The 115,343-nt window shown below is 55.8% G+C and carries 98 protein-coding genes and 1 riboswitch (2 of these 99 only partly in view); of the genes, 42 read left to right on the plus strand and 56 right to left on the minus strand.

The features are described from left to right. Window positions 1-438 carry the 5' end (the start) of a TROVE domain-containing protein gene (locus tag EU557_RS15335; RefSeq protein WP_135531338.1) on the minus strand. The gene continues 1,131 nt to the left of window position 1, outside the view, so 438 of the gene's 1,569 nt are visible here — the first part of the coding sequence; it begins with the start codon at window positions 436-438; the stop codon falls past the left edge of the window. Between the two features lie 1,141 nt (window positions 439-1,579). On the opposite strand from EU557_RS15335, the gene EU557_RS15340 reads away from it, so the two are divergent. The 3 genes from EU557_RS15340 (at window position 1,580) to EU557_RS15350 (ending at window position 4,059) form a co-directional block, all read left to right on the plus strand. Beyond that, window positions 1,580-2,047 (plus strand): hypothetical protein, encoded by a 468-nt coding sequence (locus EU557_RS15340; RefSeq protein ID WP_135531339.1) that lies wholly within the window; start codon window positions 1,580-1,582, stop codon window positions 2,045-2,047. Window positions 2,048-2,243: 196 nt separating this feature from the next. Beyond that, window positions 2,244-3,347 carry a sensor histidine kinase gene (locus tag EU557_RS15345; protein WP_135531340.1) on the plus strand — a complete coding sequence of 368 codons (1,104 nt, stop codon included), beginning with the start codon at window positions 2,244-2,246 and terminating at the stop codon, window positions 3,345-3,347. Beyond that, on the plus strand, window positions 3,325-4,059 hold the full coding sequence (locus tag EU557_RS15350; protein WP_135531341.1) for a LytR/AlgR family response regulator transcription factor: 735 nt from the start codon (window positions 3,325-3,327) through the stop codon (window positions 4,057-4,059). Before EU557_RS15345 ends, EU557_RS15350 begins: the two co-directional genes overlap by 23 nt. Before the next feature lie 245 nt (window positions 4,060-4,304). Here EU557_RS15350 and EU557_RS15355 read toward each other — a convergent pair whose 3' ends face one another. Together EU557_RS15355 and EU557_RS15360 are read right to left on the minus strand one after the other, a co-directional pair. Further along, window positions 4,305-5,666, minus strand: a complete 1,362-nt coding sequence (locus tag EU557_RS15355) for a DUF4270 family protein (protein ID WP_135531342.1) — start codon at window positions 5,664-5,666, stop codon at window positions 4,305-4,307. Beyond that, the gene (locus EU557_RS15360) at window positions 5,626-6,624 is read right to left on the minus strand and encodes a Kelch repeat-containing protein (RefSeq protein WP_135531343.1); all 999 of its coding nucleotides are present in this window, start codon (window positions 6,622-6,624) and stop codon (window positions 5,626-5,628) included. The genes EU557_RS15355 and EU557_RS15360 overlap by 41 nt, the downstream gene beginning before the upstream one ends. A gap of 389 nt (window positions 6,625-7,013) precedes the next feature. Here EU557_RS15360 and EU557_RS15365 point away from each other — a divergent pair, with 389 nt between their 5' ends. Both EU557_RS15365 and EU557_RS15370 read left to right on the plus strand, forming a co-directional pair. Next, window positions 7,014-7,916, plus strand: coding sequence for a histone deacetylase family protein (locus tag EU557_RS15365; RefSeq protein ID WP_135531344.1), 903 nt, complete (start codon window positions 7,014-7,016; stop codon window positions 7,914-7,916). Window positions 7,917-8,060: 144 nt separating this feature from the next. Beyond that, window positions 8,061-9,083, plus strand: a complete 1,023-nt coding sequence (locus EU557_RS15370; RefSeq protein ID WP_135531345.1) for a hypothetical protein — start codon at window positions 8,061-8,063, stop codon at window positions 9,081-9,083. An 11-nt stretch (window positions 9,084-9,094) separates the two neighbouring features. On the opposite strand, the gene EU557_RS15375 is transcribed toward EU557_RS15370, so the two are convergent. Continuing rightward, entirely contained in the window at window positions 9,095-10,552 is a 1,458-nt protein-coding gene (locus tag EU557_RS15375; RefSeq protein ID WP_135531346.1) for a phytoene desaturase family protein, read from the minus strand. 161 nt (window positions 10,553-10,713) lie between these two features. Then, window positions 10,714-11,595 (minus strand): alpha/beta fold hydrolase, encoded by an 882-nt coding sequence (locus tag EU557_RS15380; protein WP_167855230.1) that lies wholly within the window; start codon window positions 11,593-11,595, stop codon window positions 10,714-10,716. A 300-nt stretch (window positions 11,596-11,895) separates the two neighbouring features. Here EU557_RS15380 and EU557_RS15385 point away from each other — a divergent pair, with 300 nt between their 5' ends. Beyond that, on the plus strand, window positions 11,896-12,366 hold the full coding sequence (locus EU557_RS15385) for a hypothetical protein (RefSeq protein ID WP_135531348.1): 471 nt from the start codon (window positions 11,896-11,898) through the stop codon (window positions 12,364-12,366). A gap of 88 nt (window positions 12,367-12,454) precedes the next feature. Here the strand turns inward: EU557_RS15385 and EU557_RS25730 are convergent, their stop codons facing one another. Both EU557_RS25730 and EU557_RS15395 read right to left on the minus strand, forming a co-directional pair. Further along, window positions 12,455-13,570 (minus strand): hypothetical protein, encoded by a 1,116-nt coding sequence (locus tag EU557_RS25730; RefSeq protein ID WP_210116065.1) that lies wholly within the window; start codon window positions 13,568-13,570, stop codon window positions 12,455-12,457. Between the two features lie 76 nt (window positions 13,571-13,646). Then, on the minus strand, window positions 13,647-14,414 hold the full coding sequence (locus EU557_RS15395) for an XRE family transcriptional regulator (RefSeq protein ID WP_135531349.1): 768 nt from the start codon (window positions 14,412-14,414) through the stop codon (window positions 13,647-13,649). Between the two features lie 197 nt (window positions 14,415-14,611). Between EU557_RS15395 and EU557_RS15400 the strand changes: the two genes are divergently transcribed. The 11 genes from EU557_RS15400 to EU557_RS15450 all read left to right on the plus strand — a co-directional run bounded on the left by EU557_RS15400 (window position 14,612) and on the right by EU557_RS15450 (window position 30,513). Further along, on the plus strand, window positions 14,612-15,010 hold the full coding sequence (locus tag EU557_RS15400) for a type III secretion system chaperone family protein (protein ID WP_135531350.1): 399 nt from the start codon (window positions 14,612-14,614) through the stop codon (window positions 15,008-15,010). Window positions 15,011-15,131: 121 nt separating this feature from the next. Further along, the gene (locus EU557_RS15405) at window positions 15,132-15,836 is read left to right on the plus strand and encodes a PspA/IM30 family protein (protein ID WP_135531351.1); all 705 of its coding nucleotides are present in this window, start codon (window positions 15,132-15,134) and stop codon (window positions 15,834-15,836) included. 49 nt (window positions 15,837-15,885) lie between these two features. Next, window positions 15,886-16,098, plus strand: a complete 213-nt coding sequence (locus EU557_RS15410) for a hypothetical protein (RefSeq protein ID WP_135531352.1) — start codon at window positions 15,886-15,888, stop codon at window positions 16,096-16,098. A gap of 96 nt (window positions 16,099-16,194) precedes the next feature. Beyond that, window positions 16,195-16,848 (plus strand): OB-fold-containig protein, encoded by a 654-nt coding sequence (locus tag EU557_RS15415; RefSeq protein WP_135531353.1) that lies wholly within the window; start codon window positions 16,195-16,197, stop codon window positions 16,846-16,848. Between the two features lie 39 nt (window positions 16,849-16,887). After that, window positions 16,888-17,289: a PH domain-containing protein gene (locus EU557_RS15420; protein ID WP_135531354.1), complete on the plus strand. Its 402-nt coding sequence runs from the start codon at window positions 16,888-16,890 to the stop codon at window positions 17,287-17,289. Window positions 17,290-17,636: 347 nt separating this feature from the next. Continuing rightward, window positions 17,637-19,805 carry a flotillin family protein gene (locus EU557_RS15425; RefSeq protein ID WP_245326289.1) on the plus strand — a complete coding sequence of 723 codons (2,169 nt, stop codon included), beginning with the start codon at window positions 17,637-17,639 and terminating at the stop codon, window positions 19,803-19,805. A gap of 146 nt (window positions 19,806-19,951) precedes the next feature. Next, window positions 19,952-20,332, plus strand: coding sequence for an endonuclease domain-containing protein (locus EU557_RS15430; protein WP_135531355.1), 381 nt, complete (start codon window positions 19,952-19,954; stop codon window positions 20,330-20,332). A 96-nt stretch (window positions 20,333-20,428) separates the two neighbouring features. After that, window positions 20,429-25,327 carry a DNA repair ATPase gene (locus EU557_RS15435; protein ID WP_135531356.1) on the plus strand — a complete coding sequence of 1,633 codons (4,899 nt, stop codon included), beginning with the start codon at window positions 20,429-20,431 and terminating at the stop codon, window positions 25,325-25,327. A gap of 38 nt (window positions 25,328-25,365) precedes the next feature. Next, the gene (locus EU557_RS15440) at window positions 25,366-28,488 is read left to right on the plus strand and encodes an NACHT domain-containing protein (RefSeq protein ID WP_135531357.1); all 3,123 of its coding nucleotides are present in this window, start codon (window positions 25,366-25,368) and stop codon (window positions 28,486-28,488) included. Between the two features lie 461 nt (window positions 28,489-28,949). Then, window positions 28,950-29,486, plus strand: coding sequence for a pyridoxamine 5'-phosphate oxidase family protein (locus EU557_RS15445; protein ID WP_135531358.1), 537 nt, complete (start codon window positions 28,950-28,952; stop codon window positions 29,484-29,486). Between the two features lie 220 nt (window positions 29,487-29,706). Next, window positions 29,707-30,513, plus strand: a complete 807-nt coding sequence (locus tag EU557_RS15450; RefSeq protein WP_135531359.1) for an alpha/beta fold hydrolase — start codon at window positions 29,707-29,709, stop codon at window positions 30,511-30,513. A 90-nt stretch (window positions 30,514-30,603) separates the two neighbouring features. On the opposite strand, the gene EU557_RS15455 is transcribed toward EU557_RS15450, so the two are convergent. The 9 genes from EU557_RS15455 to EU557_RS25540 form a co-directional block, all read right to left on the minus strand. Continuing rightward, the gene (locus EU557_RS15455; RefSeq protein ID WP_135531360.1) at window positions 30,604-30,915 is read right to left on the minus strand and encodes a DUF3817 domain-containing protein; all 312 of its coding nucleotides are present in this window, start codon (window positions 30,913-30,915) and stop codon (window positions 30,604-30,606) included. 125 nt (window positions 30,916-31,040) lie between these two features. Continuing rightward, window positions 31,041-31,496 carry a hypothetical protein gene (locus tag EU557_RS15460; RefSeq protein WP_135531361.1) on the minus strand — a complete coding sequence of 152 codons (456 nt, stop codon included), beginning with the start codon at window positions 31,494-31,496 and terminating at the stop codon, window positions 31,041-31,043. Between the two features lie 181 nt (window positions 31,497-31,677). Further along, entirely contained in the window at window positions 31,678-32,622 is a 945-nt protein-coding gene (locus EU557_RS15465; protein WP_135531362.1) for a helix-turn-helix domain-containing protein, read from the minus strand. Between the two features lie 342 nt (window positions 32,623-32,964). Continuing rightward, a complete protein-coding gene (locus EU557_RS15470; RefSeq protein WP_135531363.1) occupies window positions 32,965-33,390 on the minus strand; it encodes a VOC family protein in 426 nt (141 codons plus the stop codon). 434 nt (window positions 33,391-33,824) lie between these two features. After that, window positions 33,825-34,130 carry an antibiotic biosynthesis monooxygenase gene (locus EU557_RS15475; protein ID WP_135531364.1) on the minus strand — a complete coding sequence of 102 codons (306 nt, stop codon included), beginning with the start codon at window positions 34,128-34,130 and terminating at the stop codon, window positions 33,825-33,827. Window positions 34,131-34,241: 111 nt separating this feature from the next. Further along, a complete protein-coding gene (locus EU557_RS15480; protein ID WP_135531365.1) occupies window positions 34,242-34,688 on the minus strand; it encodes a DUF3060 domain-containing protein in 447 nt (148 codons plus the stop codon). A gap of 282 nt (window positions 34,689-34,970) precedes the next feature. After that, window positions 34,971-35,279 carry a metallophosphoesterase family protein gene (locus tag EU557_RS15485; protein WP_135531366.1) on the minus strand — a complete coding sequence of 103 codons (309 nt, stop codon included), beginning with the start codon at window positions 35,277-35,279 and terminating at the stop codon, window positions 34,971-34,973. 320 nt (window positions 35,280-35,599) lie between these two features. Further along, window positions 35,600-36,751, minus strand: a complete 1,152-nt coding sequence (locus tag EU557_RS15495; RefSeq protein ID WP_135531367.1) for a multinuclear nonheme iron-dependent oxidase — start codon at window positions 36,749-36,751, stop codon at window positions 35,600-35,602. A 9-nt stretch (window positions 36,752-36,760) separates the two neighbouring features. After that, window positions 36,761-36,925: a chryseobasin-related MNIO class RiPP peptide gene (locus EU557_RS25540; RefSeq protein WP_167855232.1), complete on the minus strand. Its 165-nt coding sequence runs from the start codon at window positions 36,923-36,925 to the stop codon at window positions 36,761-36,763. 304 nt (window positions 36,926-37,229) lie between these two features. Between EU557_RS25540 and purU the strand changes: the two genes are divergently transcribed. Together purU and EU557_RS15505 are read left to right on the plus strand one after the other, a co-directional pair. Next, window positions 37,230-38,084: a formyltetrahydrofolate deformylase gene (gene purU, locus EU557_RS15500; protein WP_135531368.1), complete on the plus strand. Its 855-nt coding sequence runs from the start codon at window positions 37,230-37,232 to the stop codon at window positions 38,082-38,084. Window positions 38,085-38,192: 108 nt separating this feature from the next. Beyond that, window positions 38,193-38,675 (plus strand): DinB family protein, encoded by a 483-nt coding sequence (locus EU557_RS15505; protein WP_210116066.1) that lies wholly within the window; start codon window positions 38,193-38,195, stop codon window positions 38,673-38,675. A 140-nt stretch (window positions 38,676-38,815) separates the two neighbouring features. Here EU557_RS15505 and EU557_RS15510 read toward each other — a convergent pair whose 3' ends face one another. Further along, entirely contained in the window at window positions 38,816-40,084 is a 1,269-nt protein-coding gene (locus EU557_RS15510) for an MFS transporter (protein WP_135531370.1), read from the minus strand. A gap of 257 nt (window positions 40,085-40,341) precedes the next feature. Here EU557_RS15510 and EU557_RS15515 point away from each other — a divergent pair, with 257 nt between their 5' ends. The 4 genes from EU557_RS15515 (at window position 40,342) to EU557_RS15530 (ending at window position 46,095) form a co-directional block, all read left to right on the plus strand. Beyond that, window positions 40,342-42,228 (plus strand): serine hydrolase domain-containing protein, encoded by a 1,887-nt coding sequence (locus tag EU557_RS15515; RefSeq protein ID WP_135531371.1) that lies wholly within the window; start codon window positions 40,342-40,344, stop codon window positions 42,226-42,228. A gap of 92 nt (window positions 42,229-42,320) precedes the next feature. After that, window positions 42,321-43,199, plus strand: a complete 879-nt coding sequence (locus EU557_RS15520; RefSeq protein ID WP_135531372.1) for an SDR family oxidoreductase — start codon at window positions 42,321-42,323, stop codon at window positions 43,197-43,199. 106 nt (window positions 43,200-43,305) lie between these two features. Continuing rightward, window positions 43,306-44,295: an SDR family oxidoreductase gene (locus EU557_RS15525; protein ID WP_135531373.1), complete on the plus strand. Its 990-nt coding sequence runs from the start codon at window positions 43,306-43,308 to the stop codon at window positions 44,293-44,295. Window positions 44,296-44,913: 618 nt separating this feature from the next. Beyond that, on the plus strand, window positions 44,914-46,095 hold the full coding sequence (locus tag EU557_RS15530; RefSeq protein ID WP_135531374.1) for a glycosyltransferase: 1,182 nt from the start codon (window positions 44,914-44,916) through the stop codon (window positions 46,093-46,095). Between the two features lie 68 nt (window positions 46,096-46,163). Here the strand turns inward: EU557_RS15530 and EU557_RS15535 are convergent, their stop codons facing one another. Continuing rightward, window positions 46,164-47,111 carry a hypothetical protein gene (locus EU557_RS15535; protein ID WP_135531375.1) on the minus strand — a complete coding sequence of 316 codons (948 nt, stop codon included), beginning with the start codon at window positions 47,109-47,111 and terminating at the stop codon, window positions 46,164-46,166. An 825-nt stretch (window positions 47,112-47,936) separates the two neighbouring features. On the opposite strand from EU557_RS15535, the gene EU557_RS15540 reads away from it, so the two are divergent. Continuing rightward, window positions 47,937-48,842: a glycosyltransferase family 2 protein gene (locus EU557_RS15540; RefSeq protein ID WP_245326290.1), complete on the plus strand. Its 906-nt coding sequence runs from the start codon at window positions 47,937-47,939 to the stop codon at window positions 48,840-48,842. Between the two features lie 135 nt (window positions 48,843-48,977). After that, complete coding sequence (locus EU557_RS15545; protein WP_135531377.1) at window positions 48,978-49,955, plus strand: glycosyltransferase family 2 protein; 978 nt, start codon at window positions 48,978-48,980, stop codon at window positions 49,953-49,955. A gap of 54 nt (window positions 49,956-50,009) precedes the next feature. On the opposite strand, the gene EU557_RS15550 is transcribed toward EU557_RS15545, so the two are convergent. The 5 genes from EU557_RS15550 to EU557_RS15570 form a co-directional block, all read right to left on the minus strand. Then, window positions 50,010-51,605, minus strand: coding sequence for a glycosyltransferase (locus tag EU557_RS15550; RefSeq protein ID WP_135531378.1), 1,596 nt, complete (start codon window positions 51,603-51,605; stop codon window positions 50,010-50,012). 1 nt (window position 51,606) lies between these two features. Continuing rightward, a complete protein-coding gene (locus tag EU557_RS15555) occupies window positions 51,607-52,875 on the minus strand; it encodes a glycosyltransferase family 2 protein (protein WP_135531379.1) in 1,269 nt (422 codons plus the stop codon). 9 nt (window positions 52,876-52,884) lie between these two features. Beyond that, window positions 52,885-54,171 (minus strand): ABC transporter ATP-binding protein, encoded by a 1,287-nt coding sequence (locus EU557_RS15560; RefSeq protein ID WP_135531380.1) that lies wholly within the window; start codon window positions 54,169-54,171, stop codon window positions 52,885-52,887. A gap of 5 nt (window positions 54,172-54,176) precedes the next feature. Beyond that, a complete protein-coding gene (locus tag EU557_RS15565) occupies window positions 54,177-55,034 on the minus strand; it encodes an ABC transporter permease (RefSeq protein WP_135531381.1) in 858 nt (285 codons plus the stop codon). 284 nt (window positions 55,035-55,318) lie between these two features. Further along, window positions 55,319-55,855: a YfiT family bacillithiol transferase gene (locus EU557_RS15570; protein WP_135531382.1), complete on the minus strand. Its 537-nt coding sequence runs from the start codon at window positions 55,853-55,855 to the stop codon at window positions 55,319-55,321. 29 nt (window positions 55,856-55,884) lie between these two features. On the opposite strand from EU557_RS15570, the gene EU557_RS15575 reads away from it, so the two are divergent. Next, window positions 55,885-56,085: a hypothetical protein gene (locus tag EU557_RS15575; RefSeq protein WP_135531383.1), complete on the plus strand. Its 201-nt coding sequence runs from the start codon at window positions 55,885-55,887 to the stop codon at window positions 56,083-56,085. Here EU557_RS15575 and EU557_RS15580 read toward each other — a convergent pair. The 4 genes from EU557_RS15580 to EU557_RS15595 form a co-directional block, all read right to left on the minus strand. Next, on the minus strand, window positions 56,082-56,390 hold the full coding sequence (locus EU557_RS15580; protein ID WP_135531384.1) for a hypothetical protein: 309 nt from the start codon (window positions 56,388-56,390) through the stop codon (window positions 56,082-56,084). The genes EU557_RS15575 and EU557_RS15580 overlap by 4 nt on opposite strands. 152 nt (window positions 56,391-56,542) lie before the next feature. Further along, window positions 56,543-57,736, minus strand: coding sequence for a PAS domain-containing sensor histidine kinase (locus EU557_RS15585; RefSeq protein ID WP_135531385.1), 1,194 nt, complete (start codon window positions 57,734-57,736; stop codon window positions 56,543-56,545). Then, window positions 57,733-58,545, minus strand: coding sequence for an alpha/beta fold hydrolase (locus EU557_RS15590; protein ID WP_135531386.1), 813 nt, complete (start codon window positions 58,543-58,545; stop codon window positions 57,733-57,735). The genes EU557_RS15585 and EU557_RS15590 overlap by 4 nt, the downstream gene beginning before the upstream one ends. A 275-nt stretch (window positions 58,546-58,820) precedes the next feature. Further along, complete coding sequence (locus EU557_RS15595) at window positions 58,821-59,090, minus strand: hypothetical protein (RefSeq protein ID WP_135531387.1); 270 nt, start codon at window positions 59,088-59,090, stop codon at window positions 58,821-58,823. A gap of 555 nt (window positions 59,091-59,645) precedes the next feature. Here EU557_RS15595 and EU557_RS15600 point away from each other — a divergent pair. Together EU557_RS15600 and EU557_RS15605 are read left to right on the plus strand one after the other, a co-directional pair. Continuing rightward, entirely contained in the window at window positions 59,646-59,969 is a 324-nt protein-coding gene (locus EU557_RS15600) for an STAS domain-containing protein (RefSeq protein ID WP_135531388.1), read from the plus strand. Window positions 59,970-60,185: 216 nt separating this feature from the next. Next, on the plus strand, window positions 60,186-60,713 hold the full coding sequence (locus EU557_RS15605; protein ID WP_135531389.1) for a DUF421 domain-containing protein: 528 nt from the start codon (window positions 60,186-60,188) through the stop codon (window positions 60,711-60,713). A 28-nt stretch (window positions 60,714-60,741) separates the two neighbouring features. Here EU557_RS15605 and EU557_RS15610 read toward each other — a convergent pair whose 3' ends face one another. The 4 genes from EU557_RS15610 to EU557_RS15625 all read right to left on the minus strand — a co-directional run bounded on the left by EU557_RS15610 (window position 60,742) and on the right by EU557_RS15625 (window position 64,190). After that, window positions 60,742-61,128, minus strand: coding sequence for a response regulator (locus EU557_RS15610; protein WP_135531390.1), 387 nt, complete (start codon window positions 61,126-61,128; stop codon window positions 60,742-60,744). Between the two features lie 10 nt (window positions 61,129-61,138). Next, on the minus strand, window positions 61,139-62,569 hold the full coding sequence (locus EU557_RS15615) for a PAS domain-containing protein (protein WP_135531391.1): 1,431 nt from the start codon (window positions 62,567-62,569) through the stop codon (window positions 61,139-61,141). Between the two features lie 137 nt (window positions 62,570-62,706). Further along, window positions 62,707-63,687: an ABC transporter ATP-binding protein gene (locus tag EU557_RS15620; protein ID WP_135531392.1), complete on the minus strand. Its 981-nt coding sequence runs from the start codon at window positions 63,685-63,687 to the stop codon at window positions 62,707-62,709. Between the two features lie 80 nt (window positions 63,688-63,767). Then, on the minus strand, window positions 63,768-64,190 hold the full coding sequence (locus EU557_RS15625; RefSeq protein WP_135531393.1) for a nucleoside deaminase: 423 nt from the start codon (window positions 64,188-64,190) through the stop codon (window positions 63,768-63,770). A 405-nt stretch (window positions 64,191-64,595) separates the two neighbouring features. On the opposite strand from EU557_RS15625, the gene EU557_RS15630 reads away from it, so the two are divergent. Beyond that, a complete protein-coding gene (locus EU557_RS15630; protein WP_135531394.1) occupies window positions 64,596-66,140 on the plus strand; it encodes a SulP family inorganic anion transporter in 1,545 nt (514 codons plus the stop codon). Between the two features lie 88 nt (window positions 66,141-66,228). Here EU557_RS15630 and EU557_RS15635 read toward each other — a convergent pair whose 3' ends face one another. Together EU557_RS15635 and EU557_RS15640 are read right to left on the minus strand one after the other, a co-directional pair. Continuing rightward, on the minus strand, window positions 66,229-66,804 hold the full coding sequence (locus EU557_RS15635; RefSeq protein ID WP_135531395.1) for a class I SAM-dependent methyltransferase: 576 nt from the start codon (window positions 66,802-66,804) through the stop codon (window positions 66,229-66,231). Between the two features lie 122 nt (window positions 66,805-66,926). Then, window positions 66,927-67,442, minus strand: a complete 516-nt coding sequence (locus EU557_RS15640) for a CDP-alcohol phosphatidyltransferase family protein (RefSeq protein ID WP_135531396.1) — start codon at window positions 67,440-67,442, stop codon at window positions 66,927-66,929. A gap of 289 nt (window positions 67,443-67,731) precedes the next feature. Here EU557_RS15640 and EU557_RS15645 point away from each other — a divergent pair, with 289 nt between their 5' ends. Beyond that, window positions 67,732-69,087 (plus strand): amidohydrolase family protein, encoded by a 1,356-nt coding sequence (locus EU557_RS15645; protein WP_135531397.1) that lies wholly within the window; start codon window positions 67,732-67,734, stop codon window positions 69,085-69,087. A 120-nt stretch (window positions 69,088-69,207) separates the two neighbouring features. Here the strand turns inward: EU557_RS15645 and uvrA are convergent, their stop codons facing one another. Continuing rightward, window positions 69,208-71,745 (minus strand): excinuclease ABC subunit UvrA, encoded by a 2,538-nt coding sequence (uvrA, locus tag EU557_RS15650; protein ID WP_135531398.1) that lies wholly within the window; start codon window positions 71,743-71,745, stop codon window positions 69,208-69,210. 270 nt (window positions 71,746-72,015) lie between these two features. On the opposite strand from uvrA, the gene EU557_RS15655 reads away from it, so the two are divergent. Continuing rightward, window positions 72,016-73,305 (plus strand): aminotransferase class V-fold PLP-dependent enzyme, encoded by a 1,290-nt coding sequence (locus EU557_RS15655; RefSeq protein ID WP_167855233.1) that lies wholly within the window; start codon window positions 72,016-72,018, stop codon window positions 73,303-73,305. A 45-nt stretch (window positions 73,306-73,350) separates the two neighbouring features. Here EU557_RS15655 and EU557_RS25955 read toward each other — a convergent pair whose 3' ends face one another. Next, on the minus strand, window positions 73,351-73,476 hold the full coding sequence (locus EU557_RS25955; RefSeq protein ID WP_342588253.1) for a peptide-methionine (R)-S-oxide reductase: 126 nt from the start codon (window positions 73,474-73,476) through the stop codon (window positions 73,351-73,353). A 465-nt stretch (window positions 73,477-73,941) separates the two neighbouring features. On the opposite strand from EU557_RS25955, the gene EU557_RS15665 reads away from it, so the two are divergent. Beyond that, the gene (locus EU557_RS15665; RefSeq protein WP_135531400.1) at window positions 73,942-75,249 is read left to right on the plus strand and encodes a hypothetical protein; all 1,308 of its coding nucleotides are present in this window, start codon (window positions 73,942-73,944) and stop codon (window positions 75,247-75,249) included. Between the two features lie 35 nt (window positions 75,250-75,284). Here the strand turns inward: EU557_RS15665 and msrB are convergent, their stop codons facing one another. Further along, entirely contained in the window at window positions 75,285-75,761 is a 477-nt protein-coding gene (msrB, locus tag EU557_RS15670) for a peptide-methionine (R)-S-oxide reductase MsrB (protein ID WP_135531401.1), read from the minus strand. Between the two features lie 68 nt (window positions 75,762-75,829). Here msrB and EU557_RS15675 point away from each other — a divergent pair, with 68 nt between their 5' ends. Continuing rightward, on the plus strand, window positions 75,830-76,222 hold the full coding sequence (locus tag EU557_RS15675) for a SpoIIAA family protein (protein ID WP_135531402.1): 393 nt from the start codon (window positions 75,830-75,832) through the stop codon (window positions 76,220-76,222). Window positions 76,223-76,259: 37 nt separating this feature from the next. On the opposite strand, the gene EU557_RS15680 is transcribed toward EU557_RS15675, so the two are convergent. Continuing rightward, window positions 76,260-77,588 (minus strand): leucine-rich repeat-containing protein kinase family protein, encoded by a 1,329-nt coding sequence (locus tag EU557_RS15680; protein WP_135531403.1) that lies wholly within the window; start codon window positions 77,586-77,588, stop codon window positions 76,260-76,262. 62 nt (window positions 77,589-77,650) lie between these two features. Here EU557_RS15680 and EU557_RS15685 point away from each other — a divergent pair, with 62 nt between their 5' ends. Then, complete coding sequence (locus tag EU557_RS15685) at window positions 77,651-81,043, plus strand: DEAD/DEAH box helicase (protein WP_135531404.1); 3,393 nt, start codon at window positions 77,651-77,653, stop codon at window positions 81,041-81,043. 156 nt (window positions 81,044-81,199) lie between these two features. Here the strand turns inward: EU557_RS15685 and EU557_RS15690 are convergent, their stop codons facing one another. Further along, complete coding sequence (locus EU557_RS15690; protein WP_135531405.1) at window positions 81,200-82,813, minus strand: protein adenylyltransferase SelO; 1,614 nt, start codon at window positions 82,811-82,813, stop codon at window positions 81,200-81,202. Between the two features lie 368 nt (window positions 82,814-83,181). Here EU557_RS15690 and EU557_RS15695 point away from each other — a divergent pair, with 368 nt between their 5' ends. Together EU557_RS15695 and EU557_RS15700 are read left to right on the plus strand one after the other, a co-directional pair. Continuing rightward, a complete protein-coding gene (locus tag EU557_RS15695) occupies window positions 83,182-84,126 on the plus strand; it encodes a helix-turn-helix transcriptional regulator (RefSeq protein WP_135531406.1) in 945 nt (314 codons plus the stop codon). A gap of 94 nt (window positions 84,127-84,220) precedes the next feature. Further along, a complete protein-coding gene (locus tag EU557_RS15700) occupies window positions 84,221-84,973 on the plus strand; it encodes an SDR family NAD(P)-dependent oxidoreductase (protein WP_135531407.1) in 753 nt (250 codons plus the stop codon). 112 nt (window positions 84,974-85,085) lie between these two features. Here the strand turns inward: EU557_RS15700 and EU557_RS15705 are convergent, their stop codons facing one another. Beyond that, window positions 85,086-85,331, minus strand: a complete 246-nt coding sequence (locus tag EU557_RS15705) for a transposase (protein WP_167855234.1) — start codon at window positions 85,329-85,331, stop codon at window positions 85,086-85,088. 69 nt (window positions 85,332-85,400) lie between these two features. Continuing rightward, window positions 85,401-86,210: a ThuA domain-containing protein gene (locus EU557_RS15710; protein WP_245326291.1), complete on the minus strand. Its 810-nt coding sequence runs from the start codon at window positions 86,208-86,210 to the stop codon at window positions 85,401-85,403. 289 nt (window positions 86,211-86,499) lie between these two features. Between EU557_RS15710 and EU557_RS15715 the strand changes: the two genes are divergently transcribed. Together EU557_RS15715 and EU557_RS15720 are read left to right on the plus strand one after the other, a co-directional pair. Then, window positions 86,500-87,930, plus strand: a complete 1,431-nt coding sequence (locus EU557_RS15715; RefSeq protein WP_135531410.1) for an RtcB family protein — start codon at window positions 86,500-86,502, stop codon at window positions 87,928-87,930. 488 nt (window positions 87,931-88,418) lie between these two features. Further along, window positions 88,419-90,428 carry a T9SS type A sorting domain-containing protein gene (locus EU557_RS15720; protein ID WP_135531411.1) on the plus strand — a complete coding sequence of 670 codons (2,010 nt, stop codon included), beginning with the start codon at window positions 88,419-88,421 and terminating at the stop codon, window positions 90,426-90,428. A 116-nt stretch (window positions 90,429-90,544) separates the two neighbouring features. Here EU557_RS15720 and EU557_RS15725 read toward each other — a convergent pair whose 3' ends face one another. Continuing rightward, complete coding sequence (locus tag EU557_RS15725; protein WP_135531412.1) at window positions 90,545-92,347, minus strand: M61 family metallopeptidase; 1,803 nt, start codon at window positions 92,345-92,347, stop codon at window positions 90,545-90,547. 230 nt (window positions 92,348-92,577) lie between these two features. On the opposite strand from EU557_RS15725, the gene EU557_RS15730 reads away from it, so the two are divergent. Further along, window positions 92,578-92,835, plus strand: coding sequence for a hypothetical protein (locus tag EU557_RS15730; protein ID WP_135531413.1), 258 nt, complete (start codon window positions 92,578-92,580; stop codon window positions 92,833-92,835). A 103-nt stretch (window positions 92,836-92,938) separates the two neighbouring features. Here the strand turns inward: EU557_RS15730 and EU557_RS15735 are convergent, their stop codons facing one another. Next, window positions 92,939-93,739 carry an SDR family NAD(P)-dependent oxidoreductase gene (locus EU557_RS15735; protein ID WP_135531414.1) on the minus strand — a complete coding sequence of 267 codons (801 nt, stop codon included), beginning with the start codon at window positions 93,737-93,739 and terminating at the stop codon, window positions 92,939-92,941. A 646-nt stretch (window positions 93,740-94,385) separates the two neighbouring features. Beyond that, a complete protein-coding gene (locus tag EU557_RS15740; protein WP_135531415.1) occupies window positions 94,386-96,596 on the minus strand; it encodes a right-handed parallel beta-helix repeat-containing protein in 2,211 nt (736 codons plus the stop codon). Window positions 96,597-97,808: 1,212 nt separating this feature from the next. Between EU557_RS15740 and EU557_RS15745 the strand changes: the two genes are divergently transcribed. The 3 genes from EU557_RS15745 (at window position 97,809) to EU557_RS15755 (ending at window position 100,311) form a co-directional block, all read left to right on the plus strand. Beyond that, on the plus strand, window positions 97,809-98,126 hold the full coding sequence (locus EU557_RS15745; protein ID WP_135531416.1) for a hypothetical protein: 318 nt from the start codon (window positions 97,809-97,811) through the stop codon (window positions 98,124-98,126). 225 nt (window positions 98,127-98,351) lie between these two features. After that, complete coding sequence (locus EU557_RS15750; protein ID WP_135531417.1) at window positions 98,352-99,656, plus strand: flavin monoamine oxidase family protein; 1,305 nt, start codon at window positions 98,352-98,354, stop codon at window positions 99,654-99,656. 28 nt (window positions 99,657-99,684) lie between these two features. Next, window positions 99,685-100,311: a thiamine phosphate synthase gene (locus tag EU557_RS15755; protein ID WP_135531418.1), complete on the plus strand. Its 627-nt coding sequence runs from the start codon at window positions 99,685-99,687 to the stop codon at window positions 100,309-100,311. On the opposite strand, the gene thiH is transcribed toward EU557_RS15755, so the two are convergent. From thiH to EU557_RS15820, 13 genes are all read right to left on the minus strand, one after another. Further along, window positions 100,308-101,429: a 2-iminoacetate synthase ThiH gene (gene thiH / locus EU557_RS15760; RefSeq protein WP_135531419.1), complete on the minus strand. Its 1,122-nt coding sequence runs from the start codon at window positions 101,427-101,429 to the stop codon at window positions 100,308-100,310. The genes EU557_RS15755 and thiH overlap by 4 nt on opposite strands. 74 nt (window positions 101,430-101,503) lie before the next feature. Further along, the gene (locus tag EU557_RS15765; RefSeq protein ID WP_135531420.1) at window positions 101,504-102,277 is read right to left on the minus strand and encodes a thiazole synthase; all 774 of its coding nucleotides are present in this window, start codon (window positions 102,275-102,277) and stop codon (window positions 101,504-101,506) included. Next, window positions 102,274-102,906, minus strand: a complete 633-nt coding sequence (locus EU557_RS15770; protein ID WP_135531421.1) for a thiamine phosphate synthase — start codon at window positions 102,904-102,906, stop codon at window positions 102,274-102,276. Before EU557_RS15770 ends, EU557_RS15765 begins: the two co-directional genes overlap by 4 nt. A gap of 9 nt (window positions 102,907-102,915) precedes the next feature. Then, on the minus strand, window positions 102,916-103,668 hold the full coding sequence (locus EU557_RS15775; RefSeq protein WP_135531422.1) for a hydroxymethylpyrimidine/phosphomethylpyrimidine kinase: 753 nt from the start codon (window positions 103,666-103,668) through the stop codon (window positions 102,916-102,918). A gap of 137 nt (window positions 103,669-103,805) precedes the next feature. Next, window positions 103,806-105,677: a phosphomethylpyrimidine synthase ThiC gene (thiC, locus tag EU557_RS15780; RefSeq protein WP_135531423.1), complete on the minus strand. Its 1,872-nt coding sequence runs from the start codon at window positions 105,675-105,677 to the stop codon at window positions 103,806-103,808. A gap of 118 nt (window positions 105,678-105,795) precedes the next feature. Then, window positions 105,796-105,999 carry a sulfur carrier protein ThiS gene (thiS, locus tag EU557_RS15785; RefSeq protein WP_135531424.1) on the minus strand — a complete coding sequence of 68 codons (204 nt, stop codon included), beginning with the start codon at window positions 105,997-105,999 and terminating at the stop codon, window positions 105,796-105,798. 77 nt (window positions 106,000-106,076) lie between these two features. Further along, window positions 106,077-106,173: riboswitch (TPP riboswitch) on the minus strand. A 198-nt stretch (window positions 106,174-106,371) separates the two neighbouring features. Then, window positions 106,372-106,749: a hypothetical protein gene (locus EU557_RS15790; protein ID WP_135531425.1), complete on the minus strand. Its 378-nt coding sequence runs from the start codon at window positions 106,747-106,749 to the stop codon at window positions 106,372-106,374. Window positions 106,750-107,054: 305 nt separating this feature from the next. Beyond that, on the minus strand, window positions 107,055-108,062 hold the full coding sequence (asnA, locus tag EU557_RS15795) for an aspartate--ammonia ligase (protein ID WP_135531426.1): 1,008 nt from the start codon (window positions 108,060-108,062) through the stop codon (window positions 107,055-107,057). A gap of 529 nt (window positions 108,063-108,591) precedes the next feature. After that, entirely contained in the window at window positions 108,592-110,346 is a 1,755-nt protein-coding gene (locus EU557_RS15800; RefSeq protein ID WP_135531427.1) for a DUF4974 domain-containing protein, read from the minus strand. Window positions 110,347-110,389: 43 nt separating this feature from the next. Then, the gene (locus tag EU557_RS15805) at window positions 110,390-111,460 is read right to left on the minus strand and encodes a FecR family protein (RefSeq protein ID WP_135531428.1); all 1,071 of its coding nucleotides are present in this window, start codon (window positions 111,458-111,460) and stop codon (window positions 110,390-110,392) included. Window positions 111,461-111,572: 112 nt separating this feature from the next. After that, complete coding sequence (locus EU557_RS15810) at window positions 111,573-112,403, minus strand: DUF4249 domain-containing protein (protein WP_135531429.1); 831 nt, start codon at window positions 112,401-112,403, stop codon at window positions 111,573-111,575. A 14-nt stretch (window positions 112,404-112,417) separates the two neighbouring features. Further along, window positions 112,418-114,823, minus strand: coding sequence for a TonB-dependent receptor (locus EU557_RS15815; RefSeq protein WP_135531430.1), 2,406 nt, complete (start codon window positions 114,821-114,823; stop codon window positions 112,418-112,420). A 72-nt stretch (window positions 114,824-114,895) separates the two neighbouring features. After that, on the minus strand, window positions 114,896-115,343 hold the 3' portion of the coding sequence (locus EU557_RS15820; RefSeq protein WP_135531431.1) for a head GIN domain-containing protein. It continues 278 nt past the right edge of the window; the window shows 448 of its 726 coding nt (coding positions 279-726); its start codon lies off the right edge, out of view; the stop codon is at window positions 114,896-114,898.

Here is a 115,343-nt window from a genome sequence, read left to right on the forward strand (position 1 = left end):
GGCAAGCCCTTTCTGCAGCTGCTTGGAGAGGCGATTAAGGACTTTGGTGCCGCTGCGGCCGTTGGCGTGAGCATAGTAGGCCAGTAGCTCCGTTATTTCATCGGCGCGCTGTACCACGCGGGCCACCAAACGGCTCACCAGGTTGTCGCCGCGGTGCAACCGAGCCAGCTCCACGCACAGCACCAAGGGTACCGAGCGCAAGTGAAGCCGTTCACGGGCATACACGGCCAGGCGAGCCACAAACAGCGCATCATTTTTCGCTACCAGCTCACGCAGGCGCACCAAACGGGTATCGGCCTTTTCATAGCACTGGTCCTGCAAGGCCGCCGTAGCCACGGCGGCGTAAAGCTCTAGGGCGGGCATAAGAGTGTAAGCTGCGGCGCCTTCGTGGTTTATTGTATCAGGTTGAGGAATGCGAGGAGTAGTATTGAAGCGCATAAGATGAGGTATAAAGCGGGTAGGTAAAGCAGAAATAAGCAGCAGGGCGGCTGGTAAAGCCCCACCCTTAGGTGGTTTTGACTTCCTGATTGGCAGCGGGTGTTTGCTCTTCTTCCGTAGGCCAGTCTATTGCCAGTTCGTATTCGGAAAGGCGGAATAAATCGTACATACAAACAATATTTTAACAGTGAGGAAACAATTAATTATTACAGTAAAGGCATAGCAATTCCAGCACGAATAAATGAATAATTTATTCGAATAATAAATATGAAAAAAGCCCAGCTTTTTAGGAAGCCGGGCTTTTTTCAAGGATACATCACAAGGAATTTACCTACGTGAATTGTCCAACAAAAAATCCCGGTCGCACCACATCCCCTCGCGGCTGATGGGCCGTTTATCCTGGGGCTGGCATAAAGCGCAATTCAGAACTGACTGCATGACCGTGGGGATGGTATAGGGTGAAAAACAAGCGACCCGAACCTGTAGGGCTCGGGTCGCGGAAGTGTCAGAGGAGGCCTACTGCTACTTAGCTATACCGAACCGCGCATGAAACCCACGGTTTCATCTCGTCTTGGCTGATGGTAAAGTTTGAGTGGCGTAGCATGGCGTTGTGTTGTTTTGGTGGGACAAATATGAAAGGAGTTTTACTATATACCAAATACCAACAGAAAATATTTTTAAATTATTTTCATCACTAGAGCACAAATCAACTTAGCAGACACATCAAATCTTGCTTTAAATAATTTAAACAGCGTTTACCACATTTATTTAGAATGAAAATAAATGTGGTATTTTCATTTAACTACCCAAAAAGTATCTGTCAGTAATCTGATACTTCTTACAGCTCCAGACGTCTCACTCCCTGCCCTCTCTCCCAAAAAGGCTCGGAGGGATTAGTTGTAGCACCTGAATAGCTAGCATTTATAAAGAGCTCTCCCCTCGTGTTTTCGGGAGAAGCCATCAGAACGAAGCTGTTGATGGCCGCCAACACCGTGTATCTAGGCATACTGGAGGAAACTAGTAGCTCGGTCGATGATTTTGGGGCGTTAGTAGATGATAATTTCGGGCGGTGGTGGCACTTGGTAGGTTTGGGAAGATTTAGCCTGAGAATCGGGCTGCATTCCTTTAATCCCTCTCTTTTATGCGCAAGCTACTTGTCGCTTCCCTCTTCGCTGGTGCCCTGGTAGGGGCTGCCCTTTCGGTACCTGCTCAGGGCCAAACGGTGCCTTCGGCTCAGAAGGTGAAAACCAAGAAAGATAAAACCAAAATCAAGGGCGACGACACCGCTGCTCGACCCGAAGGCCGGGGGCCTGGTGGCCCAGGCGGCCGCGGCAACATGCTGGCCGACATAACCAAGGACCTGAACCTGACAGCCGAGCAGCAAACCCGCGTGCAAGCCATCCAGCAGGAGCAAATGCAACAGATGCAGACCATGCGGGAGCAAGGCTCCGCGGGCAGCGACCGGCAGGCCATGATGACGCAGATGCGCAGCCTCGACGAAAGCACCGACACCAAGCTCAAAGCCGTTCTGACGCCAGAGCAGTTTCAGAAATACCAGGCCAAGAAGCAGGAACGCATGCGCGACCGTCGTTCGCCCCGCGACAACTAAGGGCACTCACCGCTGCTGCTGATCAGGCCGCACTCTAGCCGGCCCCAAGGATCTTATCATGCCTGCACTACTGGCCTAGCCAGGGTTTGTCTGGTCTGATAAGGTCCTTTTTGCGTCGGGCCAAACGGTTATGCGTAAAGCTTCCACCATCATCTCCCTCCACTCAGAGCGTGTATCCCCCTAAATTGAGCCTCGAATGGCAGCTTCTCTTCCAATAGCAAAAACGAAAACCACTTGGCAGCGCGCGTGGACGGTGGTTATCCATGTGGCGTCGTGGGTGGGGGTGGCTACCATTCCGCGGCTGCTTTCCACCAATCCGCCGCCATTCCAGCCAGGGTTTCTCATTCCTCCCCTCCTGCTGGCAGGTTTCTTTTACCTGAACTACCACATCCTGATTCCGCAGCTGTTCGCTAAGCGGCGGTTTCTGGCCTACTTCGGGGTGGTGCTAGTGTTGCTAGGCCTGTTCTATTGGCCCTTCATTTCGCGCGCAGCCGGCATTACCAAACGCCCTTCTCGGCCCCATCGCACCGAAATAGTGGTGGGCCGGCCCGGCGAAACGGGTCAGCTCAGACACTCCCGGCCGCCCCAGGGCATCTGGATGATCGGGATTCTGGTGTGGATTATCAGCAGTGGCCTACGCATCACGAGTGAGTGGTTTGAAACCGAGCGGGCCCGCCGGGAGCTGCAGAACAACCACCTTACGGCGGAACTGGCTTTTCTGAAGTCGCAGGTCAGCCCGCACTTCCTGTTTAACACGCTCAACAACATCTATTCCTTGGCCCAGCTTAAGGCCGATGAAGCACCGGAAGCCATTTTGCAGCTTTCCCAGCTGATGCGGTACATGCTGTATGAGTCGGCGGCGCCGCGGGTGCCGCTAGAGCGGGAGGTGGCCTACGTGCGCACCTATATAGATCTGCAGCGCCTGCGCCTCACCCCTGAGCAGGCCGACATTAGCTTTACGGTGGAAGGCAACCTCAATGGCTGCATGATTGAGCCTATGTTGCTGATTCCGTTCGTGGAAAACGCCTTTAAGCACGGTATTAGCGCCCGGCACCCGTCCAAGATTGCCGTAGAGCTGGCGGTGGTGGGGCAGCAGCTCCAGTTTAACGTAACCAACACCCGGTTTCCGGAGGCCAAAGCCGACCACGACCCCAACTCGGGCATTGGGCTGCCCAACGTGCAGCAGCGCCTAGCCCTGCTCTACCCCGACCGCTACCAACTCCAACTAGATCAAACGCCCACCGAATACTCGGTGGCCTTAACCCTGACGATGGCCTATGCTCCGCTGCCTGTTAGTTGATGATGAACCCCTGGCGCTACGCCTGCTCACGAGCTACGTGGAGCGCGTGCCCTTTCTGGAGCTGGTAGGCACCTGCCGCAGCGCCCTGGAGGCCATGACGGTGCTGCAGCAGGAGAGCGTGGATGTGCTCTTTCTGGACATTCAGATGCCCGACCTGACGGGCGTGGAGTTTGTGCGCACGCTCCGCCCCGAGGCGCTGGTCATCTTCACCACGGCCTATGAGGCCTACGCACTGGAAGGCTTCAACCTCAACGCCGTTGATTACTTAGTGAAGCCGTTTGCCTTCGACCGTTTTGTGCAGGCCGCCCAAAAAGCCCAGGACCGCCTACAGGCACGCCGGCCCACGGACACTGCCGCTCCTACCCCGGCACCGCCCGCGCCAACTCCTACCGATGATTTCATCTTCGTGAAGGCTGATTACCACACTCAGCGCATCAACCTGCGCGATATCCGGTACCTGGAAGGCCTCAAAGACTACATCAAGATTTACACCGGTGGCAAGCCCGTGCTCACGCTCAACTCCCTAAAAGCCTTCGAAGACCGCCTACCCTCCCAGGACTTCGTGCGCGTGCATCGCTCCTATATCGTAGCCCTGAGCTGGATCGATTCCATCCGCAAAAACCGTATCTACCTCGGCGACGCTATCATCCCCATCGGCGACTCCTACGCCGACGCCTTCCACAAGCTCATCGAGGAGCGCAACATGCACTAGCGGTGAGTGAAATAGTGATTGAGTGAAGTGGCCTAGGCCTGTTATTGCGAGGAGACCCGACATTCCACGCAGCAAGCGTCGGCAATCTTTCCTTCACGTTGCCCAAACCACTTATAGCGCTAAAAGCCCTTACCTCCTTAATGGACGTAAGGGCTTTTCTAGTTTCAGCAGACGTATTGCAAGCTTCGCCGTCCTGCTGGTGCTTCGTCCTGCGTCCTCGCAATGACAGTTCTTACTATCCATCCCTACCTCACCCGCGTGAGGTAGAGGCCTAGGCGGATGGGGTTCGTGGTGTGCTTGGTGCCCCCCAGCACTACACGCTCTGGGGTAGCCGCAGAATTGGGGGCGAGTAGAATGCCGGTGTTATCTATTCGCCGGTCGAGCACTGCCTCAATGTAGGGCGTGAGGGCGAGGGTGTAGCTACCCTGCTCCAGGTTGGTTTTGGCAGAAGTGGAGCGGTTGTAGGTTGCCGTTACACTACTGCCGTCGAGGTTAGTGATATATGCACCCGAATGGTTCCCACGGTCGGTGAGCTGGGCAGTGAGGGAGCTGGGCGGCGCCAGATACCGGCTCTCAGTACCGGTTACGGTTTCGAGGGTAAGCTGGGCCGAATTGAGCACCCAGGTACCCGTCAGGTTCTTCAGATCCAGCAGGTACGGAACTTCTACCTTGGTTTGCAGGCCTAGGCCACCCTGAATGTAGGATTCGGCGGCGGTGTGGGCACTAAGCACCGCTTGACGGGTGGCAGTCAGGGAGCTGAGCAGGGTGGCGCGGCGGTCGGCCTGCAGCTGGTAGAAATGGCGTGCACCACTTTCGCCAGTGAAGCCATATAGCAGAGCTTCGCTGGGCGCGCTGGGCAGGTGGTAGTAAAGCCGCAACGCTGTTTCGCTGGAGGCAGCGGTGAAGCGCAGCAGGGCTGCGTTATCAGTTGTTGAAGGCGTAAGGGCCAAGCCCGGCAGCCGTGCTTCCAGCTCCTCATCGGTGCTGAGCTGCCGGTTGATACCAGCCGTTAGCAGCTCCTGGCCCAGCGCCGCATTTAGTTGGATGCGCAATGAGCCAAGCACTGACCTGGCCCGGAAGCTACGCGTGCCTAATGGCGCGGGGGCGTACGTCCGGCTGTTGAGGGCGTAGTAGGTGGTATTGGGCCGGAGCGCCTCACTGAGGCGGTGTACCTCCAGGTGCTGCACCTGGGTGGTGTCGCCGTAGCGGTACGTGTCGGTGGGCAGCACCAGCACCAGGGAGTCGAACTGCGCGGTGGCGGCGGGCGTGAACGTGCTGCCACTCAAGCCCAGTCGCAGGTAGCTGCGGGCGGTGATGGTGCCCAGTCGGTCGTCCTGGTACTGGCCTACCATCAGGTAGCTGCTGGAAGACGTTGGCACCGAATCGACGAGCACCGTGGAAGTGCGCACTGTGAGCGTATCTACGTACACGGTGCCCGTCACTGGATTTACCTCCCGCTCTTCGGTCAAGCTAGTCGTTGTCTCGCAGGCCGTGAGCAGCCCCGGCACCACCAGAACCAACAGGGCTCCGGCGCGCCGGGCCCACTGCCGGCAGGTAGTCAGCAGCTTACTCACTTTCAGCATCGGGAGCGAGTTGCCAGAAATCATCGAGGCGGGTGCTACCCGTGGTGCCCAGGCCTACATAGCCCAAATCGCCGAGCCCGAAGGCAATGGCCTGAGTACGTGCCACACCTGCAAAACTAGTTTTCTGCGTCCAGGTATCTTCAGAGGGATTGTACCCCCAGCAGTCGGAGAGGTTGCCGCTATTGGTTCCCAGGGCCACATAGCCCAGGTTGTTTACCACGAAGCTTACGGCATTGGAGCGAGGCAGAGCGCTGTAGTCATAGTCCTCGTCGGTGTTGTTGGTGAGGCTGCGGCGCTCCGTCCACTGCTCGGTGGCGGGGTTGTAGGCCCACACATCGGTCTGCACAAGGCCATTGTCGGAGCCGGTCAGGATGTAGCCGGTGCCGTCGAGCGTGAAGCCAACGGCGCCCAGGCGCTTATTGCCGCCGAAGCTGGGCTTCTGCGTCCAAGCATCGGTGCTGGGGTCATACTGCCAGAAGTCCTTCTTGAAATTTCCGTCGTAGCCAGTCCCGATATAGCCTTTGCCGTCAATGGACAGGCCTACGGCGGCGTAACGGGCCGAGCCAGTGAAATCCGCTTTTTGGGTCCATTGGTTGGTGGCGGGGTCGTACTGGTAGAAATCTTTGAGGCGGTTTACGCCGTCGTAGCCGGTGCCCACGTAGCCCTTGCCGCCGGCCTCAAACGCCACGGCCTGGTAGCGGGCTACGCCAGGAAAATCGGCAATCTGGCGCCAGGTGTTGGTAGCGGGCGTGTACTCCCAGAAGTCCTGAAACCTGTCGGTGCCATCGGTACCCAGGCCCACGTAGGCCTTGCCATTGATGGTGAAGCTGACGGCCCCGCTGCGGGCCAGTCCTTCAAATTGGGAGCGGCTGGTCCAGTCGCCCAGTATCTCGCTGTCGGGGTCGGTGTCGTCGTTGTTGCAGGCGGTCAGGTTCCAGGTGAGTAGTAGCAGGAGCCACAGCAACAGGCGGGGTCGTTTCATAAAAAAGTAGGTTGGTGTTTGACCGGGAGAGCTCCCAGCTGGCCCGGCAGGTTGCACTGAAAAGTTGCTCCTAGGCCGCTGCAAACCTATTTCAGACCTCACGCCCCTTGAAGTTATCTCTACCAACCCGGCACTTCCCCAGACGACCCGGTCGTTTCTATCGGCAGAACGGCCACGAAAAAAAGTGCGGTTTTACTGAAAAAAGTTTGAGAAAAGAAGGCCTGAGCTCTGGCCCCCTGTTCTGCTGTTGAGGCTTGGTGCCCAGGTTCGGCTAGGCTGCGCGGGTTGGCCGCCTAGCCCACTCCTGCTCACACAAGCCCGCCCTACCCCAGCAGCAGGTTCTGCCGTACGCTACCTTGCCATCGTTTATCTGCGCCTCCCTCACGCCAATGCCTTGCCTCGCCTCTTCGGAACGTTATAGTATCTCCTTGCCCAATGGCCACCGCTTCCCCATCGCTAAGTATGAGCTCATTCGGGAGCAGCTGCTGTGGCAGGGCATTGCGCCGGCCAGCGACATCTACGACCCCGGCCTGGCAGCCGAAGAAGACATTTTGCGGGTGCATTCCCCTAACTACTGGTACCGCGTGCGAGACCTGCAGCTGACGCCCACCGAGGTGCGCCGCCTAGGTCTCCCCCAAAGCCCCGAGCTGGTGCGCCGCTCCCTCAGCAGCGTGGCTGGCACCGTAGAATCATCGCGGCGGGCCCTGCGCGACGGTATTGGCCTGAGCCTCGCGGGTGGCACCCACCACGCATTCCGCGACCGGGGCGAGGGGTTTTGTGTGCTCAATGACATTGCCGTGGCCGCTGCCCGCCTGCTCCACCACGGCGAGGCCCAACAGATTCTGGTGGTAGATCTGGACGTCCACCAGGGCGACGGCACAGCCAGCATCTTCCAGAATGAGCCGCGCGTGTTCACGTTTTCCATGCACGCCGGCGCTAACTACCCACTGCGCAAAGAGCACTCCGACCTTGACATTGCGCTAGACTTGGGCACTGAAGACGATACGTATCTGCAAATTCTGCGCGACACGCTACCCCGGCTGCTAGGCCAGGTACGGCCCGATTTTATCTTCTTCCAGGCTGGGGTTGATGTGCTGGCAACCGACAAGCTCGGCAAGCTTGCCCTTACCCAGGAAGGGTGCCGCCAGCGCGACGAGCTAGTGTTAGGCCTTTGCCACCAGCATCGCCTGCCCGTGGCCGTGAGCATGGGCGGCGGCTACTCCGAGCGCCTATCGGATATCGTAGATGCCCACTGCAACACATTTCGGGTGGCCTACGAGGTGTTTGGATGAGTTGTACGCCACCTATCATTACGCGGTCAGCGAGGAATCTGGAGCAACTAGCAAGGAAATAAGTCAGATGTCTCGCTGCTCTCGCAATGACAAACCAAGCGGCTAGGCCAGTTGCGCCAAGCATGGGCAGCTTACCTTTGTATCATGAATCTGCACAACCCAACCACCGACTTACCTGCCGCTAATTCTTTGCCCATCTCGGCGCCGGCTGAGGCCCCGGGCACGCCAGCGCAGCAGGCGTTTCGGGAGGCGGTAGCGCAAGTGGAAGGGCTGCGGCAGCGCCTGCGGGAGTTGCAGGTGGAGCAGGCCGAAGCCCGGCGCCGCTACTGGCAGCAAGTGGGCCCGGTGGCGGAAGCGGTGGTAAAGGTGCGCCAGCGGCTTTTTGCTCCGTTAGAGGAGGCACTGCTGCTCGGGTTCTTCAGCCGCGCCGAGGAGCAGCAGATTACCGGCGTTATTGTAGGCAATGCCCGTTCCCTGCAAGACCGATTTGGGGAAGATGCTGCCGATATCCTGCGCAAGTACGCTCCCCGCCGCCGCACAGACCTAGATGAGGACGAAACGTCACCGGCCGCCGAAGCCAACACTGCGCCTCCTACCATCGACCCTACCCTCCCTCCGCACGAGCAGGCGGCCCAAGCCGCCCGGGCTCGGCGTAAATCCAAAGCGCAGAAAGCCCAGGACGCGGCGGAGCAAGCCGCCCGCGAGCAGCAGCAAAGCCTCCTCACCAATACCAAAACGCTCTACCGCCAGCTAGCCCGCACCCACCACCCCGACCTAGAGCGCGACCCCGCTGCCCAGCAGCAGAAAACCCTGCTGATGCAGCGCATCACGGAGGCCTACGAGGCCAACGACCTCTACACGCTACTTCAGCTACTCTCCGAGTCGGCGCCCACCGCTGCCACCGATGACACCGTGCTGACCCGTTACACCCAGGCGCTACACCAGCAGCAAACGGAGCTGAAGCAGCAGCTCAACGCCCTCAAATACGGCGACAACGGTTTCTCCGGTAGTACCGGCAAAAAGCGGGAGCAGGAAATCCGCCACCTCAAGCGCCACCTACGCGCGGAAGCCGAGTACCTGGAGCACATCTTCCACCTCATTCAGGAGCCCACTGGCCTACGCGAGGTGCTGAAGGAGCTGGCCGCGGAAGGGCATGAAAGTATCTAGGCCTATCGAATCTACTTTTCTTCCTGATAGAGCGGCGGCACGGGCAGCTTAAATATATCTCGGAGGGCACGGCTGGCGGCGTGGTAGCCGCACATGCCGTGCACGCCCCCACCGGGCGGTGTAGAAGAAGAGCATAGGTACAAACCGGCTGCCGACGTACGGTACGGCGACGCCCGCAGGGCTGGGCGCGTGAACAACTGGCCAATATCTAGCGTGCCGCCGTTGATGTCGCCGCCCACGTAGTTGGGGTTGTGCTCCTGCATCTGCGCCGTATCGAAAGTATGCCGGCCGATGATACGGTCGCGGAAGCCAGGCGCGAAACGCTCCACCTGCCGTTCAATGGCATCGGTCATGTTTACGCGTGAGCCATTGGGTACGTGGCAGTAGGCCCACGCGGTATGCTTGCCGGCGGGGGCGCGGGTGGCGTCGAATAGGCTCTGCTGGGCCAGCAGCACAAACGGCCGCTCTGGGTGCTGCCCTTGTGAAATGGCGTGCTCACTGGCCTGAATTTCCTCCAGCGTATTGCCCAGGTGCACGGTGCCAGCCTGGGTACACTCAGAAGCAGTCCACGGGATGGGGCCATCCAGCGCCCAATCAATTTTATACACGCCCCAACCGTAGCGGTAGCGCCGTAGCTGCCACTGATAGATGGCTGAAAACCGGTGCCCCGCAATCTGCAGCAGCTGAGCCGGCGTCACATCAAACAGTACCGCCTTCGACGAGGGTAGTTGGCTCAGGCTCTTCACGTAGGTATTGGTTTCCACCTTGCCGCCCAGCGCTTTGAAGTGCGCCACCAATGCATCGGCAATAGCTTGAGAACCTCCTTTGGGCAGGGGCCAGCCTTTCCGATGCGCCGCAATCAACAACACCAGGCCTATTGCGGCGGTGGTAGGGTTGGTAAGGGGCTGAATAGAGTGGGCCGCCATTCCAGCGAAAAGCCCACGGGCTTCCTTGGTCTGAAAGCGCCCCGCCAACATAGTAGCCGGCTGCAGCGCCGACAGCCCAAACTGCGCCATGTCTAGCGGGTGGCGCGGGATGCTCAGAGGGGCCAGCACGTCGGGCGCAATACCCGGCCATGCCTGCACTAGTGGCTCCAGCAGCCGCTGATATGCGCGCTCATCCTGGCCTAGGCCCCGGGCTGTTTCCGCTAGGGAGGTAATGACCGCTGCGGCCGTGCCATCATCAAAGGGGTGGGCAGCGGCCACCGGGGGCGTAATGTACTCTAGCCCATATTGGGCCAGCGGCAGCGTTTGAAAATAGGGCGAGGCGGCGGCTAACGGGTGAATTGCCGAACAAATATCATGACGGAAGCCCGGTAGCGTCAGTTCCGCGGTGCGTAGGCCACCACCCAGCGTTTCTTTCCCTTCAAGCAGTAATACGGAAAGGCCCGCTTGCTGCAGCACAATGGCGGCTGCCAGCCCATTGGGCCCGGAGCCTACTACTACCGCATCATATTCTGGCTTCGTCATGCAAGCAGACCTAGTTACACTGGTTGTTCCCACTTGCTGCGTGGGCTGGTAGTAAAGAAGTATCCGTAGGAGAATGTTCAAGCGGGCTGCACTAGGCTTTCTCCATGCGTTTCATCTAGGAGTACCCTTATTAGAACAACCTGCTGACTACATTTTCCTGCTTAGCGCAAGAACTCTACTATCTGCTTGATTACCCCAGCATCGCGCATGACGCCGTTGTGGCCTAGGCCAGTGGTAGGACGAAAATTTAGGCCCGGCCAGTTGGCGGCTATTTCCTCGGCTTCCGCGAAGGGAATACTTTCATCGGCGAAATCGTGAAACAGCATTGCCTGATCTGTGGGTAAGGTGCGGCCCGTCTTAATCAAGCTGAAGCTTTCGGCATCGCGGCCGTGTTGCTCCTGAATGTAGCGCCGCATGCGCTGTACTACGGCTTGGGGCAAGTGCAGCAACTGAGCAAACCGCTGCGCCACCGCGGTAGTACTTCCCGGTGCGGCCAATAGCACCAGCCGGGGCAGCCGCCCCGTTGTAGCGCGGTTAAACTCCACGGGTATGCCGGCGGTAGCGGCAGCCCCCAAAGAGTGCGCTACCACGGCGTACACCTCTCCTACTTCGTCGGCCACGGCTTGCACGGCCCGGGCAAAAGCCGGAAGCGTGGTACGGCTGCCGGCCGACGCGCCGTGCGCTGGGCCATCAAGGGCTACTACCCTAAAGCCGGCGGCTACCAAGCCACGCGCCATCACACCCCAAAAGCTGGCCCGATGCTCCCACCCATGCACGAGCAGCACAGTTCGGCTGCCCTTAGCGTTCCACTCATACACGGCAACGGCTCCCCGGGGCGTGCTCACCCGGAATTGCCGCGCCTCCGCCACGGCAGCAGCCTCCCAGTTTTTCTCGGGCAGCTTTCGTGGGGTGGTAAACAGTCGCCAGGCGGCGCCGAAGGCCAGCTCCGTCGACAGCGCTGACAACAGCCGAAACTTCCACCGCAGCAGCTTAACAGCAGTTGGAACAGAGGGATTGATAGCAGCTACGGAATGTGAACTCATTGTAAAAGCAAAACTACACATAGAAATTCTCCTACGTGCTTTCGCCACCCATAGTCACCCTAGCTAGGATGTAAACTTTCCGCTTTTTAAATGTCTTTATGGTTGAGCTACAATATTTCATTGTAGGCTCTTAAGTTTTCCCTATACTCACACTTTCAAAGTTAACTATTCCCCTTCTTAACAGCCATTTGATGCCTTATTCGCATTTTAAATTGGTTTTTAAAGTGATTCTTCGCTAAATCCATTTATCACCCTTGTTCGTACGTTCCGTCAGTTCCTTTCACACCTTCTCCCGTTTGCATGATTTTAACTCTACCCGCTATTCGGGCTCAATTTCTAGCTAGCCCATCTCTCCTGCGTTTTCAGTGGAACACCACGTATACCAACCTGCAGGGTTTGCGGCAGAGCCTGGATTCTCTGGCCACACTCATTGAGCAGAAAAATATTCGTCAGGCACTGGTTGACATGAACGACCTTCCCAGCCTAGGCCTAGACGACCAGTTTTGGGTTACGACTTCTTGGTTGCCCCGCATTGCGAAGGGTGGCATGCAGCGCGTGGCTCTGGTGCTACCAACGCACAACATGTACAATCAGCTAGTGGTTGAGAGCATGGTGCGCGCTGAGCGTCAGATTATGAAGTACGACATCCAGTTTTTTTCCAGCACTGCCGAAGCCGCCGATTGGCTGGTAGGCGATCAGCCGCCCGTATTAGCAGCTCTGTACTCAGAGTGGCCCTACTCTGGTCACGTCAACACCGCACTAGCAAGCTAAAGCACTCAAACTATAGGCGCTGGCTGGTACCCACTATGGGTAAGCAGCATGGTAAAAAGTGGGGTACCTGGCCAACTAAAGGAGTGGCCTAGAAGGCAACGTGTGCTGTTGACGAGCGAACAGAGGAATGAGTAGTAACTGGGAATTCTGAATATAAAAGCAGCGCTTCGGCCAAAGGACTGACTGGTAAATTCGCGAATCGGACGCCATACCGAAGCTCCGTGGGCGTTTCAATCTCGCGGCGGCCTAGCTGTATGAGGCGCTGTAGCCGACGGGCATTGCGTAGGTCGCCGAGGGCCACGGCATCGGCGAAGGCGAAGGCATTGGCGGGAATACTATAGCCCAACACGAGAGGGCCGCTGTCAAGGTCGCCGTAATTGGTAGTGTGTTGCCCTGCCCGCTCTTGATAGAGGCGCACTAGGCCTAAGTTGGTGCTAAAGTGCTGCTCATAGCGCTTATACTGCTCCTGAGCGAAAGCCAAGTCAAAGCGGGAGATAAACCAGATGCTCCAGCCCACCATAGAGCCACGAGGCTCTTCTTGAGGTTGCCCTTGCGCATCAACCTGAGAAACCAGTACCCCCGTATGCGCGTCTAGATACTGGCGCTTCGCCCTTGTTACCCACTGGTGACTAACGGACGCATACTCGCTACCCGTCAATTGGCTATGCAAAGCCAGTGAGGCCAGGGCAACCGTATTATCCGGCACCCAGCGCAGCCTAGGATACGACTCTAGGCAACCGCTTGCGTCCAGAGTGTAACGCCGATACAGCGCCCCCGACAAGGCATTGTGCAGCTCAGTGCGTGGCGAGGCAGGATCAAGCTCGCGCAGACAACCCAGCATTAGATTCAGGTGCCCCAAATACAGTACTGAGCCAGTAGTGTCGGGGGCCGCACTTGCAGTAGCCCTATACTCAAATGCATCGCGCACGGGCGGCGTTAAGGCCTGCCCAATAGCCAGGTCAATATATCGTGCTGCTTCCGCCCTGAAAGCTGGCTGCTGAGCGGCCAAGTTGGCAAATGCATAGGCAGAGAACGAAAGAGTGAACAATTCCCACTCGGGGTTCTGCTGGCCAATAGCCGCTAGGGCAGTGCCAGGCCCAGTTCCTTCCTGTATCACTCGCTCTAGGTAAGCTACCCGCTTATGCAGTTCTGGCTGCTCAGGTGGCTCATACTGTCGCAAGCTCAGCAGCGTCCATGCTGTCATGAGGAAGAGGACCAGTAGGCCACTCTTTTTCCGCTTAATTAACAAGGCGCGAACCGTCATAGCAGTAGCCGGGAGACTAGGCTAATCGTGCCAGCACCTCTTCCAACTGCCGCTCTAGCTGGCTCACACGCTCTTCCAGCATTGCTGGTGCCCGCAGGTGGGTGCTAAAGCTGCCATGAACTTCCCACACTTCCAGGGCATCGGTCAGTAGTAGATCCTGCACAGGATAATCGGGGTTATCGGCTCGTAGTTTGAGCAATCCACCGGTTTTCTGTTCGCTCAGGCGGCGCACCAACAGACGGCTCTGGGTCACGAAGGCATAAAGACGCCCGACGTGCAGGCGGGGGCTGGCCTTATCAACGTGGCAGCAGAGCACTACGTCTTGGTGGCGCAGAGTAGGCTGCATATCGGCCCCGGCAATTTCAAACGCACGCGTAGTGGGGCCCAGATTGTGCGGAAAAGTGAGCGTTGTGAGCCCATCGATAAACGGCGTAGCGTGGTGTTGCACAATATACTCCAGCATACGCGTGGCCGGCACATACGGCGTCAGGTGCTGCTGCCGGTCGGCTTCGGCTAGCGGCGCGGCGGTTGGCGTTGTTCCTTTCTGCTTGTACAGGTCAAAATTGTAGAGCTCATTTACGGTCAACTCTTTCGTAAGTAGCAAGTCAACCGACAAGCCAAAATGTTGAGCAATCTGAATCAGCGTCTCCATTTTTGGCTCTGAGCGCCCTTCCTCATAGGCTCCTACGCTAGGCCTAGCTAAGCCAAATAATTCGGCAAAAGCCGCCTGACTCAGCTTCTTGACTGTTCTTAGCTTCCTGATGTTCTTCCCAACATTCGACATAGAGCAAAAATATTTATAGCTCAAACTTTGAGCAATCAGCAAACTTTGTTTACAATTGCATCGTAAAGCTAATACATTCCTGCCAAGCCAGCTTACCATGCTTCTATTATTTTGAGCAATGACTCTATAACCGTTACACTGCTCAGCTTACCTCCCTTTAGTACCTTATCAGCCGATAAACTTCTACGCTCTTCTCAATGGCCAACTCTTACTTTACTAAAATCAAGACCTACCTACTAGAGTTAGGTTTTGACATCCAGCACCAAGAAGAAGCCACCAATTTGTTGGTCGTTAGCAAGCCGGAGTTGGGCATTGAGCATCTGGTTATCGGGTGTGGAGAGCCGCTACTGATTATGGAGCAACACCTGCTGGATTTGCCCGGGCCTAGCTGTGAAGTGTACCAGCAGCTCCTCCAGAAAAACCGCGACATAATTCACGGCGCTTTTGTGCTTGACGACTCTGGTCGCAAAGTCATCTTCCGCGACACTCTCCAGTTAGAGCATCTGGACCGGCCCGAGCTGGAAGCAGTATTCAACTCGCTCAGCTTGCTACTCAGCGAGTTCAGCGACGAATTGATTGCCTTCTCAAAAGGCTAACGCCTAGTGCGAAGCTCCAGCTTCGTAGCCCGTTGATCCGGCGCATTTCCCGCTTGCAGCAACGAGGAAAGGTACTATACGCGAAGCTGGAGCTCCGCCCGACCTTCTATCACTTACGCTTATGAATCTCTTCAACCGCATCTTCAAGATTGGCCAGGCCGAAGCCCATTCCGCCGTTAACCAACTTGAAGACCCCATCAAAATGACGGAGCAAGGCCTGCGCGACCTGCGCCAGGACCTTGACAAGAGCTTACAGGGCCTGGCTGAAGTGAAAGCCATGGCCATACGGGCTCGCAATGATGCTACGGCCGCCCGCTCCAAAGCCCTCGACTATGAAAGCAAAGCGGTTCTCCTGCTCCAACGTGCTCATAAAGGCGACTTGGCCCCGGCAGAAGCCGACCGCTTAGCCGGTGAAGCTTTGGTAAAGAAGGCGGAGCATGAAGCCCAAGCTATCCGCTCTACTTCTGAGCAAGAGAAGTTTGAGGGCTCTGCCAACCAGCTAGAGCAGAACGTGCAGCAACTCAAGTCTACTATCAGCCAGTGGGAAAATGAGTTGAAAACGTTGAAGGCTCGCGTAACGGTGAGCACCGCTACCAAAACAATCAACCAACAGTTGGCTCAACTCGATTCATCAGGAACGGTAGCCCTACTAGAGCGCATGAAGGAAAAAGTAGCCGCAGAGGAAGCGCTGGCCGAATCGTACGGGCAGCTGGCGAATCAAAGCAAAACCATCGACCAAGAGATTGACAAAGCCCTAGGCCAGTCGGGGCGCGGTAGAGCTACTGAGGAGCTACAGGCCCTGAAAGCCAAGCTGGGGCTGGAATAGGCCTGCTAGCTTAACTATATACCTTTATATCAATCCACTCCATATCCTGATGAACAAGCAAGAGCACTCCTTGAGAATTCTATCTGTAGTGCTGATAATTGGAGGCGTTGTGCTTCAGATTTTTCATACCACTGCTTATGGCAACGGGTATTTTTACACCCTGTTTGGGTTTATGTTTGGCTTAATTGCTTACATCAATTATTCAGCTAGGCTAAAAGCGGAAAACGCCGCCCTACAGCAACGGTTTGATGCTCGACAGTAGTAATAAAATCACTGCCCCGTTCCCATTGATTTTCCTGTTCTTGCCGGCGCTAAGCAACAGTTGGCGCTGCCCTCCTTCGGTTAGCTCTTTCCGGCCATGACTGAACTTCTACACGCGGCAGTATCGCCCCCCAACCTCGCCCCCACGGCCCTGTTGGTATTCGTTCTGCTGTATTGGCTCACAATTCTGGCAGGAATCCTGGACCTCAAAACGGTAGATCTGAACATCGACCACGACGTAGATCTAGGCCACCATGCCGAGATCCATGCGCCAGAAATAGGCATCGGTTGGTTGAACCATGCTTTGGCTTTCTTGAACCTGGGCCGAATTCCATTGATGATGTTCCTCAGCTTTGTTGCCCTGCCCCTTTGGGTTGGGAGCATCTTGCTGAACTACTACCTCCACAATGAGTCTGGCTTGCTAGGCCTAGTGTTCCTAATTCCCCTGCTAATTGGGAGCCTGCTGCTGGCCAAAGTTCTGACGATGCCTTTGGTGCACCTATATGCAGCCATGGAGAAAAGCCACGACAGCAGCGTCCGCCCGTTGGGTAAGGTATGCACCGTGTTGCTCCCCACTACGGCCTCCCGGCTAGGCCAGGCCAGTGTGCAACCGCTGAACGGCTCGCCCCTGATGCTAAACGTGCTGGCGGCCTCCCCTACTGCCGAGCTGCGCAAAGGCGACACAGCCTTGGTGATTGATTTCGATGAGCAACGGCGTTGTTATCTAATTGAGCCTTACGATATTCCTTAGAGCAAAGCTCCTTACTGAGTCACTAAACGACAGGGTAGTATGAATCAGGTATTTACATCAAAGATCAGCTGGGGAATATTTGCACCACTGTTGAGTGGCCTAGGCTTCTTTTTACTCTTATCTTTCGTGCAGCAACGGTGGGGTGCTAGCCTAGTAGTGTTGGCAATAGCCGCATTTCTAGTGTATCTGTTGGTTCCTACCCGCTACACGCTCACCTCGCAGGAGTTAGTAATTATCTCAGGACCTATTCATAAACGCGTGCCACTCACTAGCATTACCAGTATTAGGCCAACGCGCAACCCTATCAGCTCCCCGGCCCTGTCGCTTGATCGACTGGAAGTTCGCTACGGCAAGTTCGACTTGGTCCTGATTTCCCCGGCCGACAAGGCTGGCTTTCTCGCCGCCCTGCATCAACTTATCCCAGCATTGCGCCATGATTGATCTGCTGCTGAATATAAAGGCCTTCTTGCATTGGCTGGGCCAATTTCTATTCGATGGAGCGCTGTCTGAGTTTTTTGACCGCATCGCCGAGCTGCTCTTTCCCTGAGCCTGTGAGCTAATGCCTTTGCTCAGCACCTGTTGCTAGTGGAGGTCGGCAGAGTGCGGCCTTTTGCAAAACGACTAAGTCATATTCACCTTTATTTAGTACAAATATTAAACTACTCCCCCTTTTACTCTTACGTGTTGCTGTACCACTACTGCACTTACATTCATCCATAGCACTGGCCTAGAGGGCCCAGCCTCACCATTTACCTTCCTGATTGACTTAATCTCTACTCCCTACTTTCATGTTAGAACAACTTTCCCTGGCGGTGATTATCATCGTCGCTGTCCTCGTATTGGGTTTTCTGGCCATTGTGGCCCGCATGTACCAAAAGGCTGTGCAAGGTGAGGCCCTAGTACGCACCGGCATGGGCGACACCAAGGTATCCTTTAGCGGCATCTTCGTGGTGCCTATTCTCCATAAGCTGGAGGTGATGGACATCAAGCTGAAAACCATTGTCATCTCCCGGGCTGGCTCTGAAGGGCTAGTTTGCAAAGACAACCTGCGGGCTGATGTGAAGGTGAACTTCTTCGTGCGGGTAAATAAAACGGAGCAGGATGTCATCAACGTGGCCCAGAGCATTGGTGCCCACCGTGCCTCCGACCCCGCCGCCCTAGAAAGCCTCTTTGACGCTAAATTCTCGGAAGCGCTCAAAACCGTGGGCAAGCACTTCGACTTCATTGAGCTCTACAACTCCCGCGAGCAGTTTAAGCAGCAAATCCTGACCATCATTGGCACCGACCTCAACGGCTACGTGCTCGACGACTGCGCTATTGACTACCTAGAACAAACCCCGCTCACGGCCCTGAACCAAGACAACATCTTGGACGCGGAAGGCATCAAGAAGATTATTGCCCTCACTTCGGAGCAGAAGATTCAGGCCAACTCCATTCAGCGCGAGCAGCAGAAAACTATCAAGAAGCAAGACGTAGAGGCCCAAGAGACCATTCTGCAGCTCGAAAAGCAGCTGATTGAAAACCAGGAAAAGCAGAAGCGCGAAGTAGCCAACATCAAGGCGCGTGAGCTGGCTGAAACCGAAAAAGTATTGCAGGAGGAGCGCCTGAAAGGTGAGAAGGCCCGCATTGCTACTGAAGAGGAAGTACGCATTGCCGAGCAGAATCGCGACCGGCAGGTGCTAGTAGCTGAGCGCAACAAGCAGCGCACCGACGCCGTGGAAACCGAGCGCGTTGCTCAGGCCAAAGCGCTGGAAGCCAACGAGCGGGAGCGAATTGTGGCCCTAGCTCAGATTGAGAAGGAAAAGGCCCTGGAAGAAGAGCGCAAGAACATCCAAACCATTATCCGGGAGCGAATCACGGTAGAGAAGGCCACCGTGCAGGAAGAAGAAAAGATCAAGGACACCCGCGCTCAGGCCCAGGCCGACCGCGAAAAGCTGGTAGCCCTTACCGCCGCCAAGCAGCAAGCCGAAGCCGCTACGGTAGCCCTCGTGGGCAATGCCGATATGGAGAAGCAAGCCGCCGAGTTCCGCGCCAAGCAAGCCCTGATTGACGCCGAAGCCGAAAAAGCTTCCGCCGAGTTCAAGGCTCAGGCTATCCGTACTCTGGCTGAAGCGGAAGCCAGTAAAGCCGCCGCCGTAGGCCTAGCCGAAGCCCAGGTAATGCAGGCTAAAGCCACTGCTCGCCAGAAAGAAGGCGAAACCCAGGCCACCGTGCTCCAGCTCACCGCTGCCGCCGAAGCACAAGCCATCCAAGCCAAAGCTGGCGCTCAGGCAGAAGCCGACGAGAAGCTAGGCCTGGTAGCCGCTAAAGTAAACCGCGAGAAAGGCCTGGCTGACGCCGACATCATCCAGGCCAAAGCTGAAGCCGATCAGAAGAAAGGCCTCGCCGAAGCCGCCGTATCGGAGCAGAAATTCGCGGTTGAAGCCAAGGGCATCGAAGCCAAAGCCGACGCCATGAAGAAGCTCGACGGCGTGGGCAAAGACCACGAGGAGTTCAAGCTGCGCCTCGACAAGGAGAAGTCGGTGGAGCTGGCCCAGATCAGCATCCAGAAGGACATTGCCGCCTCCCAGGCCGATGTTATCGGCGAAGCTCTCAAAGCCGCCAAAATCGACATTGTGGGTGGCGAAACGATGTTCTTCGACCAGATCATCGGCTCCATCACGAAAGGCAAAATGGTTGACCGCGCCGTGCACAACTCCGAAGTGCTGGGCACCGTGAAAGACGCCTTCTTCTCCCTCGACGGGGGTGGCGACTTCAAAACCAACCTCCGACGCTTCGTGGATCAGTTTGGCCTGAGCTCCGAGGACATGAAGAACCTCAGCGTCTCAGCCCTACTGCTGAAGATGATGAACCAAGCCGGCGACGACGCCACCCGTGCCACCATCACCCAGCTAGCCGGCACCGCTACGGCTCTGGGTATTAGTGATAAGCCAGCGAAGATGCTAGAGCTGAGGTAACCCCACCCCCCGGCCCCCTCCCCTCCGGGAGAGGGGGAGCCACGGCGGCATAGATGCATGCTTTATCCTGATTCGAAAGTATAGATCAAATATTTCCGTTGATCGTGGAAACTGATTCTGATGAACACTCACCCTATCCCTTTGGCATGTATACCACTGATGCTAAGCAATGGGCTAAGAGTTCAAAGGAGTATGCTCGGGCTAATCGTAAAGATCCGACTCCAGCTGAAAAGCATTTATGGCAAGAACTGCGCGCTCACAAGTTGGGCGTGCAGTTTCGCCGTCAGCATGCCATCCAGCAGTTTATTGTTGACTTCGTATGCTTGCAGGCTTGGCTGATTATTGAAGTCGATGGCAGCATCCACGATGATGTAAGCCAAGCCGAATATGATGGCGGCCGGACGCATGACTTACAGGAAGCGGGCTTTCTGGTCCTGCGCTTCACGAACGAAGACGTGTTACACAATACGCCGCAGGTTTTGCACACCATCATTGAGCACCTAAAAATGCTCCTCCCAACTTATTAAGAGTAGCTTCCCAGCTTCTCAACACTATAATCCACCCACTTACGTCAGGCTCCCCCTCTCCCGGAGGGGAGGGGGCCGGGGGGTGGGGTCCCACCCATGGAACAACTCGAAACCGGCACCTACGAAATCCTGCGCAACCGCCTGCTCAAAAGCAGCACCGACCTCCGTCAGCGCCTGGATACGCTGAATACGGAGCGCAAGCAGGTATTTGGGGCCGTAGATACGCGCCTGCTGGGCACCGGCCGCATTACTACCGAAAACAACTGCCTGGCCTGGGACATGGTACCGGTGGGCCAGCGGTTTATCTTCGGGTATAACGTGGTGCTGGGGTTGAAGGCGGAGCCGGATTTGGCCGACGTGTTTGGGGTGTACGAGTACGCCGAGCACGACTTCCAGCCGCTGGGGCTGGAGCTGTTGCAGAACCCGCAGTTTCTGGAGGAGTTTCGCAACCTGTACCGCTACTACAAGAACACCCAGTTCGTGAAGTTCGCGGTGATTGGGACGCACCTGTTCATGGTGTTTCGGGTGGGCAAGAGCGCCTCGGATGTGAAGACGTTCAAGTGGCTCATGCAGGGCAACACGCTCACTTACCTCGACAACAGATCCGACCACGAGTACACCTTCCCGCCCCAGCACGAGTTCCAGTGGCAGCGCGCTACCCGCGACATGCAGCGCGGCGGCAAGCACCCCCACATCAGCATCGAGGAAAAGGTGTTCGTGGAGACGATTGGCGGCGACCTGACCATCAAAGTCGAGGACAACACCAGCACCGGGCAGGGTATTTTGAGCGAGCCGGTGGATGATAAGGACCAGACTCTCGACGACTCGGAAATCTACTTTGCGGTGGTGGGCAACCTGATTCTGCTCAAAATCCGACCCTACCAGGAGCAGCAATACCGCTACTTCATCTTCAACTTCAAGCTCAAAACCGCCCAGCGCCTCGATGCCCTGACCGATGCCTGTGTGCTGCTGCCCGACGGGCAGGGCCTGATTTTTCCGCACGGCTTTTACCTGCAAACCGGCGACAACAAGCTGTTCGACAACGGCTTGCGGGAGATGCTGTTTGAGAAGCGGGTGGTGTCGCCGAACGGGGAGGATTTCCTGTACGTGTTCTACAACAAGGACCAGGGCACCTACCTGCTGCTGAGCTACAACCGCATTGCGCAGCGCGTGGATAATCCCATTGTGTGCCACGGCTACGCCTTGTTCGAGAACGGGGAGCTGTGCTACTTCCGGGCCGACGACGAGCCCAAGAAGCACCACGCCGTGCAGATCTGGCAGACGCCTTACACGGCCCCGAATTTTGAGCTGCCCGTCACCTCCGACTCCTACCTCTACAAGCTGGGCAACAAGGAGATAGTGCGGGCCATGAGCGAAGTGCAGGAAGTCCTGACGCTGACCGGCAAGGATGACTCCTACGCCGGCCTCTACCTCGACCTGATCCGCCAGACAACCAGCCTCACCGACGCCTACCACTGGCTACGTGAGCCAGCGGCCCAGGCCCTGGCCGAGCCCCTGGGCGAAATCCGCCAGACGGCTACGGCCGCCGTGGAGGAATTTGAGAAGGTGCAGAGTATACGCAAAAACACCGCCCAGCAAACCCAAACCGTTTTCCAGAAAGCCGACGAGCTAGTAGGCCGAATCCGCCGCTCGGCGCCCGATACCGTGACGGAGTTTGTGCAGCTGTTGGGCGAGCTGCGCGGGGTGCGGGGCGAGGTAATTTCCCTGAAGGAGCTGCGCTACGTGGAGCTGCCGGCCGTGGAACAGCACGCCACTGGCCTAGAAGAGTTGAGCAAGGAAGTAGCCACCCAAACCGTGGACTTCCTGCTGCGGCCCGATGCCCTCCTGCCCTACGCCCAGCGCGTGCAAGCCATTGCCGATGGCGTGGAGCAGGTGCAGAAAACCGTGGAGGCCGACCAGCGCGAGCAGGAAACTACCGCCGTGGCCCAGGAGTTGGAACTGCTGATTGAGGTAGTGAGCAATCTGCCCATCCCCGACCCGACCCAGACCACGGCCATCATCGACAACATTTCGACGGTGTACGCCCGCTTCAACCAGATTCGGGCGGCGCTGAAGCGGCGGCGGCAGGCCCTGGCTGGCACCGAGGCCCAGGCCGAGTTTACGGCCCAGCTCAAGCTGCTGGAACAGGCCCTCACCAACTACCTCGACCTGGCCGACACCCCCGCCAAGTGCGACGAGTATCTGACCAAGCTCATGGTGCAGCTGGAGGAACTAGAAGGCAAGTTCCCTGACTTCGACCAGTTTATCGAGCAGCTCACCACCCGGCGCGAGCAGGTAGTAGAAGCCTTTGAGTCGAAGAAAACGGCCCTGGTAGCCGCCCGCAACCAGCGCGCCACGGCCCTGCTGCAAAGCGCCGAGCGGCTGCTGAAAGCGGTGCAGAGCCGCCTCACCCGCTTAGAATCGGTGGCGGATATCAACGGGTACTTTGCCGCCGATGTGATGGTGGAGAAGGTACGCCAGACGGCTCAAGAGCTCATTAACCTCGGCGACTCGGTGAAGTCGGATGACGTGTTGAGCCGCCTGAAAACCCTGCGCGAAGACGCCGTGCGCCAGCTCCGCGACCGGGCCGACCTGTTTGCCGACGGCGGCCAGACCCTCAAGTTCGGCCCCCACGCCTTCACCGTGAACACCCAGCCCCTGGAGCTGACCGTGGTGCTGCGCGACGACGCCCTGCACTACCACCTCACCGGCACCAACTTCTTCCAGAAGATAACCGACCCCACCCTGCTGGCTGCTAGGCCAGTCTGGGAGCAAACCGTAGTATCGGAAAACCAGGACGTATACCGGGCCGAGTTCCTGGCCTGGCGCATCCTGCAGGCCGCCCAGCACCCCGTGCCGGCTAACCCCGAAGCTGGCCACCCCGCCGTGCTGTCGGTTGCCGAGCTAGGCCACCTCAGCGCTGCCGAGCTGCTAGCCTACGTGCAGCAGTTTATGGCCGCGCGCTACCAGGAAGGCTACCTCAAAGGCGTGCACGACCACGACGCCGCTCTGCTGCTCACGGCCCTGGTGCGCCTCACCCGCACGGCAGACCTTCTCCGCTACCCCGCCGACACCCGCGCCGCCGCTGCCCTCTACTGGCTGCGCTTCGCTGACCCCGACCAGCGCGCCCACTGGGAGCGGCAGCTCCAGGGCATCGGGGTGCTGCTGCAGGTGTTCCCCGATTCGCAGGAGTTTGACGAGCTGAAAACCGAGCTGCAAGCCGCCGTGGAAACCTTCGCTCAGCAAACCGGCCTCTTCACCCTAGGCCAGGTAGCAGAGGCCGGCGACTACCTCTTCCACGAGCTGACTCACACCGGCACCTTCATCATTGCCGCCGAAGCTGCCGAGCTGTACCAGCAGTTCCAGAAGCAGCTGCAGGAGCGCCAAGCCACGGAGTTGTTTCAGCAATCGGTGACTGGCCTACAAGACCAGCCTGCCGCCCAGCTACCCCTGATTCGGCAGTGGCTACAGGCCTACCTGCGCCAGGCCCCGGCCGCTGCTACCCTCTCGGATTTCTGTAACGAGTGCGCGGTGCTGTTGCTCACCGGCACCTACGACCCCGCCCGCGTGGTGCATACGCCCCTGCGCGAAACGCTGGCCGACTTCCAGGGCACACACGCCCGCCTCGCCGACGACCGTACCTACCAACTCAACTTCCCCGACTTCCGCCGCCGCCTGCTGCACTACGACCGCGCCACAGTGGCCCAGTACGAGCAGTTTCAGGAGCTGAAGAAGCAGCTGCTGGTGCGGGCCGCCCAGGATCTGCGTCTGGAAGATTTCCGGCCGCGGGTGCTCACGTCGTTTGTGCGCAATCAGTTGATTGACAAAGTGTATCTGCCGCTGATTGGGGCCAACCTGGCCAAGCAGATCGGGACGGCCGGCGAGGGCAAGCGCACCGACCTCATGGGCCTGCTCCTGCTCATCTCACCGCCCGGCTACGGCAAAACCACACTCATGGAGTACGTGGCCAACCGCCTAGGCCTCATCTTCATGAAGATCAACGGGCCAGCCATTGGGCACGCCGTAACCAGCGTTGACCCCGCCCAGGCCCCCAACGCCGGGGCGCGGCAGGAGCTGGAAAAGCTGAACCTGGCCTTCGAGATGGGCGACAACGTGATGATTTACGTGGACGACATCCAGCACTGCAACCCCGAGTTTCTGCAGAAGTTCATCTCCCTCTGCGACGCCCAGCGCAAGATTGAGGGCGTGTACGAGGGCCGCGCCCGCACCTACGACTTCCGGGGCCGCAAGGTGGCGGTGGTGATGGCCGGCAACCCCTACACCGAAAGCGGCGACGTGTTTCAGCTGCCCGACATGCTGGCCAACCGCGCCGACATCTACAACCTCGGCGACATTCTCACGGCGGGCTCCGAGGAAGCCTTCCGCCTCTCCTACCTCGAAAACGCCCTCACCAGCAACACCTCCCTGGGCCGCCTGGCCACCCAAAGCCCTCAGGACGTGCCCGCCCTCATCCGCCTCGCCGAAACCGGGCAGCAGGACGGCCTCAGCTTCGAGGGCAACCACTCCCCCGAAGAGCTGAACGAGTACGTGGCGGTGCTGCAAAAGCTGCTGCGCCTGCGCGACGTGGTGGCCCACGTGAATGCGGCCTACATTGCCAGCGCCGCCCAGGCCGACGCCTACCGCACCGAGCCACCGTTCAAGCTGCAGGGCTCCTACCGCAACATGAACAAGCTGGCCGAGAAAGTGCGCCCCGTGATGAACGACCAGGAAATTACGGACCTGCTGGCCGCCCACTACGAAAGCGAAGCCCAAACCCTGACCAGCGCCACCGAAGCCAACCTGCTCAAGCTGCGCGAGCTGCTGGGCTGGCTCACCCCCGCCGAGGAAGCCCGCTGGCAGGAAATCAAAGCCACCTTCCGCGACAACCTCCGCAACTCCGGCGCTGGCCAGCTCCTACAGATGCTCGATAAGCTAGAAAGCATTGCCGGCGGCCTGAGCGGGATCAAAGATGTTTTACATAAAAGAACGTATTGATAAACCCTTTTTTTTCAAACAATTACAATAAATTTAGAATGAAAAAAACTTCGTCACTCAAAGCAATTGAATCACTGCCTGATATCATTAGCAACCTAAAAGACTGGGCAAAAGAAACGTTTGAGGAAAATGCTAAAATAGTATTAGACAATTCAAGTGGCACACTAGGCTTAGCAATAAAACTCATAGGGAAGCCTATGATCGAGTCCTATTTCAATCAACTAGCAGCAGACAAACTAAATAACTTTGGATTAAAGTCATATCTCAAGGCTTCTTACAATCAAGCTTGCTTATCAATATCCATCATAGAAGATAATATAACTAATTTTTCTTCTGACGAAATCAAAAAATCGCTTTTAGAAACATTAGATTATCAAATCAATTTCACTAGCACAAGTCAGCTACTTCTAATCTTTCAGCCCAAATATCACCCAGCAGTTGTAAGCACAAAAGAAGCGTTCATTGATTTATTGTTTAAATCTGGAATGAACAATGAATCTATTGAATTATTTAAAAAAGATTTTAATACTTATATTGAAAAGCAAATAGCAGATGAGTTTGGAGAAGAATACAATACTCATTTAGATAATATAAAAAAACATATACTACAAGAGAATGAAGTAAGCCTATTATTATCCATGGTTAATCTTGGCAGGATAGGGTTTAGCGAAGATGAAAACCTCCATTACGAAAAAACATATGCAGAATGGAAAGAGGTACAAAGCATAAACGATTACACCTCAACTACTAACAACGAGAGCAACAACTTATCAGATGAAGAATCAAAAAACTTTATTTTACACGAATCTTCTTTAAAACCTGCCACTGAGCTTATAGAATCATACTTTAAAATTGACCCAACTAATCACTTAGACAAGATCCTGTTTATTGTTGCAGATTTTGGCAAGGGCAAGTCTGTTTTTCTTCGTAAACACGCTTCTGACTTAGCGAAAAAATACATTTCATCTGGAGAAGTATATATACCTATATACTTTAATCTACGTAATTTTAATAACTACTCTACCACTTCCAGTTTGGGAGTTATACACGATTTCCTTTTAAATGACTATGCAATAGACATTAATTCAGAATACTATAAATCAAAAAAATATTTTTTTCTAGTAGACTCCTTAGACGAAAGTGGAGAGTTAAATAGAACATCAATTTCAAAGGTTTTAGAATCAATTAAAAGAATTCAAAATTTAGATAAAACTAAGTATAGAACCAATAAAATCATTGTTACAACAAGGCCATTCGATGCAGGCTTAGAAGAATTTTTAGAGCATTACAAGCCCTATAAAATTAAAACAAAAAAAGATAAAGATGCTAGCGTGTATATTTCTTTACACGGCTTCAAGAGTGACCAATTTAATAACTGGCTCAATCACACCTTGAAGCAATTAAGTATTAAAATAAACATTACAACACCCCAATTCATAAAAAGTATTATACACAACATCGAAAATAATAATCAATCTAACATATACAATGAATTACTTGAAAATAACACTCTTTCAAGAAGCGAATTACAGAGACCTATTTTTGCATATATGATATATCAATTAATAGTTAATAACATTGATTTTTTACGAGTTGGAAAAATAGGTGTATATCTTTCATTCCTAAACCTTTTATCAAAAGAAGCCAAACACATAAACGACCCAAATTATACCGTAAATTTAAAAGAAGAATTTGAATTCAGAAACATACTCCATGCCATATCTTCTCTTTGGATGTTTGAAAGACATCAGGGAAAACAGGGGGCGCTGAATAAAGCAGATATATGTCGCGTGTTAGATGGAGAGAAGTCAGGGGAGTCTAATGAGGATATTTTAAAAAGATATAAAGATCAAAAAGTTTTAGAAATAGAATTTCTTTCGCATTCATATTTTGGAGAAAGCAGCAACACGTTACACTTTCAACACCAGTCCTTTGCGGAAATTTTGTTAGCTGAATACTACTTAAAAGTCTTCATAAAGTTTGCACTTGACGAAGACAGTAATACAGAGGAAGCAAGAGCAAAACTCATATTAGGACATCCAACAGACCAGACTATAAGCTTTTTTAAAGAGCTACTTCAGTTATTAAAAGAAACTGCAACAAAAGAAGCTTCGGAAGATATTATACAAAAACGCAGGCTACTTTTTCCATTATTAGCATCGTTATCAATCAGGAAAAACAATTTGCTTTTATGCAATGAATTATCATACAATTGGTTCAAAAAACATAATTTAGATCATAATTCATCGGAATACCCAGAAGAACTGTTAAAAGATTGGTGCATAACTGAAAATCACATATTAAAAATATGTCAGCTATCAAGAAATATATTAAATTCTAACAATATATATTATTTAACAGAATCAGAGAGAAAAAATTCATTGTTTAACAAAGAATTAACCTTAATTAAAAATAAAAACAGTTTTCAAATTAAGTCTCAGATAGACAAATGGCTAGCTTTAATCACTGGCAATTCTCTATACACAAACACAAAAGATACGAGCAATTTAAAATTATTTAATCTCGATTTTAATATTGAATACATCAATCTATTTGAATTAATAGATAACTCATATGGCCTTAAAAATAGCTTTAACAGTGTACCACATTGGGGCAACGATTTATTCAAAGGGATAGACATGAAAGGAAATAGTAATACTATATATATACACAGAATAATAGGCCCACTTGATTTTTCACATTCTTATTTTTGCAGAATAGATTTCATGGGGAGCTTATTTGTGGATACAAAATTTAATGACTGCACTTTTAATGAAACATCATTTGCCTATTCAACAATGTTTAGAGTAGATTTCAACAATATCAAATTCATAAGCAACTCGTATTCACATGGCCATTGCATTAATATACATAATAGATTAATTCCATTTGATATTTTTGATGACAATAGAAACAGCCCTATTTACAATTCTTATGACAAAATTATTATACCTCATATTGTCAAATATGAGGAATTAGTTCACGATGATTACACCCATACCAATCAAATATCTGTTACTTTTCATTCATTTTTAAATACATTAAGACCTTTTCTTAAATATCAGCTAAAAAACAAGAAAATCACTTTAAGAAAGCTAAATAGCTATTTGAAATTTGAAAACAAGGAAAACAAGGAAGCATATTACAACAGCTTAAAGTAGTATATTTTTATAAATTTAAAAACCCATAAGCATATTAATAGCTACAAATCAACTCACAGTTATACTGCGGCAAGGTTAGTACAAGCAAAGCCCTTACCCGGTATAGCTGTGAGTAATTATGTGTTATTGCACAAGCCTAGCCAAAGATGATCATACTTTAATTATCAAAGCTTTCTAATACTAATTACTGACAATTTGTTTTCGCACAAATTGTGAAACAGGCTATTAATATGAGCTTTCGTAAAGCTGCACATTATAGTATAACAACAAAGAAAGAAGTGATGTACCCCCAACCAGCTGGCTAGATACTTATATCAGCAGGACTACAGAACGCTGTGCCCAATAAACCTACGCAGCTATATATATTTCCGCAAACGCTTATGTATGCAAAACCTTATTAGGAGAACTTTCCAACAACACCTAGTAAGTATACCTTGCTACCCAGCTAAACCCTCTTTCTTATGGGCAAGCAATACGCCGCCATCAGCTCTGAAATTCAAGCGTTTATCGAGCAGCAGCATATTTTCTTCGTGGGCACAGCCGCCGCGGATGGGCGCGTCAATATCTCGCCCAAGGGCCAGGACACCCTGCGCGTGCTCGACGACCACCGCGTGGCCTGGCTGAACCTAACCGGCAGCGGCAACGAAACCGCCGCCCACCTGCTGGAGGTAAACCGCATTACCCTGATGTGGTGCGCCTTCGAGGGCAAGCCCAACATCCTGCGCCTCTACGGCACCGCCACCATGTACCACCCCCGCGACGCGGAGTGGGCCGAGCTGCTACCCCTGTTCCCGCCCCTGCCCGGCTCTCGGCAGATAGTGGTGGTAGCGGTAGACCTGGTGCAAACCTCCTGCGGCATGGCCGTGCCTTTCTTCGAGTACCGGGCCGAGCGCGACGAGCTAAATGATTACATGGAACGGCGCGGCCCTGAGCAGGTAGAGCAGTACTGGCATAACCGCAACGCCCGCAGCATCGATGGCAAGCCCACCGGCATCTAGGCTAGGCCACATGCAACCCATGAAGTTTGTCGCTTCGTTTTTTGATACCAGCAACGCGTAAGCCATGTGGTCCTGTCTGGCCGCTTACTGACTGGGCGGTGCCACTGACGAAAGCCACAGCAGCTTCACCGCCTTTTGAGTGCTTCGGGCAATCCGCTTTTAGTGTTGTAAGGGGAGTAATGATGCCTTACGGCCGGCTTGAATTTTACGCTCGCAGAAAATGACCACCTGGCCTACCGCAGTCTGCCACACGAACGGCATCAGCATCCACTACTCCCGAACCGGGGGAGACAAACCACCGGTACTGCTGCTCCACGGCTTAATGACCAATGGCTTGTGCTGGACTGAGTTGACCCGGGCACTAGAGCCGGCGTACGACGTCATCATGCCTGATGCCCGCGGGCACGGCCAGTCGAGCGCGCCCGACAACGGCTACCGCTACGAAGATCATGCTGCTGATAGTATCGGGCTGATCCAGGCCCTGCGGCTTCCTCCGGTCTTCCTGCTAGGCCACTCCATGGGCGGGATGACGGCCGCCGTAGTAGCCAGCCGCGCCCCCAGCCTGGTGCGCGGGGTAATCCTGGCCGACCCAACCTTTTTGAGCCCGGAAATGCAGCGCGAGGTTTGGGCTAGTGACGTGGCTGAGCAGCACCGGCAGATGCTTCAGCTTTCGTTGGCAGAAGTAGTAGCCGACGCGCGGGCCCGGCATCCTACGCGGACCTCGGAAACCCTGGAGCTGTTCGCCCGGGCCCGCCTGCAAACCAGCCTCAGCGCTTTTGAGGTGCTCAGGCCGCCGAACCCCGATTTCAGGCAAGTAGTGCGCACCATACAAGTGCCCAGCCTGCTCTTGTTCGGTGACAAAGGCATTGTTTCGGCGGATGTTGCCGCGGAGCTGCAACGGCTTAACCCCCAGCTGCAGAAGGAGCAACTTCGGGCCGCCGGCCACACTCTCCACCTCGACCAGCCCAAACGCTTTACGGCCGTAGTCCGAGATTTCCTGCGAGCCACCGCAACCGCTGCACCTTGAGCTTTTACCTTATTTTCGGGCTTGTAGACAACCGCGCGTAACTAATGCTCGTGTTCATTCAGCCCGTTATGCTATTACCCACAAGCTTAGTTAGCTATTGGGGGTATTCTTCTGCAGTGGTTTCAGCAGCACGTGGTCTGCGTAGAACGTCCCGAACGGCACCACACAGGACAGCAATACCTTGCCGAGGGTAGCAGCCGGCCACCGGTCCTCTAGGCCTATCCGCAGGCTATTGACGATGAACAGCAGGAACATCGCCCCATGCACCGGCCCTAGCGCCCGCACCAGCGTGGGGTCGTGATAGAAGTATTTCAGCGGGACGGCCACGCCTATCAGCAGCAGTAGCGACAGGCCTTCGGCGTAGCCCAGCAGGCGCAGGCGGCCAATGGGTGATTTTAACATGGTCAGAAGAGGGTTGCGTGGCGCGAAGCTGTACTTCGCGTTCCTTGTTGGAGGATGGTTTCATTGCCAGGAGTCCCCCAGCGTTGCGAGCTCGCGCTCAGCGCGCAACAACACGTTGGGCTGGCTCAGAAGCGGAAGTAGGGCCGGCTGGCCAGCGGCGAGAACGGCCACGGCACGGCCAGCAGCATGAGCAGCAGCGCCGCCGTAAACCACAGCGCCATGGTGCGGAACCGGGCCAGATCATCTGTGCGGCGCTTAGCCAGGGCCGAGCCAACGGTCAGGACGACGATGGCCGTGACCATGAGCAGGGCGTGCAGCAGGCCAAAAAACAGGGTGCCGGGCGTGTGCTCGGCATCGCGGAGGTGAAAGGTGCCCACCACTGGACTGACGGCATAGAGCCCGAAGCCAAGCAACAGCTGCACGTGAGCCAGCGTGGCCGCAGTGTGGCGCGTGGTGTTGTCGAGGGGCGAGAAGGTGTGCCCACCGAGCCAGCCGCGGTAGGCCCGGAACAGCCCGAGCAGCAACCCGGCCAGCACTACCCAGCGCATAAATGAGTGCAGCGTCAGCAGTGTGAGGTACATGGGCTAGGCCGCGCTAAGCGTGAAACGACGGCTGGCTTTCAGGCAACCCCGCCGCCAGAGCCGCCGCGGAATGGAGTAGGTGAAGAGTAGAGGGACGATAAGTCATGAGGCAAAGGCAACAAGTACAGCTGCAAAGCTCCGCCCCCGCCCAGCGTTTTGGCTAGCACGCAGCCGGCCGGAATCAGGACAAATCCTGCTGTTTGCGGTAAGCCAGCGGCGCTAGGCCACTATGCTTCCGAAACAGGCGGCTGAAGTAGGAGGCATCGGCCACACCCACGGCCAGCGCTACCTCGCTCACGGGCCAGGTGGTTTGGGCCAGCAGCACTTTGGCTTCCAGCACAATGCTTTCCTCAATCCAACGGGCCGGCGACTTGCCCGTAACGCGGCGCACGCATCTGCTCAGGTGGTCGGGCGTGATGTGCAGCTGCTCGGCGTAGTCGCTCACCCGGTGCGTGGTAGTCACCGACGCAGCCAGCAGCTGCTTAAAGCGGGCCGTAAGTTGGGCTGCCGCGCCGGCTTCGGCGGGCTCCGCCGCGACGTAGGCCCGCCCCAGCTCGTGCAGCAACGCCAGCAGGTAGGCCCGGATAACCTCGGGGTAGCGCAGCTGCTGGGTGTCGTATTCCACTACCAGCCGGTGCAGCAGCTGCTCGGCAAATTCACCTATTTCCTGGCCTAGCCGAATGACGGGCTGCCCCCAGAAACGCAGAAACTCAAACGAACCCAAGGCTTCGGCCCCGCTGCCACGGCCCCCAAGCAGCAGGTCGTCGTGGAAGTGGCAGATATAGCCCGTGTTCACGTCGCCGGGCCCGAAGGAGTACACCTGCCCGGCCCGCACCAGCAGCACCTCGTTCGGGCCAATAGTGTAAGTTTCGGGGCCGATGTGCATACGGGCCGTGCCCGTGCGCACGTACAGCAGGTTGTGCGACGTGGACCGCCCCGGCGGCAGCGGCCGGGTAAAGAGCGGGTACATCTGCTCCACCGGCATGATGAAAAACCGCTCCGCCTCCGGGGTTAGCAGGTGCTGCAGCGCCGCCGGCTCCGAGAGAAACTCTTGGAGGTAGGTTTGGGGGTTGTACGTGCTAATGGAGCCGGGTTGCATGTCACGCAGATTCACTTGCGCAAACATACGGCGCTGCCCGCAACGCCCGCTAGAGGGCGGCAACGTTGCGCAAGTGGGTGAGCCAGGCTAGCCGGTTTGCTACAGCTAACAGCAGGCTAGCTGGTGTTTTATACCAACGCTGCTCACAGAGTCCAGCCCGGGGTATTCGGTGCAGGGCCACAGGAAGCCTTGCTGCGGGAGACCGGGTATTAAAATTGGTTAAACGTAACCACGCTGATGAATCAGCACGACGAGGGGCGGAAGCTTTCGACCAACGCTCGTTCTTTACAACGCCCGCAGCCTCAACGGCAAGGCCGCTAGTATCTATACTAGGCCACATGTACCCTTACGGTTAGCGGGGCTACGTGGTTAAGCGGGCTCCCACAGCTCTAGCTTGTTGCCGTCGGAATCCAAAATATGCACGAATTTGCCGTAGTCGTGGCTCGTGATGCCATCCAGAATGGTTACTCCGCTGGCGGCGAGCTGGCCTACCAGCGCTTCAATATTCTGCACCCGGTAATTAATCATAAACTCCCTGGTAGAAGGCGCAAAATAGTTGGTGCCCCTGGGAAAAGGGCTCCACTGCAGAGACGTAACCTCGTCGGGGTTGTCGGCGCTCCGGGAGGTAAAGGTTGCGCCCCAGTCGGTGGTTTCCAGCCCCAGATGCTGGGCATACCACTCCCGGGTGGCCTGGGGGTTGTCCGAGATAAAGAAAATGCCGCCGATGCCCGTCACCTTGGGAGGTAGGGCGCCAGCCGGCGAGGCAGGGGCCGCTTCGTTGTTCTGGTCTTCCATATGGCTATCGGTGCTGACTAAGATGCGCGTATACGTTCTGCTACTCCCGAAAATATACACCACTACCACCCATTTTAGGTTGAGCGGGCAGCAAGAGTGACTTTCCCTTGAGAGAACGTCATGTCGAGCGGAGTCGAGACATCTCGCGTGCTGACGTCGTCATGGTAACCCAACCCACTAGCACATCATCCTGAGCTTGTGAAGCACCCTGTCACGGTAGCACGAGGCGCTAGGCCAATAGTTCTGGCTTGACAAGATCCTTCGCTGCACTCAGGATGACGTGCTATGGGAGAGCTCTAAGCCAGTTTTATTATTTGCCCACCATCAGCACGCGAGATACCTTGACCAGCTCGACATGACGGGCTCGCGGTAGGCCGTACTAGGCCACCTCAGTGTAACCCGACAACGTCTGCCCAAGGTGCTACTGCCGCTGCCTAGAACTCGAAGGTTTCGCAGTGGAGCACGGTGGGCTCGAACTCCAGTAAGTACTGCGCATCCTCGGGGTAGTAGCGGGCCTGCTCGTACTGCTCGCCGGCAAAGCGCTTGATGCTCTCGTAACTGTCCCAGCGCGTTACCGTCCAGAAATGGCACACTTCCGCCTCCACCCGCCGCAACACCTGTACCCCCAGGTTGCCCGGCGTATTCTTATAATCAGCGATACCCGATTCCTGCAAGTACTGCAGATAGGACTCGGCGTGGTGGGCGGCGGTGATGCCGTGCCAGATGCGGGTAATTAGCATAACGAAAGATAATGGGTAGGAATAGGTCAGAAAAAGCTTCAGCAGAATTGCCTACGTGAAAAGCAGCAGAGGTGCCCTTGCCGATTTTCCAGATCTAACGCAGCCGCCTGCCTATTTAGCCCGCTCGATTACGTTATGCTGGCCTAGGTTGGTAACAGTGGGCGTGCCGCCGCGCCAGGTTACGGTGTTGTTGTCGCCGGTTACCTCAATTGCTTTCACGTCTTCCAGCGCAACCACATTGTTGCTGCCGGTAACGCTACATTCCCGGCCCTGCCCTGTGAACGTAGCCGTATTATCGTCGCCGGTTAGCTCAATGTTCTGCCTCTGTAAAGCCAGCGTTTGCACGGTGTTACTGCCATTGATGACAATATCCTCAGCAGAAGACGCACTCGTAGCACTTTCCACTTGCTGAGCAGCATGGCTAGCCCGCGAGGCCTCGCCAGTGGCAGACGGAATGGAATCCGATCCGGATAGTTCGGAGTGAGTTTCGCCTGACGAGCAAGCGCCTAGGCCTGTCCCAACAGCCAGCAGCAACATCATAGCAGTTTTACGAATCATACTTCATGGTTTATAAATAGGAAGAGTTTTGCCACAAGGTAACGAGCTAGCAGTACACGGATGCAACTGCCTCTCCTCTTACTACGGGGTACAACCGTCTAACCCGCAATTGGCTCCGGCAACCATGTCTCCTCTCGGTTAGGTAGCGCTCAATAGGGTAAGATTTATTGCATAGGCCTACTGATACTTACAACTCCCCAAACGCCGCAACACCCAGCCCTACGGTGGCAGAACCGGGTGTTGCGGGTAACTCGCTCGCAGCCGCGGAGCGACGGCTGGCCGTTATGCGTAGGTTTCGGTGCGGCCGGTGGTGGTAGCCACCGGTTCCGTGGTTAGGTCGCTCACATATTTCCAAACACCAGTGGCGGCGCTGCTGGTGAAGCTCTCTTCCAGGTGGCCTCGGCGCGAGGCGTCGAGGTAGTGTAGGTCGTTGATGAGGGCTGTGTTGATTTGCTCGAAGCCCTGCACCGCCGCTGCGTTGCCGCCGAAGAAGGCCTCGAAGCCCGGCGACGACACCGAGGAGCAGGCAAACTCCACCCCTGCCCGGCGGCCAGCGCTGGTGCTCAGGTCGCTGTACCAGGCGTTGTGCATAGGCTTCCAGCGTCCTTACCCAGCAACGCCTAGGCTGGAACCCCACGCACACTGCCCTCCTCCCCGATCTTGAAAGGGGACACTACCTCTCTATGTAGCCGGTCATTGCCCAGTGCAACAGGGCCTAGCTAGTCATGTTGCATTAGGCAGAGTAATGAGGGTAATCATACGCCTTACTAAGGATATATCCACCTAATCAAAAAGCCCGTGTCATGCTTCTACTACAGTGGGCATGACACGGGCTTAATGGGGTTTCGTGGTTGTCTCTATTATCCTCAGAAAGCGCTGGGCCAGTTGACGACTATCGGAAAGTAGCTAAGCTAGTCCTTCCATTTTTGAGCGATACTAATAGCGGTTTCCAGCATGTGCGGCTCCCATTCCTCAATTTTCCAGGCTGAGTAGGCCAGGGATGAAGTTTGCAGTTGCTGCCGAGCAGCCTCGAACGAAGGGGCGTTTTCCAGAATATGAGAAAGCTGCTGCTGTTGCGCATGAAGCTGAGCATCTTCTGCCACTGGGCCCGACGACAAGGGCTGTTGGGACAGGAACAAGTTGGTAGTGCGGCGCAACGTGGTACTTCGATGCCGGTTTACCAGCTCCTGCATGCGATGGAAGTCGGCCCGGAAGTTGGCCTGGCTCAGCTCGGTTCGGAGGCCGGTTCCCAGCTGTTCTAGCACTACATACTTCAGGTTAGGGCAGCGAGGCAGAGTAAGTTCCAGTAGTTGAAACACCTCCTCCGGCACAGACTCATCGTGGGTATCGCGCCGGATTTGACGACCCGGCACCTGCCCCGAGTTTTCCCAGCTACCGCCCGAAATATGGATTTCCCGCACCCTCTCCAACGGATACAGCGTAACCAGCTCCTCATACGGGAGGGAGAAGTTGTGGAGCTGGCAAAACACGTTGTGCAGGTCCAGAATCAAGAAGCCGTTCACCGGTTCTACCAGCTTTTCCAGAAACTCGCCATGCCGTTTTACTTCGTCGGGGGCATAGGCGAAAGCCAGGTTTTCTAGGCCTACGGGGCACCCACAGGCCTCTTGCATCCGGCGGAGGCGGTCTTGCCCAATGCGCAAGGTGTTGCTACCGTACGGAATAGGCAGGGGTGCTCCGGAATGGAAGTTCTGGCCTGTAAAAAACCCGAAATGTTCGGTGACATGGTCGAAAGCAAACTGCTTGGACAGCTCCCGCAGGTGCTGCAGCCACTGCTGCTGCTCCGCCGTCCAGCGTCCGGAGAGCAGGGAAAAGTACACCCCATGCCCTACCAGCCGGTGTTGAGCGGCATAAGCCTGCAACAGCTCCGTAAACCATTCGGGCATTTGCTCTGCCCAGAACAGCGTATCAAACGCCCACTCCAGAGCCTCCACCCGTCCTTCCTCCAGCAACGGAAACGCCGCCGTGAGAATATTGGCGTCGAGGTTACAGGCGATGGAAGCGCAGATTTCTGATGTATCGGCTTTGACAGGCTGGTTAGGCATACTCATGGCTTAGCCCAAGCCACAGCCGGGGCAGCTATCGGGCACTTTAGGGCTTTTTTTGCTGGGCTTACCCTGCTCCTCCTTAGGCGTGGGGTCGTCTTTCTTGATGCAGCTGGTGGTTTGAACTGTTAGCCCCACCAGCACGGCGCCGAGTACTGCTTGTGATAATTTCATCGAAGTAGAGTTGTTTTTCAGATAGACACAAATTCACTTTTCACTGGTAAGAGCCCGCTACTGAATGCATGGTTGCATTGGTGGTAGCAGCTTTTGATTACAACGTTTATATAAGACTATCCAGTAGGTTCACGGGTGTTCAGCAGGTCAAGCAAATCAACCGAGCCGTACGCCAAGTATCGCAAGCAAACAGGTATAAGCCCTAGGCCTCTAGAGCACTACAAGCTTCGAACATTTCTTCTGTTACTCAACATGAGTGGCCTAGCGCCGTAACGCAGGAGGAAACTTTGCTTTCTCCCTTGACGTGACTACTGCTACCAACTCTACCCCTTACCTTCTGCTGATTCGCTGCCCTGATGAACCTGGTCTGATTTACCACATCAGTCGGGTGTTGTATGGGCACGGCTTGAATATTCTGCGCAACGATGAGTTTGTGGAGCGCACCGCTAGCTCTTTCTTCATGCGTACGGAGTTTACGGGCACCTTTCACGCCGATGCCCTCTTGCAGGAGCTACGCGAGGCGCTGCCCGCCGCGGCCGACATTCGCCTCTCCGACAACCGCCCCAAGAATATTGTGCTGCTGGTGACCAAAGAGCATCATTGCCTAAGCGAGCTATTGGTGCGCCACGCGTTTCAGGAGCTGCATGCCCGTATTTTGGCGGTAGTGAGCAACCACGAGGTGCTCGGTGACCTGACCCGGCAGTTTGGCGTACCGTTCCACTACGTGAGCCACGAGGGTAAAAGCCGGGAAGCGCACGAGGCCGAAGTGCGGGAAGTGCTGGATGGATATGCGCCCGAATATGTGGTGCTGGCCAAGTATATGCGCATCTTGTCCCCGGAGTTTGTAGCCGCCTATGCGAACCGGCTCATCAACATTCACCACTCGTTTCTGCCGGCATTTGTGGGGGCTAGCCCCTATGCTCAGGCCTACGAGCGGGGAGTGAAGATTATTGGGGCCACGGCTCACTTCGTGAATGAGCAGCTCGATCAGGGGCCCATCATTGCGCAAAGCGTTATCCCCATCGACCACACCCACAGCGCCGCTGAAATGGCCCAAGCTGGCCGCGACGTGGAGAAGATTGTGCTGGCCCGCTCGCTCCGTCTGGTTTTTGCCGAGCGGGTTTTCGTGCATCGAAACAAGACAATCATCTTCGATTAGCTTTTTCCCTATCCCCCTTTTACCTCTAAACACTCGTACTGGGCACAGGCCACGTGGCAATGTGCTTGCCCATTCACTTTATCAGCACCCTTCTTTACGCTCATATCCATGGATCAGAATTCGCGCAAAGGCATTGTGAAAGAGCTCACGGAGTTTCTTACCAAGGGTAATGCTCACGCTACGTTTGAAGACGCCTGCGCTGATATCTCGGTGCGTCACTTGAACCAGCACGTCCCAGACCTGCCCTACACCGTGTGGCAGCTGGCGGAGCACATCCGAATTGCGCAGTGGGACATTGTGGAGTTCTGCATCAACCCAGAGCATCAGTCGCCGAAGTGGCCTGATGAGTACTGGCCAGCTCCCGAAGCAACCGTAGACGAAGCCGGGTGGCAGCAGACCCTCACCCACATCAAACAAGACCGCGACCGGTTCATTGAACTGCTCCAAGACCCCAACCAGGACCTGCTGGCTCCTCTCCCCCACGGCACTGGTCAAACTCTCCTGCGGGAAGCCTTCCTGATTGCCGATCATGCAGCCTACCACACCGGTCAGATAATACTAGTGCGGCGGTTGCTGAAAGATTGGGAATAGCGTGGCCTCTAGGCCACATATGAGCGCTACCACGCCGAAAGTCAGGAGAAGTTTGGTTGAAGCTGTAACACGGTGAAGCCTGGTTCCTTCTCTGCGTAGAACCAACCTGCAGTGTTGGGTAACGGCTACACCGAACCGATTTAGTGCAGTAACTCATTCTGCACGGGTTGTTGCACTGCATCGGTGTTTGCGGGAGCCAGCAGCGGTTTTTCGGTGGTGATGTCCTTGGTTTCTGGTACGCTGAACCAGTAGAACAACAGGCCTAGCACGGCAATACCAGCCAGAGAAACAAACCCAGTAGCATAGCCAAAGTGCTTGACGATGTAGCCGGCCAAAATGCTGCTTAGTGCGGCTGCTAGGCCTATGGCCGAATACACCACGCCCTGCAGCAGGTTAAACCGGCCGGTGCCTTTACTCAGGTCGGCAATCATTAGAATGCTGACTACTCCAAATATGCCCGCTCCTAGGCCATCCAAGAGCTGAATGGCGGTCAGCATGTAAGGATTGGCGATAAAGGCAAACAGCAAGGCCCGGACAGGCAGCAGCAGAAAGGCCACGAACATGATTTTCTTGCGGCCATTCTCGGCATTGCGACCGGCGAAAGACGCCACAAAAACCATCACGCCCTGAGCAATAATGATGGCGGCCGACAAATACAGGGAGGAGTTTTCCTTATCCAACAGTCCCATTTTCTGGCCTACCAAGGGCAACATGGCCCCGTTGGCGAGGTGGAACAGGGCCATAGCAATGGTAAACACTAGGATGCTGCGGTTCGTGAACAGCGACTTGATGCCAGCCGTGTTCGGGGCTTGGGTGGTGGTGCCGGCTCCGCGGGCTACTTCGTGGTCAATGTCCTTTTCCTGAATGATCAGCACGCCCACAATCAAGGCCACGCACTGAAAAATGGAGAAATAGAAGATGCCTTCGTAGGAAATAAACCGGCCAATCAGCCCCGCAATAATAGCGGCCAGCATGTTGCCGAGGTGGTTGAAGCTCTCGTTTCGCCCAATGCGCTTGTCTAGCAGCGCATGCCCCACCATGCCCAGCGTAATAGCAGCCACGCACGGCGCATACACCGACTGCGTGAGTCCCACCACCGCCTGCGACAGAAAAATGGGGTAGAACTTGGCGCTGAGCACTACTACCAAGCAGCACACTGCAATAACCACAGAAGCCGCCATCAGCAGCAGACGCTTATGCCGGGTACGATCGATGAGGGCGCCTGCCGGGGCCTGCACCAGAATGCCTACTAGGCCAGGTACGGCAATAACCAGCCCTATTTCATCGGGCTGCCAATTTCTGACGGTGAGCAGGTATACCGATAGGTACACGCCTACTCCGTCCTTCACATCGGCCATTAACAGATTAACCCAATCCAGCCCCCGCAAGCTGCGCACTGATGCTTCCATACCTCCCTTGGTTACACTCCTCACCTCCAACTACGGCGCTTGGGGGCGTGGGTACGCTAGGGCTGAGGTAGGCTCAACCTTTGAATATGGTTACTTCTCAGCTGTATTCTGCGGGTAACTCAAGCGCGCCAGTGAGCTAGAAATAGGCTTGGCCCACGTGTGATAGGCAGCGCTTTCAAACTTATATTAGCCAGCATATATACTACTGATTTGCAAAGACCTATCTTCCAGCAAGTGAACGTTAACTTATTCTATCCGTGAGAAAGCTATTTCTGCTGCTAGCGTTGCTAAGTGCCGCTGCCCCGAGTTTTGCCCAAGCCACCCGACCCAAGCCAGTTCCTAGGCCAATGGCCACTATGCAACAGCTCACCGACTCTATTGAGCACATTATGCGGCGGGAGCATATACCTGGCCTGATGCTGACCATTATCTCACCCGACTCGTTGCAGCGCTTTGTGGGTGGCCTAGGCTTGGCTGATGTGGAGCACCAGAAGCCCGTAACGCCCAACACGCTCTTTCGCATTGGCTCCGTCACGAAAACCTTTGTGACGGTGGGGCTGATGCAGCTGGTTGAGCAAGGTAAACTCAGCCTTAATGATGAAGTACGGAAACTGGCGCCCGAAATTCCCATCGATAACCCGTGGGAGGCCACTGACCCCGTGCGCGTGGTGCACGTGCTAGAGCACACCGCCGGCTTCAACGACATGCAGGCCAACCACGTGTACAACACCACCGATACCGACCTGCCGGGAGCCACCTCAGTGCAGTTATTCCGAAACGAGTTGCGCTGCCGCTGGCGCCCCGGTGAGCGAATGTCGTACTCTAACCCCGGTTATGAAGTAGCGGGCTATCTGCTGGAGAAGATCAGCGGGCAATCGTACCAAGACTACCTAACGCAGCATCTGCTGCGCCCCCTGGGCATGCCTGATGCTACGCCAGCGTTGCGACCCGCTAGCAACTCCAAGCTGGCTCAAGGATATTCCTATGAGGCGGGAGGCTACCGCCGCCTCCCCTTACTACCCATTTATGCCGGGCCTGCTGGCTCCATGAGTGCCTCTGCCGAAGATATGGCCCACTGGGTGGAGTTCTTTCTGCACGATTTCCGGGCGCCCGATGGCACGGCACTGCTCCGGCCCGCCAGCCTCCGGGAGATAGAAACGCCGCACAGCCCCCTCGAGGCCAGAGCGGGCCTGCCAACTGGGTACGCCCTAGCCAACTCGCTGATAAACTGGAAGGGGAAGACCTCCTTTCGGGGCCATAATGGGGGCATTGAGGGGTTCATCTCCACCTTTGCCTACAACCGCGCGCTGGGCATGGGCTATGCGATGTCCAATAATGGCGGGCAAAGTCTCAGCACCATTGAAAAGCTGGTTCGGGAGTTTCTGTTGCGCCAAGCCCCAACAGCAGCAGTGCCTGTCCCGGCACCTCTTAACGTAGCCGCCGTAACGCCTTATCTAGGCCACTACCAGGACGCGGCTCCCCGCAACCAGCTCTTCGGCCTGGGCGATTACCTGCTCGGCGACAAGCAACTGGTACAGCGGGGGCAGTTGCTCCTGCTGCAGCCTCTCTTCGGTGACGCCGATACGCTGCTGCCCGCTAGCGCTCTCACCTTCCGTCGGCCAAACCATGTTTTGCCGAGCGCCGTGCTAACCCGTGACCGGGAGGGGCAGCGCATGCTGGTGCTCTCTGGCAGCTATTACCAAGAGGCCAGCGCCACTTGGTGGTGGGTGCGCCCGGCGTTGTTTGGCCTGAGCCTACTGCTGATTCTAACATCGAGCCTTGCCGGGCTGGTGTGGCTCATTTATGCCTTGCGGCGGCAACTGCCACGTGCCCAGGTGCTGCCCCGCCTTCTGCCACTACTGGCCACCACGGCCCTAGTCACCACCATTGTAGCTTTTGTGAGTTTGGCTAATCACATCTGGTATGCTGGCAATTTCACTACCCAAACTGCGCTGCTAGCCCTAGCCCCACTGGCTTTTGTGGTCTTTACCTTGGCCGGACTCCTGCTCACGGTGCGAACTTTTCGTCGGTTCCGCAGCCGGGCAGTGGCCTGGTATTTACTGCTCACGTACGGCGCGCTGAGCTGGCTGGCAGTAGTGCTGACTTCCTACGGCTGGATGAGCCTGCGACTGTGGGGCGTATAGGCTCCAGCAGGCTCAACAGAGGAAAACATTTCGTTCTTATCTGACCTTAGGCCAGTGCTTGCGTATTCCTGTTCACACTAAACCTTGTGATAATGAATACGGAACAGAACGAACCACGCCCCACCAACAGCGAAATCAACCCTAAGCCCACCGCCTACCCCACCAGCCAGGAAAGCATGAAAGAGCAGCCCGACTGGGATATGTCGAGCTACCAGCCGGCGGGTAAGCTTAAGGGTAAAGTGGCGCTCATTACCGGTGGCGACTCCGGCATCGGGCGGGCAGTGGCCCTGGCCTACGCTATGGAAGGCGCCGATGTAGCCGTCATTTACCAGACCAACGCTGAGGATGCGGCCGTTGTAGGCCGGGCTGTGGAGGCGCAGGGCCGCAAGTTTCTGGCCATTCAGTGCGATGTACGCTCCGCAGATGCCTGCCGCGAGGCCGTGCGCCAGACCTACGCCGAGCTGGGTGGGTTCAATATCCTGGTGAACAATGCCGCTTACCAGATGGGCTATGAGAACTTCGAAACTATTCCGGAGGAAAACATCCACCGCACCTTCGACACCAATATCAAGGGCTACATTTTCATGGCTCAGGCCGCCATACCCTTCCTCAAGGAGGGCGACGCCATTATCAATACGGGTAGCATTGTGGGGCTCGTTGGTAACCCCCACCAGATAGACTACGCCTCTACCAAAGGGGCTATCCACACGTTCACCAAGAGCCTGGCGGCCTATCTGGGCGAGAAGAAGATTCGGGTGAATGCCGTACTGCCCGGCCCCATCTGGACGCCTCTCATTCCTGGCACCATGCTGGAGGAAGACCTCAAGAAGTTCGGTGATTCTACCATGTTAGGCCGCCCCGGCCAGCCGGAAGAGCTGGCTCCGGCCTACGTGTACTTTGCCTCCCAAGATGGCAGCTACTCTACCGGCAGCTTGCTGGAAGTAACTGGTGGCATGCCTAAAGGCAGCTAGTACCCTCCACCAGCTAGCGCCCAAACCAGTGCTACGCCCCAGTTCTGCTCACTTGCGCAGGGCTGGGGCAACTGGCCTACTCGTCCCACTACAATTGTCTTCAGCTATGAAAAAAACATCTCTGCGTGGCGCCACCGTAGTCATTACGGGTGCGTCCAGCGGTATTGGCCGCGCTACAGCCCTCTCGTTTGCCCGCCAAGGTGCTACCCTAATTTTAGCTGCCCGCCGGGCTAAAGTGCTGGCCGAGGTGGCCATTGAATGTGAACGAGCCGGTGCTGCCCGCGCCAAGCCCGTGCCCACCGATGTAACCGACAACGCCGCCGTGCAACACTTGGTAGACGTAGCTCAGCACTTTGGCGGTGGTCATATTGATATCTGGATTAATAATGCCGGTAGCGGAGCTGTAGGCCGTTTTGAGGAAGTACCGGTAGAAGCCCATGAACAGGTAATACGTCTTAACCTACTAGGCTACTTATATGGCGCACACGCTGTACTACCCTACTTCCGGCACCAAGGCTGGGGCACACTTATCAACGTTATCTCGCTTGGTGCTTGGCTTCCGGAGCCTTACACGGCTTCTTACAGCGCTAGCAAGTATGGTCTACGAGGCCTCATGGACACGCTCCGGGCAGAGTTAAGCAACGAGCCCCATATTCACGTTTGTGATGTGCACCCCTCTTACATTGACACGCCCGGGTTTCAGCACGGCGCCAACTATATCGGCCGTGTTATCAAGCCGGCTCCACCCGTATTTCCGGCGCAAAAAGTAGCCGACACTATTATAGCCGTAGCTAAACACCCCCGGCGCGCCACCATGGTAGGCTGGCCTGCCTACGCCATGCGCTGGTCTTACGCGCTGGCTCCTGGCCTAGTGGGCAGGCTGAGCCGGCGCCTTTTCGATACGTACTTCCGCCAGGCTGAATCCGCGTCCATTTCCGAAAACAGCTTGTTTGAGTCACGGGCTGCTCCTTACGGCAACGGCATTTCTGGTGGTTGGCGCCGCCCAGCTAAGCCCCGCAACGGCCAATGGATAGGAGTAGCTGTAGCAGTGGGTGCTGCGCTAGGCCTCCTTGCTTGGCAGCGCAAGAGCGTGTAAGTGCGTTGTGCCGTTAGAAAAGATGATCATCATGCATGGCAAGTGCAGGGTTGCTTACGAAGAAAACACAGGCCTAGCTCAAATACTCATCTATTTTTCATTTACCAACCCTAGCCATTACATCCTCACCCACAGCCATTTATTTAACATAGAACCATCACTTTAAGCGAAAGCCTGCGTGGGCCAAATCGTGCACGCAGGCTTTGGCATTCTATTCCGATGATTAGTTCAGTTAGTTCATCTGGCTAGCTTTCAGAAAGGCTTCTTCCTAAGCAAAAATACCTTTCTTTGCACGTAGAATTCCCTTTCAGATTATGGGCTGTTTGTTGCTATGCGTGCTGCACTTGCGGATTTTTCACGTTTCGCTTAGCCATCAGCAATACAACCTTACATCCTCAATCAGCCCTTTATTTTAGGAGCCTATCAAACCCCTGCACGCTAGCCAGGCGTATGTAGGCCTCTCCTTTTTCAGCTTAAAACTGCGCGCTGTTCTCCTGTAGTTGGGCAGTAACCTGCATCTTTATTAGTACGTTCTGCTTGCTCCCATCTTCTCCCCTGTTTTAATCTGCTTCGCTTGCGGCCGGCATTGCCTACACTGAGCGCCAGATTTCTTCTGCTATGAATTTTGTCTTTGTCAGCTTACAGCGTATCAATACAGACCGCGAATCTACCTCTACCAATTTGGCGCGGGAGCTTGCTCGGCAAAACCATAACGTGCTCTATGTTAACTCGCCCGTTAATCGCAAAGACTATTTTATTGCCCCTGAGTCGCCTTTTGTAGCGGCTCACTTACAGGCTATTAAATCTAAGGCGGCCCCGTTGCAAGAGCTAGCGCCCCACCTATGGGTGCTGTATCCAACTCAGCCTCTTGAGTCCTTTAACTGGGTGCCCTCTACGCCCCTGTTTTTGTGGCTGATTAAATTTAACAACCGGCGGTTTGGTAAGGAAATCCAGAAAGCGGTGCAGGATCTGGGCTTCGACGACTACATCCTGGTGAATGACAAGGATATCTTCCGCAGCTTCTACCTCAAGGAAATACTCAATCCGCGCAAGTACGTTTACATGGACCGCGACTATACCGTGGGGGCGCCCTACTGGCTCCGCCATGGTCCTAGCCTAGAGCCCGCACTCATGCGCAAAGCCGATGCTGTAGTCTGCAACTCTCTCGACTTTACCAAGCGCGCCCAGTTCTTCAACCCCAACAGCTTCTATATTGGCAACGGGTTTGATGTAGCCCAATTCAACATTTCGCATTCGGCCTCGGTGCCCTCTGACTTGAAGCGCATTCCTGGGCCCCGCATTGGGTATGTTGGCGCCCTCATCACGCTACGCCTCGATCTTAATCTCTTGATTGAAGTGGCCCGGGCCCGGCCTAACTGGAGTTTCGTCTTGATTGGCACGGAAGACGAGGCCTTCGCCCTAAGCACCCTGCACAAATTGCCTAACGTATTTTTTCTGGGCTACAAACACACCCGCGAAGTTCCTGCTTACCTACTGCACTTTGATGTGTGCATCAACCCTCAGGTACTCAACGACTTTACCCGCAGCAACTTCCCACTGAAAATTTTGGAGTACTTGGCGCTGGGCAAGCCCGTGGTAGCTACCGAAACAAACACCATGAACGAGGTATTTGCCGAGCACACTTACCTGGCAACCGGTGCGGCCGAATACCTGGTTCAGATTGATAAAGCGCTGGCAGAAGACAACGAAGCATTAGCTCAGAAGCGCGTGGACTACGCTAAGAAATTCAGCTGGGAACACATTGCTAAGCTGTTTATTCAGCACTTGCAAACACTGTAGGCCTCTTCAGAGCACTCTTATTTCTGGCAGCATCGACCGAAGCAAGAGGTGCCCGCGGTGCGCTAGGGCTAGTAATGCTGCTCTGCGTAAGCCAAGAGCTCGGCCTCGGTTTTGGCGTGGTAAATAGTAGCCCCCGACAGCTTGGGGAAGATGGTAGTGAACTCCTGCAAAGCGTGCTCTACCCCGCGTTTTGAAAAAATAATATTCTTCCCGCCGAAGTAGCTGGCCAGCGTAGCCGTGCCGCCGTGTACTGAAATGAAGGCTGATGCATTGGCGTACACGAGCAATTGGAAATGATTGAAGCTATTAACCGAAGCCCGGTGCTCTTGGTACAAGTCTTCCATTAAAAGAACCTCGGGGTGTTGCTTTCTAAGCCAATCGTGCTCGTTCAACTCTAATATTTCACTGTTATCCAGCACAATACTTGAAGCTGAAGGACGGTTGTATAGTATCTGATATTTTCCGCTTAGGGTAGCAATCAACGTATCCAGCACCTCAATGCTGAAATAATTGATTGGGGGTTGCCCCCACTCGATATTAAACTTATTGGCAATAACCAGTATCGGCTTCTCGTACACGAACACCTCATTCTGATAAGTGGCCTTGAGGGGCACGGGTGCCCATTTCCGATAGTCGAAGGAGTTGCAGTGCGTCATGTTCGGAATCTCGTAGCTCTCGTCATTCGATTCCCACTCACGCTCCGCAAACTTCTCTTGGTGGCTGGGGCTAAAGAAGTACAGCTCGCGCGTATTCGTGCAAGAAGCGGTGCGTAGCAGCGTACCATTTAAGTGATGCCAATAAGCAAACGGCAACACAAATAGCAGCTCCTGCTGAAACTCGCCGTGGTACTCTATCACCTTATATGGAGTCTTAACTACTGTATCCTTAACTACATACTTCGTCTGTAATAGCCGGGCGTAGTAATTGTCGCGAATAAAATAATGGTTATCACCGCTGACCTGACGGTTTTTGAGGATTGAATACAACCGCAGCAACCTCAGAACTATTCGCTTCATATGGGCTTGATGATAATCGAAGGGCGTAGGCCACCTACCCGCTGAGCTTGCGAGCTGGGAGCAGCTGGGGCGGCGAGAAGAAGCACTTACTTCCTGGCTTTAGGCGCAAAGATATAGGTAAAGGCCGCCTACTGAGGGATGATGGCTCAGCAATGCTCGATAGTAAGGTAGTGGCCTAGGCCTAGTTATTTGGGTGAAGTAATGTAGAGAAGCCTAACTTTAGGTAAGCTTCTCGTCGGCTGAGTTGCTCCCGTTTTCGCCTGCCTCTCGCAAGCATACTTTTAGCAGAGCACTAAGTTACTTAGGCCCGAAGGTCTTACGGACTTAGATCGTAGGTGCAATAATAAAAGCGCATCTATTCGTACGATTAAGAACTGTAAGGAATGCTTATACAACTCGGCAGAACATTTTCTATTCTAACTCAAATAATAGATTTAGGAGCAATTTGCTGGTTCATAAGCCAGGCTATTCAGTTCTCAATCAACTCAGTACAATATAATTTTCACGCTATTTTACTGTCTTAAAATTATTATCCATCTATTAAATCCAATAGCTGAGCGGTTTATTACAATATAAATTTAGGGTAACTTGCCCAACCAAAAAGCCCAAGCAAAAGTATGAGGGGTGCTGATGTGGTTTGGGAAAGCGTTAACTGTAATTGCTAGTACCATTGTAGTAAGCCTGCTATATCAATAACCCTTAACAGCTACTCCCGCGCAACTTCAGCTCTTTTTATTGTTGCGAACTGACATGTCCCGAATTCCTGCGTCACCCCCAGCTATAGCACCGCTCGAAACATCAGTAGCTCGACCCTTATGGTCGGTTATGATTCCGGTTTATAACTGCGCGAATTATCTGCCCGAAACTCTACACAGTGTGTTGCAGCAGCAGTTGCCGGAACATCTCATGCAGATTGAGGTCATTGACGATGCTAGTTCTGATGCAGATGTTGAAGAGATTGTCAACCGAATCGGACAGGGCCGCGTCACCTATTACCGCCAGCCCGAAAACGTGGGGAGCCTGCACAACTTTGCCACCAGCATCAACCGCGCCCGCGGCCAGCTTGTGCACCTCCTGCACGGCGACGACCGGGTTCGGCCGGGGTTTTACCAGGAGCTGGGCGACCTATTTGAACACTACCCGGAAATAGGGGCTGCATACTGCCGATTTGGCTACATTGATGAGGTAGGCAAGCCTAAGCACGATCAATCGCCGGAAATGCAACGGCCTGGCATCCTCAATAACTATTTGCTGCGCATTAGCGAGAACAATCGAATTCAGTACGCTGCTATTGCCGTAAAGAGAGAGGTATACGAGCGGTTGGGCGCATTTTTTGGTACTACATACGGCGAGGACTGGGAGATGTGGGTGCGCATTGCCCGTAACTATCCCATGGGGTATACCCCTAGCGTTCTGGCCGAGTATAGGCACCATACAAACTCTATCTCGGGCAATAAGCACGTGTATGGCGAGTACCTGCTGGATTTAGCTACCGTGATGGGCCACATCCAGCACCACCTTCCCCTCAGCGACCGGGAGCCCGTGCTCAAACGCTCCAAGAAGTTTTACAGCCACTACGCCATTCGGCAGGCCAACAACCTCTGGCACCTGCGGCACGACAAAGATGCCACGTTCAAATATATCCGGCAGGTCTTGCATATGCACCAAGACCCCGTTCTGTATTATAAGATTTTGAAGCTGCTGGTAAAAGTTGCTATAAACAAGCGCTAATACCCGTTGGAACTGGCCTAGGCCACCCACCTACGTATGGCCGTATACGGCAGCAAACCTTATGCTTTGGTAGCGCTTACTAGTGTTGCGCTACTTTATACCACCCTACGCACGTAGTGCTAGCTCTGCCCCACCATGGAACGAACGCCACAATCTCCCCCTGCCATTAAGCCCTTACCAGCGGGCACGGTACGCCCCTTATGGTCGGTGATGATTCCGAGCTATAACTGTATTACTTATCTGAGGGTAACGCTGGAGAAAGTGCTGCTGCAAGCTCCTGGCCCAGATAAGATGCAGATTGAAGTGGTGGACGACTACAGCACCGATGGTGATGTACGCGCGCTGGTGGAGGAAATTGGCCAGGGCCGAGTCAGCTTCTTCCGGCAGGAGCAAAACGTGGGCAGCCTTCGCAACTTTGAAACCTGCATCAACCGGGCACAGGGGCAGCTTGTGCATCTGCTGCACGGCGATGATTTTATTGCGGAAGGCTTTTATGACGAAATAGAAGCTCTCTTCACGCGCTTTCCGGAGGCCGGGGCGGCCTTCACCGATTACATCTACGTGAACGAGCATGGCAACTGGCTACGCTCGCCTAAGAAGCTGCTGGAGGAGCCGGGCATTATGCCCAACTGGGTTACTACACTGGCGCAGGGGCAGTGCGTGCAGTTTCCTGCCATGGTAGTGAAGCGCTCCGTGTACGAACACTTGGGCGGTTTCTATGGCGTGCATTATGGCGAGGACTGGGAGATGTGGACCCGTATTGCGGCACATTACCCCGTGGCACACTCTCCCAAACCGCTGGCCATGTACCGCATTCACTCCAATAACATTACCAGCAACACGTATCTGAATGGGCAGTGCATTCGAGACACCAGCAAGGTTATTGATCTGATCCAGCAGTACTTACCAGCAGATCAGCGGGCTCAGCTCAGAAGCACCTGCCGTAAGAACTACGCGGTATACTATGCCGAAATGGCGAACAAATTCTACATAGAAACCAAAAACTACAAGGCAGCCTTTAAGCAGGCTTATGATGCGGTTAAGCTGGATGTTAACCCAACTACCATATCATCCATCTCCAAAATCTGCATCAAAAAGCTCATCAACTATTGAGCTTACCAGAAGTAGACTCGTGTGAGTGGCCTAGCGCGGTCAGGCGCTTCTTAGTCAGGACTTTACAACTTTAACGGTGTGCAAGACCTGGTACTCGGGGTCGTAGTGGTGTAGCTTTTCTGGGCTGATTTCTGGTAGTTCCAGGCCGTAGAGGTAAGCAGCTGCCACGTACACATTGCCATACGATTCTAGCTGCGCCTCAACGCCCGGGAATACTTTGGCTAGCAAACGGAGTAAGGCTTCAGGCGTAAACGACCAGTACCAGGTGTCCTTCCATTCGCCAACGCCGGGCACGGTTAGTAGCAAGGTGCCCCCTGGCTTTAGAACCCGGTAACACGTTTGCAGCGCATCCCTGAAGTCGTAGGCCAGGTGGAGGCTATGCGTAAATAGCACACAGTCGAAGGTGTTGTTGGGGAGGTTAGCAGCTTCACTGAACTGGCTCTTGAACCAGTGCTCTGGTGGGCTGTCGTCCGTTGGGGTAAACGCAGCAAATTCCGCTAGGCCACTCTCCTGCTGAGCTTGGCAAAAATCCTGCATTTCCAGCACTAAGCCCTGGATGTGTGCACTCTCCTGCTGGCGAAATTGTGCAATGTACTGCCGCTCAATGGGCCAGCATGGGTCGCAGCCAAACCCAGGGCTGAAGGCTAGCCTCCGGTTGAAGGCTCCGGGGGCTACTTTGCCTACACGGCCTGGGGCCAACATTCCTCCCTGACACGTCCAGACGTCGCTGGCAGTTGAGATATGCTTGCTCATTGCCGCCACTGCGGGCTGGTGGCGTAGGGTATAGCGCCACCCGGTAAGTGGGGCATAGCGCCGGAAAAAGTGCATAGTGGCGGGGTAGTCTGGCACTTCCTCCGCTACAAGCTTAAAGTCGGTGCCGCCACTAAAGTAGGTGGTCCAGCAATGTACGCCGCGGGTGTAGGCCTCTATTTCCAGCGGGCTTCTTAAGTTCTGGCGTTGCTGATTAAGCACTTTCAAGGCCCCGTCAAGCATCTGCGACGTATCCGTTGACATAGAGGCGCGGTGAATGCGATAAGCCGCCAGCTGGTGACCGTGTTGCAGAATGGGATAGTGCCGCGTAATGTTCAAGTAGATGTCGTAGTCTTCGCAGTTGCGCAACGTCACATCGAACTCGAACTTCTTAAGTGCCCACCGCGCGAACATCACGGCGGAAATCATGGCAATGTAGTTTCCCAGCGAAAGCAGCCGGTAATAAGGGTTAGGAGAAACGGGTGGTGTTATGGGTTCCCGTTCCCTCTCATCCGCGTACACCCGCGTGTGCGCCCCCGAAACAAAGGCTGCCTGAGGGTGGTGTTGTAGGAAAGACACATTAAACGCCAGCGCATCAGGAAACAGCCAGTCGTCGGCGTCCAGGAAAACCAGGTACTGACCTTTGCTCTGCCGAATACCCGTGTTACGGGCGGCAGAAAGCCCTTGGTTGTGCTGGTAGACGTACACCACCTCCGGGTAGGCCGTAGCCACCTCACGGGTGTTGTCGGTAGAGCCATCATCTACCACCACAATTTCTCGGGCGAGGTAGGTTTGCTGGCGTACACTCTCAATTGCCTCCGCTAAAAAGTGGCCGTAGTTGTAAGATGTAATGATTACCGAAACAACTGGCCAGGAAGTTTTAGGCGAGGCAGGGTCCATATTAAGCAGGGAGTTGAGGGGGACGGTTACGGTGCTTGTAGTAGAAATTCACTCCCGAAACTATACCCTTCATTTCCACCCACAACGTTCGGCTTCGGAAGTTGAAGCGCGGAAAGCCTCTTTTCAACAAAGAGGCGTAGTATTTAGGCATGTACCAAAGCTGCTTGCTGTAGCCGGCTGCCGGGTGTTGGTCTTGCTGGATAAGCGCTGCCGCCGCAAACCCCCGCATGTAAGCATATATCTGCCGTTTCAGCTCCGAGAGTTGCTTACGGTGCGTGTGGTGCACCACCGCCCGGGGGTTGTACTGCACGGTATCGCCGCTTACTAAGATACGAAACCACATCTCGGAGTCTTCGCTGCAGCCGGAAGCGCCAGCCCCTAACCGCTCATCGAAGTAGCCTACTTTGTCGAAGACTTCTTTGCGGAAGGCATTATTAGCCCCGGCTCCCAGTTCCCACACGGGCGGGCCTGCCGCTTCTACCCGCTTAAAGTACGCTTGGTCGTAGGCCACATCGAGGTAGCCCCGGTTGAACGTCCAGTGCCTCTCGAAAATCTGCTGCGCCTCCGTTTCCAGCTCCGAGGCAATGACTAGGCCAGTCATGGCATACACCTGCTTATCCTGGAACGTCTCCCACACGCGGTACACCCACTCGGGGTGCACTAGCACGTCGTCGTCGGTGAAGGCGATGATGTCGTACCTGGCCTGCTTTACGCCCGTGTTGCGGGCGTAGGATAAGCCTGGCTTGGGCTCAACCACGTAGCGGACATTAGCAAAAGCCGCGGCTACCTTCTCGGTGCTGTCATCCTGCGGGGCATTGTCCACGATGATTACTTCCGCCGGCTGACACGTCATTTGGGCCAACGACTCCAGGCAGAGCTTCAGCGTAGCAGCCCGGTTGCGGGTGCAGATAATAACCGTAACGGGCACCTGAGCCGGAATAGAAGCCGGCATCCAGGGGGTTAGCAAGGTATCAAGCCATGCACTCCAGGAGGCCGTCTCGCCTGCCGCCAGCCAAGCCTGCCACTTCTCCACGTTTGCCTTGGTGTGGGCAGCGTAGTGCTCAATGGTTGGCTTGATGGCCTTCAGCAATGCTGCCCGGTAGGTTTCTTCCGTCAGAGAGTGGTTGGGCTCAATGAAAGAGTGGCCTAGAGCTATTTCCTTCCACCAGTAAACCAAATAGTTGCCCTGGCCTTGGTAAGTCAAGGCGGGTAGGTGGGGCTGCTTATCGAGGTGGATATGCGTGACGGCGTAGTGCGGATAGGACGGCATAGGATGTTCTTACTGAAGCACAGGCTCTTTTAGCGCTAGGTGGAACGGAATAAGGGGCCGGACAGCGCCCCACCACTTGCCACTCCAGCCAGACTCGCCGCCCCGGTAGTCTTCTAGGTCGAAGCTCAGGCAGCTTTCAAAATCATGCAGTGGCACGGTGTCCTTCATCACGTAATAGGAAATGAAGTAAGAGCCATCGTTGAGCAAATTCCCAGGGATAGTACACTCGCCGGCAATTACGCCCTTGTCGTACACGGCGGCCGTTGAAGGCACGGTGAGAATACAGTCGCCGTTGCTGGTATACAGGAACATATTTACGCTGAGCAGGGCATTATCCGTCAGGTTCCACATCTGAAACCGCACGGTAAGCGGCACCCGGATATCCAGCGCCTGGTTATCGGTTAGCAAGTGGGGCACTAGCTCTACTGATTTGAACCGCACAAACTCATTGCCCGGTGCCTCGTCGGGGGCGTCCCACACCTGTTGGGTCTTGTTTTGCTGCGTAGTCAGGAGGAAGTGATTTACAATCTGGCTTACTTCGCCTTGCTCCTTCACTACGCCGTGCTGCAGCCACAGGGCATGCTGGCACAGCTTAGCTACGGCCTGCATGTTGTGACTCACAAACATGACGGTACGCCCATCACCTTGCGAAACCTCCCGGATTTTGCCCAGGCATTTCTTCTGAAACTCAGCGTCGCCCACGGCCAGCACTTCGTCCAGAATAAGAATGTCTGGTTCGAGGTGGGCCGCCACCGCAAAGGCCAGCCGCACATACATACCCGATGAGTAGCGCTTTACCGGAGTATCCAGAAAGCGCTCTAGGCCAGAAAACGCCACAATCTCGTCGAATTTCAGACGAATCTCGTGCTTATTCATACCCAGAATAAAGCCGCTGAGGTAGATATTCTCGCGGCCCGTAAGCTCGGGGTTGAAGCCGGTACCTACTTCCAGCAGGCTGCTAATAGAGCCCTTACCCCGCACCGTGCCGCGCGTGGGGCGCACAATGCGGGAGATGATCTTAAGCAAGGTGGATTTCCCGGAGCCGTTATTGCCAATAATGCCCCAAACCTCGCCCTGCTTTACTTCAAAGTTTACGTCGTGCAGGGCCCGCAACAACTGGTTCTTTCCATCCGAGGACTTGGCTTCACCAGTCGGCACGTGAAAGAAGGGGTCTTCTTTTTTCAGGACGGAGGTCGTCCACCAATGCTGTAGGTCCTGGCGTAGAGAGCCCGTGCCGGTAGTACCAAGTCGATATACCTTCGAAAGACCTTCTACTTTAATTACCGTATCTGACATCGTTCTTAGATTACGTCGATTAGCTTGTCACCCTGCTTGTTAAAGGTCAGTAGTCCCATTACGAGTACTACGCCAACAAACACAAGGCTGTAGGCCACTTGCCCTGGCGTGACCAGCCCTTGGCCCAGCATCAATAAGCGAAACAGCTCAAAGAGTGGAGTAAGAGGGTTAAGCTGCACTATCCAACGCCATTTCTCATCCACGTAATTAATAGGGTAAACCACCGGAGTCAGGAACATGAGCAGACGAATGCCCAACGAAATGATGTAGCTCAGGTCGCGGTACTTGCCGGTGAGCACCGACACGGTCATGCCCAGGCCTAGACTCATGCTAGCAATCAGGACAATGATTATCGGTACGGCAGCGAGTTTTAGTAGGCTGGGGGCTGGCCAAGGAGTGAAGATGACGTAGTACGCCATAATCAGGAGCAGCAGAAAGAACTGAATGGAAAACCGTATCAGCTGGTTTGATAGCTGAGCCAGGGGCACCACTAGACGCGGGAAATACACTTTACTGAAAATGTGCGCATTGTCCCGGAAGGTGGAAGAGTTTGCGAGGAACGTGTCGTTAAACAGGTTCCAGAGCACAATACCGGTGAGGTAGAACAGCGTGGGCGGAATGCCTTGAGTGGATATACCCACCAGCTTCCCGAACACAAGCACGTAGGTGATGAGTGTGAGAATAGGCTGAAACAGCATCCACAACGGCCCCAGTACGGTTTGCTGGTAGCTCAGTAGAAAATCACGGCGTACTAATCCCACAACTAAGTGGCGGTACGACCATAGCTCCGACACACTGGTACCTAGCCATGTGGTTTGGGGCACAATTTCCCAATCCCAAGTGCTCTTTGTATTACTAGACATAAAGAAGTTGAATTTGGCGAGTAGCAAACAAGTGCTCCCCAAATATTCCTTGAAAAGGTACGCATTTTAGCATATAATCCATAATTCAACTTGGAAATAGCCTATCATGGAAAACACACTTTAGTGGTTAAATCCCAATATACAGCTCGTTACCAGGGCTTTTAACCTCACAACTACTCCTTTGTATTTTTTTCATCATTTCTTGTACCGTTGAGCAACGGCATTCCTCTTCCGATTATATTTCTCCAGGAATTAGGCACGGTACCTTCTACCAGAACTGCTAGCTACACCTCCCGGCTTAGTAGCTCCAGATGGCCCACGTGATGCCGGCCGTGCCAGCTATACTGCACCAGGGCCTGTTCAAGCGTATAGGTCTGCTGGTATGCCGGATGGAAGAACGTACGCTGCCACTGCTCCTCGGTAAGATGCCACAGCAGCGTGACCCAGCGCGAGTGCAACGCTTCTAATAAGGCCAGTGATACGGTAACTGGCGTGGCATCGTTGTCGGGGAGGGCAGCCCAGGCATTCATATCGAAGGGCCGAATGGTGGGGTTATCCTCGGTAAGAGCCAGACGATAACGCAAATAGAAATTCAGGTGTACGTCGGCGAGATGATGAATTACCTGCCGGCCCGTCCAGCCGCCGGGGCGGTACGCATGCTCCAGGCGCACGCCCCCGGCCTTACGAGCGGCGGCTGTTACCTGGGCCGGTAAGGCCGCTAGCTGGTTGATGTAGAGGGTGCGCTCAGCGGCAGTGAGAGGCTGCTCAGGCAGTACGGCCCTACCAATAGGGTACTGCAGATCAAGAAGGTTGCTTTCCATGGAGAGCAAACATAGGACCCGCTGGGAAGTTGGGAGCCTCACGTACACCTCTCGACCAGGTACCCCAACCCTCTGGCCTAGAGCCTACCCCCAACAACTTGCTCACCAAAGACAGGCCTACAGACGACTATGTAAAACAACTGCAGACGCTCAGACATAACAAGCCCGCCGCTGCTCTGATTAATGCCAAGGCAGCGGCGGGCTTGTTATTTGGGGGTACACTGGCCTAGGGCCGGTTTTCGGTGGCGCTGGGCTGGTGCACATCGCCTTGTACGCTGAAGTTGCTGCCGGCATCATCGCGGGGCAAATCGGTGGCTAACACGTCGCGCACATGGCCATTTTCGGGCGTAGGCTCGCGGAACTCAGCATTGGGCGAGCGGGTAGCGGTGGAAGAGCGCGGAGGCTTGGGAGCGTGTAATTGGGCTTCCAGGGCATCAAAGCCCGTGTAACCGTCTTTTTTCTGTTTCCAGAAGTAAAACGCGGTAGCCGCCGCGGCTATTCCGCCTACCCAGGCGGCAGTAGCTTGCTTTTTCATAAGAGCAGGAATGGATATGATGTGTGCACAGAAACAGGCACGAGTGCCGTTAGGCCGATAACTCAGCCATACGTAGTGTACGCGACCTAAGTGAAGACGTTTAGCATGGCCTAGCCACTGACTACACTGGATTTGCTGGTCTCGCTCGGCCCCTACACGGGCAGATAAATACAGAAAGTAGTACCCTGCCCCACGATGCTTTCTACCTCAATACGCCCACCGGCCTGGTGCACCAAGCGGTTAACCAGGTAGAGGCCCATGCCTAGGCCTACAACCTCGGGGTGGAACCGGCGAAACAGCTGGAATAGCTCCCGCCCGTGGCGTTCCAGATCAATACCGCGGCCGTTGTCGTGCACACGCAGCAGGGCCATACCCTCCTGCAAGGCTGTGTTTACCTTGATATGCGGCTTGCGCCCCGGCTGGGCATATTTCAGCGCATTCGAGAGCAGGTTATACAACATGCTGTGCAAGCTGGGGCGGGCCATCCGGAGGCTGGGCACGGTGCTGAAGTCGAGGGAGAAGGTGGCTTCCAATTCAGCAGCCTGCGGTTGCAGGCTCCGAATAATTTCCTCGGCGAAGGACTGCAGTTCCACCACCTCCAGGGGCACTTGCTCTAGCTGGCGCTGCTGCTGCACCACCTCCGTAAGGCCAGCAATGGTACTGAGAATTTGCTGCAGGGCGCCCTCAAACATGCTCATCATGCTGCTGGCCTCAGGGTCGTGGAAGGTGGCAGTGTGCTGCAGCTCGGCAAACAAGCCTACCATATTATCAATCGGCTGGCGGAGGTCGTGGGAGGCGGTGTACACAAAGCTATCCAGCTCGGCATTGATGCGGGTGAGCTGCCCGTTCTGAAGCGTCAGCTGCTCATTAGCCCGGGCAAGCTGCTCCCGCCTTTCCTCAGCCTGCCCTTTGGCCCTAATCAGCTCCTGCTCGTATTTGCGGCGCTCCGTAATATCAAACAGCGTTACGCGCACCACCAAAGGCTGGCCATCAGAATCGCGCAGCAACACGGCGTTCATAAGCACGGGCAGCGTGGAGCCGTCTTTACGGCGCAGAGTGTAGCTGATTTCGCGCACCTGGTTCACCAACAGTAAGAGTGGGGCGCAGTGCGTTTCGTAGTGCAGGCGCCCTCCCACGGTCAGGAGCTGCTGCAGGCACTGGCTGGCCACCAGCTCTTCGCGGGTGTACCCTAGCCAACCTAGAAGAGTTTGGTTGAGCTTTACCAGGGTACCATCGGGCAGGCAGGAGCAGTAGCCGCAGGGCGCGTGCTCGTAGAGGTCTTCCAGGTTTTCCTGGGTCAGGCGCAAATCGAGAGCCGGCAGTTGCTCATCCTCCTGGGGGTTCATACGGCCGGGGTGGGCACAAGCCCTAAAAAGTGGTAAATGGCCCCAATAGTTGCCTGTGGGGCACTCAGGTGGGGGCAGTGGCCCGACTCATCCAGCACCAACAGCTCACTATTCGGTATCTGCTGGTGCATGTAATACCCCACCGCGAGGGGCGCAATGATATCCTGAGCACACTGCAGAATAAGCGTAGGCGTGTGCAAGTGAGGCAAATCGGCCCGGTTATCTGACAGGAATGTTACGCGGGCAAAGTGCCGGGCAATGGTGGGGTCAGAGCTGCAGAAGCTCTGGTTGAGTTCGTCGGTCAGCTCGGGGCGGTCGGGGTTGCCCATTATCACCGGCGTTATGCTCCCAGACCAGCCCAAGTAGTTGTTGTCCATGGCCTCGAGTAGCTCCTCAATGTCAGCTGGCTCAAAGCCCCCGGTGTATTTATCGTCGTTGATGTAGCGCGGAGAGGGCGCTACCAGCACCAGCTTCTCAAAGCGCGCAGGCTCCTTAATGGCGGCCAGCACCCCAATTATGCACCCCACAGAGTGGCCTACGAAGATGGCGCCGTACAGGCCTAGCTCGCGCAGTACGGCCAGTATATCATCGGCGTGGGCGGCCAGGGAATTGTAGCGCTCAGGGTCGTAGGCCTGTAGGTCTGACTGGCCCGCTCCCACCAGATCTAGCAGCACCACTTGGTGGCTCTCCTGAAACGCCGGGGTCACCAGTCGCCACATACGTTGGTCGCAGCCAAAGCCATGGACAAAGACCATAGCTTGCTTCCCCGCCCCGGAGATGGTGACGTTATTTCGTTTCAGAACATTCATGCTTGTGCAGGCAACAAAGCCAATACTTCGTGAGCCATTGCAAATAGAGGCGCCGGCTGTTTTGTACCGTTGCTCAGGTCACTGTACGGCGCCTGTAGAGCTATGTTGACTATTGTGGCGCTTATCAGTGGCCTAGCACTAGCTTCAGAGGCATGATATATCCCTATAAGAATGCTCCGCAGGCAATAGTAATGAGGATGCCTACTTGCTGATTAAGGCCGGCAAGTAGGCTTTGCGGGTAGCAGAGGGATCTACCACCGTTTGGTAGAGGTGGCCTACTGGAGCGGGGGCGTTTCGGCGGCCCAGTTTACTTGCCGTAGCAGCACGCGCCACTCGGCTTCTGAGGCCACGCGGCCTTGAAAGCTATACAGCATCTGCCCGTTCACCACTTCCAGCAGCGTCATTTCGGCGTCGTCATAGAGCACAATGGTTTCTTGGCCGCAGTCGGAGGGGCGGCTAAAGCGAGCTTGGCCGGGCGGGGCACTGTACCGAGCAAAGCCGCACGCCTGCAGAAGCTCAGCGGAGGGCTGAAAGTAGGATGGCATAACAGGAGATGGGTGAGGCGCAAAGCCGGGGCGCCGTGCGGGAAGTGGTACGCATGGAACCTTGGTTCCGGCAACAGTCACCAGTGTTGCCTTTAGGGCGGTGGTAGGTTCCTAGAGAGGCTTGCGCCACCGGCGGTAAATAGTATCGCAGCAGGGCATTGTAACTGCATGCGGTTTGCGGCACAGCCCTACGGCTACCTCCCTGCTTTTGCTAAAGATACGCGCTTTAATATGATAAGCCGAGCTTAGTGAGCAGGCCGGGACGTGAAATACAAGTCAGCGGAGCCTTAAGCTGGGTTTTGGCCCGCACCCGGTAATGGGGCATAAGAACTGCGGGGTGCCGGCGGTGCCCACGTTAATGCGGCCCCGCCCCGTAGCAGTTACTACAGGGTGTGACAAGTACGGAGATGAAAAATCAGTATTAAGACTCTAACTCAGCGGTATAGTAGTGAGTAGCTTTATGTTGTGCAAATGTCCTCCCCAGGGTAGCACGCTTAAGTAGACTTTTATTACCCCCGCTCCTGTCCTTTTTCACAATTCCTTGCTCCTACTCTTATGTCTTTCCAGCACCCCAATCTACAATCAGAGCACTATCCCGACTCTGAACTCATGGCTATTAATCTAGATGTGGTGGAAGCCACGCAAATAGCCCGCGCTCTGGCCCGCGACGCCCAGCGGCCGCGCCCCCAACTGATTGTGGATTGCGGCCACCTGAAGTGCTTGCGCACCCTGGGCGTTAGCCATGTGATATCGGAACTGCTGGTACTGCATAAAGCGGGTGCTAATATCTTGCTTCGCAACGTAGACCCTGCCTTGCAGCGTTGCCTGTCGCTGCTCAAGCTAACGCGCGTGTTCCGGACCACCCCCAAACTGGCCTAGGCACGCTGAACGTAGCATACTAGCCATACCCGGCAAACGGCAGCTCCTGCCCTCGGGCACTAGGCCACTTGCCGCCGTAACCACTGAGGCTACTCTCCTTGATTGCCACAAAACCCCGCCCAGTTCTTGAAACCGGGCGGGGTTTTTACGTAGACACAGGCAGGCTACTTCAGGCAATAGCCTATTATCTGCGTTGTACCGCTATTGGTTCTGGCTATGTTCAAGAAGGTAAACTGGCATGCTGTGTTCGTCCCCGAAACGCCTTTGCTAGAGATTTTCGTGCGGGGTTCCTTGGTGTACCTAGGCCTGTTTCTGCTGCTGCGGGTGCTGCTGAAGCGGGAGTCAGGTACGCTGGGCATTACCGATATGCTGCTGGTAGTGCTTATTGCCGATGCTGCACAGAACGGCATGGCTCACGAATACCGCTCGGTGCCGGAAGGCCTGCTGCTGGTAACTACCATCATTTTCTGGAGCTGGCTGCTCAACTGGCTTGGGTACCGGTTTCCGGTTTTTCACAACCTCATCAAGTCTAAAAAACTGTTGCTGGTCAAAAACGGCCGCATGATAAAGCAGAACATGCAACGGGAGCTCATTACTACCAGCGAGCTGATGAGCGAGGTACGCATGAGCGGTATCACGGATTTAGCGGAGGTGAAAGAGGCGTACATGGAGCCCTCTGGCACTATCAGCGTTATCACTTACGAGCAGAGCACTGGCAAGCGCCGGGATAAGCAGATAGTGTAGGCCAGCTGCTTTGCCTCACGCGAGTGGCCTAGCCGGCAGCTTCGGCTTTGATGGCAGCCAGCTCTGCCTTATCCAGGGGCTTATGAATCAGGCGGGTGACAAATGGGTTCTCTTCAGCCCGCAGCTTATCCGTGTAGGCCAGAGACGATGTCAGGATGTACACGCGGCAGTTTTCGAGCAGCTCACTGGCCTGGCCATTTATGGAATCGAGGAAATCCCAGCCACTCATCACGGGCATGTTCAGATCCAACAGGATTACCTGGGGACGCTGTTCGGGCACGGCGTGCTCTAGAAAGCGCAGGGCTTCCGTTGCCGATTGAAACGTCGTAATGGTCTCGGCAAAATTCTCGCGTTGCAGCAGCAAGCGCATCAGGAAGATGCTGGTTGAGTCATCGTCAATCAGAACAATATGCATATAAGCGGCTTCAAACTAAATATACTATGAATCGGGTCCCGATGTTGACTTCGCTGCTCACCTCAATACGGCCTCCCATAGCCTCTACGTGGTTTTTTACCAGATAGAGGCCTAGCCCTCGTCCATCTGGCCGGCTATGAAACCGCTTATAAAGCTTAAACACATCACTTCCCGCACGTTCCACGTCGAACCCTAAGCCGTTATCGGCTACTTCTATGCGTATGCCTGGCTCCGTTTTGCTGCTCTCGGCAGAGAGCTCAACCAGTAACGGCCTATCCTCTGCACGGTATTTAATGGAGTTTGAGAGCAGGTTGAAGAAGATGCTGTAGAGGTAGGCGCGGTTGCCGCGCACCCGCAGCTCCGGTGGTACTGCCAGCCGCACCTCGGCGCCACACTGCTGTAGCATTTCCTGCAGGTTTTGCAATACCTGCTCAATTACTTCAGCCAGCGGTACCTGCTCCGGCATGGCCACCTCCTGCTTATCCCGAATGGTAAGGATGGTGTTCATGTCACGCATCACGGAGTCGAGTTGCTCCGTGCTTATGCGCAAGTGCGAGAGAAGTTCGTCGTACTGAGGCTGGTGCTTATCCAGGGAGGTAAGCAGTTCCACCAGCCCAAGCATATTGGCAAGCGGCGCACGAAAGTTATGCGACACGATGTAGGCAAACTGCTGCAGGTCTTTGTTTTGGTGGTAGAGCTCTTGATGTGCCTTCACTTTGTCGGTCACATCGGAGAAGTATACGGATAACCCTTCTTCCGAGGGAAAGGCCTTTACATCAACCCAAAGCTGGCGCGGTTCAAAAAAGGTTTCGAAGTGCACGGCCTCGCCGGTAATCATGGCCTGCTGGTACTGCTGGTAAAATTGTTGTGTTACTTCCTTATTGAACACCTGCCAGACGGTACGGCCCAGCAAATCATGCCGGTTCACGCCAAGCAGCCGCTCTACTTCCGAGTTAACCGAGGTGAAACGCCACTGCTTGTCAAGCAGGAAAAATGCGTCCGTAATGCTCTCGAAAATGGTGTTGAGCTTCTTGGACTGCTGGAGCACCGTGGCCTGCGAGATGGCCATATCAGTGATATCGCGGCCCATCATGTGCACGCCCGCCACGCGCCCATCCACCCACAAAGGCACTTTCACGATGTCAAGCACCCTGGGATGCGGAGTACCCAGGAACTGCACCTCCACCTCAAACTGTACTTTCCGGCCCGTAAAGGCTTCCTCCAGCTTTTCCTGAAACAGGAGAATTTTGTCGGGCGGCAGAAAGTCGGACAGTGGGCGCCCCAGCAGTTCTTCCTTGCGCCGATTCAACAACCGCAGCGAAGCCGGATTTGCATCAAGGATAGTACTAGCTTTATTCTGGAAAATAACGCAGTCGGGGTTGTTGTCGAACAAAGACCGAAACCGCTGTTCACTTTCCACAAGTTGATTACCGTCTTGCATACGTAAAAAACACCTGGCATTTTTCCCTCATACGCCAAGATCTACTTTGCCGATACACCAAAAGGCGCACTTTTTACTGCGCTTACGGCAGAGGTGCAGCGGGCCTGTTGCTTAGCTTAAGTGGCCTAGGTAATAAGCTACACATACCAGATGTTTTCGGGGGCTAGCGCTACTGCCACCTGAGTCTGCGGCTGTACTGTGGCGGCTGTTTTCAGGCGGATGCTGCCACCCCGCAGGCGTACTTCCACCTCTGAGTAGCTCCCAAAAAACCGTACGATGCTTACGGTGCCCGCTAGGCCAGTGCCACCCGCAGGGGCCAGGAGAAAACTCTCGGGGCGCACAAGCATTTTCTTGTTCTGCTTCCGTACGCCCGCTTGCTTGGCGAAGGCCCCAACCAACGGCCCTTCCAGCAAGTTGTAGTCGCCAAACAGCGCGGCGGCGTACTCGCTCACGGGCTGGCGGTAAATCTGGGCCGGGGTGCCGCGCTGAATGATGTGCCCGCGCTGCATTACCAGGATTTCATCGGCCCAGGAAAGCGTGTCGTGGGGGTCGTGGGAGATAAGAATGCACGTAATGCCCAGCCGCTCCCCCACCTCCTGAATGATGGTCTTGAGGATGTTCTTGTGGGCAATATCCAGGTTAGAAAAGGGCTCATCGAGCAGCAGCAGTTTCGGCGACGACAGCAGCAGCCTAGCCAAGGCAATGCGCTGCCGCTCCCCACCCGAGAGCTGGTTGGTTTGGCGGCCAGCTAGGTGACTAATGCGGCAGACGTCGTAGAGCGTGTCGGCCTCCTGCTGACTTTGCTTGTTGGCGTAGCGCAGCACCTGCTCTACCCGCAAAAATTTGGGCAGCTCGTACTGTTGCGAGAGGTAAGAAATGCCGGGGTTGCCGGGAATCAGCTTTTCGGCGGGGTCTTTCATCAGCTCCCCTTCAAAGAATACCTGGCCAGCATCGGGCCGCACCAAACCGGCTATTACCTGCAGCAAGGTGCTTTTACCGGCGCCCGTTTCGCCGGCAATAGCCAGCTTCTGGAATTGCTGCTGGGCAAAGCCCACGTTTTGCAGTGCAAAATTCCCTCTTTCCTGCAGACTGACACCCGAAACCTCTAAAAAACTCATACTCATCGAAAACGTGTTACTGCTGTTGTTAATCAAGCCGATTAAGCTCTAGGCCTGTCGGTTGGCGATAGATGTGGCAACTAGGCGCTAGGCCACTCTACCACTTCTGGTGGTGGCGCCCAATGCGGTGGCACTTGTGTGGTAGTTAGCACCGCCCCGCTGGCACCGGTGCCGCCCAAATATGCGCTGCCCCGCCCATACACCACCCGCCGGATGCCGTGGTAGCGAATGGCATAAGAGCACATTACACAGGGCTCGTGGGTGGAGTAAAGCGTGCAATCGGAAAGGTCGGGGTGGCCTAGGGCCTCCCGTGCCGCCTGCAGGGCCAGCAGCTCCGCGTGGGCTGTAATGGCGCGCTGGCTGCGGGTGGCTTCTGCAGCGGCGGCTACCTCTATCCCCGCCCGCACTACTACCGCCCCCACTGGGCTCTCGCCATTAGCGGCAGCTTGTGCCCCAAGCTGCTGGCAGCGGGCAAGAAACAAGGCATCGGGGTTTTCTGGCATGAGCGGGCAAGTACGTCGGCCGTAAAGCTAGAGACTTTACGAGCGGCGGCACGCTAGGCCACTGCAGCAACCAAAGCCGCGAAGTAGTTTCTAGCCAGAGCTTGGGGCTTATTCTCCTCGTGTCCTGCCTCGGCGCATCCACTCAAGCCAGATGTCTCTCAATCAGCTCGGCAGGACGTTCGGGGCGTGGGCGTTCTAGGCCACTTCCATTCCCATAACTTCTGCCTCAATTTGAGTTGCGTACGGTCCGGGCGGTGGTGTTGCGTACCTTTGCTGCCGCTTATGCAACATTCCGCTTCTTCTATTTTCACGCTCACCCCACCCTGAGAACTGGCCTAGAGTACCCCGCGCCGCCGCTTCCTGCCTGAAGCGTGCGGCTTTTCTTTTGCCTTTTCTTAGCTCAGTATGTCACAGCTTCTGCCCTACTTCGCGCAGTATAAACACAACGTTAAAAACGAAATTTTAGCCGGGCTTACCACAGCGCTGGCGTTGGTGCCGGAGGTAGTTGCCTTCGCGCTGCTAGCACACATCAGTCCGCTGGTGGGTATTGGGTCGGCCTTTATTATTTGCCTTGTTACCAGCCTATTCGGCGGGCGACCGGGCATGATTTCCGGCGCGGCTGGCTCGGTGGCCGTGGTAATTGTGAGTCTGGTGGTGCAACACGGCGTGGAATACCTCTTCGCAGCCGTGGCCCTGATGGGCCTAATTCAGGTAGCCATTGGCTTGCTGCGGTTTGGTAAATTTATTCGGCTGGTGCCGCAGCCGGTGGTGTACGGCTTCGTGAATGGGCTGGCCCTCATCATCTTCATGGCACAGCTAGAGCAGTTTAAGGTGCGCGATGCGGCGGGCGCTGAGCACTGGCTAACGGGGGCTCCTCTCCTGCTCATGCTGGGGTTGGTGGCCCTTACCATGGCCATTGTGTACTTCCTGCCCAAGCTTACGAAGGCCGTACCAGCTTCCCTTACCGCTATTATCGTGGTGTCGGCGCTGGTGATACTGGGTGGCCTAGAAACGAAATCGGTAGGTGATATTGCTTCTATTGCGGGCGGGCTGCCCACGTTTCACCTGCCGCAGGTGCCGTTAGAGTGGCACACGCTGACTATCGTGTTTCCTTACGCCGTTATTATGGCGCTGGTGGGCCTCACAGAAAGCCTGCTGACCCTGACCGTAGTGGATGAAATGACCGACACCCGCGGCCGAGGCAACCAGGACTGCGTGGCCCAGGGGCTGGCCAACATTACCTCGGGCTTCTTCGGGGGCATGGGCGGCTGCGCCATGATCGGACAAACTATGGTAAACCTGGAGTCCCGGGGGCGCGGGCGCTTATCGGGTGTAGTGGCGGCATTGGCCCTGGCGCTATTTGTGGTGGCGGGCTCCTCCCTCATTGAGCGGCTGCCGCTGGCCGCGCTGGTGGGCGTGATGTTTATGGTGGTGATTGGCACGTTTGAGTGGGCCAGCCTGCGCATTCTGCGCCGCATGCCCCTCACCGATGTGCTGGTGATGGTGCTGGTAACGGCCGTAACCGCCATTTCGCAAAATCTGGCCTTGGCTGTGCTGCTGGGCGTGGTGGTGTCGGCGCTGGCCTTTGCCTGGGAGAATGCCAAGCGCATCCGGGCCCGCAAGTATGTTGACGATGCTGGCGTGAAGCACTATGAAATTTACGGGCCACTGTTCTTTGGCTCGGTGCAGGCTTTCGGGGAGAAGTTCGATGTGCAAAACGACCCTCAGGAGATCATCATTGATTTCAAGGAAAGCCGCGTGGCCGATATGTCTGCGATTGAAGCCCTCAGCAAACTCACGGAGCGCTACCACCGCGCCGGCAAAACCCTGCACCTGCGCCACCTCAGCCCCGACTGCCGCCAGCTGTTGCGCAACGCCGGCCCCATCATTGATGTGAACATTCAGGAAGACCCGCTCTACACCGTGGCCGGCGCCAATACTTATTACTAAGCCAAGGCCAGTAGATTTATCCTCCTCAACATCCCGGCTCCAATAGTCGGGATGTTGCTTTTTATGGGAGCAGAATAACTTCTCGCCCTCAAGCCGGCTGGTTTTCGATTGGCCGCGGGGTGTACACTAGCACGTAGGCTGGCGGGAGGTTCAGGAGCACATGCTCTTGGTGTACCGGCTGAAAAAACCGCTCAAAGAGCCTGGTATTTAGCAGAGTGTACTGAAATAGGATGAGCTTTCCCGTTGGTTCAAGCACGTGCTGCGTGTGCTCAAGAATACGCCACCCCAAACGTAGCGGCAACGAGGAAAACGGCAAGCCGCACACCACATAGTCGGGCTGAGGCAGGTCTAGGCGCTGCAAATAGTCTGGGGTATTCTCAGCCGACCCCTGGATAATGTGCACGTTTGGCTGTCCCTGGTAGCGCTCTTGCAGCAGCTGGCTGAAGCTTTCATTGGTTTCAACTAATACCAGCACCGTTTCAGCGCGCCGTCGCTTCATTAGGGCATCAGTGAATACCCCCGTACCGGGCCCGTACTCTACAATGCACCGGGCCTGCGTGAAGTCAATAGCCTCCATGACTTTCTCAGTTAGCTCGGGTGAGCTTGGCACGAGAGAGCCAACCATGGCGGGATTACGGAAGAACTCTTCGACGAAGGAAGGCATGATGGAGAAGCGGCTTGGTGGAGTAAGTGCGCCCGCCAGAAAACAGGCTATTTGCGCTTGTACGGCTGATTTATCCTTCGGATTCACCCGACCCTCCTACCCTTGAGTCAAGCTCAACAGGCCTAGCCATTGAGGTACCGATAGCGCCGGATAGCTTTGCCACGCCGAAGTTGGAGGACTTGATACAGCGAAGGCACCTCGGCGGTCCAGGTTCGTAGCACGCACAGGATGACCACCATCTCCAGGCGACTGAGCACGCCTACCGCTACACACGCTGCAAACAACCCGCCCGCTTGCCCCGTGAGTAGCAGCTGAACAAGAAAGGCCCGCAGTAGCAGCGCCCACAGTTTGGCCCCCACGGTCTGGAGCGCTTCCTCCTTCCGAAATTTCACATAGCTGACCACGTAGGCCAGTGCCTCGAACCACAGCACCACGCCAAGTGCTAGGGCATTATCCGGCAGAAACCTAGGCCACAGGCAAACCGCTCTGCCTGCCCCGCAAAGCATAAAAACGGTATCCACCCCAGCATTGAGCTGGCGCAGCTTATGCGCGGCTACGCCCAGCCGGCGCGCAACAAAGCCATCGACTATTTCCGTCAGCAGCCTGGTCCCTACCAGCGCTGCTATTAGCCCACGCACTGCCGGAGTAGGCGGCAGTTAGCAAAAACCTAACACAACCAGGCCTAGAGACAGGTGGCTATACATGAGTATAAGCGGCAGATGGAGCAGCATGATTCTAGTAGGAATACTGGTGCCCCAAGTTGGCGCTAGGTCTGGTAGTGTATCAGCCAGCTTTTAGCAGGAACTGTGTTTACACTGCCTTTCCTCGAAACACAATACAACTCCTTATCTGATACTTACATAGTATATTCTTAGACTTCAAAATAGCTACTCCTAAAATACAGTAATTGTTGTGCTACATTCAGGCATGCAAAAAACCCTACTCACTATAAAATACATCCTAAAATCTTGCGCAACCCTGCTTCTGCTGAGCAGTGTCCTTAATGTGCACGCCCAACCAACACCAAGCGCTCCAATTCGGGCGGTGAAGTGCGGGCGCCTACTCGACGTGCGTACTGGCCGCGTATCAGCCAACGGCGTGGTACTGGTGCAGGGCACCAAGATTCTGCAGGCCGGCGCTAATGTGACGATTCCGGCTGGAGCTGAAGTCATTGACTTGGGGAATGCGCTGGTATTGCCGGGGCTGATTGACGCCCACACCCACTTACTCCAAAACTACCAACCCGAGCTCGGTGGCGACGACAACAACATGCTCGTGACAGTGACCACCATGAGCACCGCACGCCGGGCCCTACTGGGCGCGGCAATGGGACGCGAGGATCTGGAAGCGGGCATTACTACCGTGCGCGACCTAGGTAACAGCGGCCAGAACGGCGACGTGGCCCTGCGCGACGCCATCAACAAGGGACAAGTAGTAGGGCCACGCATTGTGGCCTCCACCCGTGCCCTATCGGCGGCAGGCGGGCAGTTTGGGGAATTAACGCCCGAAGCGCAAGCCCTGGTGGCGCAAGAGTATGTGGCCATCAGTGGCGTGGAGGAAGCCCGCCGGGCCGTGCGCCAAGCCCTCTACGATGGGGCCGACTGCATCAAGGTCATTGTGAATACCGACCCACGGGTAGTATCCCTGGCCGAGCTCCAGGTTATTGTGGAGGAAGCTCACCGTGTGGGCAAAACGGTAGCGGCCCACGCCATCGGCGACGAAGCTACCCGCATGGCCGCCCAAGCTGGGGTTAATTCCATTGAGCATGCCTATACCATCCCCGACGATGTGCTAAAGATGATGAAGGCTAGGAATATTTTCCTAGTCCCTACCGACTATCCGGCTGAATTCTACCTCGCTGCGTTTCAGGCCCCAGCCAGCGCTACGCCCGAGCAGCGCCAAGGCTATGAAAGAGGCGCGCGGGCGTTTGCCGCCAGCAACAACCAGCGCTTGGCTCGGGCCGTGAAAGCGGGCGTGCGCATCGCGGCCGGCTCCGACGAGTACTACCAACTGCCCGGCAAAACGCGCGGCCAAGCCAGCTTGATGATGTTTCGCGCGTATGCAGCAGCGGGAATGAAGCCACTGGATATCATTCGGGCGGCTACCCTCAATGGGGCCGAGCTGCTAGGCCTAAAGGACAAGATTGGTGCCCTTGAACCTGGCCTAGCCGCCGACCTCATCGCCGTAGACGGCGACCCACTGGCCGACATTACCGCCTTGGAAATAGTGCGCTTCGTGATGAAAGGCGGGCAAGTCATCAAACAAGAACCCGCCGCGAAGTAACCCCCACGATACCCTTTAGCAGGTAACAGACCTTTGATCTGACAGTGCCCACCTAGCTCTCCTCAGTCTAAAGTAGGGAGTACCTAGATGGGCACTGTTCATTTGACCACAGTCCTCGCCTTACTGCATGAAGCGGGCCAGGTAGGGCGCGGTGCGGCTTTCCTTAGACTTGATGATTTGCGCGGGCGTGCCGGCGGCTACTACGCGGCCGCCCTCGTCGCCAGCCCCGGGGCCAATGTCCATCACCCAGTCGCTGTTGGCTACCACGCGCATGTCGTGCTCTACTACGATGACGGTGTTGCCGGCTTCGACCAAGCCATCGAGCTGAACCAGCAACTTTTCTACGTCGGAGGGGTGTAGGCCAGTGGTGGGCTCATCGAGCACGTAAAGGGAGTTGCCGCGCTGGGCTCGTTGCAGCTCGGTGGCTAGCTTTATGCGCTGGGCTTCGCCGCCGGAAAGCTCGGTGGCGGGCTGGCCCAGGCGAAGGTAGCCTAGGCCTACTTCGCGCAGCACGGTGAGGGCGCGCTGCACGGTGGGCTCTTCGTCGAAGAACTCCCAGGCAGCGTCTACGGTCAGGCCCAGCACCTCCGCAATGTTCTTGTCGCGGTAGGTTATATCCAGGGTTTTGGCGTTGTAGCGGGCACCGTGGCACACGGGGCAAGGCGCGTACACGCTGGGCAGAAACAACAGCTCCACCATCACGAAACCCTCGCCCTGGCAGTTTTCGCAGCGGCCTTTGGCCACGTTGAAGGAGAACCGGCCAGCATCGTAGCGGCGCTTGCGGGCGGCGGGCGTGGCCGCGAACAGCTTGCGCACGTGGTCGAAGAGGCCAGTGTACGTAGCCATGTTGGAGCGCGGCGTGCGGCCAATCGGCTTTTGATCCACGCGCACCAGGCGCTTGATGTGCTCTAGGCCACTCACAATTTGCCCGCCCAACTCTAGCGGCGCCGATTGTTCCAGCGGGTCGCCTTCCTCCTGCTCAGGGGCTACTTCCTGGCCCAGGTGCTCAGCTACCAGTTCCACCAGTACCTGACTCACGAGGCTTGATTTGCCGGAGCCCGACACGCCCGTTACGGTGGTGAACACGCCCAGCGGAAAGTCCACGTCTAGCTGCTGCAGATTGTTGCGCGTGACGCCCTGCAGGCGCAGCCAACCGCTGGGTTTGCGCGGGGTGCGGGTTTCTTGCTCCTCTTCCCCATACAAGAAGCGGCGCGTTTGAGAGGCCGGCACGTCGGCTAGGCCACTCGGCGGTCCGCTGTACAGTATTTTCCCGCCTTGCTCTCCGGCCGCTGGCCCCACGTCCACAAGCCAGTCGGCCTGCCGAATCACGTCGAGGTTATGCTCCACCACAAACAAAGAATTACCGGCCTGCTTCAGGCTGGCTAAGGCCGCCAGCAGGGCCTCCGTATCGGAAGGGTGTAGGCCGGCGGAGGGCTCATCCAGCACATACACCACCCCAAACAGGTTGGAGTACAACTGGGTAGCTAACCGCAGCCGCTGCAGCTCCCCCGGCGACAAGGTGGGAGTGCTGCGCTCCAGCGACAAGTAGCCCAGTCCCAAATCCAACAGCACCGACAGGCGGGCGCACAGATCCGCGGCGATGCGTTGGGCTACAATGGCCTGTTCGGGGTGCTCGGCATCGTGCTTTTTGCGGCCGGTGGTGGTGCTGTCGGCGTAAGGTTTCAGCAGGGCGGCCACCCGTTTTAGGGGCAGGCCGGATAGGTCGGCAATGTCGAGGCCGGCAAACTTCACAGCCAGCGACTCGGGCCGGAGGCGCTTGCCGTGGCAGGCGCGGCACTCAGTGCTGAGCATGTACTGCAGGGCCCGCTTTTTCATAAGAGGGCTCTGGGTATTGGCAAAGGTGTGCAGCACGTGGCGCTTGGCGCTCGTGAAGGTGCCCATGTAGTTCGGCGGCTCCTTACGCTTGAGGGCCCGCTGGGTCTCCTCGGGTGAGTAGCCTGGGTATACGGGCACCACGGGCTGCTCCTCGGTGAAGAGGATCCAGTCGCGGTCCTTCTGGGGCAGGTCGCGCCAGGGCCGGTCCACATCGAAGCCCATGGTCACGAGGATGTCTCGCTGGTTTTGGCCACCCCAGGCTTGGGGCCAGGCGGCAATGGCCCGCTCCCGTATCGTTAGGGACGGGTCGGGCACCATGCTCTGCTCCGTTACTTCATAAATGCGCCCTAGGCCGTGGCAGGTGGGGCAGGCGCCTTCGGGCGTGTTGGGCGAGAAGCCTTCAGCATACACAATCGACTGGCCTACGGGGTAGTCACCGGCCCGGGAGTAGAGCATGCGCACCAAGTTAGAAAGCGTGGTGACGCTGCCCACCGAGGAGCGCGTGGTGGGCGTACCGCGCTGTTGCTGCAGGGCCACGGCGGGCGGCAGCCCCTCAATGGAATCTACCTCGGGCACCGCCATCTGGTGAAACAGCCGGCGCGCGTATGGCGACACCGACTCCAGGTAGCGGCGCTGGGCCTCGGCGTAGAGCGTGCCAAAGGCTAAGCTGGATTTGCCCGAGCCAGATACGCCGGTAAATACCACCAGCGCGTCACGCGGAATGTCTACCTCCACGTTTTTGAGGTTGTGCTCGCGGGCTCCGCGCACGTGTACGAAGCCAGTAAAATCAGTGGTAAAGGAGGGGACGGATGATTTCGCCATGTAGGAAGTTTAGGCCAGAAAGCAGTAAACAGAGCAGGTATAGCTCCCATACGTATCTGGCGCGGCCCCATCCAAAACTCACGCAGAAAACCAGCCATAACTCCGTGCTCTACGCTTATTACATGCCTGCTTCGAGCCGACGCTTAGTTGGGTCAAATACGTGGTTTTAACGGCGCATAATAGGTATTAATTCAGAATAGACGGGAGCCAGACAACGTATACATGGGCTTTACAAACTGTCTTCTTTCCACCCAAGTACCCTCCCCTCCTATGCCTGCTCCCACCCTTTCCACCCCCACAACATCAGGTAACCAAGCCTTTTCCTCCAGCTTCGACGTAGCCCGCATCCGGGAAGATTTTCCGGCCCTGCACCAACAGGTAAATGGGCAGCCCCTCATCTACCTAGACAGCGCCGCCTCCTGTCACAAGCCGCATGTGCTGGTGGAGCGCCTGCAGCAGCTGTACCTGGAGCAATACGCCAAGCCGCAGGAAAACCACCCGATGAGCGTGGCTATTACCGAGCAGTTGGAGAATACCCGCCAGCAGGTAGCCGACCTAATTAACTGCTCGAAGGATGAGGTGGTGTTCGTGCGCGGCTGTACCGAAGGCATCAACCTAATTGCCACCTGCCTTGAGCGCGCCATTCTGCAACCCGGCGACGAGGTAATCATCACGATGATGGCCCACCACTCCAACTACCTGCCCTGGGAAATGGCCTGCAACCAAACCAAGGCCAACCTGAAAGTACTGCCCATCACGGCCAGTGGCGAAATCGACCTAAACCAGTTGCAGGATGCCATTACGGATAACACTCGCCTTATTGCCGTTGAGCATTCTTCCCACGTGCTGGGCACCATTAACCCCATCAAGCAAATTGTAGAAATGGCGCATCAGCGAGGCATTCCCGTGCTGGTAGATGGCGCCCAGGCCGCGCCCCACATGCCCGTGGATATGCAGGAGCTAGGCTGCGATTTTTACACCTTCTCGGGCCACAAAATGGGCGGGCCCAGCGGCGTAGGTGTGCTGTATGGCCATAAGCAGTGGCTTGATAAACTTCCTCCCTACCAATTAGGCGAAGAGATGGTGGATAAAGTAAGCATCACTCGCACGCCCTCCACGCGAGAGTCCTCCTTCAAATCAGCCCCGCAACGTTTTGAAGGCGGCACGCAAGCTTTCGTGGAAATTATCGCCTTCAGTTCCGTTATCGACTATCTGCGGAGCATTGGCCGCCAGGAATCTGCCGACTACGAGCAGGCCTTACTGGAGTACGCCCTGGGCAAGATGGAGGCCGTAGACCGGGTCCAGATCATAGGCAGCGCGCCTGAAAAAGAGCCGCTGATTTCGTTTACGCTTGATGGCATTGAGGCGAAGAAAGCCGAAAGCTGGTTCAACGAAAACACCGGCATTGCCCTTCGGGCCGGAGAGCTCAGCGCCCAGCCCCTAATGAAGTCTCTAGGCCTAGAAGGTGTCCTGCGTATCTCGCTGAGCTTCTTCAACACGCCTCAGGAAATTGACCAGTTTATGGCGGCGCTGGATGAGTGCATTCGGGCCAAGGGCTAACGAGGCTATCCGGCGGCAGACCCTAGCCGCACCAAACACCGGAGTTTATGCAGTAGCGTAGGCCACTAGGCTCGGGCCCGTCGGGAAAACGTAGCCTAGGTGGCTGCTACACACGTTGCACAGGGCCTTGATGGGCTGCAGGTGGTGGCTGTCATCGAAGGCATACCGGATGACGCTCTTGGTGCGCGGCTGCGTGAAGCTAGGCTACTCTGAACAGGCCGTATTAGGCCCAACCCTTCTGCGCATACAAGCTAACTGGCCTAGGAGGAGCCGCTGGCCTGGGAGTAAGAGCATGCACACTAGGTTACAAAATGTGGTGACGCTACCCATTGAAGAGTGCGTGGTGGCCGTACCGCACTGCTGCAGAGCCATGGCCCGGGTAGCCCCTAAATTGAATTGATTTCGAACACCGCCATCTAATAAAGACTTTGGCTCCTTGGACGAATCAGTTTTCAGGAAGCAAATATTTTTAGTTAGTACTACCCATGCTATTGTGTGAGTTGACTCAGGTCTGGTTTCTTTGCACAGTTAAATTTGATACTCCCCTTCACTTAAGGCCAAATCAGGTTCAATAAATCTCGAATTTGGCCGCAATATTCCTAAATCCTTCTCTTTCCTCTTTCTATTGTATTTGACATGATCCAACGTTTACTTGTTTTATTTCTATTATTAGGCTTGTTTTCAGCGTGTGAATCAGAAAAAAAAGAAGACCCTATCCCCGTCATTATCACGGATAGCATTACCCTGAATGAGCTGCAAATGCAAGGGGACAGTGTGGCTAATCTGACTTGGTCGGCACTGAATAATCCGGACTTTGTGGAGTACCGCGTAATTCGGAAGGAAGACCCCACCGAGCCGACCTCCGAGGCCGGTACTTCTCACATCAAGGCGCAGTTTATTGGCCGCCACCGCGACTGGAATGTGCCGTACACTGGCTACGTGCAGTACCAAGTACTTGGGGTGCTCTCGTCGGGCCGAATCATTGAAAGTAATGTGGTGACCTACCGGCGGCCGGGAGTACAGAGCCTGAATGCATATATAACCGACGTGCAGTTTGATAGCCAAAACCGAGACCTATACTTCTTCGGCAAGCAAGGCGACATCCGGAAGTTTAGCCTGAGTAGCGGCAAGGTTACCCAATCGGTGCAAATAGGCCAGAACATTGGGTTTTGCAGCTTTGGCACGTACCAAGGGCGGCAGGAGTTGTACGTGCCCTGCGCCGACGGTCAGATTCTTATCTACGATGCCGCTACCTTAACCAAACTCGATGAGCTGACCACCAACATGGGTCCGCTTACCGATGTGCTAGCCAGCAATAACCAGCTGTTTGTGTCCAGCACGTACTACGCGGGCAGCGCCTTGCAAACCTTCAGCCGGGCCACCAAAGCCCGGATTTCCTTTGCGGGTTCGTTGGCGTGGAGCAACATGCGGCTAAAGAAAGTACCGGGCACAACTACGGAGTTTATTGGTGTGAGCCTTAGCATTTCTCCCGTCGATCAGGACTACTATCGTTTCTCGGCGGCGGGCTTCTACCAGTCTTTCTATGACGATAGGTACCACGGCGACTATCCCCTGGATGCGTTGCTGTTCGAGTTTTCTCCCACGGGGGAACAGTATGCCACTGGCTCGGAGGGCGCCCTCTACCGCCGCGACATGACCCACTTAACAAATCTACCCCGTAGCGGCAACTACACCTTTACCTGCTACGGCTTCGACCCGGCCGCTCAAATGCTGTACGCCGGCACCTCAGCCAAAACCATTGAGGCCATATCCTTGAACGGCTACCGCCGCGTGAAATCGCAGAAGACGCGCCTCTACCCCGTAAAGCTGTTTCAGGATGGCAACAATGGCTTTATCAGCGTAAGCTCCACCTACCGCCCCGACAACTATTACTACGGCGGCACTGCGTCTCTGGCCAAAATTGCCGTGGAGCGCTTCAACTAGGGATTATCGGAAGCAATGTTGGCTTGCGCTAGCCCCTACGCCTGTGGTTCACTTCCTACTCCGTCAGCTGCTCCTAGCTGTACCAAACACTCTGAGTTAATGCAGTAGCGTAGGCCACTCGGTTCGGGCCCGTCGGGGAAGACGTGGCCTAGGTGGCTGCCGCAGACGTTGCATTGGGCCTCAACGCGCTGCAGGTGGTAGCTGTCGTCGAAGCCATACCTGATGGCGTTTTTGGTGAGCGGCTGCGTGAAACTAGGCCACCCCGAGATGGCGTGGTACTTCGTAGTGGAATCAAAAAGCTGGCTCCCGCACCCTACGCAGGCGTACACACCGGGCTCGTAGGAGCGACAGTAAGCATTGCGGTACGGCGGCTCCGTTTCCTTTTGGCGCATGATGCGGAACTGAGCCGGAGTCAGCTGCGCCGCCCATGCTTCCTCTGATTGTATCAGGTGGCGCGGTGGCTCGGGGTTGCTGTACTTGGCAAACTTGAGGATATCACTCCAGCGTAGCATAGGGTTACGATGAAACTAGTAACTTTTGGAGTCAACAGACTACTTTCGTTCTTCTCTTTTTGCAGTGCATGGAGCCCCTCTACGATACTCCTCCCCTCTCCATCTCCTACGACCCCGTACACGACTGGCTGTACGTGGAGTGGAAAGGCGTGCATGATGCGGCCTCGGCTAAAACAGGCGGAGAACTAGTGCTGTCTTACCTTGACGCGCGGCCCTGCTGCAAGATGCTCAACGACAACAGCCAAGTAACCAGCGACTGGGAAGAAGGCGCCCGTTGGGTAGGCGACCAGTACTATACCATGCTGGCCAACCGCGGCATCCGCTTTGTAGCCTGGGTTTGCCCACCTCACTGGTCAGCCCGACGATCCATGGAAACGGCCATGCAGTTCGTGACCAAACCCACCGTTATCCTGTTCGATGACCTGGCTACCGCCTACGCTTGGCTACAGCGCCAGTTGTAAGTAACAAAGCGCTGCCTACAACTGGCTTATGCTTGGGTTAAGCATTTTGTAGCACTCCCGCCAAGGTCTGCTGAATTTCTGCGAACAGCGGACGGGCCTCTACCTGTGGCTGCACGCAGCGCTGCTGCAAGTTGCGCAGGGTCTGGAACGCCGCCGTATCGGGAGCAGCCGGGCAATACGCCAGCAACTCCTCCAGCAGACAGCCAAACGCCCGCACTTCCAGGCGCTGCAGAGCGTAGGCCACTTTCGGCTCATTTACATCGAAAAAGCAGGCCGCGCCAAAGTCGCCGAGCAGGCTCTCGCCGGCGGTAGTGTTGAGGATATTGTGAGCGTATAAGTCGCCGTGCATAATGCCACGGGTATGCAGGTGCTGAGCCGCGGCGGCAATGCCCGTGGCAATGCGCAGGGCCGCTTCTGGCGTAAACGTGGTGCCGCGCGCGTACACATCACGCGTGCAGGAGGCCAAGCTGGGTGGCCCGGCCAGGTTACCAAACGCGGGGTCAATGAGCTCCAGCACCAGCCCTTCGGTGTGGGTTGGGTGCTGGGTAATCTTGCCCTCCACGGCAATCAGGTTGGGGTGCGTGCCGGCGCTGATGCACGCGGCCATTTCACTGTGCGGCAGGCCGTCGCTGGTCACGGCTCCCTTAAACAGCTTCACTGCCACGTCTTGCACCGCATTATGCTGTTGCCAGCGGGCTTTATAGATTACTCCGGAAGCACCTTCGCCCAGTTGCTGCTGAATTTCCAGCTCTTGCCACTTGATGAGGCTAATAGGATACTGGCCCACAATGGCCGTTTCTAGGGTGTCGCAGAAGGGGTTGCCGGCGTAGGCCAGCCACGAGAGCCGGGGCAGTGTGAGCAGCCAGGCAGGCAACTCGGCAAATTCATTGTCGGCAATGCGCAGCAGCTCCAGCCGCGTGCAGGCCTGCATAGTTTCGGGCAGGTGTGTGAGATGATTGCCGGCCAGCATCAGCTTCTGCAGGTGAGTGCACTGGCCTAGCTCAGGGGGCAGGGTGCGCAGCTCATTATCGGTGAGGATAAGCCAGCGCAGGCCGGGCGTTAGGGCCGCGGCGGGGAGGGTATGAATCTGATTGGCCTTGAATCCTACCATGCTTAGCTGGGGGCACTGGCCTAGTACCGCGGGCACCTCGGTAAACTGGTTATCGGAGCAGAACAGGATGCGCAGCTTATGCAGTCGCCCTAAGTCGGCGGGCAGCGAGGACAAGGCATTCCCCGAGAGATTGAGGATTTCCAGAGAGTCGGCGAGGTCGAAGATTTCCTCGGGGAATTCCGTTAGTCCGCACGAAAGATCCAGCCGCTGGATGCCGGCCAGCTCCCCGGCCCGTAGTTGTTCAAGGGTATGCATGAGGCAAAGGTCGCGAAACAAACGTGCTTACGCCTAACTTGCTGCGTCGCCAGCTCAGCCCCATGCCTAGAAAACCGGAACTCCCACCGCTCCCGGAGGATGCTCCCTCCACCCACCAACACGTCTTCGAGTCGGTGGCGTTGGCTGACTTAACGAGGTTTGAGATTGAGAACCTGTGCCCCACCCTGCCCCTACTAGATACGCGGCTGCTGGCAGCAGTACACCCCACTGCCTTGGCGGTGAACCTTGGCACATTTAGTGGCCTAGGGCCCGCTATGGGCACTGGGCCGGCGCCCACCGTAACGGTGGAGCAACTCCCGAGTGGCCTAGCGGTATCCTGCACCTGCCCTACCCCAAAAGCCGCGCTGTGTGAGCACCAAGGGCTAGTACTTTTGAGCCTGCTGCAGCGCAAAGAGCTGCGCCTATTCTTCGACCCCAAACCGCGCCAGGAGCTACTGCGCGCCGCCGCCCGCGACTATGGCCTGGAGCAGGCTCCCAACCTCGACGTTTATTTCCAGCTGATCTATACCCGGCAGGGCGTAGAGGTGGAGCCCCGGCAGCCCGAGCTTTACCCCGTTACGGCCACCACCAAGCAGGAGCTGATGAGCCAGCTCCTGCCGCCCAAGCGCGTGCCTATCCCGACTCCTGACACCTCCCACCGGCTGGTGGTGTTTAGTCGGCACAAGTACTACGGCCACCTAACCATTCAGCTAGCCGAAGCGGCCCTGACCGCCGCCGGCAAAGTCAAGAACCCCGTTACGGTACTGAACCCGCTGGATAGCATCTGGCAGACGGAGGATGCGCAGGAGCTGAAGTTCTACACTGGCCTAGGCCGCTTCCAGAACAACTACGACGATACCCGTTCCGCGGCGGCCATTGCGGCGCTGCGGGCCATCCTGCACAACCCGGCGGGCCTCCCCTTCTTCGCCCATAACCCCACGGTGTCCGACAAGCTCACTGGGCCTTCCCTGGTGCCCCTGCTGCTGCGCACCGCCCGCACTGATCTGCGCCTGACGGTGGAGGAAAAAGGGGAGTTTTTCGAGGTATCGGGGCGTCTGATGCTTCACGATCAGCCGGTAGATCTGCAGACGGTGACGGTAGCCTTCGAGTACTTCATTGCGGTTGATAAAGCCTTGTACTTGGTGGAAGACCTGGAAGTATGGCGGGTGATTGAGTTCTTCAAAAAGCGCAACAACACCCTGCTCATTCACCAGTCCAAATTCGCCGAGTTCCAGCAGGATGTGTTGGCTAACCTAGAAGACAAGCTCCACATTGTCTATACCTACATGCGCCCCGCCACCAAGCGCCAGCGCGCCGCCAGCGGTTTTGATGAGGAGCCCCAGAAGCTGCTGTACCTCTCCGACGCCGGCCCCCACGTGGAGGTGCTGCCCGTCATGCGCTACGGTTCGAAAGAGGTGTCGGTGCTCTCGCGGCGGCAGTTGTACGCGCTGGATGAGGCAGGCCAACCATTTGTGGTGGAGCGAGATGTGACGGCCGAAACTCGCTTTATCGGGGCCCTGGTTAGGCAGCATCCGCCGTTTGAGGAGCAGTTGCAGCAGGAGTCGTTTTACGTTTCCAAGGCGCTGTTTCTGCGGGAAGAGTGGTTTCCGATGGCGTTTGAGGAGTGGCAGAGCCAGCAGATTACTATTCTAGGCTTCAATCAACTCAAAGGCAACACGCTCAACCCTCACCGGGCCAAGATTTCAGTGCATGTAACAGCCGAAACCAACTGGTTCGATACGGAGCTGAAAGTGAAGTTTGGGCAGCAGCACGCCACGCTGCGCCACCTTTACCAGGCCGTGCGCAACCGCAGCCACTACGTGCGCCTTGATGATGGCACCCGTGGCCTGCTACCCCTGGAATGGGTGGAGAAGTTTGCGCGCTACTTCGCGGCGGGCGAGGTGGTAGATGAGCGAATCCGGACTCCGCACGCCAACTTCTCGGCCATTGAGGAACTCTACGACCCAGCAGAGCTTACCGCCGAAGCCCAAGCCCAGCTAGCTACTTTTCAGGCGGCGGCCGCCAACTTCACGGGCATTGCCCCCGTGCCGGTACCCCCAGAGCTGCAGGCTACGCTGCTCGAGTACCAGCGCCAAGGCCTAAACTGGCTCAACTTCCTCGACAGCTTCCATTTTGGAGGCTGCCTGGCCGATGATATGGGCCTGGGTAAAACTATTCAGGTGCTGGCCTTTCTGCTGCACCAGCGCACCCTGGGCCGCCCGGGCGCCAACCTGGTAGTGGTGCCTACTTCCCTGGTTTTCAACTGGCAGGCCGAGGCTGCTCGGTTTGCCCCTAGCTTGCGCGTGCACACGTTCTACGGTACCGGCCGCCCCCGCGAGCCGCTGAATTTCGATGGCTACGATATCGTCCTGACAACCTATAACACGCTGGTGTCAGACATCAAGGCCCTGAAAGGTTACCGCTTCAACTACGCTTTTCTGGACGAGGCGCAGGCCATTAAAAATCCAGAGTCGCAGCGCTACAAGGCGGCTTGCCTGCTGCAGGCCCGCAACCGGGTGGTACTCACGGGCACACCCGTGGAGAACAACACCTTTGACCTGTACGGCCTGCTCTCGTTTGCCTGCCCCGGCCTGCTGGGCAGCAAGCAGCAGTTTACCGGCCACTTTGCCACACCCATTGATAAGTTTAAAGAGAGCAAACGCGCCCGGGAGCTGCAGCGCAAAATTAACCCGTTTGTGCTGCGCCGTACCAAAGCCCAGGTAGCCGCTGAGCTGCCCGATAAAACGGAGATGGTGCTCTACTGTGAGATGGGCCCGGAGCAGCGCCGCGTGTACGAGGCCTGTAAAGACGACTACCGTGCCCTGCTCCTCGGCCAGCACCCCGACACGCCCCGCGTGCACAGCCTGCACGTGCTGCAAGGCCTCACCAAGCTGCGCCAGATCTGCGACTCGCCCGCCCTGCTCCGCAATGAGGAAGACTACGGGCAGGACTCGGCCAAGCTGGAGGTGCTTATGGATGAAATCCGCAGCAAGGCCCCGCAGCACAAGATTCTCATCTTCTCGCAGTTCGTTTCCATGCTCAACCTGATCAGGCGAGAACTGCAGGCCGATGAGATGCCCTTCGCCTACCTCACCGGCCAAACCAAAGACCGCGCTTCGGCCGTGGCGCGGTTTCAGGAAGATAACTCGGTGCGCGTATTCCTGATTTCGCTGAAGGCGGGCGGTGTAGGCCTCAACCTCACCGCCGCCGACTATGTGTACCTAGTAGACCCGTGGTGGAATCCCGCCGTGGAAAACCAGGCCATCGACCGCAGCCACCGCCTGGGCCAGGACAAGAAAGTAGTAGCCGTGCGCCTCGTCTGCCCCGATACTATCGAGGAGAAGATTATGAAGCTCCAGGAAACCAAGCGAGAACTGGCCTACGATCTTATCAAGACAGATGCCGCGCTACTAAAAGCCCTCACGCAACAGGAGCTGCTGGACTTGTTCAGCTAATTGCTTCTAAGAGTATTCTCCCATATTAAACATCCTCCTGACGCAGGAAGGATCTTCTCACATCAGCACGAGGCGCTAGGCCACTCGTTGCTAAGTGAAAAGATCCTTCCTGCGTCAGGAGGACATTCAGCCTAGATTTCTCCACCTCAAGGAGCCTTACGAGCTGCATGAGAGCGTAGCGCTGCCGGGCTTTTCGCGGGCCCAGTCTGGGCGCTTGGCGGCTAGCTCATCGTGCTCCGGCTGCTCGTCGAAGGGGGTTTTGAGCACTTGCATCAGTCGGTTCAGCAGCGACAGGTCGCCGGTTTCGGCGGCCTCAATGGCTTGCTGGGCTAAGTAGTTGCGCAGCACGTACTTTGGGTTAGCACGTAGCATACTCTCCCGAATAGCTTCTGGGCTGGCACTTTCCTGGCGCAGGCGCTGTAGGTAGCGTTTCAGCCACTGCACAAGCTCTGCCTCTTCAGCTGGCGCCATAGAGTACGCGGCCAGCTGCAGAAAATCCCGCAGCTTGGCTTCTTCATTTTCTGGGTTGGCAAGTAACTCCGGGCCGGTGTGCGAGAGGCGGCGGAAGAAGATAGTCATGTCGATTTCGGACTCAGCCAGCGCCGGTTCCAGAGCTTCGATAAGCGCTTTGTCTTCCTCCGGGTTCTGTGCGGTTAAGCCCAGCTTAGCCAGCATCATGCTGTGACGCATGCCCTCTAGCGTGTTGATATACACATCAAGCGCCGGGTTGAGCAACTGTACGTCTTCCACTAATGGGGAAATTGCCTGGCCTAGCTGCATGAGGTTCCACATAGCTACCCGCGGCTGCTGCCCAAAGGCATAGCGCCGCCCACCAAAGTCGGTGGTGTTGGGCGTCCAGTCGAGGTCGTAGGGCTCCAGCCAGCCATACGGGCCATAGTCAATGGTCAGGCCTAGAATCGACATGTTATCGGTATTCATCACGCCATGCACGAAGCCCACCGACTGCCAGTGCGCTATCATCACGGCCGTGCGGCGGCAGATTTCCTCAAACCAGCGCACGTACACGGCCGGCGAAGGCTCCCCTAGCTCAGGATATTGGTGTCGAATTACATAATCGGCTAGCTGGCGCAGGTTGTCCATCTCGCCGGTAGCCAGCAGAATCTGGAAGTTGCCGAACCGCACGAACGTAGGTGCTACCCGTGCTACAATAGCACCCGGCTCAGGCCGGGCATTGCCATTATAGAACATGTCGCGCACTACCTCGTCGCCGGTGGCCACCAGGCTCAGGGCGCGGGTGGTGGGCACGCTCAAGTGGTACATGGCCTCGCTGCACAAAAACTCCCGGATGGAAGAACGCAGTACCGCCCGCCCGTCGGCGCGGCGTGAGTATGGTGTGGGGCCTGCCCCCTTGAGTTGAACTTCCCAGATGCTGCCATCGGTAGCCGTAAGCTCGCCCAATGACATGGCTCGGCCGTCACCCAATTGCCCGGCCCAATTTCCGAACTGGTGCCCCCCGTAACGGGCCGCAAAGGGCTTCATGCTTTCAGCTAGCCGGTTGCCAGCCAGCATCTCAACGGCAGGTCCGCGCTCCGGCGGCTGCACAAGTCCCAGATACTGGCCTAGCTCTTCTGACCAGGCCAGCAGACGAGGATCTTTTACCGCGGTAGGCGTAACCCGCGAGTAATGATAGCCCGGCACCTGACGCGGGTTCTTATTCATGGAAGCTTCGCCCTTCAGCTCCTCCACGAAAGAGTTTTGGAAAACAGCTTCTTCCAGGGCCTGAGCCTGGGTTTCAGTTTGTATCGACATACGAAAAAGTTATTGTTCAGGAGCGCCGCCTGCTCGGCCGCCAGGGCATCTTAACAGCTGTTCTAGGCCACTGTTTTACCCTTAACTGTCACTGTTAGCTGCACCCATATCTGTGTACGGCGCGAATCCCTGCGGGATGTACTGATTTACCCAGGCTTTGTGGATAACTACCACATCCAATCAAGTGCGTCGAGCAGGTGGACTACCGCTAAAAAAGATGAGGCAGTCTTCTCGTAGCGCGTGGCAAAGCTGCGCTGCGGCAGCGGCGCAAGCCTCCCTCCCCGGCCTTTGAAGGCTACCGCCCGAACAAGTAGCCGTGGCCGCGAGTTACTGAGCGCAGCTCTGAATCTTACAAGCTGCTTAGCGCCATGACAACTACCGCCCTCACTGCCCTCTATCAGGAGTTGGTGCCCTGCACCGGCCTCGAGTTGAGCGAACTGCTGCCCGGCGGCATTCAGCGCGAGGTCGGCCACTTCAATGTGTTTGCTATGGCCGACCTGTGGGAAACCACCCAGTTGCGCGCCGGCACGGCCTACCCCTGCCGCTCCTTCTACAAAATCAGCTTGATGCGCAGTCGCAGCCGCGCTGAATATGCCGAACAAGCTATTGGCATTGAGCCGGATACAATGGTATTTTCGACACCTAAGGTTGCTTTTCAATGGCGGCCCACCGAAGCGCAGCAGGGGCACTTCTGCCTCTTTTCGCCCGAGTTCCTGCTGCCAGTGCTCGGGGGACTTACTCCTGACGAGTTGCCCCTGTTCCGCGCCGAGGGGTACCTAGTGTTTCGACTGGCCCCGGCCGAAACGGCGCGGGCCGCTGCCCTGTTCGCTCAGATGCACGAGGAGGTAGCTTCCGACTACGCCCACAAGTACGACTTGCTGCGAGCCTACGTGCTGGAGCTGCTGCACCTGGGCCAGAAACAGCAGGTTACCACGGCGCTGCACCCCGCCCACTCGGCGGCGGCTCGGCTGACCTCTCGCTTCGTGGAGCTGCTGGAGCGGCAGTTTCCCATCGGCTCGCCCCAGCAAAAGCTTCGGCTGCGCACCGCCAAGGATTTTGCCAACCACTTGGCGGTGCACGTCAACCACCTCAATAAGGTGCTCAAAGACAGCACCGGCCGCACCACCACCGACCTCATCGGCGGGCGGCTGGCGCAGGAAGCCAAGGCCCTGCTGCAACAAACGGACTGGACGCTCTGGGAAATTGCCGACAGCCTGGGCTTTGTTGATGTGGCGCACTTCTCGCACTTCTTCCGCCGCTACGCCGCCGTGAGCCCCGGCGCATTTCGCACGCTCGAAGTCGTGTCGATTTGATTTATACAACAAGCTGATTGGCGGCTACAACACTGCTGGACGCGGGCCAGAGGACCTTTGTCGTGTTCAACTAACACTGCAAAACGCACTCCTCATGAGTACTTCCAAAATTGCTCTGCTCACCGGCGGCAGCCGGGGCTTGGGCAAAGACATGGCTCTGAAACTGGCTCAGCAGGGCATCGACGTCATTCTCACCTACCGCAGCCAGCAGGCCGAAGCTGCCGCCGTCGTGGCGGCCATCGAGGCCCTGGGCCGCCGCGCCGTGGCCCTACCCCTGAATGCGGCCGACCTTAGCACGTTCGACGTTTTCTATGCGCAAGTCACCACCATGCTGGCTAATACCTTCGGCACCGACCGGTTCGACTTTCTCATCAACAACGCTGGCACTAGTTTAAGCGCGCCCATCGCCGAAACGACGGAGGCGCAGTTTGATGAAATGCTGAACGTGCACTTCAAGGGCGTGTATTTTCTCACGCAGAAGGCTTTGCCCTTCTTGCGCGATGGCGGCCGCATCGTCAATATTTCTACGGTGTCGGCGCGCAGTTCCTTCGCGGGTTTTTCGGCCTACGGCAGCATGAAGGGGGCCGTTGAGGTCTTCACCCGCTACCTAGCATTGGAGCTGGGACCCCGCAACATTGCGGCCAACGTGTTGGCACCGGGCGCGGTATTTGGCGGCGGGGCCATGCCCGATTCGCCCGAAATGCGCGCCTGGGTGGCCCAAATAACGGCCCTGGGCCGCACGGCCGAGCCCGACGACATTGGCGGCATCGTCGCTTTCCTCTGCACCGATGCCGCCCGCTGGCTCAACGGCCAGCGCCTGGAAGCCACGGGCGGCGTGATGCTATAGCGCTACTTAACAGCTTAGTAGCAATTAAACGCAGCAACAGACAGGTGCTAATTTAGTGCCTGCCTGTTTCTGCGTTTAATTGCTACGTCGGTGCAACAATTCCTTTACCCACTTAGCGGCTAAGGCAGCTGTTAGCAAGAAAATTCTGGTCCTGCACGGCCTGAAAGCGGGCTTCCCCTACGCCCGCTGGTGCCCAGCGGCGGGAATGCCGCGCCACCGGGTTCCAGGGGTCGAACCGCTCGGGCAAGTCGCGCCAGTCGCGGCCTGTACGCACGCGGTAAAGCACGGCATTAACGAACAAGCGGTTGTCGCGTCCTGGGTACAGGCGGCCTACCGTGTGCGGTTCGACCACTTGCACTTCCCATTCTGTTACTTCGTGACGACGCAGGAGGCACAACTACCTCTCGTGCTGTCCACACACTCTAGTTCAGTTGTGCGCAGGGCTAATTTTCTTCCTGCTCCCCAGCCACAACAACCCATCTACAATGAACTGGTTCTGGAGTTTGTTCTGGAAAGTAAACGACAGCTCCTTGTTGGTACCGTGCTCGTAGTCGATGTCGTTGTGCCCCATATTTACATAGATCATCCGGAAGTTCTTATTCGTCCAGACTACGGGGTAATAGCCGCTGTGCCAGATTTCGTGGGGCTTGGGGCCGGTACCAAGCGGAAAGCTCCGCGGGTCAATGGCGAGTAGAATGTCAATAGCAGGATTTGTCCGCAAGTCGTTGCTCCACTTATACCACTCATTAGGCGCTGAAGTGAAGGTTGGGGGCAGATGCCGGGTAGCAGGGTGCCGCCGGTCCTCTACCCGCAGCACGGCCGCCGTAGGCCGCCAAGTGTTTCCCACGTAAGAGCCGGACCCGAGGAAGGTATTGTGATACCAGTCCCAATTCTGCGGATAACTGGAAGGCGTGAGAGCAAACCCGGCGAAGTGAAACCCCATCCAGGCGCCGCCATGCTCCATGTACTGCTGAAAAGCCGCCCGTTGGGCCGGATCATCGGGGCGCGTGTCCAGGAAAAGCACCACCTGGTAGTTGGCTAGAAAAGCCGCATTCAGGTTGCTCCAGTTAGAGGTAGTGTCGTAGGCGAAGTGATGCTGTTTGGCTACCGTTGGAAACCAAGCGTTAGCCTCGTGCACATAACTGATGTGCGCCTGGTCGTTTTTGGCCGTGTAGAAGGCAATAACCCGGAAGGCTGGCTTCTTTTGCGCAAGCCCGCCCGTAACGGTGCCGAGCATTAGAAGAAGTATAGCTAGGATGAATCTACCACAAGATGCTTTCATACTGCTGGGTTAGAAGAAACGACTCCGGATATCTACATGCGCTGATTAGCGGCCAAGCTACAGAACCGGTTTCTATTCACCCGTAGAATTGCTACTGATTCACTCCTCGCACACTGGCCTAGCCAAGTGTGAGTCAAGGTGTGCACCGCAGACTCAGCCGAAAATAGAGCGGCAGGCGTTGAGCTCAACTATAACCCCGGCCCGAAAAACCGCGCTACACACAGCACCACCCATCCTCTCTCCTATGGCAACTCAAAAGCTGCGCGGCAACGACCTGCGCAAAATTGGCTACCCTGAAGGCCGGGCCATTACCCTGGCGCTGGATATTCTGGAAGACCGCCAACTCAAGAAACTTGACAAAGGCAGCGCCTTGGCTACGCTGCAAAAGATAAAAGAAGACCCCTACGCTTATCTGCGCGACTCGCTGTGGCGAGAGTTGGCCAAAGAATTCGTGCCCGACCCCAAGCGCGATGTCACCCTCAGCCCGGAAATCAAAGATTACCGCCGTTACGGCGAAGCCTTTATCGAAGACGGCGCCCGTAAGCAGATGGACACCGCCATGCAGCTCCCTGTAACGCTGGATGGCGCCCTCATGCCTGATGCCCACCAGGGCTACGGCCTTCCCATTGGGGGCGTGCTGGCTGTGGATAATGCCGTGATTCCGTACGGCGTGGGCATGGACATTGGGTGCCGCATGGCGTTATCAGTGTTTGACCTGCCCCCGCACTACCTGGAGCAACGCACTCAGGAGCTGAAGAAACTGCTGCACAACCATACCCGCTTCGGCAATAAAGAGGTGTTTAAAAACCCCGCCGATGACCCCGTACTTGACCGCCCGGAATTCCGAGAAATACCCGTGGTGAAAGGCAAGCGCGAGGCAGCCATTAATCAATTGGGCTCCTCAGGCTCTGGTAACCACTTCGTTGAATGGGGTATTGTGGACATTACTTCCGAAGATAACGACCTGGACCTGCCTCTAGGCCAGTACTTAGGCCTACTTTCTCACTCTGGCTCACGTGGGTTGGGAGCGGCTATTGCCCAGCACTACACCAAAATTGCCATGAGCAAGTGCCCGCTACCACCGGAAGCGCGCTACCTAGCTTGGCTTGACCTTGACTCGCAGGAGGGTCAGGAGTACTGGCGGGCTATGAACCTGGCGGGTGATTACGCCTCCGCGTGCCACCGCGATATTCACCGCCGCCTGAGCTTAGCCCTGGGCGTGAAACCCTCCGCTAAGGTGGAAAACCACCACAACTTCGCTTGGAAAGAGACCTTAGCCGACGGCCGCGAGGCTATAGTGCACCGCAAGGGAGCCACTCCGGCGGGTAAGGGCGTGCTGGGTGTTATTCCTGGCTCCATGACGGCACCCGGCTTCATTGTGCGGGGCCGAGGCGAGCGGGATTCTATTCAGTCTGCCTCTCACGGAGCGGGCCGCAAAATGTCGCGCACTCAGGCAAAGCAGAACCTCTCGGAAGGAGAGGTACGTCGTCACCTCCGCGACCAGGGCATTGAGCTAATTGGCGGTGGCCTAGACGAAGCTCCCATGGCTTACAAAGACATCCACCAGGTAATGGCCCACCAGCGCGACCTAGTAGATGTGCTAGGGTCTTTCGCGCCCCGCATTGTGCGTATGGATGCCGGCGGCGGCGGCAAGAGTCGTTATGGCGGCGAATAACTATTTCATCAGAAAGCGAAGAAGCCATGAGTAAGTCACTCATGGCTTCTTCGCTTTCTGATGAAATCAAATTATTACAATATCATAGCTCCATTTCTCTTCTGACGTCAACTATGACTATTTGGCCAAGAAAATGAATATATCTGCCTGTAAAGCCTAGTAAGAGCGACCAAACAACCGCCTTAATTTTAGAGATTTACACGATTACACTACCAAAATCAGGTGTAATACTGAGTTAAGACTGAACAATACCATTACAACTGTTCCTGTATCCATTACATTTAGATGCCGATAATTTGATGAGAGCATTACGCCTGCTTACTCGTTTATTTTCTATTTCATCTTTACCGATTTCGCGAAACATCTGGGCAATATGTAGCCTATTGCTTGTTGCACCATTACTGTCGACAGCTCAAACTAGCTACACCTGGCGCGGCAGCGTTTCTAGCAGTTGGTCGGCTGCAGCAAACTGGGAGCCGAGCCGCTCTATGCCAGCAACCAACGACATTCTGGTATTTGATGGCACGATAACTCCAACTGCTACCGTAGAGCTAGACTATATCACCACACAAACCGTGGGTCAGTTACGATTTATTAACGCCATCCGAGCAACGCTAGCCACAAATGCTGACCGGGAGCTAGCCATCAGCGGCAACACCAACGCCATTGGAGTTTCTACTGAGTCTGGAACTACACTGGCCCTCGTGGGTTCTCACCTTAGCGGTAGCGGCGACCTGATTATTCGTTTAGCTACTGGAGTTCCGGCCCGGTTTGCGGGGCGCCTGGAGCTGCGCGGTTCTGCTACCACTAGTAGTGCACATCAAATCATTTCCACTACCCCAGGTGCCATTGAATTTCTGAATGGCAGCTACGTGCTGCCTGGGAGCCGATTTACGGGCTTTTTATTCAATTCTGCTCTGGCCAATAAGAACAGCGTGATTTTTCGCAACGGCTCTACGTATGAACAAGCAACGGGCTCTACTCCCATTGGCAACAACACTACCTTTCAAGTAACCAACTTCGAGCCCAATAGTCTCTTTCTCTACACTGCCTCTACTAATACCATTGCCCTGTCGGGGCGCACGTATGGCAAGCTGGAAATTAATACCAACCGCACTCTGACGCTTAGCACATACGCTACCAATCCTTGCCTGATTCAATCGGACTTAGTTATAACGGCTGGCCAGGTTACGGTCAATACCAGCAGCGTTGAGCTTCGAGGAAACTTACTTATCAATGGAGGTGGCCTAGCCTTCAACCAGGATGCCAATAATAACCCGCTCTCGCTGAAACTTAGTGGCACGGCTGCGCAACGAATTGGCGGTACAACCACCAGCACCCTCACTTTCCCGTCAAACACTACCTTAGCTATTGATAACGCTGCCGGGGTAACCCTGGAACGGTCAGTAACGGCCAATGGCCCCGTAACATTAACCCAAGGTAATATCACAACCAGCAACACCAACCGCCTGACGCTTGGCCCAACGGCCACCATAACCGGCTCAGCCAGCGGGTTTGTGCAAGGGCCACTGGTACGCCAGTCTACTGCAACAGGTGCGCTATTCTTTCCGGTTGGTAAGGGTACTGCTTACCGTCCCCTTACGCTCAACATCACTACTGCACCGGTAGTAATTACTTCCTACACGGCTGAGCAACGGGAAGGGCGCCCTACCGACCAAAATATGCTTGACGATGTGCGGCGGGTTTCCTCTATCCGCTATTATTCCCTCACGGCCAGCCCAGCACCAGCAGCTGGCACGTTTGCGGGGAGTATCACGCTCAGCTTTGGGGCTAATGACTATGTAGGCGACCCTGGTCTAGCAACCTTTGTAGTAGGGCAAAGCAACGGCGCTGGCTGGAGTAATGTGGGGCACTCTGCTAATTCTTCTTCAACGCTTACTTCCAGTTCCTTCACTAGTTTTGGCGACTTCGTGCTGGCCAGCACTGATCAGAACCAAAACCCATTGCCAGTTTCACTTATTAGCTTTACCGGTAAATCTCAACCCGATGGTGTGTCCCTGCGCTGGGCAACTGCCACTGAAAAGCAAAACGCGTTTTTTGAGGTTGAGCGGCAAGTAGCGGGGCAGCCTTTCCGGATATTGACCCGCGTTGCCGGCAGAGGCAACAGTAACACACTTACTAGTTACAGTTACTTGGATAGCACGCCTTTGCCTGGCATTGCTTACTACCGCCTCCGCCAAGTAGATGCAGATGGAGCTAGTACGTACTCGAGCATATTGGCAGTACTGGTTGCCGATCAGCCATTGCAGCTTACCATTTATCCCAACCCCACATCACACGAATTACGACTCACGGGGCTTGGCGCAGATGGGCAATACCGCGTTTTTAATGAGCAAGGCACGGTACAACTCATCGGTCAGCTTTCAGTTGGCGCTATGAGCATTAATGTTTCCAGCCTGCACCCTGGCCTATACCGGCTGGAGGTTCTGCAGGGCCGGCGACGGACGCTGCGCAACTTCGTACGTAGCTGCGAGTAGAGTCTGATTTTGCTCTATCCGTTTGTCTTATATCAGTTGAGGCTGGCTCAGTAAAAGTACTGCCCCACTGGCGCTTGGCCAGTGGGGCAGTAACGTTCATGCGCGGCCAAGCAGGCTTACAGGTTTTTCAGCCAGGTTTGACGCAGGGCTAGTTGAGCCGGCGTAGCAGCTGGGTCTTGTGTGAAAACATAGCGTTTGATTTCCTCCGTGCTGCCTAGTTTCACTTGCAAGGTTTGCTCCTGACCATTGCGGCTAACGATAAATGGCACAATGGTGCCAGGAGCACGGCTCGGGATCTGACGCAGCACAGTACCAATATTGGTGCGGGCCCCATCAATAGCTACTAGCTGGTCGCCTACCTGAATACCCGCAGCTTGCAGTGGTCCGCCTACTTTAGTGAAGTACACGCTGGTCTCGCGAGCTTCTAGGCCTATTGAGCCAAGGGTGGTGATTTGCTTACCCGTGGGCACTGCCTTCTGATAACGCACACCAATTTTCGAGTAGTACTCTTGCAGCGGCAGCGGCTCAGCATTCTTGATGTAACGCTGGAAAAAGTCACCGATTTCGGGGTAGGTCATCTTGGTGAAGTCCTCGAAGAAGTTCTTCTCGCTAATGGGCTTGCTTGGGCCGTACTTCTTAGCTAGCTCCAACAGCACATCGCGTAGGCCACGCTTGCCACCGCTTAGCTCCAGCAAGCGTAAATCAAGCAGACCAGCTGTGAGGGCTCCGCGCTGGTAGATGTTTCCGTACTGACGCTGCCCTTCGTCGCTGAAGGAATTGAGGCCTAAGCGGCTGAGGCTATAGGTGGTATCGGCACGAGTGCGGTCGTAAGTAACCTTATCGTGCAGCATGCTCAGGTAGTCATTCAAGGGTACTAGGCCACCGCGCAACTGCATCATATGCGAGGCCCACTCGGTGGTACCTTCGTAAAGCCACAGGTGCTCCGAGCCGGTTGGCTGCACAAAGTTGAAGTGCTCAATAATCTCGGAGTGAATGTTGAGCGGCGTCATCACGTGGAAAAACTCGTGCGCTGCAATATCTACTACCCCCTGCGCAGTTTCAGGCGTGAGAGACATTTCTGGCAGCACGTACTCGGAGCTATACGAGTGCTCCCAGGCACCGGCCGACTTATCAGCGAAGTGGTACAGGAAGGCGTAACGCTTTACCGGCAGCTGACCGCCAAAGAACGACTGCGCAGCGTTCAACATCTTCTGCATGTAGCCCAGCAGTGGCTCGGCCTGCACTTTATCCGTGGCAGAGTAGCAGTACAAGGCTACATCTGCATCACCCAGCTTGATTTGGGCTTCGGTGAGGCGCCCCAGCAGAATAGGAGAATCAACGGCGTGGTCGTAATCCTGGAGATGATAGTAGCCTTGCGCATCGGGCACCAGCACTGAGCCGGCCTTCCAATCGGTGGGGTATTGCAGCTTGATGCGCAGGGGCTTGTCCTGCATTCCCTGCGGATAGCCAAACAGGGTTTGTCCGTTCAGCAACGCATGATCGGTTTCCAGGGAGGAACCACACATCCGATAAATGTTGTGCTCCTTCACGGGCGTATCCCAGGTTTCCGCAATGGTGTACCGAATCTCGCTGGTCTTGTCGGGCTGCGCTAGCTTCCACTGGTTGGTGGAAAGCTGCTTTACCTCTAGCGGCTTGCCCTTGCTGTCGAAAGCCTGAAAGTTGCTCACGTAGCGCCCCATATCCATTACCTGATACGTACCGGGCGCAGTAGCCGCAAATTGGTAGATGGCCTGATCCTTTTTGAGCTTGGGTAGCTCTAACTTCACCTGGAAAGCATTGCTGTTGGCAGCGGGGTCCATGGTTACCGTGTAGGTTAGCTCACGAGGAGCTTTGGCCAACACCGGCGCGGCAGAAGCCAGCAGGGCTGCCAGCGCAGCCGAGCGGAAGAGTGAGTTCATTCGGGGAAATACTGAAAGATGGAATGGGCTACTGACGCGCAAACACACGGCCGGTTGCGCCCACCCACGAAACTACTGGTTCCAACCAAAATCTCCTCCAAAGTGGCCTAGTACTCGTACTTAAGATATGCGCTTAGCCATAAGCTCAACCATAACTCCCCTACCATATTGCAGTACACAAGCTATGTCCCGCACCAATACTGGTGCATCACCTCCAACCGCTCTTACTCATGACACAGCCAGCCCCCGATACCAACCCTACCCAACTCTTGCGATATCTGCTGCAAGTTGATGCCCTCACAGATGCCGACAGCATTGGCCGGGCGCGGGAGGCGCTTACTGGCCTAGGCCTATTAGTAGATAGAATTGAGGCCGGTGAGGCGGAAGTAGCCGTAGCCTCCGTCACTAATCCGGGGCCCGAGGGTATTAGAGCCGCACTTGAGTCCGCTGGCTTTTCAGTCCAAAACATTACAGCGGAGAGTAGCTAAAAACAGTTTTTCATTCATTGCTAGGCCACTGCTGCCTGGTTTCAGCAAACGCAAAAGGCCGCTCCAGACTGGAGCGGCCTTTTGTATATACAATGGCATCAACTTACTTATTCTCCTCGCTAGGCTTGCCCTGCTGATGCATGTTAGCCGCTACTAAGTCATCGGGAATGATGTTGCTGACCGCTACTTGCACCTTATTTTTCAAGCCAGACACTACCTTATCCTTATTAGCCATTAAGGCGTCATAACCATCTTGCGCGACTTTTGCAGGGTCGGCTTTGCTACCTTCCTTCACCAGCTTCGATTCCGTCATATCGGCCTTGTTGAAGAAGTCGGTGTCGGTTACGCCGGGCAGCAGCGCTGTAATGCTAATGCCCTTATCCTTGGTCTCTTCCCGGATAGCTTCAGTGAACGATGTCACAAAGGCTTTCGTGCCGTGATATACTGCCTGCAATGGCCCGGGTAGCTCACCACCTATCGAGGAAACGTTAAGAATCTTACCATCTCCTCGCCCCACCATTTCTTTGAGGAAGCACTTGGTAAGCGTAACGTAGGCTCCAATATTCAGCTGAATGATGTCCAGTTCACGGTTGATGTCGGTTTCAGTAAACTCGCCGTATTGCCCTTGCCCGGCATCATTTACCAAAACATCAACCTGAAGTCCTTGGGCCTTCACCGCATCATAGACTTCAAACGGAGCTTCCCGCTTAAACAGATCTTTGGCAACAGTGACTACCTCAATACCATGTTGCTGTTTGAACTCGGAAGCCTTCTGGTCTAGCTCCTCCTGATTACGAGCTACCAAAACCAAGTTGTACTGATCCTGTGCGAAAAGCTTGGCAAGTTCGTAGCCTATTCCGCTAGTAGCACCTGTTATTAATGCGTATTTCTGTTTGTTTGTCATAGCACGAGCACGTAAAAGATTGATCTTCAGCATAACCTACGGTGCCAAGATTCCTTCGGCCGTACATTTCTTTTGCTATTTATCAGATTCTAATTCATAGCTCAACTACTAGCTGAGCCGTTATACCTCAATACCATTTGCCTGAACTACGTAAATTTCTCCTACAAAAATCAGGGTTTGCCTCAGCGTAAATCCGTAGAAATCGATAAGCCGTACCACCTCAAAAGGAGGTAAATAGACAAGATTTACAGACCGTCTGAATCTTGCTCTGAACCCCTTTCCTTATGTTGATGCCAACGCTTCCGGATACCTCAGCTTTGCACCTGCAAAAACTACCTCTCGGCCGCCAGCTTGACTTCTCAATTCCTGATGGCCGCTTTGCGTACATATACCGCCGTACTGAAAATGAGCCATGGCGCTGTGTTGCTCGAAATGCCTGTACCCCTTTCCTAGACTCGGCTCCTATCTACCAAGAGACCAAGCCAGAGTATGTAGTATGCTTCTGTGACAGCGCGGGCATTATTATGGCCGCAACGCCCATAGTACAGGCCTAGCACTCATTAATAGCATAAAAGCACAAGCCCCGTAACGAAGCCGCGTCTATTCACGCGGCTTCGTTACGGGGCTTGTGCTAGGTTTACTTAGTCTATTGGTGCATCAGCTTGGTCATTACCCGAGTTGCACCTTGCTGCACAGTCAGGCTATAGACCCCTAGCGGCAGCTGCGTAACTTCAGGCAGGGTAATGGTAGAGGCACCTTTGGTTACTTCTACTGAGCGCGTGAGCACAGTCCGCCCCATTGCATCAGTGCAGGTGATGAAGGCTTTCCCTCCTTGAGGGCTCTGAATCTGCATGCTCAGCTCGCCTACGAAGGGGTTCGGCCATGCCTGCATTTCTAGATTGGCAACGTTAGCAATGGTAACTGCTTTAACAGCAGAGTACGTTATTTTACCAGATATATCAACCTGCTTAAGACGATAGTACACCATCGCGCCCGAATACTTAGCCAGAGCGTCCTGCCAGGCGTAAGTGCTCGTTTGGGTAGTAGTGCCGTTGCCTTTGACAGTGGCGATGCGGTTGAAAACACGACCATCACTGCTAGACTCTACTTCGAAACGGTCGTTCTGCAATTCCGAAGCAGTTAGCCAGCGCAACACCGCATTGCCGGCCTGACGCTCGGCAGTAAAGGAAACCAGCTCAACGGGTAAAGGAGCTGGCTTGCTTTCCGATTCGCTGGCCCCCAGGTTACCTAGTATACCCGGAGCAGGCGTTGCCGAGCCAAAGAAGTCGCGCGAACCTGGTGTCAAGCTAAATTCTGTGGCTAAGTTCAAGCCAGAGCCAATTGCGGCAGAGGTAGGCTGCAGCTTATATGCGTCCCAAGAAGTCAGCAAACGACGGTTGCCGCTTGAAATATTCATATCTCCTCCCTGACCAGCTCGCACAAATGCGGGGTCTAAGCTTACTCCAACCATTCTGGTACCAACCATCTCTTGGTTAGTAGCGGTACGCCAGTCGTTGAGAGTGCTAAAAGATGTGCCTCCCCATTTAATACCTAGCGGTTTACCCGTACCCCAGTAGCAGTTGCTTTGAAACGTGATTCCCTCAGTAGCTAGTGCTTTTACCTGTGGCACGCCAGCCGTAGTCTGGAATATATTGTTCCGCACCGTGATCTGGCTAACCCCGTTGCTCGACAAATAGAACGCGTTAGCCTCTGAGCCATCTGCTGCGGGCGTCAGGTAAATCGTATTGTTATGGATAGCCGCCGTTTGAATGCCTCCATTATCTCCCGAAGACCATAACATGATGGCACCTTGTCCGAAACGACGAGCATCGTTTTCGCTAATGTTATAGCGAATAGTCAGGTCGTGCATAGCTGGTGCGCCACTATACTGGGCCAGCAAATAGCCTGGTCCATCATTGTCATGTGAGTAATTATACTGCATGACAGAATTAGTGCAGCCACCATCCAAGTCAAACCCGCCACCATCGTGGGCTAAACCAGAACGGTTATGGTGCGACTCACACTCCTGTATAACCAACTTATTGCAAATATACCCCCAGATACCGACGGGCCCTCCGTTTGGATTATTGTTCAGCCAGCCATTATTGTATGTCTCACAGTGCTCAATTAGAGCGCCGTCAATACTTGAGAGCACGATACCACTACCCGTGTTAGTAGTAGTAATTTCTGACCGACCAGAATTGTTATAGGCCTTGCAATCCGCAACATACCAGTCTTTATGGCAAAGAGCAGGAGCTTTACCATAAGAGGAGATACCGGCCTCGCCATTGTCGTGAGCTTGGCAGTTCGTAATACGTACATTGTCATAGCCACTAGTTGTGCTTGAGCTGCCAATAGCAATACCCGTCTTTATATAGCCACTTACATCAAGGCTATCTAAAACAAGGTGAGACAACCGTTTATTGGTAAGGTCAGCAGTGACAGAGAAGATAACGCCGGAGTTATTAGTCGTCGTACGGCCTGAGCCCGCAAACTTTAGGCGATGCAGTTCAATACCACCAGCATTGGGGCAGTAAAATGCATAATTGTTTCCGCTTGCAATTGTGGCCATACCTTGGCCATAAGAGCCTATTTTAATAGGATCGGCAGCGGTGCCTACGCTTGTAAAATATAAGGAGCCTGTAAAGGTCTTTCCTGCTTCAAAAAGAACCCGGTCGCCGGGGTTGAAGCTAGCCTTATTTACCTGTGCGATACTATTCCACGCAGTTGCGACTGAAGTACCATCATTTGTGTCTTTACCTGTTGAGCTGATATAGTACGTTGTAGCTAAAGCAGACGAACTATTCGTTAGCAAAGAGACAAAGAGAACTGATAAGAGTACAAGTTTAAAGCGCATTGACAAGGGCTTTGGTATGACAATGCAATACTATGCAAATAGGATAATTATAAAAATATAAATGTTTTTCAAAGATTTATAACGCTTTTCAGGGGCTATTTAGGCATCAAAGTGCAAAATGCAATTCATTGCCTCACAATACAATATACAGTAGCATTCTTTCATCAGGTTAGTTTGGTTATATTCTAGAATATTAATCTAATCTACATTTGAAATGTAATTTTTCCTACAATTAGAATAGGTTGTAATTTTATATAACTATTGACTCTGTATAAAATCCCATACTTATGCATAGCAGCAGAACAGTATCCAACCTACCCATTCAAACAACCCATTACTGGCTTGCTCACACTTTTCTCAAACAATTCCGTGTGAGTGGCTCCTTAGTTACTTCACTAGAGTAACTATGCGATAAAAGTGTAAGACACCCAATTAAGGTTGAACTTAACTGAATAATGAGCGACAGTTTGCACTTGTCCAACGCCCCATCTCAGCTGTAAATTAGGGCGTGCTAAATTTCATCTTGTGAAACCCTTACATAAAATATGAGTATTTATTACGAGACAAAAAGGAGATTAATACGGTAGCTTTCAGGATGCTAGTTGCAGAGTTTAGATACTAAAACTCACTTGCGCCCACAGGCAGCCTTGGCCTAACTTCTTTCCATTGTGAGCAAGTCTTGTACTCTGCGCGTTTATGCTGAAGCTGATGGGCCCATAGTGGCTCTCATCTTGGTTGCGCACTCACGTAATGGCACCGACTTGTCTGAAATTGAGCTCCCATATTTGCTATGGCAGTCAATGGGAACCCGGGCAGCAGCTACTATGATAGCGCGCTTTTATAGATGGAATCATCCGGAGGTAGTAGAGCAGCTTGGGAGGGTAGCCGTTCAGCGTAGCATTACTTCACTGCTGCATGTACACCAGCGTGAATACCGGAGTAAACTTCTATAGATATACGCCGCAACGCACCGCATTATAAGGTGTTGCTCCTGTAAATAGGCACTCCTGTACACTGCCTCACATGACGTGCTAATGCAAACTGGCCTAGCACACAATCTGCTCAAGCCCTCTTGGTATTTACCACACAAAATCAGCAGTATACACTTATAAAACCCGTATAAATTCGGGAGCATTATTTCATGGAGTATCGTTTAACCGACCGTCAGAACCTAATAAAGTGGCCTGACGTACGTTCTAACCTGCTTACCCTTTGAAAACAATGCTTACCCTCGCCCCCACCGCCACCCTCCACCTTCATTTAGTTCCTGCTGGTCGTCGCCTCGATTTCCCAACACCGGCTGGCCAATTTGCTTATGTATATCGCCGTGGCCGCAACCAGTCTTGGCAGTGCGTGGCCCGCAATGCCTGCAGTCCTTACCTCGACCGCACTTCAAACTTGTCGGCTACCACTCATGAGTACATGGTGCAATACCTGGATACTAATGGCGAGGTTATCCAAAAGACATCCATCGTTCGGGCCGCCCCGGCAGGGCTACCCGTTAGCCCCAGTTGGATTAGCCTCCGCTAGGCCACCACTGCGCACCTAGTTTATATTTGCCCTTTCACTAGAAACTCTCATTTCAGAAAGGCAACTAGTACAGGGGCATTTCTTTGAAGCGCTGTGCCCTTAGACAGCCTGTAGCCCAGTACCTGACAGGTGACATCAAATAGTAAGGCAGCTTATCTAAACCTTAATGGGGTATTTCAGCTTCCTACTTAACGCCTGCTGAACTTAGGCGTTGATTTTTTCTGCATGCCTGAGTACGATATTCTACTAGTTGGTGCCGGTGCTGCTGGCTTATTAGCCGCCCGCACCCTCGCTCAAGCGGGTCGACGTGTTGCTATACTTGAAGCCCGCAACCGCCCTGGCGGCCGCATCCACACCTTTACTGACCACGGCTTTACTGGCCCTACTGAAGGTGGAGCCGAGTTTTTACATGGCGATGTAGCTCGCTCTCAAGCTCTTCTTCTAGAAGCTGGCATCATCACTCACGATACCGGTGGCAGCAACTTTGAGGCGGCTGAAGGCAAAGCTCAAGAGGCGGAAGGGTTCTTTATCGAAGACATGCCCTTGCTGCTTCAGAAGCTGCATAGTCTGGAGCATGATGTGCCCCTGGCCGAATTTTTGGCGCAACAATTTCCTGATGAGCAGTATCGAGAATTGCGCGATACTGTTACGCGCTTTGCGGAAGGCTACGATGCCGCTGATGCCCGCCGGGCTAGTTCCTTTGCGTTGCGCGAAGAATGGTCGGGCAACGGAGCCGAAGACTCGCCTAGGCCAGAGGGCGGGTACGGGCGGTTGATTGACTGGCTGGTGCAAGAAGTTCAAGCGGCCGGCGGCGTGCTGCATCTCTCTACTATAGTAGAGGAAGTGCGCTGGCAAGCGGGGCAGGTGGAAATAAAATGCCAAGGAGGCCCTACCTTCCTAGCTGCCCAGGCACTACTCACTCTACCGCTAGGTGTATTGCAGGCAGAGGAAGGCACAGCTGGTTACGTGCGCTTTACGCCAGAACTGCCCGCTTACCGAGCTGCCGCTATGGCATTGGGTGTTGGGCCCGTGATTAAGTTCCTGCTGGAATTTCAGGAGCCCTTTTGGCAAGCCCCTTCCGCCGAGGTAGGTCAGCCCATGCCCGAAATGGGCTTTCTTTTCTCGGATGCTGCTGTGCCTACTTGGTGGAGCCAATTTCCTGACACCCGCCCCCTACTCACTGGCTGGGTTGCCGGTCCGGCCGCTGCTGCCCTGCGGGAAACCTCCGAAGCCGACCTACTTACGCTCGCCCTCGATACGCTAGCTTATCTGTTTGGCTCTACCACCAGTTTCCTGCGCCAGCAGCTTCGCGCCCACCGCGTAGTTAACTGGGGTGCTGATCCGTTTGCGCGAGGGGCTTATGCCTACGCAACAGTAGGATCGGCGGCGGCCTACCAAGTTCTTAACCAGCCCATCGAAGACACGCTCTTTTTTGCGGGTGAAGGTCTCTACGAAGGAGCGCACACTGGAACCGTTGAAGCTGCTTTAGTGAGCGGTGAAACAGCTGCCAAGAGAATTCTAGGCCAGTAGTTCAGCGTAGAAATTAGCTATACTTGGCATGCCTTTTCGCCTGCTGGTCATCTCCCCACCTGAGCCGCTGGAAGCAGAGCTCCCCTTCCTCCTGCAACTGTTCGAGGCAGGCCTACAAACTTACCACGTTCGCAAACCGGGTTGGTCGGAGCAGGAGCTGGCTGAGTACGTGCAGCAAATCCCGGCTATCTACCACAACCGGCTAGTAGTGCATGCCCACTACACGCTGGCACTTCGGTTCCTGCTCAAAGGCATTCACCTGACTGAGCACAGCCGACGTGCTGCCAGTACAACCGCCCTCCTACGCCAACTGCCGGGCCGGAGCATTTCTGCCTCCCTCCACAGTCTCGAAGATCTGGCACGTCACCGTCGGCCTTATCACTACGTCTTCCTCAGCCCTATATTTCCGAGCACCAGCAAGCCGGGTTATCAAGCCGACTTTAAGCCTGAAGCGCTGGAACATACGCTAGGCCACCTGCGCATGCGCCGGGGCTACAGTCCGCAGGTGGTAGCGCTGGGTGGTATCACGCCGGCTACGTTGCCTTGGGTGCAGCAGGTTGGTTTTGCGGGGGCGGCCGTGTTGGGCGGCATTTGGCAGCAGCCTAATCCGGTGATGGCATTTCGGGAGTTGCAGGCGGCTGTACTGCACCACTAGGCCACTGGCGTGGCCAGCGCTTGGTCCCAATCTTTCCAGACGGGCTCGTAGCCTTGCCGCCGGATCATGGCGGCAATTTCCGCGGGGCTGCGCTCATCACTGATTTCAAACTGCTCCAGTGACTCTGGCTCTACCACGTAGCCGCCGGGGTTGGTTTTAGAGCCTGCGCTGATGGACGTGATGCCGAGCTTAATGATATGGTCGCGAAAGGTGGGCGTTTCGCGGGTCGAAATCGAGAGTTCTACTTCTTCGTTCAGCAGCCGATACGCGCAGATCAACTGTACCAACTCCCGATCCGACATTTCTACCTTGGGCTGCAACAGCCCCTCCGCTGGCCGTAGCCGCGGGAAGGATAGGCTATAGCGGGTTTGCCAGTAGGTGCGCTCCAGGTAGGCCAGATGCAGAGCTGTGAAAAAGCTGTCGGTGCGCCAGTCTTCTAGGCCAAACAGCACGCCTAACCCCATCTTATGAATGCCCGCCTGGCCGAGCCGGTCGGGCGTATCGAGGCGGTAGTAGAAGTTCGATTTCTTACCCTTCGGGTGGTGCTTCTTATAGTCCTCCTGATGGTAGGTTTCCTGGTACACTAGCACCGTGTGCAGACCATCGGGAATGAGTCGCTCATAGTCCTCGCGGTCAAGGGGCTGCACTTCCATGGAGATGTGTGCGAAGTGGGGCCGCAACGTCTGGATGGCTTTCTGCAAGTACTCTACCCCTACGGTTTGGTTGGCCTCGCCGGTTACCAGCAGCACGTGCTCGTAGCCCCACTCCTTCAGCACGGTTGCCTCCTGCAGCATTTCCACGCTGCTGAGCGTGCGCCGCCGGATTTTATTATCGAGACTGAAGCCGCAGTAGGTGCAAATATTCTGGCACTCATTGCTCAGGTAGAGCGGTACGTAGAGTTGCACCGTATTCCCGAAGCGCTTGCGCGTAAGCTGCTGGCTCAACCGAGCCATCTGCTCCAGATACGGGGCCGCGGCTGGCGAAATCAGGGCCTTGAAATCTTCCAGCGTGCGTTTCGGCGCCGCCAACGCCCGCTCTACATCGGCGGCGGTTTTGGCGTAGATGCTGGCCTTGACGTCGTCCCAGCGGTGAGCATCGAAGATGGGGCGGAAAGACATGGTTTGGTTGTTAATTATTGATTTTCGGTTGTCATTGGTAGGCGTTGGCATGCACTGACGCCTACCAGTGGCAACTAATCCAGGAAAGACGTAAGAGGCGAGCTGGCTTCGGCGTGTGCCTGGGGGGCAGCTAGGCGGGCTTCGTAGGCCAGGCGGCCGGCTTCCACAGCTAGGCGGAAGGCTTGCGCCATCTGCACGGGTTGTCCGGCCACGGCAATGGCCGTATTTACCAGCACGGCATCGGCCCCCAGCTCTATGGCGGCTGCGGCGTGCGAGGGCGCGCCAATGCCGGCATCAACCACCACTGGCACCCGGCTCTGATCAATGATGATTTCCAGGAACTCCCGAGTTAACAGGCCCTTATTGGAGCCGATGGGCGAGCCGAGCGGCATTACGGCCGCCACCCCCACCTCCTCCAGCCGCTTGCACAGCACCGGATCGGCGTGAATATAGGGCAGCACCACGAAGCCCAGCTTCACCAGCTCCTCGGCTGCTTTCAGGGTTTCTACTGGGTCGGGCAACAGGTACTTGGGGTCGGGATGAATTTCAAGCTTAAGCCAGTTGGTTTCCAAAGCTTCACGAGCCAACTGAGCGGCAAACACTGCTTCCTTGGCCGTGCGCACGCCAGAGGTATTCGGCAGCAGCTGAAACTGTGGGTGGCTGAGGTGGCCTAGCAGGTCGTCCTGGGCATCGGTTACGTCAACCCGCTTTAGGGCCACTGTTACCAGCTCTGAGCCGGACGCCAGCAAGGCTTCCTCCATGAGCTGCGCCGAGCTGAACTTGCCGGTGCCGGTAAACAGGCGCGACGAGAACGTGCGCCCGGAAATTACGAGGGGTTGAGTGGTCATGAGGAGGTAGGAAGTAGCGTGGGCAAGCGCTCCAGAAAAGCCAGAGCCGTAGTGGCGGGGTCGGGGGAGGCTGAAATGGCTCCCGATACCGCCACGCCGTGCAGACCCGTAGCCACCAGCGGGGACACATCTGCCAGCGTTATGCCGCCAATACCAACGATGGGCGTCGTGATTCCCGCGGCCCGGCACTGACCTAGCAGAAGCTCGTAACCCGTAAGGCCCAGAATTGGGCTTAGCTTCTCCTTGGTAGCAGTGAAGCGAAATGGCCCTAGCCCTATGTAGTCTACACCGGCTGCCTCTAGCCGCTCAACGTCAGCAAACGTGTTGGCTGTGCCACCAATAATAAAATCGGGCCCGAGAATGGCGCGGGCTTCCGTCGGCGCCATATCTTCTTTGCCGAGGTGCACCCCATCGGCCCCAATTTCTACAGCTAGCTGCGGATTGTCGTTGATGATGAGGGTTGCGCCGTAGCGCTGGCACACCTGCTGAGTGGCCAGCGCCCGTTGCTTCCACTCGGCATACGCCAAGTTTTTTACACGCAACTGCACCCACCTCACGCCCCCCGCGCAAGCCTGTTCGGCCTGCTCCGCCGAAGCGGTAATAAACTGTAGGTTATTGATCTGTTTCATCCAAGGAACTCAAAAATGATAGCCAAGTAGGCCAGGGTTGCTGGCCAAAACCCGGGTGGTGTACTCCTTCCCCAGCCGACAGGCGGCTGGCAGCGGCTGCCCTTTCGCCAGCTCCGCCGTAATGGCCGCCGATAACACGCAGCCGCTCCCGTGCTTCTCCCCATTCGGTAGGCGCGGAGCCGGGAAGGAGTGCTGCTGCCCATCTAGGAATAAAACGTCTGTGGACTGTGCCCCCTCCTGGTGCCCGCCTTTTAGCAGCACCGGACAAAATGCACTGACCGCCGCCGCTGCTTCCTCAGCGGAAGTGCTAGGCCACAGGCGCAGCATTTCGGGCCGGTTAGGCGTGAGCAAGGCTAGGCCAGTGCACACCTTGCGCACGAGTTCCTGCGGCGGCCCGGCATGAAAATCGAAGCCGGCGCTGGCTTGCAGCACCGGGTCCCAAACCACCTGCACCCGTGGGTTTTGCTCCCGCAGCCAGCTCAGGAGTTGTGGCAGTTGGGCCAGGCTTTCTATCAGGCCAATTTTAACATACCCGATAGCAAACCGAGCAAACAGCAGTTGGGCCTGCGCGCGCACTTCTGTAGGCGCCACCCAACTCACGCCTTCAAACTGCACATCGTTCTGTACCGTCAGGGCCGTGCACACGCCTAGGCCATAGACGCCAAGTGCCTCCATGGTTTTGCTATCGGCCAGCAAGCCGGCCCCACCGCTGGGGTCAAAACCGGCTATACTCAGGGCATAAGGGCGAGGCTGCTGGGGCATTTGAAGTAAGAAGTTAGACTGTCATGCTGAACGGAGTTGAAGCATCTCCCGCTTCGTTGAATCACTTCTAGGCCAGTTGAATAGCCAGAGGTAGAGATGCTTCGACAAGCTCAGCAGGACGGTCTTTTGAATACCATCTACAGGTATATCTCGCTGCCTTTCTCCACGAACTCACGGGCTTTCTCGGCTAGGCCATGCGTCAGTGCCTCATCGGGCTGAACCTCCTGCTTGGCGGCAAAGTCGCGGACTTCCTGCGTGATTTTCATGGAGCAGAAATGCGGGCCGCACATGGAGCAGAAGTGGGCCACTTTGGCACCCTCGGCGGGCAGGGTTTCGTCGTGGTACTCGCGGGCCGTGTCGGGGTCGAGGGAGAGGTTAAACTGGTCTTCCCACCGGAACTCGAAGCGGGCTTTGCTCAGGGCGTTGTCGCGGTACTGGGCTCCTGGGTGGCCTTTGGCCAGGTCGGCGGCGTGGGCGGCAATTTTGTAGGCGATGACGCCGTCCTTCACGTCCTGCTTGTTGGGGAGGCCTAGGTGCTCTTTCGGCGTCACGTAGCAGAGCATGGCCGTGCCGAACCAGCCAATCATGGCCGCTCCAATGGCCGAAGTGATGTGGTCGTAGCCGGGAGCAATGTCGGTGGTCAGCGGGCCCAGCGTGTAGAAGGGAGCTTCGTGGCACTCCTTCAGCTGCTTTTCCATATTCTGCTTGATCAGGTGCATGGGCACGTGGCCGGGGCCCTCAATCATTACCTGCACATCGTGGGCCCAGGCAATTTTGGTGAGCTCACCCAACGTTTCCAGCTCCGCGAACTGGGCTTCGTCGTTGGCGTCGGCAATAGAGCCGGGGCGTAGGCCATCCCCCAGGGAAAATGCCACGTCGTAGGCCTTCATAATCTGGCAGATTTCCTCGAAGTGGGTGTAGAGGAAGTTCTCTTTATGATGCGCCAAGCACCATTTGGCCATAATTGAGCCACCCCGCGACACTATACCCGTCACACGCTTGGCTGTGAGCGGAATGTAGGGCAGCCGCACGCCAGCATGAATCGTGAAGTAATCCACGCCCTGCTCGGCCTGCTCAATGAGCGTGTCGCGGAACAGCTCCCAGGTTAGGTCCTCGGCCTTGCCGTTCACCTTCTCAAGGGCCTGGTAAATAGGCACCGTGCCCACTGGCACCGGACAGTTGCGGATAATCCATTCCCGCGTCTCGTGAATGTTCTTGCCCGTGCTCAGGTCCATGAGCGTATCGCCACCCCAGCGGCAGCTCCATACGGCCTTATCTACCTCTTCTTCAATGCTCGACGTCACGGCCGAGTTGCCAATGTTGGTATTGATCTTCACCAGGAAGTTGCGCCCGATAATCATGGGCTCGCTCTCCGGGTGGTTGATGTTGGAAGGAATAACGGCCCGACCGGCCGCTACTTCGGCGCGCACGAACTCCGGCGTAATGTGGCCCTGCGGCGTGTTGGCCCCAAAGCTGTGCCCCTGGTGCTGTACTTTGAGCACATCATCGGCCGCCAGGGCATCAATCCGCTGGTTTTCCCGGATAGCAATGTACTCCATCTCGGGCGTGATAATCCCCTGTTTGGCATAATGCAGCTGGCTTACATTCAGGCCCTCCTTGGCCCGGAAAGGCCGCCGGATGTGCTCAAAGCGCAGGTGATCCAGCGAGGCATCGGCGGCCCGCTGCTGCCCGTATTCTGAGGAAGTGCCGGGCAGCTCTTCTACGTCTCCGCGCTCCAGAATCCACTCCTCGCGTAGGCGCGGCAGGCCTTTCTTCAGGTCAATTTCAATGTTGGGGTCGGTGTAGGGTCCGCTGGTATCGTACACCGTTACGGGTGGGTTCTGCTCGGTGGGGTTCGTGAAGTCGAACTTGCGTTGGGTATCACTGAGGGTGATTTCGCGCATGGCCACCTGAATGTTGTGCAGCTGGCCAGGCACATAAATCTTGCGCGAGCCCGTCAGGGGCGCACGTTCCACCAGCGTTTGCTGGGGGGCATGGTCTTTTTTCATCAGAAGAAATGTGGGATGAGTGTGACAGCAGGAACTAGGCCTGTCCTTCCAGGCGCGGCAAGCTTTCTGGCTTGGCTCTGGGCATTACTCAGCGTCCTGCCCGCGTTCAGAAGGACTATTAACCGCCTTGGGTTGCGCGGATAATCGTAACGCGGTCGTTGGATTGCAGGGTGTAGCTGGCCCATTCCGGCTGGGCCACCACCGTATCGTTCACGGCCACGGCTAGGCCACGCTTGCCGGCTAGTTGCAGGTCGGTCATTACCTCCGCCACGGTGCGGATCTCCGCGGCCTCTTGCGGCGTATTGTTGACATAGTAGATCATTCAACCAAAAGTTAGTTGACAGAAAATCAGACTATAAACAATAGGCAGCGAGGCTCACAGCCACACCTGTGGCCGCAATGCACTCTGGTACTTTTCCCTTCGCAGGTATCAGCCTGATCAGGTTCAAAGGGTATCATCTCAGTCCTGGCTAGCAGGACACCCCTAAAGTTTACGACGCTAACATAGGCGGTCATTCGGCAACCGCCAAATAAATAATTCCGGCCTGGGAGGTCCTCTCCTACCCAGTGGCCTACAACGTTGCTACGGATGCAGCTCGCTTTATTAGACTTCTAGGCTACTTCTAGTAATATACCGAAGACGCAAAAAGCCCCGTCCTGCATGCAAGACGGGGCTTTTTGTATTGCTACTGGCCTAGCGACGACGGTCGTTGCGGTGAGCGGCTTCCCAACGGGCCCGCTCAGCACCAGTTACCCGGTGATTTTTAGCATACCCGTAGTTGAAGTCTCGGTCGTTGCGGTCGAATTCTCGGTCGTTACGGCCATAGTCCCGGTTATCGCGACGGTCGTCCCGACGATCATCGCGGTAGTCGTCGCGGCGAGCGGTGCGCTGGGCTGCTTCCCACCGGGCTTTCTCGGCGGGCGTTACGCGGTGATTCTTATCGTAGCCGTAGTTGCTGTTGCGGTCGGTGCCGTACTTGGGTTTGTTGTCGTGATTAGGAAATGCGGGAGCGGCGAAGGCTGAGGAAGCAGTGAAGATCAAGGCAACAGCGGAAAGCAAGGAAGTTTTCATGAGGAAGGAAATTGGAGAAGGTTAATGAGAATCGACCTCGTAAGAAGCAGACTGTGAAATAGGTTAAGCGCTTAGTGGTCTTATTGCAAGCCAAGAGCCAGCTTTCCCTTTTAGCTGGCCTAGGCCAGTTTTACTCTACCAACCCCGCATTTCTATCTGCTGCCTTACTCCTTTCCTCTACTTAGCCTAGTGTACTGCTCCTTCGTGGTCGTCTTACCCTGGCCTAGGCCACCAAAAAGGGCGGAGAAGCTACGGCCGCCAAACCTGCTTCCCCGCCCATGCTGCTTTGAGCAGCTATTATTGGCTTACAACAGGCCTACACCACTCCCAGCCAATTCCTCGCGCACTGAGTCAGACCAGATGCTTACTTGTACCTCCCCAATGTGCCCTTTGCGCAGCATGAACATGCACACCCTGCTCTGCCCGATGCCGCCACCGATGCTCTGGGGCAGCTCATCCTTCAGCAGGCGCGAGTGAAACGACAGCTCCTGCCGATCCTCACAGCCGCGCAGGGCCAGCTGGCGCACCAGGGCGTGCTTATCCACCCGAATACCCATTGAGGAAACCTCGAAAGAAGTTTGCAGCACTGGGTGCCAGAGCAGAATGTCGCCGTTCAGGCCGCGGTAGCCGGCAGCCGTTTCGGTACTCCAGTCGTCGTAGTCGGGGGCGCGGCCGTCGTGGGGTTCACCGTGGCTCAACTCGCCACCGATGCCCATCAGGAATACAGCGCCGTATTCTTTTACCGCCTCGTGCTCGCGCTCCTTGGGCGTGAGGGTGGGATATTGCTTAAGTAGGTCCTCAGCATGCAGGAACGTAATGCAGCCAGGCAGCACGGGCGTAATCTCTGGGTATTTCGTCGCAATGCGCGCCTCTGTGGTGCGCAGGGCCTCGTAAATGCGTTCTACCGTGGCCTGTAGAAACGCTACTGTGCGCTGCTCGGGCTGGATGTGCTTTTCCCAGTCCCACTGATCCACGTAGATGGAGTGGATGGGCGAGTAATCTTCATCGGGGCGCAGGGCGCGCATGTCGGTCAGCAGGCCCCGACCGGCTTCAATGCCGAGCTCCTGCAGGCGCACCCGCTTCCACTTGGCCAGGGAATGTACTACCACTGCGCGGCGCTCACCTAGCGCCTTAATCGGGAAGCCAACCGGGCGCTCAATGCCGTTCAGGTCGTCGTTGATACCGGTGCCATCCAGCACGGCAATCGGCGACGACACTTTACTGAGGTGCAATTGCGAAGCCAATTCCTTGGCAAACGTCTCCTTCACAAAGCTGATGGCTTCCTCGGTTTTTAATAATTCCTGCGCAGTCATGGCAATTATTGTTTATGGTTTTTGGAAAGGTTTTTATTTTCAAAAAGGCACACGAATTCCCTCCTCCCTGACGGGAGTTTTTTGAAATCCGATAAATTATTTGTGCTCGGGAAATCCTGTCTTGTTCTGTCTGCCAATAAGGCCAACCAAGGAAATAGGCACAAAAAAAGCCTTCCAACGTGTGGAAGGCTTTAAAAGAAAATCATTTACTGATTTTTCATTTCTCCAAAGGAGCAATAGCCTTCCAGACTCGAATATTATTATTCGAGTTATTATTCTGGAGATTATTGCGGAAGTGACGCATTATTGAGGTCTGGTTTTCGTCAGATGTATACAAGTATAAAAGACGTAAATTATTTATCCTAATTAACTCACGAATTAATTTTTCAACCGCAATACTTCCGTAGTTCATAACTGCCTTACTCAGCGTCTGGAGGCGTTTTATAGGATAGATGCCCCTAGCCGCTGCTGGGTAGGGCTAGGCCACCTCTTAGTCCTTCTATATAAAGTAGCCTGAGGTGGCCTAGTGCTAAAACCGGAGACCTACGCTATAGCCAACCCATCCCAGTACGCGCGTCCGGGAGCTTCCCTCATCGAGCCAGAGCTTGCGGCCACTGCTTAGGTTGGAGTACACGCGCTGCTCAGCGGTATCAAAGCGTTGTGTAACGAGGACGCTCACAGTAGGACCTCCCACGATGCGCAAGTGCCCGCCAGCCCGCAATGGGGCTATGCCTACTAGCAGGCGCAGCTGATTGTGCAGGTTGAGGTCGGGCGTCCAGCCTTGTTGCTCCTCATTTACATGGAGAGATACGGCATCCAGGTTAACGCTGATGCGGTGCCGGGCCAACACCTCGGTTCCTACGCCGTAGCCCAGGGCCCAGCGCCGCTGCCCGCTGCCAAACCCATCGTAGGCGCCCGCAAAGAACGTATAGAAGGCAGCCGAACCACCTAGTTTTAGGCTGGCCCCTACTGGCCACGTTTCGCTGTTGGTCACCTCAAACCGATGGTAGCCGTGGCGCACTAAATTGAACGGCGCAATGCTCACCCCATCTACCGAATCGGCTATGTTAACCAGCCCGGCCAGCTGTAGGCCATGCACCGTGCCGGCGGCGTTTAATAAACCTGCCACTTGGGTCCCATGCACTTCATGCAGAGACAGATTAAATAGCCCCGCCGCCTGCAGCGTTTTCGGCGACGCGGAAGTGGGTGCTGCCGCTTCGGTGGCTAGGCCAGTAACTGGGGCTTTGGCCGGACCCGCATAATTGAACAAGCCAGCCGTTTGCACTCCGGCTATGGGGCGGGTGGCAATATTGGAGAGCCCAGCTGCCTGCCAGCCTTTCCCCTCCCCACCTAGTACGTTCAGCAAGCCAGCTCCTTGAAAGCCATTCAAATGGCGGCCTACTACGTTGGCCAGCCCAGCTACCTGCACTCCCGAAACCGTATCTCGGTCTACGTTAATGAGGCCGGCTGCTTCAAAGCCTTCAACTCCGGTTGCATAGCCTCCCAGTACATTCAAGGAAAGCGTATTCACGGTCTGCCCGCTACGCAGACCATTCGAGCCCAACGGCCCAAAAAACGATACCTGCGCCTTTTTTGTGTACGTAGGCCTGTTATCAGCTGGGGCCTCAACTGCCGTAGCCACCGAGTCTTGGAGTTGCGCTGCCTTCACCGTGGCAGCCGAGTCAACCTGGGGCCCAGCGGCTGGCTTGCTTATAGGAGTGGCCGGGGGCGCATCGTTTGCGGCTGGCGCTTTTGGGTCTGTGGGCTTAGGGTGGGTTGTTGCAGTAGTTGGGGCGGCAGTTGGTTTTTGAGCAGTTGCCGGCTGCTTATTCTGCGAGGCCGCTGCCTTATTAGGCCTAGCCGTAGGAGTTGCGGGCTCATTGCCAGCGGCTCGATCGGTGGCGGCTTTGCTGATAGTAGGGACTCCTGTGGTAGGCTTGGGTGCAGAGCGGGGCTTGGCCGGCGCTGGGTGCAATACTATCTGGTCGCCCACTAGCTCATAGCCAATGTTTTTGTCGCGCAAAAGCTGATCAAGCACGGCCCGCAAAGGTTGGTTCTGCACGCTGAGCGTAACCGGCTGCCGCAGATTTAGGGCGGTATTGCTGTAGGAGATGCGCACGCCGTACTGTCGGTGCAGGGTGCGCAATACCGATTCGAGCGGGGCTTGATTGAAAGTTACGGTCACCTTGCGCTCCATTACGGAACCAGTGCGTACCTGAGCAAACGAGGGAGTGCCGGCGAGCGTGCAAAACACGCCAAGGGCCAGGCATATGCGGTTGCGCATAGCAAATCAGTAAGTAAAAGTCAGAGATGAGAAGAACTGGCTGCTACTGGCAGCCTGGTCCATCAAGCGTATAGCCATCGGCGGTCTGGCGCACCGACAGGTTGGTTGAGAGGCTAACTACGTGCAGCACCTGGGGCAATTTGGCCTGGTGGAAGGTGCCCGTAAAGCGGCACTGGGCTAAGCCAGGAGTGCTGAGGGCCACGGGCGTACCGTAGTAACGTGAGAGGGTTTGGGCCACTTGCCCAAGGGTCTGGTTGTCGAATACCAGCTCCTGCTGCTGCCACGCCCGGAAGTTGGGGTCGGTGATGGGCTTCTGCACGGCGGCCGTGGGGGTAAGCTGCCGGATTACGCCGCGTAAGCCGGGCGTCAGCACCACCGAGTCAGGGATGCCCAGCCGGTGGCGAGTGGGGCTAAAGGCCACGCGGCCCGTGACAACGGCCACCTCCACGGAGTCTTCGGAAGCGTAGGCGCGCACGTTAAAGGAAGTGCCCAACACCCGCGTGCGGGTATCATTCGCTACTACCGCAAAGGGACGGTCATGGTCTTTTTTCACCTCGAAGAAGGCCTCACCCTGCAGCTGCACCACCCGTTCTGCCTGGTTGAAGTCGGCGGCGTAGCTGAGCGTAGAGTTGCGGTTCACCCACACGTTACTCCCATCGGGCAGCGTGATCTGGCGGCGTTCGGCCCCAGCCGCTACGGTTATGTTTTGGCTCGTCAGGCGCTCAGAGTAGAAATTGCGAGCCACTGCCCACACGCCCACCAGCAGTAAAATGGCCGCCGCTGCCCGTAGCCAGGGCTGGGCCGAACTCCACATCGGCACCACCTTCCCTCCAGTTGGCGCTGGTGCTGCCGCAGGCGGAGCTACCGGAGCCGCTAGGCCAGTGGCCGCGCTAAACCGCTGCCAAGCTTGGTCAACATCGGCTTCCGTAAACTCATCCGGCAACGAGCCGCCACGCTCCCAGGCCCGGGTAGCATCCGTGAGCAGACGGAGGCGGTCGGGTTGGGCGACCAGCCACTGGTGCAGCTCCTGTTGTTCCGACGCAGATGCCTCCCCAGCCAAATGTTTGGCCAGTAACTCCCAGGGGGCTTCTGTATCGGAAGAGAGGTGGAGCATAGAATATTCGCCGCTGAAAGTAATGTGAAATTTGCATTTCACACGTACGGCCTGCTAAGGCGAGGCTCAGTACACAAGCAGCCGAGCGGTGACACTGCTTGCGTACGAACCTCTACGGCTGAATGGTAATGGTGGCAGACTGCACGGCCGTACCAGCAAAATACCCGACGGCTTTGGGGCCGCTGGCGTTGCGGTTTAGCACGTTGGTACGCACGTTAGATGGCGGTGAGGAGAACAGGCCTACATTGTTTATTTGCGTGAACATCTCGTTCAGAAAGTAATAGTAGTCCTGGGGCAAAGAAAGCGCCTCCACGCGCACCTTGTCTCCTACGCGGAAGGGCCGATCCGTCAGTTCCACATTGCTGATGTACTTGCCGTCATATAAAGCATCATCGCGGACGATTAGCTCATCAGGCTTGTTGCGTAGGGTGTCGTTCTGGTACAGCTTAAAGCGGTAGTAGTCGCCGACGCCGGGTAGTTCCGGGCCGTTGTACAGCACATAGTAGCCGTCCTTCCAACCAGCTTCCTTCACCTTATGCTGCTGCTCAAGGCGGTCGATGGGTGGCACGCGTTTAATCTCCGTCGCGGCCCGGTACTCCTCCCCTTCCGTGCGTACGGTCAGGAGGTAAGTGTTGCCAATTTTGCCGCGCAGGCGGTGGGTCTGATAGCGGCCGGGCTCCGTCTCGCGCAGGGTGTCGGCCGCGCCCTCATTATCAGTAATGATAACCTGAGCCCCGCGCACGGCAGGAGAAGGCTGATCGTTGAAGTAGCCGCTCGTGCGGGTCAGCAGGACAGTGTACGGGCCGGGCTGATCAGTAACTGTGCCTTCTACGGCCAGTTCAGACTCCGCCGTAGGCAGGTCAATCGGAATAACATCGGTACAGCTACTAAGCGCAGCGGTCAGCAGGAAGAAAACGAAGGATAATCGGAAGCAGACAAGCATGAGCAGCAGAGCCGTTAGAAGTTGAAGTTGTAGGAAACCGAGGGCAGCGCCGAGCCAAACACCGAGAGGCGCACGGCCTCTGTTTTGCGCGCATCGTCTTCGTTCTGCCGGAAATAAATGCCATAGGCATTGCGGCGGGCGTACACGTTATAGATGGAGAATACCCACTCCCCCTGCCAGCGCCGGTTGGGGTTAGGCCGGTTTTTGAGCGTGGCGCCTAGGTCGAGGCGATGGTAGGCCGGTATGCGGTAGTTGTTGCGGGCATCGCCGCTCACCACGGGCACCACCAACCCTTCGTACACGAAGCGCGCGTTCGGGAAGGTGGTTGTCACGCCGGTGCTGTAGCTAAAGTTGCTCGATACGGAAAGCCGTGGGCTCAGGGTATAGAGGCCTACCACCGAGAGGTTGTGGGTTTTATCGTACTTGTTGGGGTACCAACGGTCGGCATTGATGCCGTTAATCTGCCGCTCGGAGCGCGAGAGGGTGTAGCTCACCCAACCGGTCAGGGGCCCCTGGTTTTTCTTCACGAAGAACTCAGCGCCATAGGCCCGGCCACGGCCATAGAGCAGCTCTCCTTCCATGTTCTTATTCAGAAGCACATTGGCTCCGTTCACGTAGTCGATCTGGTTATCCATGGTTTTGCCGAACACCTCCACGGAGGCCTCGTAGGCCTCTCCTCCCAGGTTGCGGAAGTACCCCAAGGCTACCTGGTCGGCGCGCTCCGGCCGGATGTTGTTGGTGCTGGGCGTCCAAACATCCAGGGGTGAGGCGGCGGTGGTGTTAGATACCAGATGGATGTATTGCGCGGTACGGTTGTAGCTGGCCTTCAGGGAGCTGGTTTCGGTGAGGGTGTAGCGCACCGAGGCCCGGGGCTCCAAGTTAGCGTAGCGTTTCACTACCTCGCCGTTGCGGTAGGTGCGCGGGTTTACTGGTTCCAGATGCTGGCCTAGCGTGCCAGCATATTCCAGAATGGGCGTGCCGCTGCTCAGGAAATCAAACACCGACACCCGTAGGCCATACTGCGCCTGTAAGCGGGGCGAAATAGTCTGCTCATTTTCTAGGTAAGCTGCATATTCCCCGGCCTGCTGCTCGTCTACTTTCAGCCCTCCGAATATAGATTCCGCGCTCAGGGGCTTCACAGTGGCAGGCTCGAACTGGTAGCGCGTCCCGCTTGCTCCCGCCGACAGCGTATTTCGGTCATTGAGCAGGTAAGTGAAGTCGGCTTTGCCGGTATAGTTGCGAATTTTGGACGACCAGTTGAAAGCCTGTGTGCCGCTGGGTACGCCCAACTCGTAATCGTACTGGGCTACCACTCCCGAGAAGTTACCCAGCAGGCGAGGCGAAAACTCGTGGCGCCACCGGGCCGTGCCACCCATATTGCCCCAGTTATTTTTAAAGACGTTGGCGAAGTTAAACGCGTCGCGGCCCCGGTAGCCGGTTAGCTGGAGCTGGTCGCGGGCACTGATGCGGTGGTTAACTTTCAGGCTGAGGTCGTAGAAGTAGGCTTGGTTGTCGCGCTGCTCCGGCACCAGCTTGAGTAGCAGGTCGCCGTAGGAGCGCCGGCCCGCCACCACTACCGAAGTTCGGTCCTTAATAAGTGGTGCCTCCACTGCCAGCCGGCTCGATATCAACCCAATGCCCCCGTTTACCTTCACCTGCTCGGCCTGATGCCCGTCGCGCAGGCGCACATCCAGCAGCGACGAGAGCCGCCCGCCATACTGAGCCGGAATGCCGCCCTTGTAGAGCTTCATATCCTGCACCGCATCGGGGTTGAAAGCCGAAAACAGCCCAAACAGGTGCGAGACATTATACACGGGCATTTCATCCATGAGCACCAGATTCTGGTCGATGCCCCCGCCGCGCACATTGAACCCCGTAGCCCCCTCGCCTACCGTGGCCACACCGGGCAGCAACTGAATGCTGCGGACCACATCAACCTCACCCAGTAGAGCCGGCATGAGCTTCACAGTTTTCATGTCGAGCTGGTTCACACTCATCTCCGTCTTCTTCACGTGGTCTTCGGCGCGGCTACCGGTCACGAGCACTTCTTGTGTTTGCAGGTTTTGCGCAGCCAGTCGCGGAGACCGGGTGAGGTTGCTGGTCAGGTTGATTTGCTCATTGCGCGAAGCGTACCCTAATACTTGGTACGTAACGACGTGCTGGCCTAGAGGCAATGGGAGGCTATAGAACCCTTTCTCATCGGTGTTGACTCCGGTTCTCAACGCCCGCACAAACACGGAGGCCCCCACAAGCGGGGTGCCCGTGGTGGCGTCGAGCAGGTAGCCACTGAGCGTGGCGTTGCCCGCGGCCGGAGTGCCGGTGCCTACTGCTCCGCCCGTCTGGCTCAGGGCGGGTTGTGCGGCGAGTAGTAAGCTGGTGGCCAAGCTCAAGGACAAGGCTGATTTTATACGTGTTTTCATAGCCGTAGCCTTCCTGGCCAACTGCGGAAACCAGTTGGGAAAGCCTATGTCAGAAAGTGAGATAGAAGAGACTTACTTATCGGCAATGACTTTACCCGAGCCGGAAATGCGCGTATTCACCTTGGGTTCTCCGCGATAATACACCGACCCGCTGCCGCTGATATCGGCGCTGAGGGTACGAGAGGCCAGCACGTAGCTCCGCCCCGAGCCACTAATTGACACGTCGGTATCTTGGGTGTTCAACTCATAGGCTGCCAACCGCCCCGAGCCGCTAATGCTGATGCTGTGGCTCTGGGCCGCGCCGCTCAGCTTCACCTCCCCCGAGCCCGATATGTTGGTGCGTAGGCCAGTCACCTGCGCGAAGTCCAGCTCCGCATTACCCGAGCCCGACACTTTTACCTCAAAACTAGAAGCCGACCATGGGGAGCCACTGCGCACCTTACCCGAGCCCGATACCTGCACCTCCGAGAGCGAAGGCACCGTGATGTAGACTTTGATGGGGTCATGGTCGCGGACGTTC

The sequence above is a fragment of the Hymenobacter wooponensis genome (assembly GCF_004745865.1).
Classification (GTDB): domain Bacteria; phylum Bacteroidota; class Bacteroidia; order Cytophagales; family Hymenobacteraceae; genus Hymenobacter; species Hymenobacter wooponensis.

What these genes read in the sequence shown, in the direction of transcription:
- EU557_RS15505 (WP_210116066.1), top strand. Translation starts at nt 38,193, where the DNA reads ATGGATCAGAATTCGCGCAAAGGCATTGTGAAAGAGCTCACGGAGTTT.
- EU557_RS15525 (WP_135531373.1), top strand. Translation starts at nt 43,306, where the DNA reads ATGAAAAAAACATCTCTGCGTGGCGCCACCGTAGTCATTACGGGTGCG.
- EU557_RS15645 (WP_135531397.1), top strand. Translation starts at nt 67,732, where the DNA reads ATGCAAAAAACCCTACTCACTATAAAATACATCCTAAAATCTTGCGCA.
- EU557_RS15395 (WP_135531349.1), bottom strand. Translation starts at nt 14,414, where the DNA reads ATGTCGAATGTTGGGAAGAACATCAGGAAGCTAAGAACAGTCAAGAAG.
- thiS (WP_135531424.1), bottom strand. Translation starts at nt 105,999, where the DNA reads ATGATCTACTATGTCAACAATACGCCGCAAGAGGCCGCGGAGATCCGC.
- EU557_RS15345 (WP_135531340.1), top strand. Translation starts at nt 2,244, where the DNA reads ATGGCAGCTTCTCTTCCAATAGCAAAAACGAAAACCACTTGGCAGCGC.
- EU557_RS15595 (WP_135531387.1), bottom strand. Translation starts at nt 59,090, where the DNA reads ATGCCATCCTACTTTCAGCCCTCCGCTGAGCTTCTGCAGGCGTGCGGC.
- EU557_RS15565 (WP_135531381.1), bottom strand. Translation starts at nt 55,034, where the DNA reads ATGTCTAGTAATACAAAGAGCACTTGGGATTGGGAAATTGTGCCCCAA.
- EU557_RS15360 (WP_135531343.1), bottom strand. Translation starts at nt 6,624, where the DNA reads ATGAAACGACCCCGCCTGTTGCTGTGGCTCCTGCTACTACTCACCTGG.
- EU557_RS15685 (WP_135531404.1), top strand. Translation starts at nt 77,651, where the DNA reads ATGCCTAGAAAACCGGAACTCCCACCGCTCCCGGAGGATGCTCCCTCC.
- EU557_RS15375 (WP_135531346.1), bottom strand. Translation starts at nt 10,552, where the DNA reads ATGACGAAGCCAGAATATGATGCGGTAGTAGTAGGCTCCGGGCCCAAT.
- EU557_RS15340 (WP_135531339.1), top strand. Translation starts at nt 1,580, where the DNA reads ATGCGCAAGCTACTTGTCGCTTCCCTCTTCGCTGGTGCCCTGGTAGGG.
- EU557_RS15805 (WP_135531428.1), bottom strand. Translation starts at nt 111,460, where the DNA reads ATGCTCCACCTCTCTTCCGATACAGAAGCCCCCTGGGAGTTACTGGCC.
- EU557_RS15740 (WP_135531415.1), bottom strand. Translation starts at nt 96,596, where the DNA reads ATGCGCTTTAAACTTGTACTCTTATCAGTTCTCTTTGTCTCTTTGCTA.
- EU557_RS15410 (WP_135531352.1), top strand. Translation starts at nt 15,886, where the DNA reads ATGAACAAGCAAGAGCACTCCTTGAGAATTCTATCTGTAGTGCTGATA.
- EU557_RS25730 (WP_210116065.1), bottom strand. Translation starts at nt 13,570, where the DNA reads ATGACAGCATGGACGCTGCTGAGCTTGCGACAGTATGAGCCACCTGAG.
- EU557_RS15385 (WP_135531348.1), top strand. Translation starts at nt 11,896, where the DNA reads ATGATTTTAACTCTACCCGCTATTCGGGCTCAATTTCTAGCTAGCCCA.
- thiC (WP_135531423.1), bottom strand. Translation starts at nt 105,677, where the DNA reads ATGAAAAAAGACCATGCCCCCCAGCAAACGCTGGTGGAACGTGCGCCC.
- uvrA (WP_135531398.1), bottom strand. Translation starts at nt 71,745, where the DNA reads ATGGCGAAATCATCCGTCCCCTCCTTTACCACTGATTTTACTGGCTTC.
- EU557_RS15675 (WP_135531402.1), top strand. Translation starts at nt 75,830, where the DNA reads ATGGAGCCCCTCTACGATACTCCTCCCCTCTCCATCTCCTACGACCCC.
- EU557_RS15610 (WP_135531390.1), bottom strand. Translation starts at nt 61,128, where the DNA reads ATGCATATTGTTCTGATTGACGATGACTCAACCAGCATCTTCCTGATG.
- EU557_RS15765 (WP_135531420.1), bottom strand. Translation starts at nt 102,277, where the DNA reads ATGACCACTCAACCCCTCGTAATTTCCGGGCGCACGTTCTCGTCGCGC.
- EU557_RS15655 (WP_167855233.1), top strand. Translation starts at nt 72,016, where the DNA reads ATGCCTGCTCCCACCCTTTCCACCCCCACAACATCAGGTAACCAAGCC.
- EU557_RS15625 (WP_135531393.1), bottom strand. Translation starts at nt 64,190, where the DNA reads ATGCCAGAAAACCCCGATGCCTTGTTTCTTGCCCGCTGCCAGCAGCTT.
- EU557_RS15350 (WP_135531341.1), top strand. Translation starts at nt 3,325, where the DNA reads ATGCTCCGCTGCCTGTTAGTTGATGATGAACCCCTGGCGCTACGCCTG.
- EU557_RS15755 (WP_135531418.1), top strand. Translation starts at nt 99,685, where the DNA reads ATGCCTTTTCGCCTGCTGGTCATCTCCCCACCTGAGCCGCTGGAAGCA.
- EU557_RS15790 (WP_135531425.1), bottom strand. Translation starts at nt 106,749, where the DNA reads ATGAAAACTTCCTTGCTTTCCGCTGTTGCCTTGATCTTCACTGCTTCC.
- EU557_RS15415 (WP_135531353.1), top strand. Translation starts at nt 16,195, where the DNA reads ATGACTGAACTTCTACACGCGGCAGTATCGCCCCCCAACCTCGCCCCC.
- EU557_RS15370 (WP_135531345.1), top strand. Translation starts at nt 8,061, where the DNA reads ATGAATCTGCACAACCCAACCACCGACTTACCTGCCGCTAATTCTTTG.
- EU557_RS15800 (WP_135531427.1), bottom strand. Translation starts at nt 110,346, where the DNA reads ATGCGCAACCGCATATGCCTGGCCCTTGGCGTGTTTTGCACGCTCGCC.
- EU557_RS15405 (WP_135531351.1), top strand. Translation starts at nt 15,132, where the DNA reads ATGAATCTCTTCAACCGCATCTTCAAGATTGGCCAGGCCGAAGCCCAT.
- EU557_RS15665 (WP_135531400.1), top strand. Translation starts at nt 73,942, where the DNA reads ATGATCCAACGTTTACTTGTTTTATTTCTATTATTAGGCTTGTTTTCA.
- EU557_RS15730 (WP_135531413.1), top strand. Translation starts at nt 92,578, where the DNA reads ATGACACAGCCAGCCCCCGATACCAACCCTACCCAACTCTTGCGATAT.
- EU557_RS15720 (WP_135531411.1), top strand. Translation starts at nt 88,419, where the DNA reads ATGCCAGCAACCAACGACATTCTGGTATTTGATGGCACGATAACTCCA.
- EU557_RS15445 (WP_135531358.1), top strand. Translation starts at nt 28,950, where the DNA reads ATGGGCAAGCAATACGCCGCCATCAGCTCTGAAATTCAAGCGTTTATC.
- EU557_RS15690 (WP_135531405.1), bottom strand. Translation starts at nt 82,813, where the DNA reads ATGTCGATACAAACTGAAACCCAGGCTCAGGCCCTGGAAGAAGCTGTT.
- EU557_RS15635 (WP_135531395.1), bottom strand. Translation starts at nt 66,804, where the DNA reads ATGCCTTCCTTCGTCGAAGAGTTCTTCCGTAATCCCGCCATGGTTGGC.
- EU557_RS15750 (WP_135531417.1), top strand. Translation starts at nt 98,352, where the DNA reads ATGCCTGAGTACGATATTCTACTAGTTGGTGCCGGTGCTGCTGGCTTA.
- EU557_RS15510 (WP_135531370.1), bottom strand. Translation starts at nt 40,084, where the DNA reads ATGGAAGCATCAGTGCGCAGCTTGCGGGGGCTGGATTGGGTTAATCTG.
- EU557_RS15420 (WP_135531354.1), top strand. Translation starts at nt 16,888, where the DNA reads ATGAATCAGGTATTTACATCAAAGATCAGCTGGGGAATATTTGCACCA.
- EU557_RS15455 (WP_135531360.1), bottom strand. Translation starts at nt 30,915, where the DNA reads ATGTTAAAATCACCCATTGGCCGCCTGCGCCTGCTGGGCTACGCCGAA.
- EU557_RS15440 (WP_135531357.1), top strand. Translation starts at nt 25,366, where the DNA reads ATGAAAAAAACTTCGTCACTCAAAGCAATTGAATCACTGCCTGATATC.
- EU557_RS15605 (WP_135531389.1), top strand. Translation starts at nt 60,186, where the DNA reads ATGTTCAAGAAGGTAAACTGGCATGCTGTGTTCGTCCCCGAAACGCCT.
- EU557_RS15560 (WP_135531380.1), bottom strand. Translation starts at nt 54,171, where the DNA reads ATGTCAGATACGGTAATTAAAGTAGAAGGTCTTTCGAAGGTATATCGA.
- EU557_RS15600 (WP_135531388.1), top strand. Translation starts at nt 59,646, where the DNA reads ATGTCTTTCCAGCACCCCAATCTACAATCAGAGCACTATCCCGACTCT.
- EU557_RS15380 (WP_167855230.1), bottom strand. Translation starts at nt 11,595, where the DNA reads ATGAGTTCACATTCCGTAGCTGCTATCAATCCCTCTGTTCCAACTGCT.
- EU557_RS15620 (WP_135531392.1), bottom strand. Translation starts at nt 63,687, where the DNA reads ATGAGTTTTTTAGAGGTTTCGGGTGTCAGTCTGCAGGAAAGAGGGAAT.
- EU557_RS15530 (WP_135531374.1), top strand. Translation starts at nt 44,914, where the DNA reads ATGAATTTTGTCTTTGTCAGCTTACAGCGTATCAATACAGACCGCGAA.
- EU557_RS15365 (WP_135531344.1), top strand. Translation starts at nt 7,014, where the DNA reads ATGCCTTGCCTCGCCTCTTCGGAACGTTATAGTATCTCCTTGCCCAAT.
- EU557_RS15555 (WP_135531379.1), bottom strand. Translation starts at nt 52,875, where the DNA reads ATGCCGTCCTATCCGCACTACGCCGTCACGCATATCCACCTCGATAAG.
- EU557_RS15580 (WP_135531384.1), bottom strand. Translation starts at nt 56,390, where the DNA reads ATGAAAAAGCAAGCTACTGCCGCCTGGGTAGGCGGAATAGCCGCGGCG.
- EU557_RS15520 (WP_135531372.1), top strand. Translation starts at nt 42,321, where the DNA reads ATGAATACGGAACAGAACGAACCACGCCCCACCAACAGCGAAATCAAC.
- EU557_RS15725 (WP_135531412.1), bottom strand. Translation starts at nt 92,347, where the DNA reads ATGAACTCACTCTTCCGCTCGGCTGCGCTGGCAGCCCTGCTGGCTTCT.
- EU557_RS25540 (WP_167855232.1), bottom strand. Translation starts at nt 36,925, where the DNA reads ATGAAATTATCACAAGCAGTACTCGGCGCCGTGCTGGTGGGGCTAACA.
- EU557_RS15485 (WP_135531366.1), bottom strand. Translation starts at nt 35,279, where the DNA reads ATGCACAACGCCTGGTACAGCGACCTGAGCACCAGCGCTGGCCGCCGG.
- EU557_RS15545 (WP_135531377.1), top strand. Translation starts at nt 48,978, where the DNA reads ATGGAACGAACGCCACAATCTCCCCCTGCCATTAAGCCCTTACCAGCG.
- EU557_RS15715 (WP_135531410.1), top strand. Translation starts at nt 86,500, where the DNA reads ATGGCAACTCAAAAGCTGCGCGGCAACGACCTGCGCAAAATTGGCTAC.
- EU557_RS15460 (WP_135531361.1), bottom strand. Translation starts at nt 31,496, where the DNA reads ATGTACCTCACACTGCTGACGCTGCACTCATTTATGCGCTGGGTAGTG.
- EU557_RS15475 (WP_135531364.1), bottom strand. Translation starts at nt 34,130, where the DNA reads ATGCTAATTACCCGCATCTGGCACGGCATCACCGCCGCCCACCACGCC.
- asnA (WP_135531426.1), bottom strand. Translation starts at nt 108,062, where the DNA reads ATGACTGCGCAGGAATTATTAAAAACCGAGGAAGCCATCAGCTTTGTG.
- EU557_RS15590 (WP_135531386.1), bottom strand. Translation starts at nt 58,545, where the DNA reads ATGAATGTTCTGAAACGAAATAACGTCACCATCTCCGGGGCGGGGAAG.
- EU557_RS15400 (WP_135531350.1), top strand. Translation starts at nt 14,612, where the DNA reads ATGGCCAACTCTTACTTTACTAAAATCAAGACCTACCTACTAGAGTTA.
- EU557_RS15615 (WP_135531391.1), bottom strand. Translation starts at nt 62,569, where the DNA reads ATGCAAGACGGTAATCAACTTGTGGAAAGTGAACAGCGGTTTCGGTCT.
- EU557_RS15465 (WP_135531362.1), bottom strand. Translation starts at nt 32,622, where the DNA reads ATGTTTGCGCAAGTGAATCTGCGTGACATGCAACCCGGCTCCATTAGC.
- msrB (WP_135531401.1), bottom strand. Translation starts at nt 75,761, where the DNA reads ATGCTACGCTGGAGTGATATCCTCAAGTTTGCCAAGTACAGCAACCCC.
- EU557_RS15810 (WP_135531429.1), bottom strand. Translation starts at nt 112,403, where the DNA reads ATGCTTGTCTGCTTCCGATTATCCTTCGTTTTCTTCCTGCTGACCGCT.
- EU557_RS15450 (WP_135531359.1), top strand. Translation starts at nt 29,707, where the DNA reads ATGACCACCTGGCCTACCGCAGTCTGCCACACGAACGGCATCAGCATC.
- EU557_RS15695 (WP_135531406.1), top strand. Translation starts at nt 83,182, where the DNA reads ATGACAACTACCGCCCTCACTGCCCTCTATCAGGAGTTGGTGCCCTGC.
- EU557_RS15735 (WP_135531414.1), bottom strand. Translation starts at nt 93,739, where the DNA reads ATGACAAACAAACAGAAATACGCATTAATAACAGGTGCTACTAGCGGA.
- EU557_RS15495 (WP_135531367.1), bottom strand. Translation starts at nt 36,751, where the DNA reads ATGCCTAACCAGCCTGTCAAAGCCGATACATCAGAAATCTGCGCTTCC.
- EU557_RS15540 (WP_245326290.1), top strand. Translation starts at nt 47,937, where the DNA reads ATGATTCCGGTTTATAACTGCGCGAATTATCTGCCCGAAACTCTACAC.
- EU557_RS15470 (WP_135531363.1), bottom strand. Translation starts at nt 33,390, where the DNA reads ATGGAAGACCAGAACAACGAAGCGGCCCCTGCCTCGCCGGCTGGCGCC.
- EU557_RS15425 (WP_245326289.1), top strand. Translation starts at nt 17,637, where the DNA reads ATGTTAGAACAACTTTCCCTGGCGGTGATTATCATCGTCGCTGTCCTC.
- EU557_RS15550 (WP_135531378.1), bottom strand. Translation starts at nt 51,605, where the DNA reads ATGGACCCTGCCTCGCCTAAAACTTCCTGGCCAGTTGTTTCGGTAATC.
- EU557_RS15815 (WP_135531430.1), bottom strand. Translation starts at nt 114,823, where the DNA reads ATGAAAACACGTATAAAATCAGCCTTGTCCTTGAGCTTGGCCACCAGC.
- EU557_RS15435 (WP_135531356.1), top strand. Translation starts at nt 20,429, where the DNA reads ATGGAACAACTCGAAACCGGCACCTACGAAATCCTGCGCAACCGCCTG.
- EU557_RS15585 (WP_135531385.1), bottom strand. Translation starts at nt 57,736, where the DNA reads ATGAACCCCCAGGAGGATGAGCAACTGCCGGCTCTCGATTTGCGCCTG.
- EU557_RS15535 (WP_135531375.1), bottom strand. Translation starts at nt 47,111, where the DNA reads ATGAAGCGAATAGTTCTGAGGTTGCTGCGGTTGTATTCAATCCTCAAA.
- EU557_RS15710 (WP_245326291.1), bottom strand. Translation starts at nt 86,210, where the DNA reads ATGCTCGGCACCGTTACGGGCGGGCTTGCGCAAAAGAAGCCAGCCTTC.
- EU557_RS15775 (WP_135531422.1), bottom strand. Translation starts at nt 103,668, where the DNA reads ATGCCCCAGCAGCCTCGCCCTTATGCCCTGAGTATAGCCGGTTTTGAC.
- thiH (WP_135531419.1), bottom strand. Translation starts at nt 101,429, where the DNA reads ATGTCTTTCCGCCCCATCTTCGATGCTCACCGCTGGGACGACGTCAAG.
- EU557_RS15770 (WP_135531421.1), bottom strand. Translation starts at nt 102,906, where the DNA reads ATGAAACAGATCAATAACCTACAGTTTATTACCGCTTCGGCGGAGCAG.
- EU557_RS15355 (WP_135531342.1), bottom strand. Translation starts at nt 5,666, where the DNA reads ATGATTTCTGGCAACTCGCTCCCGATGCTGAAAGTGAGTAAGCTGCTG.
- EU557_RS15570 (WP_135531382.1), bottom strand. Translation starts at nt 55,855, where the DNA reads ATGGAAAGCAACCTTCTTGATCTGCAGTACCCTATTGGTAGGGCCGTA.
- EU557_RS15480 (WP_135531365.1), bottom strand. Translation starts at nt 34,688, where the DNA reads ATGATTCGTAAAACTGCTATGATGTTGCTGCTGGCTGTTGGGACAGGC.
- EU557_RS15680 (WP_135531403.1), bottom strand. Translation starts at nt 77,588, where the DNA reads ATGCATACCCTTGAACAACTACGGGCCGGGGAGCTGGCCGGCATCCAG.
- EU557_RS15630 (WP_135531394.1), top strand. Translation starts at nt 64,596, where the DNA reads ATGTCACAGCTTCTGCCCTACTTCGCGCAGTATAAACACAACGTTAAA.
- EU557_RS15430 (WP_135531355.1), top strand. Translation starts at nt 19,952, where the DNA reads ATGTATACCACTGATGCTAAGCAATGGGCTAAGAGTTCAAAGGAGTAT.
- EU557_RS15700 (WP_135531407.1), top strand. Translation starts at nt 84,221, where the DNA reads ATGAGTACTTCCAAAATTGCTCTGCTCACCGGCGGCAGCCGGGGCTTG.